An 83936-nucleotide genomic window follows, 5' to 3' on the forward strand; every position below is an offset into this window, starting at 1 on the left:
GCCAACTACATCGCCCGCCGCCTCGAAGAGCACTACCCGGTGCTGTATTCCGGCAGCAACGGCCTGGTGGCGCACGAGTGCATCCTGGATATCCGCCCGCTCAAGGACAGTTCGGGCATCAGCGTCGACGACGTGGCCAAGCGCCTGATCGACTTCGGCTTCCACGCCCCGACCATGTCCTTCCCGGTCGCCGGCACCCTGATGATCGAGCCGACCGAAAGCGAATCCAAGGAAGAGCTGGACCGCTTCTGCGACGCCATGATCGCCATCCGCAATGAAATCCGCGCGGTGGAAACCGGCGCCCTGGACGCCATCGACAACCCGCTGAAGAACGCGCCGCACACCGCCCTGGAACTGGTCGGCGAGTGGAGCCACGGCTACAGCCGCGAGCAGGCGGTCTACCCGCTCGCCAGCCTGATCGACGGCAAGTACTGGCCACCGGTGGGTCGGGTCGACAACGTGTTCGGCGACCGCAACCTGATCTGCGCCTGCCCGTCGATCGAGGCTTACCAGGAGGCCTGAGGCAAAGTTGGAAAGTAGGATGGGTTGAGCGCAGCGATACCCATCACAGCGCTGCGTACTCGGCAACGATGGGTTACGCGGCGCTCAATAGCGGTGTCGTCGGCATGTTCAGTGCCATGCGCGGCTAACCTGCGCGGCCCGACCCATCCTACGACTTTGTTTACCCAATATTTTCGACTCACCCCTACCCGGGGCGGGTCGGTTGCACCCCAAAAGAACAACAACCGAGGATCCTCAGCATGTTCAGCAAGCACGACCAACTGCAAGGCTACGATGACGCCCTGCTCGCCGCGATCAACGCCGAAGAGCAGCGCCAGGAAGATCACATCGAGTTGATCGCCTCGGAAAACTACTGCAGCCAGCGGGTCATGCAGGCCCAGGGCAGCGGCCTGACCAACAAGTACGCCGAAGGCTATCCGGGCAAGCGCTACTACGGCGGTTGCGAGCATGTGGATGTGGTCGAGCAGCTTGCAATAGAGAGGGCCAAGCAACTGTTCGGCGCCGATTACGCCAACGTCCAACCGCACTCCGGTTCCTCGGCCAACTCGGCGGTGTACCTGGCCCTGCTCAATGCCGGCGATACCATTCTCGGCATGAGCCTGGCCCATGGCGGCCACCTGACCCACGGCGCCAAGGTGTCGTCCTCGGGCAAGCTGTACAACGCCGTGCAGTACGGCATCGACGAGAACGGCCTGATCGACTACGCCGAGGTCGAGCGCCTGGCCGTCGAACACCAGCCGAAGATGATAGTCGCAGGGTTCAGCGCCTATTCGCGCACCCTGGATTTCGCCCGCTTCCGCGCCATCGCCGACCAGGTCGGCGCCCTGCTGTTCGTCGACATGGCCCACGTCGCCGGCCTGGTCGCCGCCGGCCTGTACCCCAACCCGATTCCGTTCGCCGATGTGGTCACCAGCACCACCCACAAGACCCTGCGCGGCCCGCGTGGCGGCCTGATTCTGGCCAAGAGCAATCCCGAGATCGAGAAGAAGCTCAACGCCGCGGTGTTCCCCGGCGCCCAGGGCGGGCCGCTGATGCACGTGATCGCGGCCAAGGCGGTGTGCTTCAAGGAGGCTCTGGAACCCGGCTTCAAGACCTATCAACAGCAGGTGATCGACAACGCCCGGGCCATGGCCGAAGTCTTCGTCGGCCGCGGCTATGGGGTGGTTTCCGGCGGCACCGACAACCACCTGATGCTGATCAGCCTGGTCAAGCAGGGTCTGACCGGCAAGGCCGCCGATGCGGCGCTGGGCGCGGCGCATATCACGGTGAACAAGAACGCCGTGCCCAACGACCCGCAGTCGCCGTTCGTCACCTCCGGCATCCGCATCGGCACCCCTGCGGTGACCAGCCGCGGCTTCAGGCAGGGCGAGTGCCGCCAACTGGCCGGCTGGATCTGCGACATCCTCGATGCGCTGGATAACGCCGAAGTCAGCGCGCGGGTTCGTGGTCAGGTCGCCGACCTTTGCGCGACTTTCCCGGTCTACTCTGCATAGATTAAGTACGCTTCTTGATGCTGTGCGTAGGAGCGGGCCATGCCCGCGATTGAGAGAGCCCTTCGCGGGCATGGCCCGCTCCTACAAGAGCTTGCACCGCATCACAACCAGAAGCCGGAGACCCACATGTCACTCAGCGTTTTCGATCTATTCAAAATCGGCATCGGCCCGTCCAGCTCGCACACGGTCGGGCCGATGCGCGCCGCCGCCCGCTTCGCCGAAGGTTTGCGCCGCGACGGCCTGCTGGCCAGCACCGAGTCGGTCAAAGTCGAGCTGTACGGCTCGCTCGGCGCCACCGGCAAGGGCCACGGCAGCGACAAGGCGGTACTCCTCGGCCTCGAGGGCGAGCAGCCCGATACCGTCGAGATTGCCAGCATCGCCGGACGCCTGGCGGCCCTGCGCGAAACCGGCGAACTGCGACTGCTCGGCGAAAAACCGATCCGTTTCCTCGAGAAAGAACACCTGGCGATGATCCGCAAACCGCTGGAGTATCACCCCAACGGCATGATCTTCCGCGCCTTCGACGCTGCCGGCTTGCAGATCCGCTCGCGCGAGTACTACTCGGTGGGCGGCGGTTTCGTGGTCGATGAAGACGCCGCCGGCGCCGACCGCATCGTCGAGGACCAGACCCAACTGACCTACCCCTTCACCACCGGCAAGCAACTGCTGGCCCACTGCGCCGAACACCAGCTGTCGATCAGCCAGCTGATGCTGGCCAACGAAGCCGCCTGGCGTCCGGAGGCGGAAACCCGCGCCGGTCTGCTGAAGATCTGGCAGGTGATGCAGGACTGCGTCGAGGCCGGCTGCCGCAACGAAGGCATCATGCCCGGCGGGCTCAAGGTCAGGCGCCGCGCCGCCGCCCTGCACCGCCAGCTGTGCGACCATCCGGAAGCCGCCCTGCGCGACTCGCTGAGCGTGCTCGACTGGGTCAACCTCTACGCCCTGGCGGTCAACGAGGAAAACGCCAGCGGCGGCCGCGTGGTGACCGCCCCGACCAACGGCGCGGCCGGCATAGTGCCGGCGGTGCTGCACTACTACATGCGCTTCATCCCCGGCGCCAACGACGACGGCGTGGTGCGCTTCTTGCTCACCGCCGCCGCCATCGGCATCCTCTACAAGGAAAACGCCTCGATCTCCGGCGCCGAGGTCGGCTGCCAGGGCGAAGTCGGCGTGGCCTGTTCGATGGCCGCCGGCGCCCTGTGCGAAGTACTCGGCGGCAGCGTCAACCAGGTGGAGAATGCCGCCGAGATCGGCATGGAACACAACCTCGGCCTGACCTGCGACCCGATCGGCGGCCTGGTCCAGGTACCCTGCATCGAACGCAACGCAATGGGCTCGGTCAAGGCGATCAACGCCGCGCGCATGGCCCTGCGCGGCGACGGCCAGCACTTCGTCTCGCTCGACAAAGTGATCCGCACCATGCGCCAGACCGGCGCCGACATGAAGAGCAAATACAAGGAAACCTCGCGCGGCGGCCTGGCGGTGAACATCATCGAATGCTGACGTAGAGTGCGCTGCGCGCACCAATGACCCCATCCGACACACGTATTGATCACGACCCGGTGCGCACGGCGCACCCTACCGGAGAGATTGCATGACCACTGAAACCCTGGCGAAAACCCCGCTACACGCCCTGCACCTGGAACTCGGCGCGCGCATGGTGCCCTTCGCCGGCTACGACATGCCGGTGCAATACCCGCTCGGCGTGATGAAGGAACACCTGCACACCCGTGAGGCCGCCGGCCTGTTCGACGTCTCGCACATGGGCCAGATCATCCTGCGCGGCCCGCAGGCGGCAGCGGCCCTGGAACGCCTGGTGCCGGTCGACATCGTCGACCTGCCGGTGGGCATGCAGCGCTACGCCATGTTCACCGATGATCAGGGCGGCATTCTCGACGACCTGATGGTCGCCAACCTGGGCGACGATACCCTGTTTCTGGTGGTCAACGCCGCCTGCAAGCACCAGGACCTGATGCACCTGCAACTGCAGATCGCCAGCCAATGCCAGATCGAGCCCTGCTTCGACCGCGCCCTGCTCGCCCTGCAGGGCCCGCAAGCCGTCGACGTGCTGGCGCGCCTGGCGCCGGAAGTGGCCAAGATGACCTTCATGCAGTTCGCCCCGGTGCGCCTGCTCGGCGTCGACTGCTTCGTCAGCCGCTCCGGCTACACCGGCGAAGACGGCTATGAAATCTCGGTGCCGGCCGCACACGCCGAAGCCCTGGCACGCAGCCTGCTGGCCGAACCGGAAGTCGCGGCCATCGGCCTCGGTGCGCGCGATTCGCTGCGCCTGGAAGCCGGCCTGTGCCTGTACGGCCACGACATGAGCAGCAGCACCACGCCGATCGAAGCCAGCCTGCTGTGGGCCATCTCCAAGGCCCGCCGCGCCGATGGCGCGCGGGCCGGCGGCTTCCCCGGCGCCGAGCGGATCTTCGCCCAGCAGCAACAGGGCGTCGCCAGCAAGCGCGTCGGCCTGCTGCCGCAAGAGCGCGTGCCTGTACGCGAAGGCGCGGAAATCGTCGATGCCGATGGCAATGTGATTGGCTCGGTATGCAGCGGCGGCTTCGGCCCGACCCTGGGCGCACCGGTGGCCATGGGTTACCTGCAAAGCAGCCACACGGCCCTCGACACCCCGGTCTGGGCCATGGTGCGCGGCAAGCGCGTGGCGATGAAAGTCGCCAAGACCCCGTTCGTGCCGCAGCGCTACTACCGCGGCTGAGATCCTGGCCAGGGAGCGGCGGACAGGCCTGCCGGCATGCCCGCCCCGCCCCTCGGATCACGCGGCTTTTGTAGAAGCGTCTGGCTGCCAACCTCCTCCCAGCGCCTTGTAGATGGCGACTATGCCCCGGTACAGCTCGATTTCGGCCTGGGCCTGGGCGTCTTCGGCGGCCAGCCGCTCGCGTTCGGCGTCGAGCAGCACCAGAAAGTCCACCTCGCCTTCGCGGTAGCGCACCCTGGCTTGTTCGGCGGCGGCGCGGCTGGCGTCGGCTTGGCGCAGCAGGGCGAGCAGGCGTTGCTGGTTGTTGGCGTAGTCGCTGAAGGCGTTGGCCGATTCCTCCAGCGCCAGCAGCACCTGTTGCTCATAGTTGGCCAGGGCGCCATCGGCTTCGGCTTCGGCGCCGCGCAGACGAGCACGTACGCTGCCCAGGTCGAACGCCGCCCAGCTTATGCTCGGCGCCACGCCCCAGGCGCGCGCCGCCGATGAGCCCAGTTGCGAGCCGCGTCCGGCGGTAAAGCCCAAGAAACCACTGAGGCTGACCCGCGGAAACAGATCCGCGGTGGCCACGCCGATGCTCGCGGTGGCCGCCGCCAGCTGGCGTTCGGCGGCGTGCACGTCGGGCCTGCGCCGCAGCAGTTCGGCCGGGTCGCCGATCGGCAGGGCCTTGGCGATGGCCGGCAACGGCCGGGCGGACAGATCCAGCTCGAGTTGTTCCGGGCGCAGGCCGAGCAGGGTGGCGATGCGGTGTTTGGCCCGTTGTTGCTGCGCCTGCAATTGCGGCAGGCTGGCTGCGGTGGCGGCCAGACGGGCATCGGCGCGCAGCACATCCAGTTCCCTGCCGACCCCGGCCTCGCGCAATTGCTCGGTGATGGCCCGCGACTCCTGCTGGTTTTCCAGGTTCTGCGTGGCGATGCGCTCGCGCAGCTGGGCGCCGCGCAGGTTGCCATAGGCATCCACCAGCTCGGCGATCAGACTGACCTGCAACTGGTGGTAGTCGGCTTCGGCCACTTCGATCTGCGCGTCGCTGGCTTCCAGTTGGCGCTGGATGCGGCCGAACAGATCCAGTTCCCAGGCCATGTCCAGCCCCAGGTCGTAGCGCTCGCTGTTCACCCGTCGCTCGCTGATGCCGGGCTGCTGGGCCTTGCCGATCTCGCTGCTGGCACGGCTGCTGACGGTCGGCAACTGGTCGTTGGCGACATCGTCACGAATGGCGCGGGCGGCGCGCAGGCGGGCGAAGGCCACGCGCAGCTGGCGGTTGCCGTCTAGCGACTGCTGCACCAGCTGGTTCAGGGTCGGGTCGTCGAACTGCTGCCACCAGAGCGCTTCGAAACGCGAGCGGTCGTAGTCGCCGGCTTTGGCGGCGCTCAGTTGCGCCGGCGCGGTTGCCGGGGTCTGGTAGTCGGGGCCGACGGCGCAGGCTCCAAGGGTCAAGGCGCAGGCCAGGGCCAGCAAGGCGGGAGCTAGTGCCTTCATGCCTGCACCTCCTGCAGACGCGCGGCTTTCTTGGCTTGGCCGTTCTCCACGAAGGCGCGGATCAGCACGTAGAACACCGGGGTCAGCAGCAGGCCGAAGAAGGTCACGCCGAGCATCCCGCTGAACACCGCGACGCCCATGGCATGGCGCATCTCCGCGCCGGCGCCGGAGGACAGTACCAGCGGCACCACGCCCATGATGAAGGCGAAGCTGGTCATCAGGATCGGCCGCAAGCGCAGGCGGCAGGCTTGCAGCACCGCGCTGACGCGGTCCATGCCCTCTTCCTGCTTCTCCTTGGCGAACTCGACGATCAGGATGGCGTTCTTGCACGCCAGGCCCACCAGTACGATCAAGCCGATCTGGGTGAAGATGTTGTTGTCGCCACCGGCCAGGATCACCCCGGTGATCGCCGATAGCAGGGTCATCGGCACGATCAGAATCACCGCCAGCGGCAGGCTCCAGCTCTCGTACTGGGCGGCCAGCACCAGGAAGGCCAGCAGTACACAGAGCGGGAAGACGAAGATCGCGCTGTTACCGGCGAGGATCTGCTGGTAGGTCAGGTCGGTCCACTCGAAGCTCATGCCGTTGGGCAGTTCCTCTGTGAGCAGCCTGGCCATCGCCGCTTCGGCCTGGCCGGAGCTGTAGCCGGGGGCGGCGGCGCCATTGATTTCGGCGGTGAGGAAGCCGTTGTAATGCATCACCCGATCCGGCCCGGCGCTATCGCTGACCTTGACGAAGGTCGACAGCGGCACCATCTCGCCACGGTTGTTGCGCACCTTGAGCTGGCCGATCTGCTCGGCTTCCAGACGGAACTGCTGGTCGGCCTGCACATTGACCTGGTAGGTGCGGCCAAAACGGTTGAAGTCGTTGGCGTACAGCGAGCCCAGGTAGATCTGCATGGTGTCGAAGATGTCGTCGATGGCCACGCCGTGGGTCTTGGCTTTCTCGCGGTCGATGGCAGCATCGATCTGCGGCACATTCACTTGATAGCTGGTAAACAGCGACATCGGGTCAAGCTCCGGCAGCTGGCGCGCCTTGGCGATGACGTTCTGGGTCTGCAGGTACAGCTCGTCGTAGCCGAGGTTGCCACGGTCCTGCACTTGCAAGCGGAAGCCGCCGATGGTGCCCAGGCCCTGCACCGGTGGTGGCGGGAAGATCGCCAGATAGGCTTCCTGAATAGAGCCGAACTGGCCGTTGAGCTCGGCGGCAATGGCCCCGGCCGACATGCTCTCGTCCTGGCGCTGGTCGAAGTCTTTCAGGGCGACGAAGACGATGCCGCTGTTCGGACTGTTGGTGAAGCCGTTGATCGACAGGCCGGGGAAGGCGATGGTGTTTTCCACGCCGGGGTGTTTGCCGGCGATGTCCGACATCTTTTTCATCACATCTTCGGTGCGATCCAGGGTCGCAGCATCCGGCAACTGGGCGAAGGCCACCAGGTACTGTTTGTCCTGTGCGGGGACAAAGCCGGTGGGAGTGGTCGCGAAGCCCAGGTAAGTCAGGCCCATCAGCCCGGCATAGACGAACAGGGCGATGCCGCTGCCACGCAGCACGCGCTTCACGGTGCCGACATAGCCGTGGCTGGCGCGCTCGAACGCCCGGTTGAACGGGGCGAACAACCAGCCGCCGAACAGCTTGTCGAGCACCTTGGAGAAGCCGTCCCTGGGCGCATCGTGGCTGCGCAACAACACCGCGGCCAGGGCCGGGGACAGGGTCAGCGAGTTGAACGCCGAGATCACCGTGGAAATCGCGATGGTCAGGGCGAACTGCTGATAGAACTGCCCGCTCAGCCCGGAGATAAAGGCGGTGGGGATAAACACCGCGCATAGCACCAGAGCGGTGGCGACGATGGGCCCGGTGACTTCCTTCATCGCCTGTTTGGTGGCTTCCACCGGGGTCTTGCCCAGGCCGATATTACGTTCGACGTTTTCCACCACGACTATGGCGTCGTCCACCACGATGCCGATGGCCAGCACCAGACCGAACAGCGACAGCGCGTTGAGCGAGAAGCCGAACATGTGCATCACGGCAAAGGTGCCGATCAAGGACACCGGCACGGCGGCCAGCGGGATGATCGAGGCGCGCCAGGTTTGCAGGAACAGGATCACCACCAGCACCACCAGGATGATGGCTTCGAGCAGGGTGTGCACCACCGCCTCGATCGATCCACGGACGAAGATGGTCGGGTCGTAGACGATTTCGTAATCCACGCCCTCGGGGAAGCTCTGCTTCAGCTCGGCCATGCGTGTGCGCACCGCATCGGAAATCTCGATGGCGTTGGAGCCGGGGCGCTGGAATACCGGGATGGCGACTGCGGGTTTGTTGTTCAGCAAGGAACGCAGGGCGTACTGGCTGGAGCCCAGCTCGATCCGCGCGATGTCCTTGAGGCGGGTGATTTCGCCGTTCTCGCCGGCGCGGACGATGATGTTCTCGAACTCCTCCTCAGTGACCAGGCGGCCCTGGGTGTTGATCGACAACTGGAAGCTGTTGCCGGCATCGGCCGGCGGCGCACCGAGCGAACCGGCGGCGACCTGGCGGTTCTGCTCGCGGATGGCGTTGACCACGTCCGTTGCGGTCAGATTGCGCGAGGCCACCTTGTTCGGGTCGAGCCAGACGCGCAGCGAGTAATTGCCGAGGCCGAACAACTGCACATCGCCGATGCCGTCCAGACGCGCCAGCTCGTCCTTGATATTCAGTGCGGCGTAATTGGACAGGTAGAGCATGTCGTAGCGGTCGTCGGGCGAGGTCAGGTGCACCACCATGGTCAGGTCGGGCGAGGCCTTGTCCACGGTCACGCCGAGGCGCTGCACTTCGGTGGGCAGGGTCGGCATGGTTCGGGTGACGCGGTTCTGCACCTGCACCTGGGCTTTGTCCAGGTCGGTGCCGAGGGCGAAGGTCAGGGTCAGGGTCATCTTGCCGTCGGCCGTGCCCTGGGACGACATATAGAGCATGCCTTCCACGCCGGTGATCGCCTGTTCCAGCGGCGAAGCGACGGTTTCGCCGATCACCTTGGGGTTGGCGCCGGGGAAGTTGGCGCGCACCACCACGGTGGGCGGCACCACTTCCGGGTATTCGCTGATCGGTAACTGGAACAGCGAGATGGCCCCGCCGATCAGGATCAGCAGCGACAACACCGCAGCGAAGATCGGCCGCTGGATAAAGAATTGCGAGAAGTTCATTTGTGAGTCCTTGGACGCTGGTGCGCACGGCGCACCCTACGGTCAGGGGTAGGGTGCGCTGCGCGCACCAAGGCGTTATCAGCTGCGGGGGGTGCCGGACTTGGCGTTCTGTTCGGCGACACGTGGCGCGTCGCGGGCATCCACTGCTTGGCGCAAACGGGCGAGGGCAGCGAGGGTTTCGCTATCGGCCATGGGCACGCTTTGCGGCTCGACGATGGAACCGGGCATGGCGCGTTGCAGGCCGTTGACCACGATCTTCTCGCCCTTGGCCAGGCCGCTGCGGACGATGCGCAGGCCTTCCATCTTCGGCCCCAGTTCGATGGCGCGGTAATTCACGCTGTTGTCTTCGCCGAGCACCAGGACGAACTTCTTGCCCAGGTCGGTGCCCACGGCCACGTCCTGAATCAGGGTCGCGGCGTAGGTGCTGCTGCCGACCAGCTTGAGGCGGGCATAGAGGCCGGGGGTGAAACGGCCGTCGGCGTTGTCGAACACCGCGCGGCCACGGATGGTGCCGGTCTGCGGGTTGACCTGGTTGTCGAGAAAATCCAGCCGACCGAGGTGCGGATGGCCTTCCTCGCTGCTCAGACCGAGGTAGACCGGGCTGGCGTCGCGGATCTGGCCGCCGTCCTGACGGGCCAGCTCGACGTACTTGAGGAACACCCGCTCGTCGGCATCGAAGTAGGCATAGACCTTGTCGGTACTGACCAACGAGGTGAGCTGGCTCTGCCCGGCGGTGACCAGGTTACCGGCGGTGACTTCGGCACGGCTGACGCGGCCATCGATGGGCGCGGTGACGCGGGTGAAACTCAGGTTGAGGCGGGCGTTGTCCAGCTCGGCCTGGATGCCGGCGACCGCGGCCTGGGCTTCCTGGGCGGCGCTGGCGCGGGCATCGGCCAGCTCGGCGGAAATCGCGTTGCTCTTGCGCAGACGCTCGCCGCGACGGGCTTCGCCGAGGGTGCGGGTCTGGCTGGCGCTGGCTTGTTGCAATTGGGCTTCGAGGCGTTTGACCTCGGCCTCGAATGGCCGCGGATCGATCTGGAACAGCAAATCGCCTTTCTTCACCAAACTGCCTTCGTCGAATGCCACCCGGTCGATGAAGCCGGACACCCGCGGGCGAACATCCACCGATTCGGGGGCTTCAAGACGCCCGGTGAATTCATCCCATTCGTTGATCGGCTGTTCGATGACTTCGGCGACACTGACTTGCGCCGCGGGCATCGGCTGGGTGGCTTGCGGAGCCTGGCCGCAGGCGCTGAGCAGCAAGACGGCGGCAAGGGTCAAAGACAACGGCCAGACAGGGTTGTTGTTGGACTGTTCCATGGATGACTCCGCCAGAGGTGGTTGTGGATGGGCGGAGTTTGCGGGCTGAGCTGACCTTGAACGAATCGAACGCCACGAAGATGAATATCAGCGGGAATAATGATGGGGCCGGTTGTATCGATAAGGGCAATTACAACGCACAGCCCTCTTATCAAATAACCTGTATGTCATTGATGTTATGGGTTATGACGTTCCTTGTGGGAGGGGCCCACAAGCCGATAGACGCAATTGCCCCCAGTTTTCTACGCGACAGCGCGGTGTCTGGACGACGGGCAATCTCCCATCAAGCGGCCTCACTCATCGGGCGGCGGTGGCGCAAAATTCAGGAGACGGACGCTGTCCGTTAACCGACCAGGCCGTGACGAAGACTATTGTCGCCTCCGACCTCACCCAGTCTTCGTGCGGCACAGACGTCTTCATACGCCACATCGAGTACCTGTGATTGCTGCCGGCAGGCACGCGGCATCCGATCCAATCAGGCAGCAATCGCCCGACCTGTTGTTTACCTGCCTGGAGCACCTTGCCGATCGGCTCCGGCAACATGTACAGGCTATGCTCCATAAACAGGGCGCGTCGCGATTGAAATGCGCTCCTCAGCGCTCCGCAGCCAGCCTGCTGCCGTCGCGAGATAAACCGAGGAATCCTCATGCCACGCAGAAGACTATTCGCCCGGCTGAGTTCGCTCATGCTCATCGGCCTGCTTGCCGTTCCCCCCTCCAACGCCTTGGCGTGGGAGTTGCTGGGTGTGAAGAGCATCACCGCCACCACCCGCGACAACCAGCGAATCACCCTTGGCAGCGTGCGTTTCGAGCCGCGCGGTGATGGAACCGTGGCGTTCACCGTCACCCTGGAGCCTGCGCGCTTCACCGACCACTTCCTGTCCATGAAGGAGTTCAAATGCCTCGACGGCCCGGGCGAAGTCTTCTGCCATGTGCCTTACCCGCACGCGCAGCCCGGCACCATTACCCCCGATGACCTGGCATGGCTGGAGCACAACCTGTTGTTCTTGTACCAGTTGCCGACCGATTTCGGCGCCAAGCTGTGGAATGGCTTGTACTTCCAACTGGAGCCTACGCAACAAGGGCTGCGGGGCAGACCGCAGGCGATAGACCTCAACTACATCAGCGCGCCGTCAGACACCGCCGAACAGCCGCCCTACCAACCGGAGCAGCGCGACGAGATTGCCCCCGGCGTGCGCTGGATCGAGTCCCTGAGCATCGAGTAGTGGCCGTGCTACTTATCCTGCCTAACGCAGCCCACCCACCATCGCCGCCACCACCCTGAGCACATCCCTGGCCAACCGCTTCGAGCGCTTGCCGCTCCAGCCGGTGAGCGGATTGGGGTTGTCGTCGTGGTCCTTGAACGGCATCTCGATGGTGAAGGACAGGCAGTCGAATTCCATACCGACCCCGTTGCAGGCCAGGGTGGTGTTGGCCTGGCCCGGCTCGTCGCGTTTGTAGCCGAATTCTGTCTGGAATTCGGCGCCGATACCGACCAGGCGGCTGCGGAACTCCTCCTCCAGTTGTGCCAGGCGCGGGCTGTAACCGGGGTTGCCTTCGCAGCCGGCGGTGAATACGTGGGGAATTTCCTCGTCGCCGTGGATATCGAGGAACAGGTCGACGCCGACCTGGCGCATCTGCTGCTGGACGAACAACACCTCGGGGCTCTCGCTCGCGCTGGCCGCTTGCCAGGCGCGGTTGAGGTCCTGGCCGGCGGCGTTGGTGCGCAAGTGGCCACGCACGGCGCCGTCGGGGTTCATGTTCGGCACCAGGTAGAGGTCGGCCTGCTGCAGCAGGGCATTCAGTTCGGCGTCGTCGCGCCGCTGCAGGTGCTCGATCACACCCTCCATGAACCATTCGGCCATGTGCTCGCCGGGGTGCTGCTGGGCGATGATCCAGATCTTGCGCTGCGCCTGCGGGTTGCGGCTGACGCGCAGCAACTGGATGCCGCGGCCCTCGATGCTGTTACCCGTGGCGAACAGCTCGGCACCGGCCTGGTTCAGCGCCTGCTCGATCAGCCAGTCATGGCGCGCGCGGCTGTAGGGCTCGAAGTAGGCGAACCAGACCTGGGCCTCGCTCGGCTCGATGGCGAAATCGAGCGCACCATCCTCGAAGCGGCTGGGCACGCGGAACCAGGTGCGATGATCGTAAGAGGCGACGGCGTTGTAACCGGTCCAGGCATGGTTGTAGGCGGACTCGCCGGCGTTGCTCAAGCTGAAGCCGTAGCGCTGGCCCGGGGTCAAACCCTCGACTTTGAAATGGAACCACTGGAAGTGATAGCTGTTGAGATCGGGGCGCATGGCCAGCAGCACCCGCTGCGGGTTGCTGGCGTCGAGCACCTCGATATTGCCGCTGTCGAAGTTGCTGCTAATGATCATGGGTACCTCAACGGTCTGATGATGGCGCTGCTCCACTGTCCGCAAGAACCGCAGTGCTGCCAGCCAAGGGAAAACGCCAGAGGCGACGAACAGATAGACATTCTGCCGGGAATGGCGCGCCTGGCGAAGCCCGCTGAGCGAGAGCCAGGGCTCGTTCCCTCCAGACTGACAAGGCGGTAGCCGCAGCACCCTGTCGGATAGCGGCAAGCAGCAGCGCAACTTGCGCCCACTCCCGGGGTCTTCTGCAGGCCAATCGGCTCAAGGGGCCGCGCCAGGGAATAGACACCTAGCCGGCGGCGCAAAGCGTTGCGTTTGATCAGGCACCCCCCCGGCGCGCCGGACCGTCCGAACAGCCTGGCGCAAGCCTCCCGCATACGTGAAGGAATAACCATGACAGTTCAGCAATGGGCAGGCACAAAACTACTCGCGTTCCTGTGCGCGCTGTCGCTGCTGGGCGGTTGCGCCAGCCAGCAACCACAGACGCCCCAGGCGCAGGCGCCGCTAACGGGCGGCTCCCAGGTCGAGGACGCAGATGCCACCCTGGAGAGACTGCGCAGCCAAGCCCATCGCGGCGACCTCGACAGCCAGTTCCAGCTGGGCAGTTCCTACTTCGTCGGCCAACCGGCGAAAGACCTCAAGCAAGCCGAATACTGGTGGCAGCAGGCCGCCGACAAGGGCCACGCCCTGGCGGCGGTCAGCCTGGCCTATCTGTATACCGGCCGCGACAATCCGCAGTTCGCCAACCCGCAGCGCATGCTCAAGTACCTCAACCAGTCGGCCGCCAGCGGCAATCCGCTGGCCCAGCACATCCTCGGCAACCTCTATCTCAGGGGCGAGCAAGGCGTACCGCGCGATGCCAACCAGGCACGCCGGCTGTTCCAGAGCGCCTGCAAGCAGAACTATGAGGCCAGTTGCACGGCCTTGAGCACATTGCCCTGAAGCCGGTGCGAGAGGCTCCGCGCAAGAACGACCGGGCGGCGATCCGTCGGGCGGCGATCCGTCGGCCGGCGTTGCGTCGGGCGGCGTTGCGTTTCAGTCGCGAAATTCGCGGATAAAGACTGGCGGTGCAGAGCGCATAGCGCTCTGCCAGTGGTGCGCACGGCGCACCCTACCCGGATCTGCCGCACACCACGCCACCTTGGGCAGGTGCCCTCCCCGGTCGCACAGCCTGACTACCGGCCCGTAACCACAATCACGGCTTGAGGTCGAACAGCGCCTTGCCGCTTTCCATGTCGCTGGGCACGGAAAAATGCTCGTGGACGATCAACCAGCGCTCACCCTGCCTGCGAAAGCACTGGGTGACGCGCATCCAGCAGCTCTGCGTCTGGCCCTTGTCGTCGGTGCCGCCGCAATGCAACAGGTAATGGGCCACGCCGAGGTTGTCGTCGATCACGAAACTCGGATCGTGCACCTCGAACATGCCCTCGCCCGTGCACATTTCCATGCAGGCTTGCCAGTGCGCCTTGTAGGCTGCGCGACCGACGAAGCGCAACGGACCTATGGCGTCATAGGCCACCACCTCGTCGCTGTAGTGGCTGATGATGCGCTCGACATCCTTGGACTGTGCGGCCTGCGCCCAGCTGTCGACGGCCTGCTTGATCCGGCTTTGCGGGGTATCGATGATCATTGTCGCTCTCCTGTTCAGGGGTGGTTCAGCTTTCATTCACCGAGCAACAGGCATGGGCGGCCGGCTGCTGATATTGGTCGTGCAGGCGGGTCCAGTTCAGCCCCTGGCCGTTCAGATCGGGCATGCCGCCCCAGCCTTCACCGCGGCTGGCAATACGGGGTAATGGGTAGCCATTGCGGTTCATGGCGTGAACTCCCAGTGGTGGTTTGGCTGCGGCGCGGCCGCTCACACGTCCAGCTGGCGCACCGGCCGCACTTCGACGCTGCCGACCCGCGCCGCCGGAATCTTGCCGGCGATCTGGAGGGCTTCGTTGAGGTCACGGGCCTCGACCAGGTAGAAGCCGGCCAGTTGCTCCTTGGTCTCGGCGAAGGGGCCGTCGGTGATCGACAGCTTGCCGCCGCGCATGCGCACGGTGGTCGCGGTCTCCACCGGCTGCAACGCCTCGGCGGCGAGCATGCGGCCGCTCTGGCGCACCACCTCGGCATAGGCAAAGCACTCCTCGTCACGCGGGCTGTCGGGGGAGTCGTGCAGCAGCTGTTCGTTGCTGTAGACCAGGCAGAGGTATTTCATGACGGGCTCCGGATTGCATGGGGCTGGGTATTGATTAGTCGAGCGCCAGGCGTGGCAATCGACAGCACCCATAAAAATATTTCCGCGCCCGACCAACCGCCACCCCGTAGGGTGCGCCGTGCGCACCGACAGTCTTGGCCGCTACGCCTCTCAGCCGTCGACCAGTTCATCCAGACGCCGTTGCAGGAACTGCCGATCCGCTCCCTGGCGGGCCAAGTGCAGGGCGCGTCGATAGGCGTCGCGGGCCTCGCCGCTGCGGCCCAGACGGCGATAGAGGTCGGCCTGGGCGGCGTACGCCAGGTGGTAGTCGGCCAGCTCGCCGCGATCGAGCAGAGCCTCGATCAGCGCCAGACCGGCTGCCGGGCCGTCGCGCATGGCCAGCGCCACCGCGCGGTTGAGCTCGATCACCGGCGAGGGCGAAATGCGCAGCAGGGCATCGTAGAGCCCGACGATCTGCGCCCAGTCGGTGGCCGCGGCGTTCGCCGCCTCGGCATGCACGGCGGCGATGGCGGCCTGCAACGCATAGGCGCCAAACCGTTGCGAGCGCAGCGCCTGCAGCACCAGGGCATCGCCTTCGGCGATCAGCTCGGCAGACCAGAGCGAGCGATCCTGCTGGTCCAGCAGCACCGGCTCGCCGCTGGCCGAGGTGCGCGCCGGGCGGCGCGCCTCGTGCAGCAGCATCAAGGCCAGCAGGCCCATGACTTCCGGCTCGGGCAACAGCTCGAGGAGCAGCCGCCCCAGCCGAATGGCCTCGTTGGACAGGTGGCTGCGGGTCAGCGCGGCGCCGGAGCTGGCGAAGTAGCCCTCGTTGAACACCAGGTAGATCACCTGCAGCACCGACTGCAGGCGCTCGGCCAGTTCGCCGCGCCCCGGCACCTCGTAGGGGATGCGTGCATCGCGGATCTTGGCCTTGGCCCGCACGATGCGCTGGGCCACGGTGCTCGGGCTGACGAGAAAGGCGCGGGCGATATCTTCGGTACTGAGGTCGCAGATCTCGCGCAGGGTCAGCGCCACCTGGGCATCGGCGCCAAGCGCCGGGTGGCAGCAGGTGAAGATCAGACGCAGGCGGTCGTCCTCGAGGCTGTCGCCGTCCCACAACGGCTGATCGCACGCGGCAATGGAGTCAGCCAGGCGCGCATCCAGCGGTTCGAAACGGGCCTGACGACGCAGGCCGTCGATGGCCTTGAAGCGCCCCGCCGACACCAGCCAGGCCCGCGGGTTGGCCGGTACGCCATCGCCCGGCCATTGCTCCATCGCCACCCGAAACGCCTCGTGCAGCGCCTCTTCGGCCAGATCGAAATCGCCCAGCAGACGGATCAGGGTCGCCAGCACCCGCCGCGACTCCTCACGGTAGAGCCTGGCCAGCAGTTCATGCAGCGGTTCAGCGGCGTCCATGGTTGCCCTTCCTTCGACTGATGCGCCTGTCAGCGTAGGCCGCCTCGGCAGCGAGGACAACGGGGCAGAACACTCGATCGACCAGCATAGGTTGTGCCGCGCACCGGCGGTTATGCGCGTTATGCGTGGTGAGCACTTGGTGCGCATGGCGCACCCTTCGCTTGTTTTTGCCTTGTCTCGGCTGCATCGCCTACGTTTTTTCAACGGCCTGCTAGTGTCACGACACGATTAATCTGTCGCTTCCCGAGGGAGGGGCTTTAGCCGCGATTGACCTTGAAGGCGCTGAAAGCATCGCGACTGAAGCCCCTCCCACACAGCCTGGCATTGAACCGACATTTCATGGTTGGCGCGACACTAGCAGGCTGTTGAAAAACTACCTGCGTTGGCAATACTGCGGTTAAAACGGCCTCGGAATGCTCATTTACAGCCAGTAAACTCCGCTTCCTCGGCCGTTTTTGCCTTGTCTTGCCTGCCTCGCCTACGTTTCTCAACGGCCTGCTAGTGGACCGAACATAAGTTGTTCGACTAGTCATACGTTATCACACAACACACCCAACAATAACAGCTCTTCATGCACGGAAGACGGCCTACTGTCGGCACCGTGGGCGTACCTCGGCAACGTCTGCGGCAACCGCAAAAGCCACATACTGACCCCTTCAAACCAGCAAGTACGCGCACTCAAGGGTGGACGTTGGACGCCTGCTGGCGTCTTTCCCTTATTCAACTTTTGCCTAGGGACGCGTTGACAAAGCCGGCTAAGGTTGCCGATAATCCAATCAATGTTGTACGACAACATATGACTAATTATAAAAACAAAACCAAGGCCCTACCATGACGACTGTTGCTCTCGCCGCATCGGCTCGCTTCTCGCCCCTCCCGGCTGGCCCCGCTTCGCGCGCGCCAGCAGGACGCCCCCAGCTACACCCGCACATACCCACCGCATTCGCCGACGGCTAAGCCCGAAGCAGAGGCACGTCCCGACCACGGACACGCCTGTCGCCCTGGCATGGGGCAACTCACCCGTTCCTTACGCTCGCCGCTGGCGACTCAGGCAAGCAAGGGAACGGCTTGTTCAAAAATGGGAGCACAACAACAATGACTGCACGCAATACCCTCTCGCTCGTCCTGCTCGGTGCCGGCAGCATGGCCCTCGCATTGCCACTCAGCAGCCAGGCCGCCGGCTTCGGCGAAGACGCCAAGGTCACCCTCGGCCTGCGCAATTTCTATATCAACCGCAATTTCGTCGACCCAGCCTATCCGCAGGGCAAGGCCGAGGAATGGACCCAGAGCTTTATCCTCGACGCCCGCTCGGGGTTCACCGAAGGCAGCGTTGGCTTCGGCCTGGATGTGTTGGGCATGAGCGCGTTCAAACTGGATAGTGGTCGCGGCACCAACGGTACTCAGCTGTTGCCGATTCATGATGACGGCCAAGCAGCAGACAACTACGGACGTCTGGCTATTGCCGCCAAAGCCAAAGTGTCCAAGACCGAACTGAAAGTCGGTGAGCACGCGCCAGTGCTACCCATCTTGCGCAGCGACGACGGCCGCTCGCTGCCGCAGACCTTCCAGGGAGGGCTAATCACCTCCAAGGAAATCGACGGTCTAACCCTCTATGGCGGACAGATGCGCGCCACCAGCCTGCGCAATGACGCCAGCATGGAGGACATGGCGATGAACGGTCGCACCGGCATTACCAGCGACCGCTTCAACTTTGCCGGCGGCGAATACCGATTCAACCAGGATCGTACCCTGATCGGCCTGTGGAACGCCGAGCTGAAAGACATCTACAACCAACAATACCTGCAACTGACGCATAACCAGCCAGTTGGCGACTGGACCCTGGGGGCAAACCTCGGTTACTTCGTCGGCAGTGAAGACGGCAGCGAACTGGCCGGCAAACTGGACAACAAGACCTACTCGGGCCTGTTCTCCGCCAAGACTGGCGCCCATGCCCTTTATGTCGGCCTGCAAAAGCTCAGCGGCGCCGACAAGTGGATCCGCGTTAACGGCACCAGTGGCGGCATGCTGGCCAACGATGGCTTCAACTCCAGCTTCGACAACGCCCAGGAACGTTCCTGGCAAGTGCGCCATGACTACAACTTCGCCGGCATTGGCATTCCCGGTTTAACCCTGATGAACCGCTACACCAGTGGCGACAACATTCATGTGGGTGCCACTAGCGACGGTAAAGAGTGGGGCCGCGACAGCGAACTGACCTATGTCATTCAGAGCGGCACTTTGAAGAACCTGTCGATGAAATGGCGCAACGCGAGCATCCGCCGCGATTTCAGCAGCAACGAGTTTGACGAGAACCGCCTGATCTTCAACTACCCACTGTCGATTCTCTGATTCACGGCTTTACCTGCGTCTGATTACTCCATGTGTTACGGCACCTTCGGCCCGTCCTCGCGACGGGCTTTTTTACAACAGCAAAACCTGATCGAGCATTGCAAGCCCCTGAAAATCATCTGGAAACTGGAGAAATTCAATGAGCACAATAAAAAATCAATGTTCAAAAGACAGCAGCGCAGAAACTTCCCGCCGGAAGTTTCTCAGGAAATCACTGGTACTCTCGGCCGGCGTTGCCTCCCTTGGCAGCCTGGGGCTGCCCCGACTGGTTGATGCGCAACCGCTGACGCAACGCTACCCGGATGCACTCGTCGAGATTCTTGACGAGAGCTTCACAAAATACCGCCTGTTCAACGCCAGCGTGGAGAAGCTTGCCACCGGCATGCGCTGGGCCGAAGGTCCGGTGTGGGTTGGCGATGGCCGCTACCTCCTGGTCAGCGACATTCCCAACAACCGGATAATGCGCTGGGACGAAATCAGCGAGTCATTCAGCATCTTCCGGGACGCCTCGAACCATTCAAATGGCTTGACCCGTGATCGCCAGGGCAGATTGATTACCTGCGAAGGCTCGACCACAAACGATCAAGGCCGCCGGGTCACCCGCACTGAATACGACGGCAGCATCACAGTCCTCGCCGATAGCTATGACGGCAAGCGCTTCAATTCCCCCAACGACGTCGTGGTCAAGCGCGACGGTTCGGTCTGGTTTACCGACCCGCCCTTCCAGACCGGGAATTACTATGAGGGCCACAAAATTGCTCCCGTCCTACCCGACGCGGTATATCGCATCGATGGCAACAGCGGCAAAGTCACCCGTGTCATCGACAGCATTTCCGGCCCCAATGGCCTGTGCTTTTCACCTGACGAAAAATTCCTGTATGTCGTCGAAGGCCGGGCCAAGCCAAATCGGCTGATCTGGGCTTACAAGGTCAATGATGATGGTTCCCTGGGAGAGCGCCGCAAGCATATCGAAGCTCAGGAGCACGGTGCGCTGGATGGCATCAAGTGTGACGAGGACGGCAATCTCTGGTGTGGCTGGGGCAGCAGCGGCGCACAAGGCGCCAAGCTGGAGAGCCTTGATGGCGTCATGATATTCAATACCCTGGGCAAGGCCATCGGCCACATCAAGCTGCCTGAACGATGTGGAAATCTGTGTTTTGGTGGCAGTAAAGGCAACCGCCTATTTATGGCTAGCAGCCACTCGTTGTATGCCCTCTACGTCAATACACGTGACGCCACCTTTGCTTGAATATCCCAGACCCGACTGCAGGCTAGCCTGCAGTCTTGTGTTTACTAGCCATTCGTACGATTTAGCCCTCAACACCACATCGGTGGAGCGGCCATAGGCATCTGCATTGCGCAGTTCAGCCATTGCCCCTCGGTCTAACAGGCCGTTGAAAAACGTAGGCGAGGCAGCCAGCGCAATACCGATGGCGGCCCCGCAAAAACAGGCGCAACGTAGCGCAGCGGAGTAACAGCCGCAGGCTGGCCCCGAAGGGGTGAGCGCAGCGAATCAAAAGCGGAGTTTAGGTGTTGTAAATGAGCATTTTGATGGGGACGCCTAGTTGGGGGCGCCTAGCCCGGATTCGCGCACGAACCTGTTTTTAACGCAGCGATGGTAACGCAGGTAGTTTTTCACCAGCCTGCTAATGCTGCTCGGCATGGGCAACCACAGTACTGCCGGAGCCACCTGCCCATAAGGGACAGCAGAAGTTGCTTGAGCAAAATGGGCTCGTCAGAAAACAAGTAAATCGACTCTGCACCTCGAACTTCTTTACGTTTAAAGACTGAACCGATTAACCAGCCGATTCAGATCCGCCGCTAAGCGCGACAGCTCATGGCTGGAGGCGCTGGTTTGCTGGGCGCCGGTAGCTGACTGCACAGACAGGTCGCGAATATTCACCAGGTTACGGTCCACTTCGCGCGCCACTTGCGCCTGTTCTTCGGCCGCGCTGGCAATCACCAGGTTACGCTCATACATCTCACCGATTGCGCTGGTGATTTCCCCTAATGCCACGCCTGCACTCTCGGCCAGATTGCGCGTGGATTGCGCCAAGGCGCTGCTGCATTGCATGGAGGTCAGGGCCTGGGTGGCACCGGTACGCATGGTGGACACCATCTGCTCGATTTCTTGGGTGGAGTTCTGCGTGCGGTGAGCCAAGGCTCTGACTTCGTCCGCCACCACCGCAAAACCGCGCCCTGACTCGCCAGCACGGGCCGCTTCGATGGCAGCGTTCAAGGCGAGCAAATTGGTCTGTTCGGCAATGGCGCGAATCACGTCCAGCACCTTGCCAATATCCTGGGACTGCCCCGCCAGTTGACGCACCAGGCCGGCAGTAGCCTCCACTTCTGCAGACAAACCACCGATAGCGCTGATGGTCTCGCTAACACGACTATTGCCCACTTGCGCCGATTGATTCGACGCCTTTGCAGCATCGGAGGTGGACACTGCATTACGCGCCACTTCATCCACGGCCGCGCTCATTTCATTCACCGCCGTGGCGGCCTGTTCGATCTCATTGTTTTGTTGCAGCAGGCTACGACTGGCATCTTCGGTGACCGCATTAAGCTCTTCGGCGGCGGCGGCCAATTGGGTGGAGGAGCCGGAGATATCTGCCAGGGTTTTCCGCAGTTTTTGTTGCATGCGGCCCAGGGCATTCTGCAACTGGCTGATCTCGTCATTGCCATCCACTTGAATCGGTTTGGTCAGATCACCGTCAGCGATCAATTGCGCCACCTGCACCGCGCCACGCAGCGGACGCACGATACTCTGGGTCAGCAGCCAGGCCAGCAACACTGTGGCGAAGGCTGCAACCACGATAAAGACGATAACGATGTAGCGGGAATAGTCGTATTGTTCGGCGGAGGCTTTGCCTTCCTGCTCGATGCCCTTGGCGTAAATGTCACCCAGCAATGCCAGCTGCGCGCCGGTGCCGTCCACCACTGGTTTCATGTCCACCAGCAACAGCTTGTTCAGTGCGTCTCTGTCTCCGCTACGGGCCAACACAAACGAGTCGGCCATGCCGCGCTGGTAGCTGGCGAGGCCTTGCTTGAATTGGCCATAGAGGCGCTCTTCGTGCGGGGAGTTGATAAAGGCTTCAAAGTCCTTGAGGTGATCGCTCAGCACTTTGTTGCGGACTTCGTACTGGTCGATATAAGTGTCCAGGCTACCGATCTCGGTATCCAGGGCCATGCGCAGGGAAATGGTGCGGATTCGCAGCATGTTTTCGCGAATGCTGTTGACGATGCGGATGCTCGGCACCCAGTCTTTCTCAGTGGTGGTAGCGCGCTCGCGGATGTTGGTCATTTCCCCCAAGGAAAACATACCGAGTAACGCTACGACCAGGGCAAGAAGGGCGAATAGACACGCGGCCCTGCGGGCGATACTCCAGTTACGTAGCAGCATGAAAACCTCGATGACCCAGTTGGCTTACCCCTCTTTACAGGGAGTGATGGCATGGTTGTTGTAGGGTGATTTTTAAAAGGCGCACTTGTGGTGCGCCACTACAGCAAAGGTGTCAGTTAAACAGACGTAAGAGACCGGGCCGGCGCTTGTGGCAACGACCCGGATATGACGGTGCGCCCTGCGGCGAACCCTCATATTCAGGTGGGTTCAGAGCGGCGTCAGCAGCTCCCCCTTGTCGATAAATGCCTGCAGATTGGCCAGCACCAGCTCTTCCATCCGCAAGCGGGTTTCGTGGGTGCCACTGCCGACGTGAGGCAGCAACACCACATTGGGCAGGGCGAACAGCTCTGCTGGCACGGTGGGTTCACCTTCGAACACATCCAACCCGGCACCGCCCAGGTGCCCATTGAGCAGCGCCGTAACCAGCGCGGGCTGATCGACCACGCTGCCGCGGGAGATGTTCACCAGAATGCCCTGCGGCCCCAGCGCCGCCAGCACGTCGGCGTCGATCAAGTGATGAGTGGCCGCGCCACCTGGGCAGGCCAGCACGAGGAAGTCCGCCCAGCGCGCCAGCGCCAACAAATCCGCCTCGAAGCCATAGGGGCTGCTCAAGTCCTGACAGCGCTTGTGATAGCGCACCGGCATGGCAAAGCCTTCGGCGCGGCGGGCGATGGCCTGGCCGATGCGGCCGAGGCCGACAATGCCAAGCTTCTTGCCGCTGACCTTACGCGTCAGCGGGAAGGTCGCTGCAGGCCAGCCGCCGGCGCGGACGAAGCGGTCGGCCGCGGCCAGTTGCCGCGCCGTGTCGATGATCAGGCCCATGGCCAGATCGGCCACACAATCGTTGAGCACATCCGGCGTGGTACTGATGACGATGCCGCGATCACGCAACAGCTCCAGCGGATAGGGGTCGTAACCGACGCCAAAACTGCAGATCGCGCGCAGATTCGGCAGGCAGGCCAGTTGCTCGGCACTGCAGCCAAAACGTGCCGAAGACACCAACAGCTCGAAAGCCGTCCCCTGCTCTTGAAGAAAGGCCAGCGGATCGACCCGCTGCCACAGCGCGGTGACCTCGTAGCACTCAGCCAGCTCACGATTGAAACGCTCGCTCAGCGCACCGATCTGTAACACCTTGGGTTTACTCATGGGGACTCCTGTCTCGATTGCCCGACTCACAACAACTTGCCCGGATTCATCAGCCCGGCCGGATCGAAGGCCCGCTTGATGCTGCGCATCAGCTCCAGTTCCAGCGGGTCCTTGTAGTGACGGGCGGCATCACGCTTGGCCTGACCCAGGCCATGCTCGGCACTGATGCTGCCGGCAAAGTTGACGGTGACATCGAAGATCACCTGCATGATCGCCTCGCTCTGCGCCTTGAACGCGGCATCTTCTGCACCCAGTGGCTTGCTGACGTTGTAATGCAGGTTGCCGTCGCCGACATGGCCGTAGGCCACGATGCGCACACCCGGGAAGGCCTGCTGCAGCGCCTGATCGGTGCGAGCGATGAAGTCGGGGATGCGGCTGATCGGCACGCTGATGTCGTGCTTAAGGCTCGGTCCTTCGTGGTTCTGCGCCTCCGAGATGCCCTCGCGCAGCGCCCACAGCGCGCGCACCTGGACTTCGCTGGCGGCGACCACGGCATCCAGCGCCACGCCCCGCTCGAAGGCCTCGCCGAGACCCTGTTCGAGCATGTCGTTCAGCGGCGCATCGGGCTGGGTATCGCTCAGCTCGATCAGCACGTACCAGGGATGCGCGTCGGCGAAGGGATCGCTGACCCCGGAGACGTGGTGCAGCACGAATTCCAGGCTCTGGCGCGACATCAATTCGAAACCCGTCAGCCGGTCGCCACACAGGCCCCGCATCTGCCCGATCAGCTCCACCGCCGCCCGCGGGCTAGGCAGCGCCACCCAGGCGGTAGTCAGGCTGCGCACCGCCGGGAACAGTTTGAGCACGGCGGCGGTGATAATGCCAAGCGTCCCTTCGCTACCGATAAACAGCTGCTTGAGGTCGTAGCCGGTATTGTCCTTGCGCAGCGCGCGCAGCCCGTCCCAGATGCGCCCGTCGGGCAGCACCACCTCCAGGCCGAGGGTCAGCTCGCGCATATTGCCGTAGCGCAGCACGGCGGTGCCGCCGGCGTTGGTCGCCAGGTTGCCGCCCACCGTGCAGCTGCCTTCGGCACCGAGGGACAGCGGGAACAGTCGGCCAGCCTCGGCGGCGGCCTCCTGCAGACGCTGGAGGATCACCCCGGCCTCGACGGTGATGGTCTCGTTGGCCGCATCGACCTCGCGGATGCGGTTCAGGCGGGTCAGCGACAGCACCACCTGTGCGCCCAAATCGTCGGGAATCGAGCCGCCGCACAGGCCGGTATTGCCACCCTGCGGCACCAACGCGACCCCGGCCTCGGCACATAGACGCACCACCGCGGCGACCTGCTCGGTCGAGGCCGGGCGCAGTACCAGCGCGGCCTGGCCGCGGTAGGCGTTGCGCCAATCGGCCAGGTAGCTGTGCATGCGTTCGACGTCGGCGATCAGGCCAGCCTCGCCGACCACCTCGCGCAGGGCCTGGATCAGGCTCACGGGAAGGCCGCTCATCTCAGGTCACCGGCGCCGGATTGAACAGCACCAGGTCGTTGTGCAGGCGCAGGCGCTCGGCGCAGGTCTGCTGGCGGCCGCTGGCGACGTCCAGATAGAGTTGGAAGATATGCCAGCCCATCTCGTCCAGGGTCATGCGCCCGGAGGTGATCTGCCCGGCATCCACGTCGATCAGGTCGGGCCAGCGCTCGGCCAACTGGGTGCGGGTGGCGACCTTGATCACCGGCACCATGGCCAGCCCGTAAGGCGTGCCGCGACCGGTGGTGAAGATATGCAGGTTCATCCCGGCGGCCAGTTGCAGGGTGCCGCAGATGAAATCGCTGGCCGGCGTGGCACAGAACCACAGGCCCTTGCCGCGCACTCGCTCACCCGGTGACACCACCCCGGCAATGGGACTGGAGCCGGACTTGGCAATGGAGCCCATGGCCTTTTCCACGATGTTGTTCAGCCCGCCCTTCTTGTTGCCCGGCGTGGTGTTGGCGCTGCGGTCGGCCATGCCGCGCTGCAGGTAACGGTCGTACCAGTCCATCTCGCGGATCAGCGCATCGGCGACTTCCACCGAGGCGGCACGCGGGGTGAGCAGGTGGATGCCGTCGCGCACCTCGGTGTTCTCGGAGAACATAACCGTGGCGCCGGCGCGCACCAGCAGATCGGCGGCCACACCGAGGGCCGGGTTGGCGGTGATGCCGGAGAAGGCATCGCTGCCGCCGCACTGCATGCCCACCACCAGCTCGCTGGCCGGGACAGTTTCGCGGCGACGCCGATCGAGCACCTGCAGACGCGCCTCGATCATCGCCATGATCTGCTCGACCATGCCGGCAAAGCCGTTGCTGGAATCCTGCAGGCGGAACAGCCACTCCTCCTCATCCATGCCATTGGTCAACTGGTCGCCATCCATCAACTGGCTGGCCTGCAGCTTCTCGCAACCGAGGCTGATCACCAGCGCCTGACCGCCGAGGTTGGGGTTGCGGCTGATGTTATACAGCGTGCGGATCGGCACCACCGCGTCCGGCGCGTTGATCGCCACGCCGCAGCCATAGCTGTGCGACAGCGCGACCACGTCATCGACATGCGGGTACTTGGGCAACAGCTCCTTGCGCACCCGCTCGACCACGTGGTCGAGCACACCGACCACGCACTGCACAGTGGTGGTCACACCCAGAATATTGCGCGTGCCGACGCTGCCGTCGAGGTTGCGGAAGCCTTCGAAGGTGTATCCGGTAAGCGGTTCGACCGGCGCAGCGGGCAAGGTCGCCTTGGGCAGGTTGTCCAGCGCCGGCGGCTCGGGCATGCGCAGCTGCGCCTCGGTGACCCAGCGCCCGGCGGCGATGGGTTCCAGGGCATAACCGATGACCTCGCCATAGCGCAGCACTTCGCCGTCCACGGCGATGTCCTGCAAGGCCACCTTGTGGCTCTGCGGAATGCCTTCGACGGCCACCAGGCCATCGGCAAAGCGGCCGCCCTTGGCCACGCCCTGCTCGTTGACCACCACGCCGACGTTGTCGGCCGGGTGCAGGCGGATGTAGCGCGGCGAATCCTGATGGGCAATCAACTGCATGGACATGCTCTCCTCTAATACGGATCAGGGTGTCGAGTTGGGCGCAGCAACGGCGGCGCTAGCGGTCGGGGCTGGCGGATCGTTCAACTCGATCCGGTGAATACGACCGACGATAAACAGATAACTGATTAGCGCCAGCACAGCGTTGGCGCCGACATAGATCAGCGCCGCGTCAAATGAGCCGGTGCGGCTGACCAGGTAACCGACCACGATAGGTGTGGTGATCGCCGCCAGGTTGCCGAAGGTATTGAACAGCCCGCCGGACAGGCCGACGACCTGCCGTGGCGAGGTGTCGGCCACCAGCGTCCAGCCGAGCGAGCCGAAGCCCTTGCCGAAGAACGCCAGGGCCATCAGGCCGATCACCGCGCTATCACTTTCGACATGGATGCACAGCACGATGCAACTGGCCAGCAGCATGCCGACGACGATGGGCAGCTTGCGCGCCAGGGTCAGGGAATAGCCGCGGCGCAGCAAAGCGTCCGACACCAGGCCGCCGAGCACGCCGCCGACGAAGCCGCTGATCGCCGGCAGCGAGGCGGCAAAACCGGCGGAGAGAATGCTCATGCCGCGCGCCTGCACCAGGTACACGGGAAACCAGGTGAGGAAGAAATAGGTGATGGCGTTGTTGCAGTACTGACCCAGATACACGCCGATCAGGCTGCGCTGGGTCAGCAGCAACCTGAGGGTGCGCCACTGCGAGCCGGCCGCACCGGCAGGCAGCGGGGCCAGGTCGATCAGGCCGCCGCCGTCTTCGATATGGCCGAACTCGGCCGCGCCCAGGCGTGGATGTTCACGCGGGCCGTGCATCAGCTTGAGCCACAGGCCACAGAGCAGCAGGCCCAGGCCGCCCAGCACGAAAAACACATACTGCCAGCCCATGTCCTGCACCACCCAGCCCATCAGCGGTGCGAATACCGCAGTGGCCGCATACTGCGCCGAAGTGGACATGGCGGTGGCGGTGCCCCGCTCGCGGGTCGGGAACCAGGCGGCGATGATCCGTGCATTGCCGGGAAAGCACGGCGCCCCGGCAAAGCCTACCGCCAGGCGTAGCACAAACAGGCTGACGATGGCCCAGGCCAGCGGCAGCATGTCGACCAAGCCCTGCAACAGGGTGAACAGCGACCAGCACAACAGCGTGATGAAATAGACGCGCTTGGCGCCGAAGCGATCGAACAACCAGCCACCGGGAAGCTGCCCGATCACATAGGCCCAGCCGAACGCGGAAAAGATATAGCCGAGCATCAGCGCATCGATGCCCAGATCCGCCTGCAGCGCGGCACCGGCAATCGACAGGCTGGAGCGGTCGGCAAAGGTGACCGTGGTGACGAGGAACAGCATCAGCAGGATGGAGTAACGCACCCGGCCCGGTTTGACTGCTTGCATCTGGCCAACTCATCGAGAAATTCGCGTGAAGCGGGCCCGCTGCCTGCTGGCAGCCGGGCCACCCCGATTTAACGCACCAGACAGGGGCGCTTGTTATCGAACTGCCAGCCGGAGATCAGGTACTGCATGGCCACGGCATCGTTGCGCGCGCCCAGGCCCATGCCTTTGTACAGTTCGTGGGCCTTGGCCAGGGCATCCCAGTCCAGCTCGACGCCCAGACCCGGCACCTTCGGCACCTGCACCAGACCGCCTTCGATCCGCAGCGGGTTGTGGGTCAGGTACTGGCCGTCCTGCCAGATCCAGTGGGTGTCGATGGCGGTGACCTTGCCCGGCGCGGCAGCGGCCACGTGGGTGAACATCGCCAGGGAGATGTCGAAGTGGTTGTTGGAATGCGAGCCCCAGGTCAGGCCCCACTCGTTGCACATCTGCGCCACCCGCACCGAACCCTGCATAGTCCAGAAGTGCGGATCGGCCAGGGGGATATCCACCGACTGCAACTGGATGCAGTGGCCCATCTGCCGCCAGTCGGTGGCGATCATGTTGGTCGCGGTCGGCAGGCCGGTAGCGCGGCGGAACTCGGCCATCACCTCGCGGCCGGAGTAACCGTTCTCCGCGCCGCAAGGGTCTTCGGCGTAGGCCAGCACACCGTGCAGGTCGCGGCACAGGCCGATGGCCTCGGCCAGGGACCAGCCGCCGTTGGGGTCGAGGGTCACCCGCGCATCCGGGAAGCGCTCGGCCAGGGCACGGATCGCCTCGACCTCGGCCCCGCCGCGCAGCACGCCGCCCTTGAGTTTGAAGTCGTTGAAACCATAACGGGCATGGGCCGCCTCGGCCTGGCGAACGATGGTCTCGGGGCTCAGCGCTTCCTGGTTGCGCACGCGGAACCAGGCGTCGTCCGCATCGGCTTCGTTGCGATAGCCCAAGTCGGTCTTCTCGCGGTCGCCGATAAAGAACAGGTAACCGAGCATCTCCACCGCGTCGCGCTGCTGGCCTTCGCCGAGCAGGGCCGCCACCGGCACGCCGAGGTGCTGGCCGAGCAGATCGAGCAAGGCGGATTCCAGGGCAGTGACCGCATGGATGGTGATGCGTAGGTCGAAGGTCTGCATGCCGCGCCCACCGGAGTCGCGGTCGGCGAAAGCCTGGCGCACCTGGTTGAGCAGGCCGTTGTAGTTGCCGATGGACTGGCCCACCAGCAAGGGCCGGGCATCTTCCAGGGTTTGGCGGATGGCTTCGCCACCGGGCACCTCGCCGACGCCGATGCGCCCGGCGTTGTCCTTGAGGATGAGGATATTGCGGGTAAAGAATGGGCCGTGGGCACCACTCAGATTGAGCAGCATGCTGTCGTGGCCGGCGACCGGCACGACCTGCAGCTCGGTGATGATCGGGGCACCGGCGAAGGTACCTTGCTTGGAATCGCTGTTCATAGCGCTTGCCCTGTTGTTGTTATCCGGGGTCTGAACGTTGGTAGGAGCGTGCTCAGCGCTCGAAAAGCTTCGCGGGCATGGCCCGCTCCTACAGGTGCACTCAACCGACGTAAGTGGTCTTCACCGTGGTGTAGAACTCCTGGGCGTATTTGCCCTGCTCGCGGCTGCCGTAGGATGAGCCTTTACGGCCACCAAACGGTACGTGGTAATCCACCCCGGCAGTCGGCAGGTTGACCATGACCATACCGGCCTGGGCGTGGCGCTTGTAGTGGTTGGCGTATTTCAGCGAGGTGGTGCAGATACCGGCGGACAGACCGAACTCGGTGGCGTTGGCCATGGCCAGCGCCTCGTCGTAATCGGCCACTTTGATGATATTGGCCACCGGGCCGAAGATCTCTTCGCGGCTGATGCGCATGTCCGCCGTGCAGTCGGCAAACAGGGTCGGCGCCAGGTAATAGCCGTCCTGCGCGCAGGAAACCCGCTCGCCGCCGCAGACCAGGCGGGCGCCCTCGGCCTTGCCGATCTCGATATAACGCAGGTCCTGCTCGAGCTGGGCCTGGGACACCACGGGACCGATATCGGTGCCCTTCTCCAGGGCGTTGCCGACAGTGATCGACTGCATCCGCTCGGCCATGGCCGCGACAAACTGGTCATGGATGCCCGCGGTGACGATCAACCGGCTGGAGGCGGTGCAACGCTGACCGGTGGAGTAGAAGGCGCTCTGCACCGACAGCTCCACGGCGGTTTTCAGGTCGGCATCGTCGAGGATCACCTGCGGATTCTTGCCGCCCATCTCCAGCTGCACCTTGGCCCCGCGCGCCACACAACTGGCGGCGATGCTACGGCCGACGCCGACCGAGCCGGTAAAGCTGACGCCATCGACCTGCTTGTTCTGCACTATGGCTTCACCGACTACCCGGCCGCTGCCCATCACCAGGTTGAACACCCCGGCGGGGAAACCGGCGCGGGAGATGATCTCGGCGATGGCCCAGGCGCAGCCCGGTACCAGATCGGCCGGTTTCAACACCACACAGTTGCCGTAGGCCAGGGCCGGGGCGACTTTCCAGGCCGGAATGGCGATGGGGAAGTTCCACGGGGTGATCAGGCCGATCACGCCCAGCGGCTCGCGGGTCACTTCCACCGATACGCCGGGGCGCACCGAGGCCAGCACTTCGCCGGCCTGACGCAGGCACTCGCCGGCGTAGAACTTGAAAATATTACCGGCGCGAGTCACTTCGCCGATGGCCTCAGGCAGGGTCTTGCCCTCTTCCCGGGCCAGCAGCACACCGAGTTCTTCGCGGCGGGCGAGGATTTCGCTGCCGACCTTGTCCAGCGCGTCGCTGCGCGCCTGGATACCGGAAGTCGACCAGGCCGGAAAAGCGGCACGGGCGGCGGCGATGGCCTGATCGACCTGAGTGGCATCGGCCTGGGCGTATTCGCCGACCACATCGGCCAGATCGGACGGGTTGATATTGTGGCTGTAGCTGGCAGCGGCAACCCATTGGCCACCGATGTAGTTGTCATAACGCTTGTTCATGATCCCTTCCTAGCTATGTATGGCTATGCGTAGGGTGTCGCGGGGCCGCCCAGGCCGCGCGCACCAATGACGGCGAGCGGCTGGTGCGCACGGCGCACCCTACGGCGGCTTGGCCCGCCACGTTCAACTGCTTATTGCGCGCCCTGGGCTTCGATCAGTGCGGCGAGCATTTCGTACTCTTCCGGTAGCAGATCGGTCAGCGGGGTGCGCACCGGGCCGGCGTCATGCCCAACGATCCTGGCACCAGCCTTGATGATGCTGACGCCATAACCGGCGCAACGGTTACGGATGGCCAGGTACGGCAGGAAGAACTCATCGATGATCTTGCCGACGCTGGCGTGATCGTCACGGGCCATGGCGTGGTAGAAATTCATCGCGGTCTTGGGGATGAAGTTGAACACCGCCGAGGAGTACACCGGCACGCCCAGGGCCTTGTAGGCAGCGGCGTAGACTTCGGCGGTCTGCAGGCCGCCGAGGTAGCTCAGGCGATCACCGAGACGACGGCGGATGGACACCATCAGCTCGATATCGCCGATGCCGTCCTTGTAGCCGATCAGATTCGGGCAACGCTCGGCTACCTGCTCCAGCAGCGGCGCGGTCAGGCGGCAGACGCTGCGGTTGTATACCACCACGCCGATCTTCACCGACTTGCACACAGCTTCGACGTGCAGCGCCACGCCTTCCTGGCTGGCTTCGGTCAGGTAGTGCGGCAGCAGCAGCAGGCCCTTGGCCCCCAAGCGCTCGGCTTCCTGGGCCATCTCGATGGCCTGGCGGGTCGGTCCACCGACACCGGCGAGGATCGGCACGCTGCCGGCGCAGGTGTCGACCGCGGTCTTGATCACCGCCGAATACTCTTTGCCGGTCAGGGAGAAAAACTCACCGGTGCCACCGGCGGCGAACAGCGCCGAAGCACCGTAAGGCGCCAGCCATTCCAGGCGGCGTGCATAGGTATCGGCGCGGAAATCGCCGGCAGCATCGAAATCGGTCACGGGGAAAGACAGCAGACCGGAAGAGAGGATGGACTTCAGTTCTTGTGGATTCATTGTGCGAACACCCTGTAGAGCGAATGGTGGAGAGGAGCATCAGTCGAAACTGTAGAGATACGTTATCGTACAACACTGAGTAATGCCATACTTTTCCCTGACCGGTTATCGCCTGAGCTTCTGCCGCCATCCACGCCAGAAGATTAGGGCACGGCCACGCGCACTCCTTGCCGCCCAGGCGCAAGCGCGCCGCTATAAGGGTTTAAGCACTGACAAGAGCAAGCTGCGGCGACTTGCTTCAGTCGCAACGCCGGTGGTCGCGCCCAGCAATTTTCTGCAAAAGTCTCGTTGACAAGCCTGTCAGACGCTGCTGATAATCCGCTCAAGTTATACGACAACGTATGACATCTCTAAAAACAAAAAATCAGGCCCCGCCATGATTACGAAGACCAAGGCTTGCATGCCTTCCTACTGTTTATCCGCCACCATCACCGGTGGCCAATGCGCGCACCTGCGGCATCCGCTGCCGTCCCGGCGTATCGCTGAAACCCAGCAAGCTCATGTCTTGCATGCTCGAGCAAGAGTGCGGGCCTGTCATCCTGCCGCCCCGGCACAATCACGGCGGCCTGCAAACGCGCAGACCTTCGACCGTTCTTGCGTCAGCGCCCTGAGCGCAATCGGCGCTGCAACGCCAGGCCATCAGGCGGCGACTACTGCAACTCGACGCCATAGCGCCCAGCCACAGGAGCATCCTGGCAATGATTGAGCGAGCGCTTACGACAACCCCAGTCGTGCTGGACATGCAGGTCATCCCGGTCGCCGGTCACGACAGCATGCTGCTCAACCTGTGCGGCGCCCATGCGCCCTACTTCACCCGCAACCTGGTCATCCTCAAGGACAGCGCCGGACACACCGGCTGCGGCGAAGTGCCGGGCGGCGAAGGCATTCGCCAGGCCCTGGAGCGCTGCCGCGACCTGGTGATCGGCCAGCCGGTCGGCCGCTACAACCGCGTGCTCAACCGCCTGCGCCAGGCCATCGCCGGGCCAGCCAAGGGGCCGCAGACCAGCCAGCACCAGGTCACCTCGGCAGCCGAGGCGCGGGTACTCAAGCAGCCGCACGAGATCAACCTGCGCCTGGACAACGTGATCACCGCGGTGGAAGCCGCCCTGCTCGACCTGCTCGGCCAGCACCTCGAAGTGCCGGTGGCCGAACTGCTCGGCAGCGGCCAGCAGCGCGACCGCGTGCCGATGCTCGCCTACCTCTTCTATATAGGCGAGCGTCAGCGCAGCGACCTGCCCTACCTGGCCGGCCGGGGCTCAGCCGACGACTGGCACCACCTGCGCCACCAGGCCGCCATGACGCCCGCAGCCATCGCCCGCCTGGCCGAGGCCGCGCACGCCCGCTACGGCTTTAGCGACTTCAAGCTGAAAGGCGGGGTGATGCGCGGCGCCGAGGAGATGGACGCGATCCGCGCGATCAAGACCAACTTCCCCGACGCCCGCGTCACCCTCGACCCCAATGGCGCCTGGTCGCTGGCCGAGGCCATCGAACTGTGCCAGGGCCAGAGCCATCTGCTGGCCTATGCCGAAGATCCCTGCGGCCCGGAGCACGGCTATTCCGGCCGCGAGATCATGGCCGAATTCAAGCGCGCCACCGGCATTCCCACCGCCACCAACATGGTCGCCACCGACTGGCGGCAGATGGGTCACTCGCTACGCCTGGAGGCGGTCGACATCCCGCTGGCCGACCCGCACTTCTGGACCATGCAGGGCGCCGTGCGCCTCGGCCAGGTGTGCGAGGAATTCGGCCTGACCTGGGGCTCGCATTCGAACAACCACTTCGACATTTCCCTGGCCATGTTCACCCACGCCGCGGCCGCCGTGCCGGGCCGCATCACCGCCATCGACACCCACTGGATCTGGCAGGAAGGCGAGGAACGCCTGACCCGCGAACCGCTGCAGATCGTCGGCGGCCAGGTCGCGGTGCCGGACCGGCCCGGTCTCGGCATCGAACCCGACATGCCGCGGATCATGGCCGCCCACGAGCTGTACAAGAAGGTAGCCAGCGGCGCACGCGACGACGCCATGGCCATGCAATACCTGGTGCCAGGCTGGCAGTACCACCCGAAACGCCCCAGCCTCGGCCGCGACAACTGAAGCACCCTGTCCTCAACCCCCGGAGAACTCCAATGAAAAAAACAATCCGCGCCTCCCTGCTCTCTGCCCTGGTCGGCATGGGCGCCCTCAGCGCCCAGTCGGCTGTCGCCGCCGACGTCAACTGGCCGACCCGCCCGGTGCAGGTGGTGGTGATCGCCAACCCCGGCGGCGACACCGACTTCAACGCGCGCATGATGGCCAAGTACTTCAACCAGATCACCGGCAAGAACATGGTGGTGACCAACGTCGCCGGCGGCGGCGGCACCCTCGCCGCCGAGCAGGTCAAAGGCGCCGCTGCCGATGGCAACACCATCCTCTTCACCCACACCGGCCAGCTGATCGTCAACGAGGTGGCCGGCCTGTCCGAGGACAGCTTCGAGGCCTTCGACATTGCCTGCATCGCCGGCGTGGACAAGGGCGCCATCTTCGTCGCCAGCCAGGACGCCGGGATCAAGACCCTGCAGGAGCTGGTCGACAAGGCCAAGGCCAACCCGGGCAGCATCAGCTACGGCACCGAGATGGGCAGCTTCTCGCATATCCAGGGCCTGATGTTCGAACAGCTGGCCGGGGTGAAGCTGAAGATGGTCGACGCCGGCACCGTGTCGGAGAAAGTCGTCGCCCTGCTCGGCGGCCGCATCGACCTGGGCGCCATCAGCTACGGTTCGGTACAGGACTACGTGCAAGGCGGGCAGATGGCCGCCCTCGGTCAGCCCAACAGCGAGCGCAACGAGCTGCTCGGCGACGTGCCGACCTTCAAGGAGCAGAGCGTCGACTTCACCATCGACAAGCCCTATGTGGTGGCTTTCCCGAAAGGCACCGACCCGGCCATCGTGCAAAAAATGGCCGGCATCATGCAGCAGATCACCGAGATGCCCGAGTACGCCGAGGAGCTGAAGAAGTCCTTCAAGCAACCGGTGGCCTATCATGACACCGAAGAAGCCATCGCCGTGTTGAGCAAGACCCGCGACGACTTCATGCAGTACAAGGACGTCCTGCGCGCCAAGTAACAGTTGACGCCGGCCGGCCCGAATCCCGGCCGGCGCCCTGCCCCACCCCTGAGGTTCCACGATGGCTACCACCAAGAAGAAGGAGCTGCTGATCGGCATCGCCATGCTCGGCACCGGTCTCGGCTACCTGTTAATGACCAGCCAGCTGCCGCGCCACGACGGCATCGACGCGGCCTTCGTACCCAGCCTGCTGTCGTCCCTGCTCTGCCTGCTCGGCGTGCTGCAACTGCTGAGCGTGCGCCACTGCTCCCAGGCCGTGACGGAGTATCACCCCGACGCCGAGGCCGACACCCCGCAAGGCGGCAGCGACATCAAGACAGTGGTCAAGACCCTGGCCCTGATCGTCGGCTATATCGCCCTGCTCAGCCCGATCGGCTTTCCGCTCATGACTGCGATCTACCTCTACCTGCAGTTCATCGTGCTCACCCCCGTCGACCACAGGGTCAACCACCTCGCCTATGCGCTGATCGCCCTGGTCACCTCGGCCATCACCTACCTACTGTTCCGCGAGGCCTTCGATCTGATGCTGCCTTCCGGACTGCTGCCGTTCTAAGGAGGATCGACCATGCTCGAATTACTGCAGCAAGGCTTCGGCGCCGTTTTCTCGCTCAACATCATGCTGCTGATGGTGATCGGCGTCGCCGTCGGCATCGTCTTCGGCGCGGTGCCTGGCCTGTCGGCGACCATGGCTGTGGCCCTGTGCCTGCCGCTGACCTTCACCATGGGCCCGCAGGCCGGCCTGTCGCTGCTGGTCGCGCTGTTTATCGGCGCCACCTCGGGCGGGCTGATCTCGGCGATCCTGCTGAAGATTCCCGGCACGCCCTCGTCCATCGCCACGGTGTTCGACGGCGGCCCGCTGATGGAACAGGGCCATGGCGTCAAGGCCCTCGGCGTCGGCATCGTGTTCTCCTTCCTCGGCACCATCTTCAGCATCGCCGCGCTGATGTTCATCGCCCCGCAACTGGCCAAGGTGGCGCTGCGCTTCGGCCCGCACGAATACTTCGCCATCGCGGTGTTCTCCCTGACCCTGATCGCCACCCTGTCCGCCGGCTCGATGGTCAAGGGCCTGTTCGCCGGCGCCCTGGGCTTCGCCGTGTCCACCGTCGGCATCGCCCCGGTGGAGGCGATCCGTCGCTTCACCTTCGACGTCGCCGAGCTCAACGGCGGCTTCGCCATGCTCACCGTGATGATCGGCATGTTCGCCGTCGCCGAGATCATCAAGGTGGCCGAGAGCGGCCGCCACGCCCACCAAGGCAAGGCCAAGTCGGTGAGCATGAAGAACATCAAGGGCTTCGGTTTCTCGCTCAGGGAGTTCCGCGAGCAGCTGCCCAACGCCGGGCGTTCCGGCCTGATCGGCCTGGGTATCGGCATCCTCCCGGGCATCGGCGCCGGCACCTCCAATCTGGTCGCCTACATCATCTCGAAGAAGCGCGCGAAGAACCCGGAAACCTATGGCAAGGGCAATATCGGCGGCATCGTCGCCAGCGAGACGGCCAACAACGCCGGCATCGGCGGCGCCATGCTGCCGCTGATGACCCTGGGCATTCCCGGCGACACCGTCACCGCGATCCTGCTCGGCGGCTTCCTGATCCACGGCATCCAGCCCGGCCCGCTGCTGTTCATCAGCCAGGGACCGCTGGTGTACACCATCTTCGCCGCGCTGATCGTTGCCACCGTGCTGATGCTGTTCATGGAGTTCTACGGCCTGCGCCTGTTCATCAAGCTGCTCGACGTGCCCAAGCACATCCTCCTGCCGATCATCCTGGTGCTCTGCGTGGTCGGTGCCTTCGGCCTGTCCAGCCGCCTGTTCGACGTCTGGTCGATACTAGTCTTCGGTCTGCTCGGCTACGTCTTCGTCAAGGCCGGCATGCCGGCGGCGCCGTTCATCATCGGCTTCATCCTCGGGCCGATGGCGGAAACCAACCTGCGCCGCGGCCTGATGCTGTCGGACGGCAACTTCGTCGCCTTCCTCGGCAACCCCATCGCCGCCACCTTCCTCGGCCTGGCCCTGGCCTTTGTGCTGTGGCAGGTGTACAGCGCCCTGCGGCCGAAGAAGAGCGCGATCAACGAAATCCTGCGTACCTGACCCCTCGCCCCTCCTCCCCCTCTCCCTCCGGGAGAGGGCTGGGGGGCACCCCCTGCCCCCCGCAAAAGCCTACAACTTGCCTAACGCCTGGCTCGTAGGGTGCGCCTTGCGCACCAGCCGTTCGCCGCCGGAGTGGGGCGCACGACCGAGGCGCGCCCCTACCCATTGCAGCTACTGCGACGCGGCCTGAGCCTGTGCAACGGCCTGCTATGCGCGCTGGCCCACCTCGGCCTGCTGCACCGTCCAGCCGGCTACCCGCTCGCTCAGGCTGAGCCCCAGCCCAGGGCGATTCGGCACCAGCATGCGCCCGGCGCGGATCTCCAGACGCTCCTCGAACAGCGGCTCCAGCCACTCGAAATGCTCGACCCAGGGCTCGCGCGTGTGGCTGGCCGCCAGGTGCACATGCAGCTCCATGGCGAAGTGCGGCGCCAGGGTCATGCCGGCCTGCTCGGCCAAGGTCTGGATACGCAGATAAGGGGTGATACCGCCAACCCGCGGCGCATCCGGCATGAGGAAATCGGCGGCCCCCTGGCGGATGAACTCCCAGTGCTCGGCCGGGCTGGTGAGCATCTCGCCGGTGGCGATCGGCGTGTCGAACTGGCGCACCAGCTCGGCGTGGCCCTCGGCGTCGTAGCAATCCAGCGGCTCCTCGATCCAGATCAGGTCGAAGGTTTCCAGGCGCCGGCACATGCGTCGCGCGGAGGGCCGATCCCACTGCTGGTTGGCATCGACCATCAGCGGGAAGGTTTCCCCCAGATGCTTACGCACCGAACTGACCCGATGCAGATCCAGCGCCCAGTCCGGCTGGCCGACCTTGAGCTTGATGCCGCCGATGCCCTTCTCGCGGGAGCTGTCGGTGTTCTTCAGCAACTGATCGAGCGGCGTGTGCAGAAAACCACCGGAGGTGTTGTAGCAACGCACCGAATCGCGCTGGGCACCGAGCAGGCGTGCCAGCGACAGGCCGGCGCGGCGCGCCTTGAGGTCCCACAGGGCGACGTCGAAGGCGCCGATGGCCTGGGTCGCCAGGCCGCTGCGGCCCACCGAGGCCCCGGCCCAGCACAACTTGTCCCACAGCCTGGCGATATCGCTGGGGTTCTCGCCGATCAGGTTGGGCGCCACCTCCAGGGCATGGGCGAACTGCCCGGCGCCGCCGGCGCGCTTGGAATAGCTGAAGCCCAGACCCTGGTGGCCGTCGCGGGTCTCGATCTCGGCGATCAGGATGGCGATCTCGGTCATCGGCTTCTGCCGGCCGGTGAGCACCTTGGCATCGCTGATCGGATTGGCCAGCGGCAATGCCACCGAACGCAGGCGCAGCCAGGCGATGCGGTCGTCGTCGGCGCAGGTGATGGTGGGTTGGTCGTTCATGGAACCTCCTCGGGATGGAATCCGACGACCCGCCAGGCCAAGCCCTGATTGCGCGATCAGGCTCGGCCAAAGGCCGCCGGAAAAATGGACAGCCCGAATCAGCCTACGATGATTGCGCAATCATTCAAGATCGTTCACAGCAAATCTTCGGGAGGGGTTGGCAGGATGCCGTTTAGTGGCGACGGGCAGGGAACAGTCAAAAGGCGACATTCAGAATCCCTCGCAGAATCTGAACCCGTCAGGCAGACAATCTCGAGCCACATCATAAGATGTGGCAGCCCTTTACTTATAAAAGGCGGGCTGCCCTTTTCCACTATCGAACGTAATGACAGAACTGCTGAATCGCCTCACAAGCTTTCTTCAGTGACGCGTCATCCAGCGCATAGGCGATGCGTATATAGCCCGCCAGGCCGAAGGCGCTGCCCGGCACCACCGCCACATTGGCTTCATCCAACAGGGCGTGGGCGACGTCCTCGTCGCTGATCAGGGCGCGACCGCCCGGCGACACCTTGCCGAGCAGCGCGGAGCAGTCGGCGAAAGCATAGAACGCGCCTTCCGGCAGGGCGCAGTGCAGGCCGGGGGTGTCGTTGAGCATGGCCACCATGAAATCGCGGCGACGCTGGAACACTTTGCGGCTCTCATGGAGAAAGTCCTTCGGCCCGCGCAGGGCGGCCATCGCCGCATGCTGGGAAATAGAGCAGGCACCGGAGGTCTGTTGGCCCTGCAGCTTCTCCATGGCCTCCAGCAGCCAGCGCGGGCCGGTGGCGAAGCCGATGCGCCAGCCGGTCATGGCGTAGGCCTTGGACACCCCGTTCATGGTCAGGGTGCGCTCGGCCAAGCGTGGTTCGACCTGAGCCAGGGTATGGAATTGCTGCCCGTCGAAGATCAGGTGCTCGTAGATGTCGTCGGAGAGGATCAGCATCTGAGGATGCTCCAGCAGCACCTCGGCCAGGGCGCGCAGCTCTTCGCGGCTGTACACCGCGCCGGTGGGGTTAGATGGCGAGTTGAGGATCAGCCAACGGGTATCCGGGCCGATGGCTTCGCGCAATGCCTCTGCCGTCAGCTTGAAGCCGCTGTCGGCTCCGCAGCTGACAATGCGCGAACGGCCGCCGCAGAGCTGCACCATCTCCGGATAGCTGACCCAGTAAGGCGCGGGGATGATGACCTCGTCGCCCTCGTTCAGGGTGGCGGCCAGGGCGTTGTAGATCACCTGTTTGCCACCGCTGCTGACCTGGGTGTCTTCCCAGTTCACTGCCAGGCCATTTTCGTCGCGGTACTTGGCGGCGACGGCCTCGCGCAGGGCGCGCAACCCCGCCACCTGGGTATAGCGGGTGTGGCCGGCCTCTATCGCCGCGATAGCGGCCTGGCGGATGTGCTCCGGGGTGTCGAAGTCCGGCTCTCCGGCGCACAGCGAGATGATGCTGGCGCCTTGCGCGCGGCGTGCGGCGACACGATCAATGATTCGATAAGTGGCTGAGGGCTGAGCAGCCGCAAGGTGCCGATTAAGGCTTTGAAAGTTGCGGCTCATTGAGCCACCTCCTGGCGTTTGAGGCCCATCAGCTCGACAGTAGTGCGGCCTTCGCGCAGGGCGTCCATCATCCGCGTCTCCTTAGTGAAACGTGCCATGCCATCGACTAATGTGCGCTCCACCTCGGCCTGGGGAATGATCACGATGCCGTCATCGTCGGCCACCAGCAGATCGCCAGCAACAACCTGAGCACCGTTGAAGGGAATGGGCTCACCAACCGAGGGGGCAGTGGCCTTGATCGTGCCCTTCACCGATACGCCACGGGCGAACACCGGAAAGCCCAGCTTTTCCATGGCTTGGATATCGCGCACTCCGCCGTCGATCACCAGACCGACCACGCCTGCGGCCTGAGCGGCGACGGTCAGCACCTCGCCCCAATAGCCGGCGATGAAATTGCCGGTACTCACCACCAACACGCTGCCTTTCGGCGCTCGTTCCAGGGCCAGATGCAGGGCCAGGTTGTCGCCCGGCGAACACTCCAAAGGGTAGGCCGGCGCGGCGATAAAGGCACCACGCCAGATCGGACGGATTGCCGGGTCCACGGCGGTCGGTAGGCCGGAGGCCTCGTACAGGGTGGAGCTGCCAAGCGCCTTGGCGCGCGGGGCTACAGCTTCGATGTTGTAGAGGCTCATTGAGCTTTCCTCTGCAGGTTGTGATAACCGAGCGCGGCCCGGGCTTCTTTCAAGGTCTTGCCGTTGGCGATCTGCTCGCGGATCTGCGCTTCGATCTTTTCGATCTGGTGGGCGCATTCGGCTACCTCGCGAGCCCGCTGGCGCGGCACCACCACCACTCCGTTGGCATCGGCAACCACGATGTCGCGGGGGCAGGCCCGCGCGCCGCCGATGCTCACCGGTTGGTTCACCGCCACCACCTCGACGCGGTCCTTGCCGGTGCGCATAAAACGACCCCTGGTGAACAGCGGATAGCCTTCGCCGAGGGCCTTGTTAACGTCGCGGCAGACGCCGTCGATCACGGTGCCGGCGATGCCGCGCACCAGGGCGTACTGGGTCATGATGTCGCCCCATACGGTGCAGTCGGTGCGCCCGCCGTTGGCAATCAACAGCATGTCGCCGGGCGCCACCTCGTCGATGAAATCGCCCACGGTGCCGGGCGGGGTGCTGGCACTGACGTACTGCGCGGTGAAGGCCGGGCCGACGGTGACCTGCGGGTAATCGGTCAGCGGCGCGATATCCAGGCACTGCCCGGGCAGGCCCAGTTTGTCCATGGCATCGGACACGGCCGGGGTATCAAGGCCCTCGAACAGGGCGACCAGTTCTTTGTCTTCCAGGTTCATCAGGCTTGCTCCGCGTTGATCGCTTCGAACTGGCTGTCGTGCATTACGCTCTCCACCGAGCGTCCGGCCCGGACGGCTTCAACCATCCCTGCCTGGCGACGGTCGATGCGTTCGGCCAGATCGAGGACCTTGTCGATGGTTTCGGCAGGCACGAAAACCGTGCCGCACTCGTCGGCGATCACGTAGTCGTCTTCCTTAACCGTCACCCCGGCCATGCTCACGGCGCAGCCGGCATCCACCTGCACCAGGCGATTGCGCGCGCTGATCATGGTTATGCCGCGGCCGAATACCGGGTAACCGATGTCTTCGCTGCCCTTGATATCGCGGCTGAAACCGTCGATCACCGAGCCACGAATACCCTTCTGGCGCGAGGCGTTAGCGAGGATGTCGCCCCAACTGGAGATGCCAGCCACGCCGCCGGCGATCACCAGCACGCGGTCATCGGTCTCGATACGCGCCACCACCGGGGTGATCAGGTGCACCGTTGGCGCTGCGTCCTGTTTGGGAGCCAGCTGTACGGTGCTGGCGCGGCCGACGATCTTCGGGCAGTTCCACAGTGGGCGCAGGCCGGCAGTGGCACCGGGTAGGCCGAGAAAATCCAGCGCGTCGGACACCGTGTTGGTGTCCAGCGCAGACAAGCGATTCAAGGGAGAAGATGCATTCATGGGAAGCGGACCTGGTTGTTTGGAGGCCCGAGTATCGACAGGGGCTTTCCATAGGTATATTCCTATTAACCTAATGCTTTCATACGTCCAACCTATGGAAAAACCATGATCAACTTCCGCCTGATCCGGCACCTCTGGCTGTTCCTCGCGGTGGCCGAGGAACAGAGCTTCAGCCGCGCGGCCAAGCGCCTGGGCATGTCGCAGCCGCCGCTGACCGAGCAGATCCAGATCCTCGAGCATGCGTTGAAAATCAAGCTGTTCGAGCGCTCACGGCAGGGCGCAAAGTTGACTCCGGCGGGGTCGGCCATCCTGCCCTCCGTGCGTAAATTCGCCGAGCAGTTGGGGCGTCTCGAACTGGCGGTGCTGGAGGCGGTTTCCGGTCAGGCCGGTGTGCTGACCATCGGTGCCATCACCAACGCCATGATCGATGTGCTGCCGCCGCTGATTGACCGTTTCAAGACGGAGCACCCGCAGATCACCGTGGCCGTGCGCGAGATCGACAGTGCCGAAGCCATCCCCGCCCTGGAGTCCGGCGATATCGACCTAGCCTTCGCCCGCCTGGAAGGCAACCTCGGCAAGAACCTGCGCTGCGTAGCGCTGACCGAGGATCGCCTGGCGGTCGCCGTCCCCCGCGACCACCCGCTCGCTTCGCGCGCTCGCCTGACCCTGGCCAACCTAGTGGACGAGCCGCTGGTGATGTCCTCGCGCCAGGTCAGCCCGAACTACTTCGATTACCTGATCGGCGTGTGCAAGGCCAATGGCCTCTCCCCACGGGTGCTGCACGAAGTGCGTTCGGTGACCTCGCAGATCGCCTTCGTCAGCTGCGGCCAGGGCGTGGCGCTGGTGCCCGCCTCGATGAAAAAGCTGGCGCCGGACAACGTGATACTCAAGCCGCTGACGCCCAAACTTAGCGTGGTGACCACCGCAGCCGTGTGGAATAGCGCGCGAGCCAATCCGTTGGTGGATGCGCTGGTGGCGCTATTAGCCGTCAATACCCTAGTCGCCGCCGTTCCATAGGTTCAGCATATGGATGGCTTACTGGATTAGGAATTTACAGAAGGGTCGACCCGCTCGAGAGTACGGCAACCGCGCAGCCATCTGTCCCAGGAGTGAAAGACGTGTCCACTCAGCAAGAATTCTCCCGCGCCCTTGTGCCGCTGAACGTCGATGGCGTCGACCTCACAGTCGCGGCCCTGCATCGCGGCGGCGACCAGGCGCCCATCGTCTTCCTCCATGGCTTCGGCTCGACCAAGGAGGACTATGCCGACATCGTGCGCTATGCCGCCTTCAACGGGCATCCGTTCCTCGCCTACGATGCGCCCGGCTGTGGTGAAACCTCCTGTTCCGACCTCGCGCGCATCGGCATTCCCTTTCTGCTGAAGACCGCCCTGGCGATGCTGGAGCACTTCGGCATCCGGCGCTTCCACCTGGTCGGCCACTCCATGGGCGGCCTCACCGCGCTGATGCTGGCCCACCAGCATCCTGAGCGGGTGCTGAGCTTCGTCGATATCGAAGGCAACATCGCCCCGGAAGACTGCTTTCTCAGCCGGCAGATCCATGACTACGCCCGGGAAGACGCCAGGCGTTTCTTCGCCGACTTTATCGAACGCACCCGCCATGCCCCGGCCTACGCCAGCGCGTTGTACGCCGCCAGTCTGCGTCATAAGGTGCGCGCCGGCGCGGTGCGCGGCATCTTCGAGTCGATGGTGGCGCTGTCCGACCACGGCGAACTGATGGACAAGTTCCTCGCGCTGCCCTGCCCACGCATGTTCATGTACGGCGAGCAGAACGCCTCGCTGTCCTATCTGGCCTACATCAAGAGCCAGGGCGTGCACTTGGCGGAAATCCGCAACTGCGGGCACTTCCCCATGTATTCCAATCCGACTGCCATGTGGGAGCGCATTGCCCACCTGCAGCGCTTGAGCGCCGAAACCTGATCGCTAGCGCTGCGTCCCGCGATAGAACGCCTACCCCGAAGTCCCTATAACGCCGCCGGCCAGTGCATGTGCCGGCCAGCGGCGACCTGTGCGCTTGCCTGCCGGCAAGGCGCTTGTGCACACCCTCGAAACAACAAGACATAGAGAGGTAACACCATGCTCGATCTCCTCAACGACCTGCTCTGGGGCAAGGTCCTTATCGTCACCCTAGTCGGTCTCGGCCTCTACTTCACAGTCGCCTCGCGATTCGTCCAGGTGCGCTATTTCGGCAGCATGTTCAGCATCTTCGCCCAGGCCTTCCAGCGCCAGAAGGGCCAGCTCAGTTCCTTCCAGGCCTTGATGCTTTCGGTTGCCGGACGCGTCGGTGCCGGCAACATCGCCGGTGTGGCGGTGGCCATCACCCTGGGTGGCCCGGGGGCAGTGTTCTGGATGTGGCTGGTGGCCCTGCTGGGCATGGCCACCAGCTTCTTCGAGTGCTCGCTGGCGCAGCTGTACAAGCGCCGTGAGGCCGATGGCACCTATCGCGGTGGTCCCGCCTTCTACATTCTCCACGGCCTCGGTCAACGCTGGCTGGCGGTCGTCTTCTCGGTCCTGCTGCTGGTGACCTTCGGTTTCGGCTTCAACGCGCTGCAGGCCTACACCGTGGCCAATTCGCTGCATGACACCTTCGGCATTTCCACCCGGTTGAGCGGCATCGCCGTCGCGGTGGTGATCAGCCTGATCGTATTCGGCGGCATCAAACGCATCGCCAAGAGCGCCGACATCCTGGTACCGATAATGGCCCTGTCCTACATCTTAATGGCCCTGGTGGTGATCGGCATGAACCTCGAAGCGGTGCCTGCCACCCTCGCACTCATCGTCAAGAGCGCCTTCGGCCTCGAGCCAGCCTTCGCCGGCGGCATCGGCGCAGCCATCCTGATGGGCGTCAAGCGTGGGTTGTTCTCCAACGAAGCCGGCCTGGGCAGTGCGCCGAACGTGGCAGCCATTGCCGAGGTCAAGCACCCGGCCGCCCAGGGTATCGTGCAGTCCCTCAGCGTGTTCATCGACACCCTGCTGATCTGCACCAGCACCGCCCTGATCATCCTGCTCTCGGGCATTTACCAACCAGGCAGCGAAGTGGCCGGCGTGGTGCTTACCCAAAGCGCCATGGCTGCGGTGGTCGGCGAGTGGGGCCGGGTATTCGTCAGCCTGGCGCTGCTGCTCTTCGTCTTCACCACCCTGGTCTACAACTACTACCTGGGCGAGAACGCGCTGCACTTCTTCAGCGAGAAACGCCTGCCGCTGCTGGCCTATCGCGCCCTGGTGATCGTCCTGGTGCTATGGGGTTCGACGCAGGACCTGTCCACCGTATTCGCCTTCGCCGATGTCACCATGGGCCTGCTGGCCGTGGTCAACCTACTCGCGCTGACCCTGCTGTTCAAAGTCGGGTTGAGGGTGATGCGCGATTACGACGATCAGTTCAAGGCGGGTATCAAGGTCCCGGTACTGGACCCTAGTCGCTTTGCCGACCTCGATCTGGATCCGAGCGTTTGGCCAGCAGTACATGCTAAAGCCCAGAAGACATCACCAAGTCAGACCAGCCCTGACACTCTAGTTGCTAAACGGAGCTGATATTAAAGTTGCTGGCACGGCTGACTTCAGGCTGCGCCAAAGAGTGGTCACAGGTGAACTATAGGGGCGGTAGCCACCCATGCGCTGCCTGTGACCACCCTGAATTTTGATACGCCCCGACTATCTATATTGGGTCGGCTGCTGCCGATCACGATAGGCCGTTTTCTGTTTTGCCCTCCTCGCCCCCTTATCGATCAAGTCGCATACAAACGCTCACTGCCCAGGCAACCACGCCTATGCATCCCGACAATCACCCACTCCCCCGCTCGATCACTTCGAAGCCCACATCCAAGCGCAACGGCTGACGCGCCAGCGCCGGCTCGGCGATACGCGCCAGCAGCGCTTCGGCGATGGCGCGGCCGATGCGCGGGCCGTCGATGCGTACGGTGGACAGCGGCGGATGGGTATGCGCCGCGCAGGACAGATCACCGAAGCCCATCACCGCCAAATCTTCCGGCACCCGCAGGCCGCGGCTGGCGGCCTCGGCCAGCACGCCCTGGGCGAGTGTGTCGGAACTACACACCACCACCTCGCCGGCGCTGCCGGCCTGTAGCAGGCGAGCGAGCCCTGCGCGTCCCACCTCCAGGGTTGCCGGTGCCGGCAGGATCTGCGCCGCCAGCAGCTCGACACCCTGCTGCGCCAGGGCCTGGGCCAGGCTGCGGTAGCGGCGCAGCCCGCGCGGATCGTCGAGGCTGAGTACCGACACACGTCGATAGCCCTTGCCCAGCAGGTAGCTCGCCAGCGCCTGACCCACCGCTTCGTGGGAGAAGCCCACCAGCATGTCCAGCGGGCGCTCGCACAGGTCCCAAGCCTCCACCAGCGGGATGCCGACGCGCACCAGGCGCTGGCGACTGGCCTGGGTGTGCTCGGTGCCGGTCAGCACGATGCCGTCCGGCCGACGCCCCAGCACCGCCTCGAGCAACGCCTCTTCCTGCTGCGGGTCGTAGCCGGTCAGGCCCAGCAGGGTCTGGTAACCGGCGGCGGCCAGGCGTTCGGTGAGCGCCTGCACGGTATCGGCGAAGATCGAGTTGGCGATGGTCGGCAGGAAGACCGCCACCAGTCGACTGCGGCTGGAGGCCAGGGCCCCGGCGGCGAGGTTGGGCACGTAGCCGGTGGCGCGTACCGCCTCCAGCACCCGCCTGCGCGTGTCGGCGCTGACCACCTCGGGGCGCCCTAGCGCACGGGACACGGTGATGGGCGAAACGCCGGCCACCTTGGCCACGTCGATCAGCGTGGGACTCGGGACGCCTTGCAGACGATCAGGTGAGGGCGATTCCCTAGTCGATTTTCTTGCCATGGGTGATCCCGGAATATCGGCTAAGCGGGTGGATGCGATGGCGTCTCACGCCGACGCTGTCGGTGAGCGGAACCCACATCACGCGGGGGCTTTGCCAGTGGCAATAATCGAACGGGTGCTTGATCCATGAACAGAACGCCTGATCGCCCGCGCCCGACAAACGACCGAGCTGCTGCTCCAGCACAGCCAGCGCGACGGCACTGCCAGGGCACTCAACCGTGCAGCGCCTGCGCTTCCGCCGCTTCATGGGCCTGACGCAGGCGTTCGCGGCTGTTGGTCAGGTGCAGGCGCATGGCCGCGCGGGCCGCATCGGAATCCTGGCGGGCGATCGCCTCGAGGATCTGCTCGTGCTCGCGGCTCAGGCGGGCCATGTAGTTCTGCTGGTCATCTTGGGCGATCCGCGCCGAATTCAAGCGGGTGCGCGGAATGATACTGGTACCCAGGTGGCTCATGATGTCGGTGAAGTAGCGATTGCCGGTGGCCTCGGCGATCAGCAGGTGGAACTGGAAGTCAGACGCCACCGCATCGCCGGAGTGGGTGACGTTCTGGCTCAAGGCATCCAGGGCCTCACGCATGGACGTCAGCTGCTCGGCACTGCGTCGTTGTGCGGCCAACCCCGCCGACTCGACCTCGAGACTGATGCGCAACTCGAGAATCGCCAGTACATCGCGCAGGGTGACGATGGTCGCCGGGTCGATGCGAAAACCGCTGGGGCTCGGCGTATCCAGCACGAAGGTGCCAATACCGTGGCGGGTTTCCACCAGGCCAGCCGCCTGCAAGCGCGACAGCGCCTCGCGCACCACGGTGCGGCTGACGCCCTGCTCTTCCATGATTGCCGACTCGGTCGGCAACTTGTCGCCGCGTTTGATCACACCGTCACGAATCCGCTGGGACAGCTCGGTCACCAATTCCTGGGCCAGGCTGCGATGCTTTCTGCGTACGCGCGGAGGGCTGTTCTGAGTGTCCATATCGGGAGTCTTTCTCGGCTGACGACTAGGCTGCCATCATATCCCAGCAGTTGTACGATGACACCTCTCATCACGCACCGGCCCTATGCAGCAACGACCTCGGCGCACCAGATCAACCTGGAAACTCCGCCCAGGATCAGCGACACAGCTTGAGCGTTGAGATTGCATAGCCATGTATTACTGTCCATTGATCAACAATCTGCCGTCGACAACAAAATGAACCCGGCTTGCCTATTCAATATCGGACAAGACTGAATATTGCCCCCCTCTTCTCCAGTGCGCTTGAGCACCTCTAGACATTTAACCAGTGTTGACCATAATTGCATTCAGCTGTATTCAATGACGAATCTGCGAACACCCGATCAACTAAACCAAGTATTTGTTTTAAAAGAATATTCAATCAAATACATGAAGTACGTTCGCCAATCGTACTCGTCATTGCCACAGCCACCAGATTGATGACCGTAGCAGTAAGGCCGCCGCCTTACGTTGTCATCGCACTACTCTTCAAGACCATGGGAAATCACGTGACGAAAGACGAACTGCGCGCCGAACTCGAGTGCCAGGCGCAGCGTTACATGGATGTACAAGGCGGAGAAATCATTACTTACGCCGCTCAACCGGATCCCGAGCGCAAGCCCTGGCGCAAGAAGGCCAGCCTGCTTGACCAAGCCTTCGAAAAAGAAATCGAAAAGATCGAGAAAGACCTGCACGCCAAACCCGACGAGCACAGCGGCTGACCGATCCCTGCAGAAAGGCTCTGCAGGGGCAACTCGATTCAACGGCGCTACGTCATCGCCCCTTGCCGCCCAGCAACGACCCCAGCAGACCGCGCACCAACTGCCGACCAAGCTGGTTGGCGGCCTGGCGGACGGCGCTTTTCATCACCTGGCCGGCCAGGCCGCCGAGCATGTCGCCGATGCCGCCTGCGGGGTTCGCTTTGCTTGGCTGCTGCTCAGCCGCCTCGGCACTGGCTTGCGCGGCACGGGCGCTGAGCAGTTCGTAGGCCGACTCGCGGTCGACCGCTTTGTCGTAACGCCCGGCCAGCGGCGACTGGCGAATCAGGGCCGCGCGCTCGCTCTCGCTCAACGGGCCAATGCGCGACTGTGGCGGCGCGATGGCCACGCGCTGGACCATGGCCGGCGTGCCTTTCTCCTCCAGGGTGCCGACCAGGGCCTCGCCGATGCCCAGCTCGGTCAGGGTGGCCAGGGTATCGAGCGCGGGATTGGGGCGGAAACCGTCGGCCACCGCGCGCAGGGCCTTCTGCTCCCGGGTGGTGAAGGCGCGCAGGCCGTGCTGAATGCGCAGGCCAAGCTGGGCCAGCACGTCATCGGGCAGGTCACTGGGCGACTGGGTGACGAAGTAGACGCCGACGCCTTTCGAGCGGATCAACCGCACCACCTGTTCCAGGCGTTCCTGCAGGGCTTTCGGGGTGTCGGCGAACAGCAGGTGCGCCTCGTCGAAGAACAGCGCCAGCAGCGGCTTGTCGGCATCGCCGCGCTCCGGCAACTGCTCGAACAACTCGGCCAGCAACCACAGCAGAAAGGTCGCGTAGACCTTCGGCGCCTCGTGCACCAGGCGGCTGGCGTCGAGCAGATGAATGCGCCCGCGACCGTCGCGATCCGGCTGCAGAATGTCCTCCAGCTGCAACGCCGGCTCGCCGAACAGGGCCTCGGCGCCTTGCTGCTCGAGGCTCGACAGGCGGCGCAATAGGGCCTGGGAAGAGGTATTGGTGAACAGCGCGCTGTCCTCGCCGAGCACCGCCGGATTGCTCTTCAGGTAGGCCAGCAGGGCTTTCAGGTCTTTCAGGTCGAGCAACAGCAGTCCTTCACGATCCGCCACCTTGAACGCCGCATAGAGGGCGGCCTGCTGACTGTCGGTCAACTCCAGCAAGGCCCCGAGCAACAGCGGCCCCATCTCGCTGAGGGTGGTACGCAGCGGATGACCGCTCTGGCCATGGATATCCCATAAGGTAACCGGATAGGCCGTCGGCCGGTGCGCCAGCCAGGGCATGCTGGCGATGCGCTCGGCCACCTTGCCCTGCGGTGCGCCGACGGCGCCGAGGCCGCACAGGTCGCCCTTCACGTCCGCGGCGAACACCGCCACACCGGCATCGCTGAACTCCTCCACCAGGCGCTGCAGGGTCACCGTCTTGCCGGTGCCGGTCGCCCCGGCCACCAGGCCATGACGATTGGCCAGACGCAACAGCTGGCCGAGGGGTTGACCGCCAAGATCGGCGCCAAGAACCAACTGGGTTACTGCAGGCATCTATATGTCTCCTGAGTTAAAGCTTTGCTCGCGCCATGCCGACATAATTGCTGACGCCGATTTGCCGGCGCTACCTGTGCCGTGCACCAGCCCAAGACTGGTTCCAGACCTTACCGGACGCAAGAAGCCATGAATAATAATTTGAAATTCAGTCACAAGATTCTTCTGGCCGCCTCGCTGGTAGTAATCGCCGCCTTCTCCCTGTTCACCCTGTACAACGACTACCTGCAACGCAATGCGATCCGCGCGGATCTGGAAAATTACCTGCAGGAAATGGGCGGCGTCACCGCCAGCAATATCCAGAACTGGCTGTCGGGGCGCATCCTGCTGGTGGAAAGCGCCGCCCAGTCGCTTGCCAGGAACAGCGAACCCGAGCAGGTCATCGGCCTGCTGGAGCAGAAAGCCCTGACCTCGACCTTCGCCTTCAGCTACCTGGGCAGCGCAGATGGTGCCTTCACCATGCGCCCGGACGAGAAGATGCCGGACGGCTACGACCCGCGCAGCCGTCCCTGGTACAAGGACGCCATGGCTGCCGGCGCCACCACCCTCACCGAACCCTACGTGGATGCGGCCACCGGTGCGCTGATCATCACCATCGCCACCCCGGCCAAGCCCGCTGGCGTAGTCGGCGGCGACCTGAGCCTGAAGACCCTGGTCGACATCATCAATTCGCTGGACTTCGACGGCATCGGTTACGCCTTTCTGGTCAGTGCCGACGGCAAGATCCTGGTGCACCCGGACCAGAGCCTGGTGATGAAAAGCCTCGGCGACGTCTTCCCCGGGAACACCCCGCGGATTGACAGCACGCTCAGCGAGGCCGATGCCAACGGCCAGACCCGCATCCTCACCTTCGCCCCGGTCAAGGGCCTGCCCTCGGTCGACTGGTACGTCGGCCTGTCCATCGACAAAGACAAGGCCTACGCCATGCTCAGCGAGTTTCGCGCCTCGGCCATGGTCGCCACCCTGATCGCGGTGGTGCTGATCATCCTCCTGCTGAGCATGCTGATCCGCCTGCTGCTGCAACCGCTGACCGTGATGGGCAAAGCCATGCAGGACATCGCCCAGGGCGATGGCGACCTGACCAAGCGCCTGACGATCCACTCCAACGACGAATTCGGCGCCCTGGGCAAAGCCTTCAACCAGTTCGTCGAGCGGATTCACGGCTCGATCCGCGAAGTGTCCTCGGCCACCCATCGGGTCAACGAGGTGGCCAAGCTGGTGGTGGGCGCCTCCAACTCCTCGATGATCAACTCCGACGAACAGGCCAGCCGTACCAACAGCGTGGCCGCCGCGATCAACCAACTGGGTGCCGCCGCCCAGGAAATCGCACGCAACGCCGCGGACGCCTCGACCCAGGCCTCCGATGCACGGCAACAGGCCGAGGATGGCCGCCAGGTGGTGGAGAAGACCATCCAGGCGATGAACGACCTGTCCGGCAAGATCCGCACCTCCTGCGGCCACATCGAAACCCTGAACGGCAAGACGGTGAACATCGGCCAGATTCTCGAGGTGATCAAGAGCATCTCCCAGCAGACCAACCTGCTCGCGCTCAACGCCGCCATCGAAGCGGCCCGTGCTGGCGAGGCCGGCCGTGGTTTCGCCGTGGTCGCCGACGAGGTACGCAACCTGGCCCACCGCACCCAGGAATCGGCGCAGGAAATCGAGACGATGATCGAGGAACTGCAGGTCGGCTCGCGCGAGTCGGTCACCACCATGACCGAGAGCCAGCGCTACAGCGAGGAAAGCGTGCTGATCGCCAACCAGGCCGGCGAACGCCTGGGCGGCGTGACCCTGCGCATCGGCGAGATCGACGGCATGAACCAGTCGGTGGCCACCGCCACCGAGGAACAGACCTCGGTGATCGAGTCGCTGAACATGGACATCACCGAGATCAACACCCTCAACCAGGATGGCGTGGTAAACCTGCAGGCCACCCTGCGCGCCTGCGGCGACCTGGAACAACAGGCCTCGCGCCTCAAGCTGCTGGTCGACAGTTTCCGCATCTGAAACCGCCGATAGCAAGAAGGGCGCCCATTCGGCGCCCTTTTCCATGGCAATGTCCCCGTTATCTGTTGAGCCAGATCACAACCTCGTGGGAGGGGCTTTAGCCGCGAAACATTGTCAGTATTTCGAAGATTTTCGCGGATGAAGCGCAACGCCGCCCGGACGCTCCCACATAAACGTTATCTCTCATGCAACAGATAACGGGGACATCACCTTAATTTATGGCTATGTCCCAATGATGTATTGCATGGGGGCAGGTCCTTCTCGCAGAGGCGGCAATGGGTAGGGTGCGCCGTGCGCACCAACGCAGGCGGCCAATCACTGGTGCGCACGGCGCACCCTACGGACCCAGGCCATCTCAAACTTAGTGACGGTAGCCGAACGCAACACGCTATTGGGACATAGCCTAATTTATGCCCGTTGTTTCCTTTGCTATGTCCTTGCCCGCTGTTTCCGGCTGCTCGCCGGCGTCCTGCTGCAGTTGCCGCCACAGTTCGGCGGCATCGGCAAATTCGCAGCCACTCTGCGGGTTCAAGGTATCCAGGTCATAGCGCCTGACACAGCCCGCGCCCTGGGTTGTCGGCGGTTTTGAAGCAGCACGATCGCGGGGGTCTTGCATGCTCTGATCCTCGGCTGGGGGCAAATGTTACCCGCCGCGCCTTATCAACGCGGCCTGAACAACGCAGCAAACCAACGCGCAGACGGCCTGCAGGTCATGCTAGCGGAGCAGCATGCGACTGCCGTCAGGCCAAGCGTTCGGCACTGCGATTGCTGGCGGGCCTGAACCAGCCAAGCCCGCCAGCCTCCCCCGTCCGCCTCATTGCGAAAGGATTTTGCCCTGATCGTGCTGGGCGAACTCCTTGACCGCACGCAGTACGTCGCTGCGGCTGATCTGGCCGATCAGGCGGTCATCTTCAACCACCGGCATGCGCCGACGGCGCCCGCGCAAAAAACGCTCGGAAACCTCGATGATGTCGGCTTCTGGCGAGATGGTTTCGACTTCAGTGGTCATGTAGGCACTGACATCGCCCCCCGCCGACTCGTAATAAGCCCCGGAGAGAATCCCCCTCAGGCAATCCCCCTCGGACAACAGGCCGATCAGGTGGCCCTGCGAGTCGACGACCGGCGCGCCGGAAATCCGATGCTCCAGCAGCCGGTTGATGGCGGTGAACAAGTCGGTTTCGGAGCGAAATGTCACCAGGTGGCGAGTCATGTAATCGCGCACCTTAATTGACTTGAGCATAAGCGAACTCCTTTAGCTTGAGCATGCACCCAGTTAATACCCAGCGAAGCAATCAGTCGAACACTACCGTTTTGTTGTCATGCACCAATACACGATCCTCCAAGTGATAGCGTAGCCCACGGGACAGCACCATTTTCTCCACATCCTTACCCAGGCGGACCATTTCCTCGATGCTGTCGCGGTGACTGACACGCACCACGTCCTGCTCGATGATCGGCCCGGCATCCAGCTCCTCGGTAACATAGTGCGAAGTCGCACCGATCAGCTTGACTCCGCGCAAGGACGCCTGGTGATAAGGCTTGGCACCGACGAACGATGGCAGGAAGCTGTGGTGGATGTTGATCACCCGCTGGGCGAAGTCGCGACACAGTTGCGCAGGCAGAATTTGCATATAGCGCGCCAGCACTATGACGTCGGCGGCATGGGCGTTGACCAGTCGTTCCACTTCATCGAAGGCCGGCTGTTTGTTCTGCGGCTCGACCGGTACATGGAAGTAGGGAATGCCGTGCCACTCGACCATACTGCGCAAATCGTCATGATTGGAAATCACGCAGGCGATATCGCAGTCCAATTCATCGCTGTGCCAGCGGTGCAGCAAGTCAGCCAGGCAATGCGACTCGCGACTGGCCATCAACACCACGCGCTTCTTCTCTGCCGAATCAGTGACCCGCCATTCCATGGAAAACTCACGGGCGATGGGCGCAAAGGCCTGATGAAACCCCGGCAAATCGAACGGCAAGGAATCGGCACGGATCTCATGGCGCATGAAGAACCAACCGCTGTGATTATCCGAGTGATGACTCGCCTCGGTGATCCAGCCATTGTAGGTGGCCAGAAAGTTACTGACCTTGGCCACGATACCAACGCGGTCCGGGCAGGCTATGACCAACCGAAAAGTACGCATGGAAAACTCCAGAGAAATCGCAAAGTCGGCCATTCTAGCCACAGTGCGAGAAAACTGCAGTATTCCTGCAATCCAGCCGGGCGCGACACGCCAGACAACCAAGGCGCCTCGATTTGACCGCGACTGGTTATACGATTTTGTTGAATACAGCGGCCTGGCGTGAACCTCGACCGACAACTGACAAACACTGACGGGCTGATTCATCGAGTTATCGCGCCGGCAAATTTGCAACTGCGCTTGATAAACTGCGGCAAATTCTTGCAAAGCGGTTTACTTGTTAAAAGTGCCTGACTATTATTACTGACACTTAGCCATCACCTAGCCAACCCAAGGTAAACCCATGTCGCTGATCAACGAATACCGCGCCACAGAAGAAGCCATCAAAGAGCTGCAAGAGCGCCTGAAAAACCTGTCGCAAGACGACAAACTGAAAAAAGAACTGGAATTCGAAGGCAAACTGCGCACCCTGATGGGCGAATATCAGAAGTCCCTGCGTGACATCGTCGCCATGCTCGATCCGGATGCCAAAGTCAGCAAGGCACCACGCGTCGGCGCCAAGACCACCGGGACCAAGCGTGCTCGTAAAGTTAAGCAGTACAAGAACCCGCACACCGGCGAAGTGATCGAAACCAAAGGCGGCAACCACAAGACCCTGAAAGAGTGGAAAGCCAAGTGGGGTGGCGATGTTGTTGAAGGCTGGGCCACCCTGCTGGACTAAGCACTGCGCTTTAGACACCGATTTCATTGCATAAAAAACGCCAGCCTTGCTGGCGTTTTTTATGTTCTGTAACAATATCTGTGTTGATCACTAACAGGCCGTTGAAAAACGTAGGCGAGCAGCCGAGACAAGGCGCTACGTCAGTAATAGCCTCCAGCTGGTCAAAATGGCGAGGAAGCGGACTGGGCTCGCATCCGACGGGACTCGCACTCAAATCCCTGTTTAACGTCGTATCGGCAACGCCGGTAGTTTTTCAACAGCCTGCTAACGCTGGGTGGGTCGGAGACCGCACTGGCCAGACGACGATCCAGCCTACAGAATCGACAGGCGACAGCCACTTGCCATATAACGTCTGAAGACTGACCCCCATTCAAAGGGCATAGCGCAAGCGCAACTGCTGCGCATAATCACGCCATTGCGCCAGTATCGCCTGTTGCCTGGGCGTAGCCTGAACGAATATTTCGCCGAGCGCCGCCTCAAAATTGGCCAGGGTATTAGGCGCGCCACACTCGGGCCGAGTTAACCGCTGCTGACAGAACATCAGCCAACGTTGTTGTTCGGCTGCGTCCAGGCTGGAAGAAAAGTTGCGCGCGCGATAACGAAATAATAATTCAGGCAAGCGCGCATCATCGAATGGCCAGGCATTCTTGGCCAACTGCGCGGGCTCGGCACTACGCACCTGCTCGCATAAACGCCGGTCACGATCACCGATAAAACCATCATATAGCTGTTGCTCGGGATCCTCGCTGGACGCAAAACCTTCTTCGCCATATATCAAGGCGAGTTTGTCCCGCCATTGCGCTTGCGCGGCAACCAACCGATCGGCGTGCCGCACAGGAACGTTCATGTCCAACTGCAAACGCTGAATATCTTCGCCACGCAGGACATTCAACGGCGCCAGCACCGGACAACGGTTGATGTGCAGCAACTTCAAGGGCACCGGCAACTCGCCCTCGCCCAGTTGCTCGCGCCGGGTATATAGACGCTGGCGCAGGGTCTCGCCATCTTCCTCGAGCAATGGCGCCGGATCGGCGTGCAAGTCGCAGACGATAAGCGCATTGCGATTACGCGGATGCCAGGCCAACGGCAATACCACCGCCAGGTAATGTCGCGCCCCGGCGAAGCGCCCGGAGATATGCACCAGCGGTTGCAACAAACGAACCTGATCGAGCACCCGTTGTTTACTGCGCAAGCGGTAGAGATAGTTGTACAGCTTGGGCTGTTTACTGCGGATCAGGCGTGCCAGGGCGATGGTCGCGCGTACATCGGCCAGGGCGTCATGGGCCTGGCCGTGCTCGATGCCATTGGCCACGGTCAGGCGTTCCAGTTTGAGGCTGACGCGACCTTCTTCTTCCGGCCAGACGATGCCATCGGGACGCAAGGCATAGGCCGCACGCACCAGATCGATCAGGTCCCAGCGGCTGTTGCCGCCTTGCCACTCGCGGGCATAGGGGTCGAAAAAATTGCGGTACAGGCTATAGCGGGTGACTTCATCGTCGAAACGCAGGCTGTTGTAACCCACGCCGCAAGTGCCCGGTTGGACCATTTCGGCATGCACGCGGGCCATGAACTCGGCCTCGCTCAAGCCCTTGTCTGCCAACTGGCTGGGGGTGATGCCCGTGACCAGACAAGCGGCCGGATGCGGCAGGATGTCGTCGCTGGGCTGACAGTAGATGTTCAGCGGCGCGCCGATTTCGTTGAGTTCTTCGTCGGTACGAATTCCGGCGACTTGCAACGGGCGGTCGCGGCGCGGGTCGATACCGGTGGTTTCGTAGTCGTACCAGAACAGGCTGGAGGTCACGGCGGCTTCCTATGGGCAGTGGGCGGCGCCAGTCTAGCATTGCCCGCACGGCCGTCAGGCAGGCACGGATCACGGCCTCGAGCGCAGTTTGCATGCACGGCGGTTGCTTCGCCGCCTGCCGCTGGCTAGGGTCTGTTACCGTTTCATCGCGACCGCGCCGGAGCCTGTTTTAGCGCGAGGCAAGGCATGAGACGCTCGTTTGTTCAGCACATCCATGTGCTTCACCCCTTCGGGGCTTGCGCGCAAAAACGCTCCCGGCGTTTTTGTGGTTGTTCCAAATGAGCGTCGAGAAACGCAGCATCGCGCTAAAACAGGCCCGGCCCTGCGGGTTGCGCGGAAAATCTCGCCATGCGTTGTTGTAGGACTTGGCAAGGGAACAACCATTACCGGCGTCCTACGCCTAGCCTGGCGAGATTTTTCGCGGCAACGCGGCTTGCGCTGAAACGGCAACAGACCCTAGCATCGGGGTTTACCCAGTGCAGACCGCCGATGCCGCATTCCGCCACCCCGCCCTCCCCGCGCGCGCCTGGAGCATCCGTTCAGCCTCCAGCTGCGCCGCTGGATACCCGCTATCGGGTGGAAACCCCGGAAGCCATCGATCTGCTCCTGCGCCCGGCGGGCTTGGTGCCGCGCGCCCTGGCCTTTGCCATCGACCTGCTGATTCGCGGCCTGCTGTTGCTGGCGATCTATGTCGTTCTCGGCCTGCTCGGCAAGTTCGGCATGGGTTTGGCGACCATCCTGCTGTTCCTGCTGACTTGGTGGTACATGGTGCTATTCGAGGTATTCAACCAGGGCCGTTCCCCCGGCAAACAGATACTCGGCCTGCGCGTGGTGCACGATGACGGCACCCCGGTTGGCTGGGCCGCCTCGTTGACCCGCAACCTGCTGCGTTTCGTCGACATCCTGCCGTTCGGCTATACCCTGGGCATCCTCAGCTGCCTCAATCACCCGGCGTTCAAGCGCCTCGGCGATATCGCCGCCGGCACCCTGGTGGTCTACCGCGACACGCCGCCCGCGCGGCCGAGCCTGCCGCAGGCCGAAGCGCTGCATGCGCCCTTCGCCCTCGATCTGCTCGAACAACGCGCCCTGCTCGCCTTTGCCGAGCGTGGCGCCAGCCTGTCCGCTGAACGCCGCGCCGAGCTGGCGGCGATTCTGGCCGAGCCCCTGCAAGTCCCGGCCGAGCAGGCGGAGCAACGGCTCAACGGCATTGCCCGCGGCCTGCTGGGGCCGACATGAAACAGAGCCTGTTCGAAAACCGCCACCAGGCCGATTGGCAAGCCTTCGCCGAACAACTCGCCGCGCTCGAACGCGGCAAGCCCGACCGCCAGCAGTGCCAGGGCTTCGCCGCCGCTTACCGGCGCCTGTGCCAGCAGTTGGCCCTGGCCCAGGCCCGCGGTTACAGCAACCACCTGGTCGAGCAGCTGCAGCACCTGGCACTGCGCGGCCACCAGCAGTTCTATCGCCATCGCAGCCCCCTGGGCGCGCAGCTGCTCGGTTTCCTGCTGGCCGGTTTCCCGCGTCTGGTGCGCGCCGAATGGCGCTGTGTGCTGGTCGCCAGCCTGGTGTTCTTCGGCAGCCTGCTGCTCATGGGCGCGCTGGTCTACCTGTTCCCCGCGCTGATCTACAGCTTGGTCGACCCCGCACAGGTGGCGAGCATGGAGCAGATGTACGACCCCGATGCCCGCCGCCTCGGGCGCTTCGGCGAACGCCACTCGGGCGACGACTGGCTGATGTTCGGTTTCTACATCATGAACAACATCGGCATCGCCTTTCAGACCTTCGCCAGCGGCCTGCTGCTGGGCCTGGGCAGCCTGTTCTTCCTGCTGTTCAACGGCCTGATGATAGGCGCGGTGGCCGGCCACCTGAGCCAGATCGGCTACGGCGCGACCTTCTGGTCGTTCGTCATCGGCCACGGCGCCTTCGAACTGACCGCCATCGCCCTGGCCGGCGGTGCCGGCCTCAAGCTCGGCTGGGCCCTGCTCGCGCCCGGTCGCCTGCCACGCGGCGAAGCCTTGCGCCTGGCCGCCGGGCGCAGCGTGCGCCTGATCGGCGGGGTGATCGTGTTGCTGGTGCTGGCGGCATTCGTCGAGGCCTACTGGTCGTCGATGACCTTCGCCGAGCCGACGGTCAAATATGCGGTTGGCGCCGCCCTCTGGCTGTTGGTGCTGAGCTACCTGCTGCTGGCCGGCCGAGGTACCCATGCGCCTGACTGATGCCAGCGTGGCGATCCGTCCGCGCAGCCCCTGGGAAGCCCTGGACCTCGGCGTACTGCTGGCGCGCCGGCATGCCGGCCTGCTGCTGGCCAGTTGGGCCCTGGTCACGGTGCCGCTGTTCGCCCTGCTCTGCCTGTTGCTGTGGGACTACCCGGGCTGGGCGATATTTACCTTCTGGTGGTTGAAACCGGCCTACGAGCGCCTGCCGCTGCATATCCTCGCCCGCGCCCTGTTCGGCGACACGCCCAGCCTCGGGCAAGCACTCAAGGCCCTGCCCGGCCTGCTCGGGCCGCAACTGCTGGCCAGCCTGAGCTGGCGCCGCTTTAGTCCGACGCGCAGCTTCGACCTGCCGGTGTTGCAGCTGGAAGGCCTGTCCGGCCAGGCGCGCCGCCAGCGCCTGGTGGTGCTGAGTCAACGCGATGCAGGCGCCGCGACCTGGTTGACGGTGGTTGGCGTGCACCTGGAGATGGCCCTGTGGCTCGGTCTGGCCAGCCTGTTCTATCTGTTGCTGCCGGCGCAGATCGCGCTGGACTGGAGCTGGCAGAACCTGGTCAATGCGGCAGCCGGCGAGTGGCTGTGGCTGGAACACCTGTTCAACCTGCTATACGTGCTGGCACTGATCCTCTGGGAGCCGTTCTACGTCGCCTGCGGCTTCACCCTCTACCTGAATCGACGCACCGCCCTGGAGGGCTGGGATATCGAACTGGTGTTCCGCCAGCTGCGCCAGCGCCTGACCGGCGTGGCCTACGCCCTGCTGCTCGGTTGCGGCCTGTTGCTGCTGCAGACCCCGACAGCGACCATGGCCGCCGAGAGCGGCAGTAGCCCGCTGCAGGTGGCAGACCCCATGGGTCCCGAGGCCGCGCGCCTGCTCAAGCAACCGCTGAGCAGCCAGGCGGCCCAGGATAGCATCGGGCAACTACTGGAGCAGCCGCCCTTCGAACACCGCGAAACCGTCACCCGCTGGCGCTTCGGCGAGCAGCAGGTCGAAGAGCCGAGCGAAGAGCAACTCGCCGGCCTGCTGGAACTGCTGGAGAAGCTCTTCAAGCTGGCCGAATTCTGGAACAGCATCGACGCCGTCGCGCTGTTTTTCGAGGCCCTGCTCTGGGCCGCCCTGCTTGGCCTAGCGGCACTGCTGATCTGGCGCTACCGGCAATGGCTCGGCGCCTTCGTTGGGCGCCTGGGCCTGGCGCAGCGCGCCGCAGCGCCGCCGACCCGCCAACTGTTCGGCCTGGAAGTGGCGCCCGAAAGCTTGCCCGCGGATGTCGCCGGCACGGTCGAGCGGCTCTGGGCCGAACAACCGCGCGCAGCCCTCGGCCTGCTCTATCGCGCCTTGCTCAGCCGCCTGCTGGACGATTATCGCCTGCCCCTGCACGGCGCCCACACCGAGCGCGAGGTGTTGCGCCTGGTCGAGGGCCTGGAACACAGCGAACTGAGCAGCTTCAGCCAGGCCCTGACCCTGCACTGGCAGAACCTCGCCTACGGCCATCGCCTGCCGCCGGACGAGCTGCGCCAGACGCTGTGCCAAGACTGGCGACGCCTGTTCGACAGCGGGGTACGAACATGAGCAGGCGCCGCCAGTGGCTGCTCGGCAGCGCGCTGATGCTTGGCCTGGCCCTGTTCGGCCTCTATCTGCTGAGCCGCATCCAGCCCTACGAAGAAACCCTCGAGCACGGCCCGGCCCCCGAGGCGCAGGCCAACCCGTACCTGGCCGCCGAGCACTTCCTGCGCCAGCAGGGCCTGCAGGTACAGCGCAGCGCCGACCTGCGGCTGCTGGCGAGCCTGCCCAGTGCCGGGCAGACCCTGTTGCTGCTCGGCGATCGCCAGCGCATGAGCCCGCGCCAGGTCGAACGCCTGTTGGCCTGGACGGCCAAGGGCGGGCACCTGGTGTTCGTCGCCGAACGCCTGTGGGATGAGGACGAGGGCAAAAGCGGCGACCTGCTGCTCGACAGCCTGGGCCTGCAGCAGTACCAGAGCGACGCCCTCGACCAGTCGGACGACGAGGCCGAGGAACCCGAGGCCGCCGCCAGCGCCTATCCCGAACTGACCCAGCTCTACCTGGAAAACGAGGACGCGCCGGCCTACTTCGGTTTCGACACCGCTTTTCACCTCTACGATGCCGACAATCGCGCCCATGTCTGGGCCAACAGTGCGGCGGCGACCCACCTGGTCCAGCTCTATCACGGCGACGGCCTGGTCAGCGTGCTGAGCGACGCCTGGATCTGGCAGAACGACCGCATCGCCGATTACGACAATGCCTGGCTGCTCTGGTACCTCGCCCAGGACAGCGCTGTGACCCTGCTCTACCACGCCAAGCGCGACGGCCTGTTCAGCCTGCTGCTGCGCCATTTCCCCCAGGCCCTGCTGGCCCTGGTCCTGCTGCTCGGCCTCGGCCTGTGGCGCGTCGGCATGCGCCAGGGGCCGCTGCAGGCGCCGGCCAGCCCGAGTCGCCGGCAGTTGCAGGAGCACCTGCGCGGCAGTGCCGACTTCCTCCTCAGGCGCAGCGGCCAGCACAGCCTGCTGCAGGGCTTGCAAGAAGATATCCAGCGCCGCGCGCGCCACCGTCACCCCGGTTTCGAACGCCTCGGCGTGACCGAACAATGGCAGCTGCTGGCGCGTCTGACCCGCCTGCCCAGCCGCGCCATCAGCCAAGCCATGCGGCCGCTGCCCAACCAACGCCTGTCCGCCGTCGACTTCACCCGCCAGGTCGCCCACCTGCAAACACTCAGGAATGCCCTATGAGCGAATACACGCCCGAACCACTGAGCCCGCCCGCTGCCACCCCGGCGCCGAGCAATCCGGCGCAGCAACGCCAGCGCGCCAGCCAGTTGGCCCAGGCCCTGCGCCAGGAACTGCACAAGGCGCTGATCGGCCAGAACGCGGTGGTCGACGATGTGCTCACCGCCCTGATCGCCGGCGGCCACGTGCTCATCGAGGGCGTTCCCGGCCTGGGCAAGACCCTGCTGGTACGCGCCCTGGCGCGCTGCTTCGGCGGCGAGTTCGCGCGCATCCAGTTCACTCCGGACCTGATGCCCAGCGACGTCACCGGCCACGCCGTGTACGACCTGCAGAGCGAGCAGTTCAAGCTGCGCAAGGGCCCGGTGTTCACCAACCTGCTGCTGGCCGACGAGATCAACCGCGCCCCGGCCAAGACCCAGGCGGCGCTGCTGGAGGTCATGCAGGAGCGCCAGGTCACCCTCGAAGGCCGCGCCCTGGCGGTGCCGCTGCCGTTCATGGTGCTGGCCACGCAGAACCCGATCGAGCAGGAAGGTACCTACCCGCTGCCCGAAGCCGAACTCGACCGTTTCATGCTCAAGCTGCGCATGGACTACCCCGAGCAGGCCGAGGAGCTGAGCATGGTGCGCCAGGTCACCCGCTCGACCCGCGCCGACATGCTCGACGTCACCCCGCTGCGCACCCTGCTGCAAGCCAAGGATCTGCTGGCCGTGCAGAAAATCGCCAGCGACCTGCCGCTCGACGAACAGGTGCTCGACTATGCCGTGCGCCTGGCGCGCGCCACCCGCACCTGGCCGGGGCTGATTCTCGGCGCCGGGCCACGCGCCTCGATCGCCCTGGTCCGCGGCGGCCGCGCCCGTGCCCTGCTGCGTGGCGGCGACTTCGTCCTGCCGGACGACATCAAGGGCTGTGCCCTGGCCGTGCTGCGCCACCGCGTGCGCCTGGCGCCGGAGCTGGATATCGAAGGGCTGGCGGTCGATCAGGTGCTCCAGCAGTTGCTCGATCAGGTCCCGGCGCCGCGTCTATGAGCCTGGCGCTCCCGGGGGTTGGCGCATGAAGCCCGCGCGCGCGCTGCTGATCCTGCTCGGCGTCCTGATCGGCCTGGCCATTGCCCTCGGCGTCCTGCAGGCCCTGGCGGTAAAAGTGCCGCAGAGCCTGCACGCGCTCTGGTGGGGGGCCTTGTTGGTGCTGCTCGGGGCGGCGCTGGTCGATGCCCTGCGCCTGCGCAAATTGCCCTCGCCACGCCTCGAACGGCTGTTGCCGGGCAACCTGCCGCTGGGGCGCTGGAGCGAGGTGCGCCTGTGCCTGCATCATGCCTATGCCCAGCCCCTGACGCTGGCGGTGTTCGACCACGTGGCCGACGGCATGGCCTTCGAGCACCTGCCGCAGCGCATCGACCTGCGTCCGGGCGAGCAGACGCAGCTCAGCTACCGCGTGCGGCCGCTGCTGCGCGGGCACTTCAGTTTTACCCGGTGCGAGATCGACCTGCCCAGCCCGCTAGGCCTGTGGCGCGCGCGGCGCTACCTGGCCCTGCCCGGAGCAACCCGGGTCTACCCGGACTTCGCCCGCCTGTATGGCGCGCAACTGATGGCGGTCGACGACTGGCTCAGTCAGCTCGGCGTGCGCCAGCGCCCACGCCGCGGTCTGGGCCTGGAGTTTCACCAGCTGCGCGAATTCCGCGACGGCGACAGCCTGCGCCAGATCGACTGGAAGGCCACCGCCCGCAAACGCACGCCTATCGCTCGCGAGTACCAGGACGAGCGCGACCAGCAGATCGTCTTCCTGCTCGACTGCGGCCGGCGCATGCGCAGCCAGGACGGCGAACTGGCGCACTTCGACCACGCCCTCAACGCCTGCCTGCTGCTCAGCTATGTGGCCCTGCGCCAGGGCGATGCGGTGGGCCTCGCGACCTTTGCCGGGGAGCAGCAGCACTTCCTCGCGCCGGTCAAAGGCCAGGCGCAGCTCAATGTGCTGCTCAACGCCGTCTATGACCTGCGCAGCACCCTGCAGCCGGCCGACTTCGCCGCCGCGGCCGACAGCCTGCTGGTCCGCCAGCGTCGCCGCGCCCTGGTGGTGCTGGTGAGCAACCTGCGCGAAGAAGACGACGAGGAATTATTGCGCGCGGTCAAACGCATCGGCCGCCATCACCGCGTACTGGTCGCCAGCCTGCGCGAAGAAGTACTCGACAGCCTGCGCCACACGCCGGTCGAGGATCTTGCCACGGCCATGAGCTACTGCGGCACGGTCGACTACCTCAACGCCCGCGCCGGCCTGCACGAGCGCCTGGCCGCGCACAAGGTGCCGGTACTCGACGCCCGCCCCAGCGAACTTGGCCCGCAACTGGTCAGCCGCTACCTGGCCTGGAAGAAGGCCGGGGTGCTGTAATCCCGCAGGATGGCGCAGGCCGCGTAGGATGGTGTTGAGCGAAGCGATACCCATCAGGCGATAGACCTGCTTACGCCCATGATGGGTTACCGCGCAGCGGGTCTTGCGGGTTCATCGCCAGCGGCAACAGGCGCCTAACCTACGCGGCCCGACCTACGCGGCCCGACCCATCCTACGCTCTTCGGGAGTAACGCGGATCAGCCGCGGGCAGCCTTGATCACCTCGATATAGGGTTCGGCAAAGCGCTGATCCTCGATCAGGGCGATGAAGTCGCGGCCCTGGGCATCCTTGGCCTCGAGGTCGTAACCGGCCTCGACGAAGAAGCCGACGAAACGCGCGAAATCGTCGACGCGCAGGCCGCGGTAGGCCTTGATCAGCTTGTGCAGTGACGGCGGCGTGGCGTCAGCCGGCTCCACGGCGAGGAACAGCTTGATCGGCTCGTCACCGATCTCTTCACCAATCACCTGTTTCTTGTCTTTACGCATCGTTCACTCCAACTCGGCTGGCCACACGGGGCCGGCAGTGTACCTCTGCCGCAGGCCGCGGCTCAACGCGCAAGCCGACTGGGGGATGGCGATGGCAAGCCGGGGCGGCCAGCCGGACGTTGTAGCACGCGCCGCGGCGCCGCCAATAGCCGACTTAGGTCTCCAGCCTGGCCGCGCGCCAGCCCCTATACTCCGCACAGCCATGCCGGAGGCCCCATGTCGCTATCCTTACCGCCGCTGTTCGCCGCCTGGCGCCAGAGCCTGCGCGCCGGTTATGGCTGGAAGAGCCTGCGCGGCGACCTGAGCGCCGGCGTCACCGTCGGCATCATCGCCATTCCGCTGGCCATGGCCCTGGCGATTGCCGTGGGCGTGGCGCCGCAGCACGGTCTCTATACGGTACTGATCGGCGCCCCGCTGATCGCCCTGTGCGGCGGCTCGCGCTTCAACGTCTCCGGCCCCACTGCGGCCTTCGTGGTGATTCTGCTGCCGATCACCCAGCAATTCGGCCTCGGCGGCCTGCTGCTGTGCACCCTGATGTCCGGGCTGATCCTGATCGCCCTGGGCCTGCTGCGCGCCGGCCGCCTGATCGAGTTCATCCCCTATCCGGTGACCCTGGGCTTCACCGCGGGCATCGGCATCGTCATCGCCACCCTGCAGCTCAAGGACCTGTTCGGCCTGCGCCCGGTCGGCCAGCCGAACAACTACGTGGAACAGCTGAGCCTGCTGCTGCAGGCACTGCCCAGCCTGCAGCTCGCCGACACCCTGGTCGGCCTGGTCTGCCTGGGCGTGCTGATACTCTGGCCGCGCTGGGTGCCGAAGATCCCCGGGCACCTGGCCGCCCTGGCCATCGGCGCCCTGCTCGGGCTGTTGCTGGAGCACTTCGGCCTGCCCCTGGCGACCCTCGGCGAGCGCTTCAGCTACAGCTTGGACGGCATCGAGCACCCGGGCATCCCGCCGTTCCTGCCGAGTTTCGCCTGGCCCTGGCAACTGCCCGGGGCGGACGGCCAGCCGCTGCAGCTGTCCTTCGAGCTGATCCGCCAATTGCTCGCACCGGCCTTCGCCATCGCCATGCTTGGCGCCATCGAATCGCTGCTCTGCGCCGTGGTCTCCGACGGCATGACCGGCAGCAAGCACGATCCCAATGGCGAGTTGCTCGGCCAGGGCATCGGCAACCTGGTGGCACCGCTGTTCGGCGGCATCACCGCCACAGCGGCCATCGCCCGCAGCGCCGCCAACGTGCGCGCCGGGGCCTTTTCGCCGCTGGCGGCGATCATCCATGCCGGCGTGGTGCTGATCGCCATCCTGTTCCTCGCGCCGCTGTTCAGCTACCTGCCGATGGCGGCCATGGCCGCCCTACTGCTGATGGTCGCCTGGAACATGAGCGAAGCGCGCCACGTGCAGCACAGCCTGCGCATCGCCCCGCGCAGCGATGTGCTGGTGCTGCTGACCTGCCTGCTGCTGACGGTCTTGTTCGACATGGTGCTGGCGGTCGGCGTCGGCCTGCTGCTGGCCGCCGGGCTGTTCATCAAGCGCATGAGCGACCTGACCGACACCGCCGCCTTGCCCAGGCACTTCCACGAGGCCCTGAGCGACCTGCCCGAACATGTCCTGGCCTACGCCATTCGCGGTCCGTTGTTCTTCGGCGCGGCGGAAAAGGCCCTGAGCGTGCTGCGCCGCTTCAGCCCCGGAGTGAAGGTGGTGATCGTCGAGATCAGTGCCGTGCCATTGCTCGACATGACCGCCCTGGCGGCGCTGGACAACGTGCTGCGCGATTACCGCGCGCAAGGCGTGGGCCTGGTGCTCAGCGGGCCCACGCCGCAGGTGCGCCTGCAACTGCGCCGCGCCGGCATCCAGCGGATCGAGGGCCAACTGGCCTATGTGCGCGACCTCGATCAGGCGCGGGAGAAGGCGCTGCGCTGGCTGCAGCCAGGCGACAGCACTTGATGGACGATGGCAATGCACCGGATCGCGCCGGGCCGGGTAGGGTGCGCCATGCGCACCAACCTCCCCCGGATTGCATCCGGGCTACCCTAGCAGGCCGTTGAAAAACTACCTGCTAGGACAATGCCGATTCGAGGCATACCAGCAGACTCGGTGCGCGCGGCACACCCTACCGAGCAGCGCTTACAGGCCCTTGACCGCATAGATCCCGGCCGCATTACGCCAGTAACCCTTGTAATCCATGCCGTAGCCGAAGATGTAACGGTCGATGCACGGCAGGCCGACGTAATCGGCTTTCAGATCCGGGCGCGCCTTGCGCCGGTGGTCCTTGTCGATCAGCACCGCGGTATGTACCGCACTGGCGCCGGCATGGCGGCAGAAGTCGACAATCGCGCCCAGGGTGTGCCCTTCGTCGAGGATGTCGTCGATGATCAGCACGTCGCGGTCGATGAAGGAAATCTCCGGCTTGGCCTTCCAGAACAGCTCGCCGCCGCTGGTTTCGTTGCGATAACGGGTGGCGTGCAGGTAGGACAGCTCCAGCGGGAAGTCGAGCTTGGGCAGCAACTTGCCGGAGAAGATCAGGCCGCCGTTCATCACGCAGAACACCACCGGGTTGCGCTCGGCCAACTCGCCGTTGATCGTCGCGGCGACCCGGTCGATGGCCGCTTCCACTTCGGCTTCCGTGTACAGGCAGTCGGCTTCCAGCATGACTTGGCGGATATGGGCGAGATCGACGGGCATGGTCTTTCCTCTATGGATGAACGAACGCTGAAAAGCACGGGAATTTGATCGAAGCATCAAAATAGAAGTTGATCGATGCGTCAAAATAAAAGTCGGCAAAGGTACCCATCTGTCCCCGGCGGGGCAAGCCCTCGCGGACAAACCGCCGGAAATGCGCGCAATCGGCGACAATTCCTGCAAACCGCCTGCGTTTGCGCGCCAGCAACGCAACGCCAATGCTAATCTAGCGCAATTTTTTTTGCCCGCCGCCGGAGAACCCGCCATGCCCGTCCTCGAGATCCGCCACCCGCTGATTCGCCACAAACTCGGCCTGATGCGTCGCGCCGATATCAGCACGAAGAACTTCCGCGAGCTGGCCCAGGAAGTCGGTGCCCTGCTGACCTACGAAGCGACCAAGGATCTGCCCCTGGAGAACTGCGAGATCCAGGGTTGGGCCGGCACCGTGCAGGTGGAAAAAATCTCCGGCAAGAAGATCACCGTGGTGCCGATCCTGCGCGCCGGCATCGGCATGCTCGATGGCGTGCTCAGCCTGATTCCCGGGGCCAAGGTCAGCGCCGTGGGCGTGGCGCGCAACGAGCAGACCCTGCAGGCGCACACCTACCTGGAAAAACTGGTGCCGGAGATCGACGAGCGCCTGGCCATGATCATCGACCCGATGCTCGCCACCGGCGGCTCCATGGTCGCCACCATCGACCTGCTGAAGAAGGCCGGCTGCAAGGAAATCCGCGCCATGGTGCTGGTCGCCGCGCCCGAGGGCATCAAGGCGGTGGCCGATGCCCACCCCGAGGTGATGATCTTCACCGCCTCGATCGACCAGCGCCTCAACGAGCACGGCTACATCATTCCCGGCCTGGGCGATGCCGGCGACAAGATCTTCGGTACCAAGCAGAAGGACGCCTGAGTATGCAGGAGCACATGCAGGACGCCACCTGGCGCCAGGCCCTCGCCGGTTCGCAGATGCTCTTCGTGGCCTTCGGCGCCCTGGTGCTGATGCCGCTGATCACCGGCATGGATCCCAACGTGGCGCTGTTCACCGCAGGGCTCGGCACCCTGATCTTCCAGTTGGTGACCAAGAACCAGGTGCCGGTGTTCCTCGCCTCGAGCTTCGCCTTTATCGCGCCGATTCTCGCCGCCAAGGCCGACTTCGGCCTGCCCGCCACCCTCGGTGGCCTGGTCGCCGCCGGCTTCGCCTACATGCTCCTGGCCGGCGCGGTGAAGCTCAAGGGCACCGGCTTTATCGACCGCCTGTTGCCGCCCGTGGTCATCGGCCCGGTGATCATGGCCATCGGCCTGGGCCTGGCGCCGGTGGCGGCCAACATGGCGATGGGCAAGGCCGGTGACGCCAGCGCGCAACTGGTGCCCTATGACATCGCCCTGATGATTTCCCTGCCGGCGCTGCTCACCACCCTGATCGTCGCCGTGGTCGGCCGCGGCATCTTCCGCCTGATCCCGATTCTCTGCGGCATCGCCGTGGGCTACACGCTGGCCTGGCTGTTCGGCGTGGTCGACTTCAGCCCGGTGGCCGCGGCGCCCTGGCTGGCGCTGCCGAACTTCGTCGCCCCCGAGCTGCACTGGGGAGCGATCCTGTTCATCCTGCCGGTGGCCATTGCACCGGCCATCGAGCATATCGGCGACGTGCTGGCGATCGGCACCGTGACCGGCAAGAACTACCTGAAACAGCCGGGCCTGCACCGCACCCTGCTCGGCGACGGCCTGGCCACCTCTGCCGCCGGCCTGCTCGGCGGCCCACCGAACACCACCTACTCGGAAGTCACCGGCGCGGTGATGCTGACCAGGAATTTCAACCCGAAAGTCATGGTCTGGGCCGCGCTGATCGCCATGACCCTGGCCTTTATCGGTAAATTCGGCGCCGTGCTGCAGAGCATTCCGGTGCCAGTGATGGGCGGCATCCTCTGCCTGCTGTTCGGCTCCATCGCGGTGGTCGGCCTGAATACCCTGATCCGTCACCAGGTCGACCTGTCCGAGGCGCGCAACCTGGTGATAGTCGCGGTGACCCTGGTGTTCGGCATCGGCGGCATGGTCATCGGCGCCGGCGACGTCAGCCTCAAGGGCATCTCGCTGTGCGGCATTATCGCCATCGTCCTCAACCTGCTGCTGCCGGGCGGCCAGGGCTGGCGCAGCAAGGCGCTGAGCGAAGAGCCGGAGGCCTAGGCACGGCTTGCGGATGCCAGCGGTGGACAACGCTTAGCGAAGAGCAGGTCGTCTGATACCTGTAGGCTCCTGGTGCGCACAGCGCACCCTACGGCCTGGGCCGGTCCTCAGGCCGGCTCGGCCGCCCACTGCTGCAGGCGCACCACGCTGTCGCGGTAGGGTTTGAGGCTCATGCTCAGCAACACGATGGAGCTGAATACGGCGATGCTGGTGACGATCAGCAGCGAGTAGCGCAGCGCCAGGTCATCGCCGAAGCCATAGTCGGTCACCAGCGCCACCGCGGTCGGGCCTACGCCGAGGCCGATCAGGGTTATGACGAACAGGTAGATGGCCGAGGCCTGACCGCGCATCGAGTTGGGCATGATCTCCTGGATCGCCGCCGGGGCCACGCCGAACGGCATGCTCAGGCAGAACACCGCCGGCGCGGTCAGGATCGCCGCCCAGAGCGCGCTTTCCATCAGCGGGAAGGCCAGCACGCAAGGCACCGCGCCTATGGCCGCGTACAGGCCGACGCGCATGTTGGCGTCACTGCTGCCGCGCCTGGCCATCCAGTCGGCCAGCCGCCCGCCGAAGACGATGCCCAGGCAGCCGAACACCGCGACTATGCTGCCGTAGACGATGCCGACCTGGCCGGCGTCCCAGCCATAGGTGCGAATGAAGAAGGTCGGAATCCAGGCGGCACTGCCGTAGCCGGCGAAGGCCAGGCCGGCGAAGCCGAAGTTATGGCAGAGCACGGTGCGCTTGTTGGCGCGGATATAGCGGCCGACATCGGCCAGCGGCACCGCAACACCGGCGCCGACACCACGTCGGGCCGGTTCCTTGACCGCCAGCATGAGCAGGGTGAAGAGCACCCCGGCACCGCCGAGAATCAGGAAGATCAACTGCCAGGGGCGTACTTCGCCGAGCACCGGCAACAGCACATCGCCCTGGGCCGAGGCGAACTGGATGACCAGCCCGCCGAGCAGGAAGGCCAGCCCCGAACCCAGGTAGACGCCCATGGAATACACGCTGATAGCGGTGGCGCGACCCTGCGCGGGGAAGCTGTCGGCGATCAGCGAATAGGCGGCCGGCGACAGCGCCGCCTCCCCCACCCCCACGCCGATGCGGCAGATCAGGAACTGCCAGTACAGCCTGGCCATGCCGCAGGCGGCGGTGGCCGCACTCCAGAACAGCACGCCGATGGCGATCAGGCCGCGCCGGCTCCTGGTATCGGCCAGGCGTCCCAGGGGGATGCCGCACACGGTGTAGAAGAGGGCGAAGGACAAGCCCATCAACAGACTCATCTGCGTGTCGCTGATCATCAGGTCGCGGCGTATGGGACCGACCAGCAGGTTGAGAATCTGCCGGTCGATAAACGACAGCACGTAGGCCACCATCAGAATGGCGACAGTAGCCCAGGCGCGGGCACTGGAGGGATAGCCGTTATTGTTGTTGGGCACTGGCGGTCTCCTCGGCACCGCTTACGCGATGCGCGACGGTTGAAAGTGCCGCCAGCTTAGGCCGATATAACGCACACTGAGTATCGCCAGACCCTGTTATCAGTCAGGCGAATGCAGGGCATCCCTTCGGACGAATAACCCGAGCGGATAAACCGTAGTCCGGCTTTGCCGTCACAGCATCAGCGGCGCCCGTTCGCTGAGGGTCTTGAGCGCCGCCACCCAACTCGGGTGATCGTTGAGGCAGGGCACCAGTTGCAGGCTCTCACCACCGGCGGCCTGGAATTGCTCCAGGCCGCGATCGCCGATTTCCTCCAGGGTTTCGATGCAGTCGGCGACGAACGCCGGACACATCACCAGCAGTTTCTTCACGCCCTGCCCGGCCAGCTCCGCGAGGCGGCTTTCGGTATAGGGTTCGATCCACTTGTCCCGCCCCAGACGCGACTGGAAGGACACCGACCACTGCTCCGGGCGCAGGCCCATGCGCTCGGCAAAGGCGGCGGCGCTGCGCATGCATTGTGCGCGGTAGCAGGTCGCGAGCACTTGCGGCGGCGCCGTGCGGCAACAATCGGGGCCCTTGAGGCAGTGCTTGGCGGGATCGAGCTTGCGCAGGTGGCGTTCCGGCAGGCCGTGAAAACTCAGCAACAGGTGGTCGAAGTCCTGTTCCAGGTAGGGCCTGGCGCTGTCGGCCAGGGCCTCGATGTATTCCGGCTGGTCGTAGAACGGCGCCAGGATGGAGAAACGCATGTCCAGGTTGGCCGCGCGCACCACCCGCCGGGCTTCCTCGATCACCGTGGTGGTGGTGCTGTCGGCAAACTGCGGATAGAGCGGCGCCAGGGTCACCTGCTGGATGCCTTGCGCCGCCAGACGCTGCAGCGCCGTCTCGATCGACGGCTCGCCGTAGCGCATCGCCAGCTCGACCGGGCCCTGGGTCCACTGCGCCCGCATGGCCGCCTGCAGGCGCCTGCTCAACACCACCAGCGGCGAGCCCTCCGCCCACCAGATCGACGCATAGGCATGGGCCGAGGCCGCAGGGCGCTTGAGCAGAATCAGCGACACCAGCAAACGCCGCAACGGCCAGGGCAAGTCGACCACATAGGGGTCCATCAGAAATTGGTTGAGATAGCGCCGTACATCAGCCACTTCGGTCGACGCCGGGGAGCCCAGGTTGACCAGCAGCAGGGCGTGATTGCTCATGCAGAATCCTTATCAGTCAGTGTCGCCCAGCAGATCCGCCAGGGCCGTATCCAGATCGGTGAAACGAAAACGAAAGCCGGCTTCGCTCAGGCGCACCGGCAATGCGCGCTGGCCGCCCAGCAGTAAACCGGACAATTCGCCCAGGCCGACGCGCAACACCACTGCCGGCACCGGCAATAGCGCCAGACGGTGCAGGGCACGGCCCAGCGCACGGGCAAACTCGGCATTGCGCACCGGATTCGGCGCGCAGGCATTATAGGGACCGCTGGCCTGCTCCTGCTGCAAGAGAAAATCCATCAGGGCGATTTGATCGTCCAGATGCACCCACGGCATCCATTGCCGACCATCGCCCAGCCGTCCGCCCAGGCCGAGCTTGAATGGCGGCAACAGGCGCTTGAGCATGCCGCCGTCACGGGCCAGCACCAGACCGGTGCGCACCAGCACCACGCGCATGCCCAGGGCTTCGGCGCGCTGCGCGGTTTCCTCCCAGGCGCCGCACAGCTGGGCGGCGAAATCCTCACAGACCGGCGGCGAATCCTCGTGCAACTCACGTTCGCCGCCATCGCCATACCAGCCCACCGCCGAGCCGGACAGCAACAGCCGCGGCTTATCTGCGCGCCCCTGCAGCCAGCTCAGCAACTGCTCGGTAAGGCTGATGCGACTGGCCCACAGCAGGCTCTTGCGCTTGCTGGTCCAGGGCCGGTCGGCAATCGGCGCGCCGGCCAGATTGACCACCGCGTCCAGCGGCTCAGCGCCCAGTTCTTCGAGCTGGCCGATGCCGCGCACCTGCGCCCCGCACAGTGCCGCAACCCGCTGCGGACTGCGGCTCCACACCGTCAACTGGTGGCCCTGCTGCGCCCAATGGCGACAAAGACCGCGACCGATCAGCCCGGTACCGCCGGTGAGCAATATGTGCATGGCATCCTCCTCGCATGACTCTCGTCAACCTGATAGCCATCAGTCTGGTTTATCACAGGGCAACGTGCCTTTAATCCGGCTCAGGATTGTCTTTAATAAAGAGAGGCACGATTGAAGCCGATAAGCCCTATACGTACAATCAATATTGTATAGGTTTTGTCTAAAGCGTAGCCTAGCGCTCTAAAGCAAGAGGTAGATATGACCGCACCCATCGCCATCATCGGCACCGGCATCGCCGGACTATCCGCCGCCCAGGCCCTGCATGTTGCCGGACACGAGGTTCAACTGTTCGACAAAAGCCGTGGCAGCGGCGGACGCATGGCCAGCAAGCACAGCGATGTCGGCGCCCTGGATCTGGGCGCCCAGTACTTCACGGCCCGCGATCGCCGTTTCGTCGATGCGGTCCAGCAGTGGCAAGCCCGCGGCTGGGTCGCCGAATGGAAACCGAGCCTCTATCACAGTAAAAACGGCCAACTCAGCGCCTCGCCGGACGAACAGGTGCGCTGGGTTGGCAGCCCGCGCATGAGTGCCATTACCCGCGCCATGCTCGGCGCCTTGCCGGTGCATTTCTCCTGCCGGATCACCGAAGTGTTCCGCGGCAGGCAGCACTGGAACCTGCAAGACGCCGAAGGTCAAAGCCATGGCCCTTTCAGCCATGTGGTGATCGCCGCCCCGGCGCCGCAAGCCAGCGCCCTGTTGGCGGCCACCCCGAAACTCGCCGGTGCAGCCTCCAGCGTGGTCATGGAGCCGACCTGGGCGGTCGCCCTGGCCTTCGCCAACCCACTGGACACCAAGGTGGATGGCTGCTTCGTACAGGACAGCCCGCTCGACTGGCTGACGCGCAACCGCAGCAAACCCGGCCGCGACGGCAATCCGGATACCTGGGTGCTGCACGCCAGCAGCAGTTGGAGCAAACACCACCTGGACATGCCCAAGGAGGCGGTGATCGAACAGTTGCACGGCGCCTTTGCCGAGCTGATCGACTGCGCCATGCCGGCCCCGATCTTCAGCCTGGCGCATCGCTGGCTCTACGCCCGCCCGGCCAGCGCCCACCAGTGGGGCTCGCTGGCGGACGCCGACCTGGGCCTGTATGCCTGCGGCGACTGGTGCCTGTCCGGCCGGGTCGAGGGTGCCTGGCTGAGTGGCCAGGACGCGGCGCGCAAACTGCTCGCCCACCTGCAATGAGCGGAACGGCGCCCGGGAGCACGCCCAAGCACCGCCTCAACCCGGGCAAACTGCTGCTGTCGAAATGGACGGCAGCACAGCCACAGAACCGCGAGAAGCACTTCCTGGTCAGCCAACTGTTCTGCGACGAACAAGGCCAGGTGCTGCAGGTCGAACTGCAGGCAGTGCTCAGCCGACGCTGCCAGCGCCTCGACTGGCGCGCGCTGGAGGATGCCATGACCTGGCACCTGGGCTGGAAGTAGCCCGCCCGCACGAGTGACAGGCCAGCGGTTAGGCGTTGGCATGTAACCGATAGCGGGTCACGGGCGGGAGCGGCTTCAGTCGCGACAGCCTCGCTCAAGAGCACTACACGCCAGCGCCGCTAAAGCGCCTCCCACGGTCAAGTGTTTCAGTTTGCCGGCTGCTCCCAAAGCGACATTTCGACGCGGCTTCGACACCAGTCCACCCCTCCTCTTGGCATGCCCCATGCCAGCGAACCGCCGACATCAGACAGCTCGACGATCAACTCCTGCCCGCCCGAAACCATCACAGCAGTTGTACAAATCATTTGACTTGTACAATAGCACCCCTATGATGAACACAAGTTGTACATTTTCAATTAAATGTATAAGTACTCATCAGAGGTTGCACCATGACCCCTCCCGCAGTCGCCTCCAGCAAACCCAAACTCGCCATCAGTGCCTGCCTGCTCGGCGCCGAAGTGCGCTACAACGGCGGCCACAAGGAATCACGGCTGTGCAGCCGCACCCTCAGCGGGTATTTCGATTTCGTCCCACTGTGCCCGGAAGTGGCGATTGGCCTCGGCACCCCGCGCGAACCCATCCGCCTGGTCGGTGACCCCGCGGCGCCGCGCGCAGTGGGCACCGTGCAACGCGAGCGCGACCACACTGAAGCACTGGCCGCCTATGGCGCCCAAATGGCGGGAGCGCTGGACGATATCTGCGGCTATATCTTCATGCAGCAATCGCCGTCCTGTGGCCTGGAGCGGGTCAAGGTCTACCAGGACAACGGCCGCCCCAGCGAACCCAAGGGCCGCGGCATCTATGCCGAGGCCTTCTGTGCCCGCCGCCCGGACTTGCCGGTGGAGGAAGATGGCCGGCTCAACGACCCCATCCTCCGTGAGAATTTCATCGCCCGCGTTTACGCCTACGCGCACTGGCAGCAACTGCTGCGTGACGGCCTGAGCCGCAAGGCGCTGCTGGACTTCCACTCGCGTCACAAGTACCTGCTGCTGGCCACCCATCCCCTGCAATACAAGGCGCTCGGCCGCTTGCTCGGCAACCTGCACCAGCACGATCTGCAGGAATTGGCGCCACGCTACTTCAGCGAGCTGATGGCGGCACTGAAGCAGTGCGCGACCCGGCGCACCCACAGCAACACCCTGCAGCACCTCAGCGGCTACCTCAAGCGCGCCCTGAGCAGCGCAGACAAGCAGGAAATACAGCAACTGATCGGCCAATACCGCAACGGCATAGTGCCGCTGGTGGTGCCCCTGACCCTGCTCAAGCACCACTTGCGCCGCCACCCGGACAGCTACCTGGCCACCCAGGTGTACCTGCAGCCCCATCCGGAAAACCTCAGCCTGCGTAACGCCCTCTGACCATGGCAGACCTCACTCAGCACGACGAGTCCGCGGCTGCCGGCGATGACTACCAGCACGCACTGGCCAAGGGCTTGCTGCCGATTCGCGAAGTCGCCCGGCTGACCGGCGTGCACGCCGTGACCCTGCGCGCCTGGGAGCGCCGCTATGGCCTGATCGTGCCGCAGCGCACGGCCAAGGGGCATCGTCTCTACTCCAGCGAACATGTGGCGCAGATCCAGACCATCCTCACCTGGCTCAACCGGGGCGTCGCGGTTGGCCAGGTCAAGGGCCTGCTGCGCGCCAATCAGCCGGCGCTTGCCGAAGCCAGCTCGCAATGGGACGAGAAGTGCCAGCGCCTGCAGGAAGCCATCTGCAATTTGGCCGAGCGGCGCCTGGACGAATGCTTCAACAGCGAACTGGCGCTCTACCCACCGACTACCCTGTGCAAACAGCTGCTGCTGCCCCTGCTCGAGGCCCTGGAACTGCGCTGGCGCGGCCAGTTCGGCGCCCAGGTCGAACGGGTGTTCTTCTATTCCTGGCTGCGCAGCAAGCTCGGCGCGCGGCTGTACCACAACAACCGCCAGCAGGGCGGCGCGCCGCTGCTGCTGGTCAATCTTTGCGACCTGCCGATGGCGCCGGGGCTGTGGCTCACCGCCTGGCTGGCCAGCAGCGCCGGCTCGGCGGTGGAGGTCTTCGACTGGCCAGTGCCGCCGGCGGAACTGGCCATGGCCATCGAGCACATCCGGCCCAAGGCGCTGCTGCTCTATTCCAGCCAGGCGCTGCACAGCGCGCACTGGCCGCGCCTGCAGGCGGGCTATGCCTGTCCGTGCCTGATCATCGGCCCGGCGGCGCACATCCATCATCAGGCGTTGCAGGCGCTGGCCCGGCAGAACAGCGCGCTGGACATGGCCCCAGACCCGCTAAGCGCCCTGCACATCCTCTCCGATCTCAACCTGCTGGATAACCCATGACCAGGCGACAACTACTATGGCTGCGCACCGACCTGCGTGTGCAGGACAACAGCGCCCTGGCCGCCGCCATGGCGGCCGGGCCGACGGTCGCCCTGTTCCTGCTCAGCCCCGGGCAATGGCACGCCCATGACGATGCGCCGAGCAAGGTCGATTTCTGGCTGCGCAACCTGACCGAGCTGAGCCGCGAACTGGCCGCCCTCAACGTGCCCCTACTGGTGCGTCAGGCCGACCACTGGAGCGCCGCGCCACAGGTGATCGCCGAACTCTGTCGGCAATTGCAGATAGCCGCGGTGCAGGTCAACGAGGAATACGGCGTCCACGAAAGTCGCCGCGACCAGGCCGTGGCCCAGGCTCTGGACGCACTGGGCATCGACTTGCACAGCCACCTCGACCAGCTGTTGTTCAGGCCCGGCAGCGTGCTGACCAAGTCCGGCGGCTACTTCCAGGTGTATAGCCAGTTCCGCAAGGTCTGTTACCAGCGCCTGCACAGCGCCCTTCCTGCCCTGATCAGGCGCCCGGCCGCACAGGCGCCGCTGCCCATCGTCAGCGACCCCGTTCCCGAGGCGGTGCCGGGCTTTGCGTCACCCACCGCCAGCCTGCGCCAGCTCTGGCCGGCCGGCGAGCAGCAAGCCCACAGACGCTTGCTGGCCTTCGCCGACGAGCAGATCGACTACTACCAGAGCGAGCGCGACTTGCCGGGCAAAGCCGGCACCAGCCGCTTGTCCGCCTACCTCGCCGCCGGCGTGCTGTCGCCCCGCCAGTGCCTGCACGCCGCCCTGCAAGCCAACCGGGGCGAGTTCGACAGCGGCAATACCGGAGTCGTCAGCTGGATCAACGAACTGCTCTGGCGCGAGTTCTACAAGCACATCCTGGTCGGCTATCCGCGTGTGTCCATGCACCGCGCCTTTCGCCCGGACACCGACGCCCTGGCCTGGCGCCAGGCACCGGATGAGCTGGCCGCCTGGCAACAAGGCCGCAGCGGTTTCCCGATCATCGACGCGGCGATGCGCCAGCTGCTCGCCACTGGCTGGATGCACAACCGCCTGCGCATGGTGGTGGCGATGTTCCTGACCAAGAACCTGCTGATCGACTGGCGCGAGGGCGAGCGCTTCTTCATGCGCCACCTGATCGACGGCGACCTGGCGGCCAACAATGGCGGCTGGCAGTGGAGCTCGTCCACCGGCACCGATTCGGTCCCCTACTTCCGCATCTTCAACCCGCTCAGCCAATCCCGGCGCTTCGACCCGGACGGCGGTTTTATCCGCCAATGGCTGCCCGAGTTGACTGGCCTGAACAACAAGAACATCCACAACCCGGCGGCCATGGGCGGCCTGTTCGGCGTCATGGATTACCCGCGGCCGATGGTCGACCTCGGCAGCAGCCGCGCACGTGCCCTGGCGGCCTTCAAGCGCCTGCCGCAGCGGGCGCCGGAGACACCGACATGAGCGACTTCCTGCGTCAGTTCGCCCATTCCTTCGCCGCCCTGGACAAGGACAACCTCGAGCGTCTCGGCGAGCTGTACAGCGACGATGCACTGTTCCGCGACCCCCTGCACGAGGTGCGCGGGCTGGCCAATATGCAACGCTATTTCGCCGGGCTGTATGCCAACGTCAGCGAGCTGCGCTTCGATTTCCATGGCTTCGATCAGGTGCGCCCTGGCGAAGGTTACCTGCGCTGGACCATGAGCTACCGCCACCCGCGCCTGGCCGCCGGCCAGCTGATCCGCGTGGAAGGCTGCTCGCACCTGCTGTGGACCGACAAGGTCCATCAGCACCGCGATTTCTTCGATGCCGGCAGCCTGCTCTACGAGCATCTGCCACTGCTCGGCCCGGTCATCCGCTGGCTGAAGAGGAGACTGGCATGAGACGCATCTGGCTCACCGGCGCCAGCAGCGGCATAGGCGCGGCGCTGGCCGAACTGCTGCTGCAGCGCGGCCATCACCTGGCGCTCAGCGCGCGCACGATCGAACCGCTGAACGCCCTGGCCGAGCGCTATCCAGAGCAGGTTCTGGTCGCCCCCGGCGATCTCGGCGACGCTGCCCAGGTCCGGGCGATTGGCCAACGCATCGCTCAGGCATGGGGCGCGCTGGACAGTGTGATCCTGAATGCCGGCACCTGCGAATACGTCGAGGTGCACAGCTTCGAGGCCGCGCTGATCGAGCGGGTGGTACGGGTCAACCTGTTCTCCGCCAGCTACTGCATCGAAGCGGCGCTGCCACTGCTGCGCCTGGGAAATGAACCACAGCTGGTCGGGGTCGGCAGCTCGGTGACCTACCTGGCGCTGCCGCGTGCCGAGGCCTACGGCGCCTCGAAGGCCGGCATGCGCTACCTGCTGGAAGCGCTGCGCATCGACCTGGCGGCCGAGGGCATCGCCGTCACCCTGGTCAGCCCCGGCTTCGTCGACACGCCGTTGACGCAGAAAAATGACTTTGCCATGCCGATGCGCTGGCCGGTGGACAAGGCCGCCCGCCATATCGCCGAGCGGCTGGATAAGCGCCCCTACGAGATCGCCTTTCCCGGCCCCTTCATCATCATCCTGCGGCTGCTGGCCCACCTGCCCAAACGCCTGCAAGTGGCCATCGGCACACGCATGGCCCGCACCGCCGAGGACCGCCCATGAAAATCGCCATCATCGGCAGTGGTATCGCCGGTTTGACCTGCGCCTACCTGCTCAATCGCCGCCACCAGATCAGCCTGTTCGAGGCCGGCGACTGGGTCGGCGGCCATACCCATACGCTGGACATCGAAGTCGACGGTCGCCCCTACGCCATCGACACCGGCTTTATCGTGTTCAACGACTGGACCTACCCGAACTTCATCCGCCTGCTCGGTCAACTCGGCGTCGGCTACAAGCCCACCGAAATGAGCTTCTCGGTGAGCGATCCGCGCAGCGGCGTGGAGTACAACGGCCACAGCCTCAACAGCCTGTTCGCCCAACGCCGCAACCTGCTGTCGCCGAAGTTCCTCGGCATGCTGCGCGACATCCTGCGTTTCAACCGCGAGGCGCTGGACGACCTGCGGCAGCAGCGCATCGATGCCGTCACCAGCCTCGGCGACTACCTCAAGCAACGCGGCTACGGCGAGCGCTTCATCCAGCACTACATAGTGCCGATGGGAGCAGCGATCTGGTCGATGTCGCTGGCCGACATGCTCAATTTCCCCCTGCAGTTTTTCCTGCGCTTCTTCAACAATCACGGCCTGCTGTCGGTTAGCAACCGCCCGCAGTGGTGCGTGGTCGAAGGCGGGTCGAGCAGTTATGTGGCGCCCTTGAGCGCGCCCTTCCAGCAGCATATTCGCCTGAACTGCCCGGTGCAGCGGGTCGAGCGCGATGCAGCAGGCGTGACCCTGCACACCCGCGCCGGCAGCGAGCGCTTCGACAAGGTGGTGTTCGCCTGCCACAGCGACCAGGCCCTCGAGCTGCTTGCCCAACCCTCGCCGGCCGAGCAGGAAATACTGGGTGCCCTGCCCTATGCCGACAACGATGTGGTGCTGCACCGCGACACCCGCCTGCTGCCCAAGCGCCCCCTGGCCTGGGCCAGCTGGAACTATCGCCTGGGCGGGCCAAGCCATCAGCCGGCGGCGGTGACTTACAACATGAACATCCTCCAGGGCATTCAGAGCGATACCACCTTCTGCGTCAGCCTCAATCAGACGGCGCTGATCGACCCGAGCAAGATCCTCGCGCGCTACTGCTACGCCCACCCGCAATACAGCCTGGCCGGCATGGCCGCACAGGCGCGCTGGGAAGAATTGCTCGGCGCCCAGCACAGTTATTTCTGCGGCGCCTACTGGGCCAACGGCTTCCATGAAGACGGCGTGGTCAGCGCCCTGCGCGTGGCGCACGCCTTCGGCGAGGTGCTCTGATGAACAGTGCCCTGTACAACGGCTGGGTCCAGCACCGGCGCTTCGCCCCCAGGACGCACGCCTTCCGCTACCGCATGGGCCTGCTCTACCTCGATCTGGACGAGCAGCAGCAACTGTTCGCCCTCTCGCCCCTGGCCGGTAGTGGCCGCTGGGCGCCTTTCGCCTTTCGCGAAACCGACTACCTGCCGCAATTCACCCGCGCCGGGGTCAAGCTGAGCGATGCCGTGCGCCAGCGGGTCGGCGCCGCCCTCGGTCACACGCCACAAGGCTCGATCTGCCTGCTGACCCAGCCGCGCAGTTGGGGCCTGGCCTTCAATCCGGCGAGCTTCTTCTACTGCCATGAGGCCGACGGCCGCCTGGCCGCGATCCTCTGCGAGGTGAGCAATACCCCCTGGCGCGAGCGTTACCACTATGTGCTGCCGGCCGACGGCGAAGGCCACCAGCACTTCGCCGTGGCCAAGGCCTTTCACGTCTCGCCCTTTCTGCCGCGCCAACTGGAATACCGCATGGCCTTCAGCCCCGCCGGCGAACGCCTGGGTATCCACATGGCCGACTGGACGGCCGACGGCCAGGACGCCACCAAGGTGTTCGAGGCCAGCCTCAGCCTGCAGCGCACTGAGCTCGACCGCGCCAGCCTACACGCCTACCTGCGCAGTTTCCCCTGGATGACCGGCAAGACCGTCGCGGCCATCTACTGGCAAGCCCTGCGCCTGCTGCTCAAGCGCATCCCCTTATTCAGCCATCGAGCCGCGCAGGGTGAATTTCGCGTCGCTCGCCCAGTCTCGAAGGACGTGCCCCATGAAAAGCGCTAGCCCGTCATCCGCGAAAACCTCGCTGCGCGCCGGCAGTGGCATCGGTGCCAACCTGCTGCGCCGCGTCGTATTGCGCCAACTGTGCCGGTTGCGCCACGGTCACCTGCGGCTCATCGATGGCGACGATTACCTGGAGTTCGGCGATGCCGACGCCAGCCTGCGCGCCGAAATCAGGGTACTGGATGGAGCACTCTGGGGCCTGGTCGCCGGCAACGGCTCGATAGGCGCGGGCGAAGCCTATATTCACGGCTACTGGAGTTCCCCCGACCTCACCGCGGTGATCCGCGTGTTCGCCGCCAACCTGGCACTGCTGGACGCCATGGAACGCGGCCTGGCCCGCTTCGGCCGCCCGTTGGTGCAAAGCCTGCACTGGCTCAATCGCAATACTCGCAAGGGCTCGCGCAGGAATATCGCCGCCCACTATGACCTCGGCAACCAGCTGTTCGAGCAACTGCTCGACCCGAGCATGATGTACTCCGCCGCCATGTTCGCCCGCCCGGACGACAGCCTGGAGCAGGCGCAAATGAACAAGCTCGAGCGCATCTGCCAGAAACTCGCGCTCAAACCCAGCGACCATCTGCTGGAAATCGGCACCGGCTGGGGCGGGATGGCGATCCATGCCGCCAGCCATTACGGCTGCAAGGTGACCACCACCACCCTGTCCCGGGAACAGTACGCCTACACGGCGCAGCGCATCGCCGCACTCGGCCTGGGCGATCGCATCACCCTGCTGTTGGAGGACTACCGCGACCTGCGGGGCCAGTACGACAAGCTGGTGTCGATCGAAATGATCGAAGCCGTCGGCCACCGCTTCCTGCCGACCTACTTCCAGCAGTGCGCGCAACTGCTCAAAGATGACGGACTGATGCTGCTGCAAGCCATTACCATCCGCGACCAGCGCTATGAGCAGGCGAAAAACAGTGTCGACTTCATCCAGCGCTATATCTTCCCCGGCGGCGCGCTGCCCTCGGTGCACAAGATGCTGGAGATCATCACCGCCAAGACCGACATGAACCTGCACCACATGGAAGACTTCGGCCTGCATTACGCGCGCACCCTGCGCCTGTGGCACGCCAACCTGCAGCAGGCCCGGCACAAACTCGAACAACTGGGCTACGACGAGCGCTTCTACCGGCTCTGGGAATTCTACCTGTGCTATTGCGAGGGCGGCTTCATCGAGCGCACCATCGGCACCGCGCAATTGCTGCTGGCCAAGCCGGCGGCGCAACCTGAACCCCTGTTAGGAAATTTTGCTTTTGATGCCTAAATTGATCGCCAACGCCCTGCTGTTTCAGCTCGGCTGGCTCGCCTGCGTGTTCGCCGGCGACAGCCTGTGGCTGCTGACAGTAGCGGCGATAGTGGCGGTGCACCTGCTCTGGATCGGCCGCTGGGCCGCCGAGGGCAAGCTGCTGATCAGCGTCTTTCTCGCCGGCAGCGCCCTCGATAGTTTCCTGCTCAACCTCGGGCTGTTCGACTTCGGCGAGCCGCGCACCCTGATCCCGCTGTGGCTGGCCCTGCTCTGGCTGTTACTGGCCACCACGCTCAACCATTGCCTGGCCTGGACCGCCCGGCCCTGGTGGCGCGCCAGCCTGCTCGGCGCCTGCGCCGGCCCGCTGTCCTACTATGCCGGCGCACAGATCGCCGGGGTTGGCCTGCCTTACGGCACCTGGCAGACCCTGCTCTTGCTGGCAGTGATCTGGGCGCTGCTGATGCCCGTGCTGCATGGATTCGCCAGGCTCTACCGCAGCCAATATGAGCAAAGCGTGCGTGCGCGCCAATCGACGTAGGGTGCCCGGCGCACCCAAGCTGCTTTGGTCGGCCGGATACAAAGCGGCCCCGCGCCTGGCGTACACTGCACCGCTATGACCGAACCGACCCACATCCCCCTCACCCAGTTACCCAGCGAAGCCGCCGTCAGTTGCAGCAACTGCGCCGCCTGCTGCTGCCAACTGGAAGTGATGCTGATCACCGACACCGGGGTACCGCCACGCTTCATCGCCACCGACGACTGGGGCGGTGAAGTCATGCATCGCCTGGACGATGGCTGGTGTGCGGCGCTGGATCGCGACAGCATGCGCTGCACCATCTATGCAGTGCGCCCGCTGATCTGCCGCGAATTCGAGACCGCCTCGGCCGAATGCCTGGACGAGCGCCGCGGCATGACCAGCATCTATCGCTGAGCGCAGGTTGCTGCAATCGAGTAGGAGGCGGGGTTGCCCCCGCCGTCCTCTCACACCACCGTACATACGGTTCCGTATACGGCGGTTCCTGCCTACTAACCAACAGCGTCAGCGAGCTTGGTTCCGTTGATGTGTCGCCTGCGGTATCTAAGCGCCCAGACCGGCCCTCGGAGCTTCCGGCTCCTACCTCCTGATGGTCTCGACCCCCGCTACGCGGAGTTTCTGCTTTACGATCCAACAGAGATCACACCCGACTGTCCACTCATGGCAGGTTCAGCCCTTCGTCACTCCGGTTTCGAGCAACTACTACGGCCTCGGCTGACTTCTGTTCGCCCATCCCGTCACCTCACGATGCCGGTAGCACATGGCA

General features: G+C 64.6%; 72 protein-coding genes (1 of these 72 only partly in view). 39 read left to right on the forward strand and 33 right to left on the reverse strand.

Annotation, left to right across the window (positions count from 1 at the left end):
- The 4 genes from gcvP to gcvT all read left to right on the forward strand — a co-directional run.
- A protein-coding gene (gene gcvP / locus BM315_RS12330) for an aminomethyl-transferring glycine dehydrogenase (RefSeq protein WP_090501341.1) crosses the window boundary here: on the forward strand, positions 1-522 show its end. Its footprint begins 2334 nt before the window's first position; only the last 522 of its 2856 coding nucleotides appear in the window; its start codon lies beyond the left edge, outside the window; its stop codon occupies positions 520-522.
- A 239-nt stretch (positions 523-761) separates the two neighbouring features.
- A complete protein-coding gene (glyA, locus tag BM315_RS12335) occupies positions 762-2015 on the forward strand; it encodes a serine hydroxymethyltransferase (RefSeq protein ID WP_090501346.1) in 1254 nt (417 codons plus the stop codon).
- Positions 2016-2141: 126 nt separating this feature from the next.
- The gene (locus BM315_RS12340) at positions 2142-3518 is read left to right on the forward strand and encodes an L-serine ammonia-lyase (protein ID WP_090501348.1); all 1377 of its coding nucleotides are present in this window, start codon (positions 2142-2144) and stop codon (positions 3516-3518) included.
- Between the two features lie 91 nt (positions 3519-3609).
- Positions 3610-4731 carry a glycine cleavage system aminomethyltransferase GcvT gene (gene gcvT, locus BM315_RS12345; RefSeq protein WP_090501350.1) on the forward strand — a complete coding sequence of 374 codons (1122 nt, stop codon included), beginning with the start codon at positions 3610-3612 and terminating at the stop codon, positions 4729-4731.
- A gap of 57 nt (positions 4732-4788) precedes the next feature.
- Here gcvT and BM315_RS12350 read toward each other — a convergent pair whose 3' ends face one another.
- The 3 genes from BM315_RS12350 to mexE form a co-directional block, all read right to left on the reverse strand.
- Positions 4789-6204: an efflux transporter outer membrane subunit gene (locus BM315_RS12350; RefSeq protein ID WP_090501352.1), complete on the reverse strand. Its 1416-nt coding sequence runs from the start codon at positions 6202-6204 to the stop codon at positions 4789-4791.
- Positions 6201-9380: an efflux RND transporter permease subunit gene (locus BM315_RS12355; protein ID WP_090501354.1), complete on the reverse strand. Its 3180-nt coding sequence runs from the start codon at positions 9378-9380 to the stop codon at positions 6201-6203. Before BM315_RS12355 ends, BM315_RS12350 begins: the two co-directional genes overlap by 4 nt.
- Positions 9381-9458: 78 nt before the next feature.
- Positions 9459-10700 (reverse strand): multidrug efflux RND transporter periplasmic adaptor subunit MexE, encoded by a 1242-nt coding sequence (mexE, locus tag BM315_RS12360; protein ID WP_090501356.1) that lies wholly within the window; start codon positions 10698-10700, stop codon positions 9459-9461.
- Between the two features lie 646 nt (positions 10701-11346).
- Here mexE and BM315_RS12370 point away from each other — a divergent pair.
- Complete coding sequence (locus BM315_RS12370; RefSeq protein ID WP_090501361.1) at positions 11347-11925, forward strand: hypothetical protein; 579 nt, start codon at positions 11347-11349, stop codon at positions 11923-11925.
- Positions 11926-11946: 21 nt separating this feature from the next.
- On the opposite strand, the gene BM315_RS12375 is transcribed toward BM315_RS12370, so the two are convergent.
- Entirely contained in the window at positions 11947-13077 is a 1131-nt protein-coding gene (locus tag BM315_RS12375; protein ID WP_090501363.1) for a M14 family metallopeptidase, read from the reverse strand.
- Between the two features lie 390 nt (positions 13078-13467).
- On the opposite strand from BM315_RS12375, the gene BM315_RS12380 reads away from it, so the two are divergent.
- Positions 13468-14016 (forward strand): tetratricopeptide repeat protein, encoded by a 549-nt coding sequence (locus tag BM315_RS12380; protein ID WP_090501365.1) that lies wholly within the window; start codon positions 13468-13470, stop codon positions 14014-14016.
- 253 nt (positions 14017-14269) lie between these two features.
- Here the strand turns inward: BM315_RS12380 and BM315_RS12385 are convergent, their stop codons facing one another.
- The 4 genes from BM315_RS12385 to BM315_RS12395 form a co-directional block, all read right to left on the reverse strand.
- A complete protein-coding gene (locus BM315_RS12385; protein ID WP_090501367.1) occupies positions 14270-14704 on the reverse strand; it encodes a YybH family protein in 435 nt (144 codons plus the stop codon).
- Positions 14705-14729: 25 nt separating this feature from the next.
- The gene (locus BM315_RS24670; protein ID WP_170862207.1) at positions 14730-14888 is read right to left on the reverse strand and encodes a hypothetical protein; all 159 of its coding nucleotides are present in this window, start codon (positions 14886-14888) and stop codon (positions 14730-14732) included.
- Positions 14889-14929: 41 nt separating this feature from the next.
- Positions 14930-15274, reverse strand: a complete 345-nt coding sequence (locus BM315_RS12390; protein ID WP_090501369.1) for a YciI family protein — start codon at positions 15272-15274, stop codon at positions 14930-14932.
- Between the two features lie 150 nt (positions 15275-15424).
- Complete coding sequence (locus BM315_RS12395) at positions 15425-16669, reverse strand: RNA polymerase sigma factor (RefSeq protein WP_090501371.1); 1245 nt, start codon at positions 16667-16669, stop codon at positions 15425-15427.
- Between the two features lie 1095 nt (positions 16670-17764).
- Between BM315_RS12395 and BM315_RS12400 the strand changes: the two genes are divergently transcribed.
- Together BM315_RS12400 and BM315_RS12405 are read left to right on the forward strand one after the other, a co-directional pair.
- Positions 17765-19018, forward strand: coding sequence for an OprD family porin (locus BM315_RS12400; RefSeq protein ID WP_090501373.1), 1254 nt, complete (start codon positions 17765-17767; stop codon positions 19016-19018).
- 139 nt (positions 19019-19157) lie between these two features.
- Positions 19158-20267 (forward strand): SMP-30/gluconolactonase/LRE family protein, encoded by a 1110-nt coding sequence (locus BM315_RS12405; protein ID WP_090501375.1) that lies wholly within the window; start codon positions 19158-19160, stop codon positions 20265-20267.
- A gap of 531 nt (positions 20268-20798) precedes the next feature.
- On the opposite strand, the gene BM315_RS12410 is transcribed toward BM315_RS12405, so the two are convergent.
- From BM315_RS12410 to kdgD, 8 genes are all read right to left on the reverse strand, one after another.
- Complete coding sequence (locus BM315_RS12410) at positions 20799-22424, reverse strand: methyl-accepting chemotaxis protein (protein WP_090501377.1); 1626 nt, start codon at positions 22422-22424, stop codon at positions 20799-20801.
- A 207-nt stretch (positions 22425-22631) separates the two neighbouring features.
- Positions 22632-23570 (reverse strand): 2-hydroxyacid dehydrogenase, encoded by a 939-nt coding sequence (locus BM315_RS12415; protein WP_090501379.1) that lies wholly within the window; start codon positions 23568-23570, stop codon positions 22632-22634.
- Positions 23571-23596: 26 nt separating this feature from the next.
- A complete protein-coding gene (locus BM315_RS12420) occupies positions 23597-25015 on the reverse strand; it encodes an FAD-binding oxidoreductase (RefSeq protein WP_090501381.1) in 1419 nt (472 codons plus the stop codon).
- Between the two features lies 1 nt (position 25016).
- Complete coding sequence (gene garD, locus BM315_RS12425; protein ID WP_090501383.1) at positions 25017-26573, reverse strand: galactarate dehydratase; 1557 nt, start codon at positions 26571-26573, stop codon at positions 25017-25019.
- Between the two features lie 24 nt (positions 26574-26597).
- Positions 26598-27956, reverse strand: a complete 1359-nt coding sequence (locus BM315_RS12430) for an MFS transporter (protein ID WP_090501386.1) — start codon at positions 27954-27956, stop codon at positions 26598-26600.
- Positions 27957-28024: 68 nt separating this feature from the next.
- Positions 28025-29380, reverse strand: a complete 1356-nt coding sequence (gudD, locus tag BM315_RS12435) for a glucarate dehydratase (RefSeq protein WP_090501388.1) — start codon at positions 29378-29380, stop codon at positions 28025-28027.
- A gap of 100 nt (positions 29381-29480) precedes the next feature.
- Positions 29481-30917 (reverse strand): aldehyde dehydrogenase family protein, encoded by a 1437-nt coding sequence (locus BM315_RS12440; RefSeq protein WP_090501390.1) that lies wholly within the window; start codon positions 30915-30917, stop codon positions 29481-29483.
- 131 nt (positions 30918-31048) lie between these two features.
- Positions 31049-31960, reverse strand: coding sequence for a 5-dehydro-4-deoxyglucarate dehydratase (gene kdgD / locus BM315_RS12445; RefSeq protein WP_090501392.1), 912 nt, complete (start codon positions 31958-31960; stop codon positions 31049-31051).
- A 698-nt stretch (positions 31961-32658) separates the two neighbouring features.
- Here kdgD and BM315_RS12450 point away from each other — a divergent pair.
- The 4 genes from BM315_RS12450 to BM315_RS12465 all read left to right on the forward strand — a co-directional run bounded on the left by BM315_RS12450 (position 32659) and on the right by BM315_RS12465 (position 37149).
- Entirely contained in the window at positions 32659-34056 is a 1398-nt protein-coding gene (locus BM315_RS12450; RefSeq protein ID WP_090501394.1) for an enolase C-terminal domain-like protein, read from the forward strand.
- A gap of 32 nt (positions 34057-34088) precedes the next feature.
- Positions 34089-35063 (forward strand): tripartite tricarboxylate transporter substrate binding protein, encoded by a 975-nt coding sequence (locus tag BM315_RS12455; protein WP_090501396.1) that lies wholly within the window; start codon positions 34089-34091, stop codon positions 35061-35063.
- Between the two features lie 61 nt (positions 35064-35124).
- The gene (locus BM315_RS12460) at positions 35125-35616 is read left to right on the forward strand and encodes a tripartite tricarboxylate transporter TctB family protein (RefSeq protein WP_090501398.1); all 492 of its coding nucleotides are present in this window, start codon (positions 35125-35127) and stop codon (positions 35614-35616) included.
- Between the two features lie 12 nt (positions 35617-35628).
- The gene (locus BM315_RS12465; RefSeq protein WP_090501400.1) at positions 35629-37149 is read left to right on the forward strand and encodes a tripartite tricarboxylate transporter permease; all 1521 of its coding nucleotides are present in this window, start codon (positions 35629-35631) and stop codon (positions 37147-37149) included.
- Between the two features lie 207 nt (positions 37150-37356).
- Here BM315_RS12465 and BM315_RS12470 read toward each other — a convergent pair whose 3' ends face one another.
- From BM315_RS12470 to BM315_RS12490, 5 genes are all read right to left on the reverse strand, one after another.
- On the reverse strand, positions 37357-38514 hold the full coding sequence (locus BM315_RS12470; RefSeq protein WP_090501402.1) for an L-talarate/galactarate dehydratase: 1158 nt from the start codon (positions 38512-38514) through the stop codon (positions 37357-37359).
- Between the two features lie 313 nt (positions 38515-38827).
- Complete coding sequence (locus tag BM315_RS12475; protein WP_090501404.1) at positions 38828-40042, reverse strand: pyridoxal phosphate-dependent aminotransferase; 1215 nt, start codon at positions 40040-40042, stop codon at positions 38828-38830.
- A complete protein-coding gene (locus BM315_RS12480; protein WP_090501406.1) occupies positions 40039-40674 on the reverse strand; it encodes an RraA family protein in 636 nt (211 codons plus the stop codon). Before BM315_RS12480 ends, BM315_RS12475 begins: the two co-directional genes overlap by 4 nt.
- The gene (locus BM315_RS12485; protein ID WP_090501408.1) at positions 40671-41336 is read right to left on the reverse strand and encodes an RraA family protein; all 666 of its coding nucleotides are present in this window, start codon (positions 41334-41336) and stop codon (positions 40671-40673) included. Before BM315_RS12485 ends, BM315_RS12480 begins: the two co-directional genes overlap by 4 nt.
- Complete coding sequence (locus BM315_RS12490) at positions 41336-42001, reverse strand: RraA family protein (protein ID WP_090501410.1); 666 nt, start codon at positions 41999-42001, stop codon at positions 41336-41338. The genes BM315_RS12485 and BM315_RS12490 overlap by 1 nt, the downstream gene beginning before the upstream one ends.
- Positions 42002-42106: 105 nt before the next feature.
- Here BM315_RS12490 and BM315_RS12495 point away from each other — a divergent pair, with 105 nt between their 5' ends.
- The 3 genes from BM315_RS12495 (at position 42107) to BM315_RS12505 (ending at position 45549) form a co-directional block, all read left to right on the forward strand.
- Positions 42107-43018 carry a LysR family transcriptional regulator gene (locus BM315_RS12495; RefSeq protein WP_090501412.1) on the forward strand — a complete coding sequence of 304 codons (912 nt, stop codon included), beginning with the start codon at positions 42107-42109 and terminating at the stop codon, positions 43016-43018.
- 101 nt (positions 43019-43119) lie between these two features.
- A complete protein-coding gene (locus BM315_RS12500) occupies positions 43120-43938 on the forward strand; it encodes an alpha/beta fold hydrolase (protein ID WP_090501414.1) in 819 nt (272 codons plus the stop codon).
- Between the two features lie 156 nt (positions 43939-44094).
- The gene (locus BM315_RS12505; protein WP_090501416.1) at positions 44095-45549 is read left to right on the forward strand and encodes an alanine/glycine:cation symporter family protein; all 1455 of its coding nucleotides are present in this window, start codon (positions 44095-44097) and stop codon (positions 45547-45549) included.
- 250 nt (positions 45550-45799) lie between these two features.
- On the opposite strand, the gene BM315_RS12510 is transcribed toward BM315_RS12505, so the two are convergent.
- The gene (locus BM315_RS12510) at positions 45800-46846 is read right to left on the reverse strand and encodes a LacI family DNA-binding transcriptional regulator (protein WP_090501418.1); all 1047 of its coding nucleotides are present in this window, start codon (positions 46844-46846) and stop codon (positions 45800-45802) included.
- 212 nt (positions 46847-47058) lie between these two features.
- A complete protein-coding gene (locus BM315_RS12515) occupies positions 47059-47814 on the reverse strand; it encodes a FadR/GntR family transcriptional regulator (RefSeq protein ID WP_090501420.1) in 756 nt (251 codons plus the stop codon).
- A gap of 527 nt (positions 47815-48341) precedes the next feature.
- Here BM315_RS12515 and BM315_RS12520 point away from each other — a divergent pair.
- Entirely contained in the window at positions 48342-48554 is a 213-nt protein-coding gene (locus BM315_RS12520) for a hypothetical protein (RefSeq protein ID WP_090501422.1), read from the forward strand.
- Between the two features lie 52 nt (positions 48555-48606).
- Here the strand turns inward: BM315_RS12520 and BM315_RS12525 are convergent, their stop codons facing one another.
- Complete coding sequence (locus BM315_RS12525; protein ID WP_090501424.1) at positions 48607-50082, reverse strand: helicase HerA-like domain-containing protein; 1476 nt, start codon at positions 50080-50082, stop codon at positions 48607-48609.
- 129 nt (positions 50083-50211) lie between these two features.
- On the opposite strand from BM315_RS12525, the gene BM315_RS12530 reads away from it, so the two are divergent.
- The gene (locus BM315_RS12530; protein WP_090501426.1) at positions 50212-52089 is read left to right on the forward strand and encodes a methyl-accepting chemotaxis protein; all 1878 of its coding nucleotides are present in this window, start codon (positions 50212-50214) and stop codon (positions 52087-52089) included.
- A gap of 403 nt (positions 52090-52492) precedes the next feature.
- On the opposite strand, the gene BM315_RS12535 is transcribed toward BM315_RS12530, so the two are convergent.
- The 3 genes from BM315_RS12535 to purU form a co-directional block, all read right to left on the reverse strand.
- Positions 52493-52705, reverse strand: a complete 213-nt coding sequence (locus BM315_RS12535) for a hypothetical protein (protein WP_090501428.1) — start codon at positions 52703-52705, stop codon at positions 52493-52495.
- Between the two features lie 198 nt (positions 52706-52903).
- The gene (locus tag BM315_RS12540; RefSeq protein ID WP_090501430.1) at positions 52904-53329 is read right to left on the reverse strand and encodes a CBS domain-containing protein; all 426 of its coding nucleotides are present in this window, start codon (positions 53327-53329) and stop codon (positions 52904-52906) included.
- Positions 53330-53381: 52 nt separating this feature from the next.
- Positions 53382-54233 carry a formyltetrahydrofolate deformylase gene (purU, locus tag BM315_RS12545; RefSeq protein WP_090501491.1) on the reverse strand — a complete coding sequence of 284 codons (852 nt, stop codon included), beginning with the start codon at positions 54231-54233 and terminating at the stop codon, positions 53382-53384.
- A gap of 340 nt (positions 54234-54573) precedes the next feature.
- Between purU and mvaT the strand changes: the two genes are divergently transcribed.
- A complete protein-coding gene (gene mvaT, locus BM315_RS12550) occupies positions 54574-54951 on the forward strand; it encodes a histone-like nucleoid-structuring protein MvaT (protein ID WP_090501432.1) in 378 nt (125 codons plus the stop codon).
- A 370-nt stretch (positions 54952-55321) separates the two neighbouring features.
- Here the strand turns inward: mvaT and sbcB are convergent, their stop codons facing one another.
- Complete coding sequence (gene sbcB / locus BM315_RS12555; protein ID WP_090501434.1) at positions 55322-56752, reverse strand: exodeoxyribonuclease I; 1431 nt, start codon at positions 56750-56752, stop codon at positions 55322-55324.
- 489 nt (positions 56753-57241) lie between these two features.
- Here sbcB and BM315_RS12560 point away from each other — a divergent pair, with 489 nt between their 5' ends.
- Genes BM315_RS12560 through BM315_RS12585 form a run of 6 tightly spaced genes read left to right on the forward strand, consistent with a single transcriptional unit; the run spans position 57242 to position 64083 of the window.
- The gene (locus tag BM315_RS12560) at positions 57242-57988 is read left to right on the forward strand and encodes an RDD family protein (protein ID WP_090501437.1); all 747 of its coding nucleotides are present in this window, start codon (positions 57242-57244) and stop codon (positions 57986-57988) included.
- Positions 57985-58965: a stage II sporulation protein M gene (locus BM315_RS12565; RefSeq protein WP_090501493.1), complete on the forward strand. Its 981-nt coding sequence runs from the start codon at positions 57985-57987 to the stop codon at positions 58963-58965. Before BM315_RS12560 ends, BM315_RS12565 begins: the two co-directional genes overlap by 4 nt.
- A complete protein-coding gene (locus tag BM315_RS12570; RefSeq protein ID WP_090501439.1) occupies positions 58952-60529 on the forward strand; it encodes a DUF4129 domain-containing protein in 1578 nt (525 codons plus the stop codon). Before BM315_RS12565 ends, BM315_RS12570 begins: the two co-directional genes overlap by 14 nt.
- Positions 60526-61704, forward strand: a complete 1179-nt coding sequence (locus BM315_RS12575; RefSeq protein ID WP_090501441.1) for a DUF4350 domain-containing protein — start codon at positions 60526-60528, stop codon at positions 61702-61704. Before BM315_RS12570 ends, BM315_RS12575 begins: the two co-directional genes overlap by 4 nt.
- Positions 61701-62726 carry an AAA family ATPase gene (locus BM315_RS12580; RefSeq protein ID WP_090501444.1) on the forward strand — a complete coding sequence of 342 codons (1026 nt, stop codon included), beginning with the start codon at positions 61701-61703 and terminating at the stop codon, positions 62724-62726. The genes BM315_RS12575 and BM315_RS12580 overlap by 4 nt, the downstream gene beginning before the upstream one ends.
- Positions 62727-62751: 25 nt before the next feature.
- The gene (locus tag BM315_RS12585) at positions 62752-64083 is read left to right on the forward strand and encodes a DUF58 domain-containing protein (protein WP_090501446.1); all 1332 of its coding nucleotides are present in this window, start codon (positions 62752-62754) and stop codon (positions 64081-64083) included.
- 197 nt (positions 64084-64280) lie between these two features.
- On the opposite strand, the gene BM315_RS12590 is transcribed toward BM315_RS12585, so the two are convergent.
- Positions 64281-64568 (reverse strand): PA4642 family protein, encoded by a 288-nt coding sequence (locus BM315_RS12590; RefSeq protein WP_090501448.1) that lies wholly within the window; start codon positions 64566-64568, stop codon positions 64281-64283.
- Positions 64569-64784: 216 nt separating this feature from the next.
- Between BM315_RS12590 and dauA the strand changes: the two genes are divergently transcribed.
- Positions 64785-66512, forward strand: coding sequence for a C4-dicarboxylic acid transporter DauA (gene dauA / locus BM315_RS12595; RefSeq protein ID WP_090501450.1), 1728 nt, complete (start codon positions 64785-64787; stop codon positions 66510-66512).
- Positions 66513-66692: 180 nt separating this feature from the next.
- Here dauA and BM315_RS12600 read toward each other — a convergent pair whose 3' ends face one another.
- Positions 66693-67250 (reverse strand): hypoxanthine-guanine phosphoribosyltransferase, encoded by a 558-nt coding sequence (locus BM315_RS12600; RefSeq protein ID WP_090501452.1) that lies wholly within the window; start codon positions 67248-67250, stop codon positions 66693-66695.
- Between the two features lie 262 nt (positions 67251-67512).
- On the opposite strand from BM315_RS12600, the gene upp reads away from it, so the two are divergent.
- A complete protein-coding gene (gene upp, locus BM315_RS12605; protein WP_090501454.1) occupies positions 67513-68151 on the forward strand; it encodes a uracil phosphoribosyltransferase in 639 nt (212 codons plus the stop codon).
- Between the two features lie 2 nt (positions 68152-68153).
- Positions 68154-69422 carry a uracil-xanthine permease family protein gene (locus BM315_RS12610; RefSeq protein WP_090501456.1) on the forward strand — a complete coding sequence of 423 codons (1269 nt, stop codon included), beginning with the start codon at positions 68154-68156 and terminating at the stop codon, positions 69420-69422.
- Between the two features lie 107 nt (positions 69423-69529).
- Here the strand turns inward: BM315_RS12610 and BM315_RS12615 are convergent, their stop codons facing one another.
- The 3 genes from BM315_RS12615 to BM315_RS12625 all read right to left on the reverse strand — a co-directional run bounded on the left by BM315_RS12615 (position 69530) and on the right by BM315_RS12625 (position 72973).
- The gene (locus tag BM315_RS12615) at positions 69530-70861 is read right to left on the reverse strand and encodes a spinster family MFS transporter (RefSeq protein WP_090501458.1); all 1332 of its coding nucleotides are present in this window, start codon (positions 70859-70861) and stop codon (positions 69530-69532) included.
- A 171-nt stretch (positions 70862-71032) separates the two neighbouring features.
- A complete protein-coding gene (gene hemH, locus BM315_RS12620) occupies positions 71033-72055 on the reverse strand; it encodes a ferrochelatase (protein WP_090501459.1) in 1023 nt (340 codons plus the stop codon).
- 12 nt (positions 72056-72067) lie between these two features.
- Complete coding sequence (locus tag BM315_RS12625; RefSeq protein ID WP_090501461.1) at positions 72068-72973, reverse strand: TIGR01777 family oxidoreductase; 906 nt, start codon at positions 72971-72973, stop codon at positions 72068-72070.
- A gap of 198 nt (positions 72974-73171) precedes the next feature.
- On the opposite strand from BM315_RS12625, the gene BM315_RS12630 reads away from it, so the two are divergent.
- The 12 genes from BM315_RS12630 (at position 73172) to BM315_RS12685 (ending at position 83566) form a co-directional block, all read left to right on the forward strand.
- Positions 73172-74158, forward strand: a complete 987-nt coding sequence (locus BM315_RS12630) for an NAD(P)/FAD-dependent oxidoreductase (protein WP_090501463.1) — start codon at positions 73172-73174, stop codon at positions 74156-74158.
- The gene (locus tag BM315_RS12635; protein WP_090501465.1) at positions 74155-74400 is read left to right on the forward strand and encodes a TIGR02450 family Trp-rich protein; all 246 of its coding nucleotides are present in this window, start codon (positions 74155-74157) and stop codon (positions 74398-74400) included. The genes BM315_RS12630 and BM315_RS12635 overlap by 4 nt, the downstream gene beginning before the upstream one ends.
- Before the next feature lie 389 nt (positions 74401-74789).
- Positions 74790-75758 carry a YbgA family protein gene (locus BM315_RS12640; RefSeq protein WP_090501467.1) on the forward strand — a complete coding sequence of 323 codons (969 nt, stop codon included), beginning with the start codon at positions 74790-74792 and terminating at the stop codon, positions 75756-75758.
- 2 nt (positions 75759-75760) lie between these two features.
- Positions 75761-76711, forward strand: coding sequence for a MerR family transcriptional regulator (locus BM315_RS12645; RefSeq protein ID WP_090501469.1), 951 nt, complete (start codon positions 75761-75763; stop codon positions 76709-76711).
- Complete coding sequence (gene phrB, locus BM315_RS12650; RefSeq protein ID WP_090501470.1) at positions 76708-78156, forward strand: deoxyribodipyrimidine photo-lyase; 1449 nt, start codon at positions 76708-76710, stop codon at positions 78154-78156. Before BM315_RS12645 ends, phrB begins: the two co-directional genes overlap by 4 nt.
- Complete coding sequence (locus BM315_RS12655) at positions 78153-78575, forward strand: nuclear transport factor 2 family protein (protein WP_090501471.1); 423 nt, start codon at positions 78153-78155, stop codon at positions 78573-78575. The genes phrB and BM315_RS12655 overlap by 4 nt, the downstream gene beginning before the upstream one ends.
- Positions 78572-79330: an SDR family NAD(P)-dependent oxidoreductase gene (locus BM315_RS12660; protein ID WP_090501474.1), complete on the forward strand. Its 759-nt coding sequence runs from the start codon at positions 78572-78574 to the stop codon at positions 79328-79330. Before BM315_RS12655 ends, BM315_RS12660 begins: the two co-directional genes overlap by 4 nt.
- On the forward strand, positions 79327-80574 hold the full coding sequence (locus BM315_RS12665; protein WP_090501477.1) for an NAD(P)/FAD-dependent oxidoreductase: 1248 nt from the start codon (positions 79327-79329) through the stop codon (positions 80572-80574). Before BM315_RS12660 ends, BM315_RS12665 begins: the two co-directional genes overlap by 4 nt.
- A complete protein-coding gene (locus BM315_RS12670; protein ID WP_090501479.1) occupies positions 80574-81386 on the forward strand; it encodes a DUF1365 domain-containing protein in 813 nt (270 codons plus the stop codon). Before BM315_RS12665 ends, BM315_RS12670 begins: the two co-directional genes overlap by 1 nt.
- Positions 81373-82653 (forward strand): SAM-dependent methyltransferase, encoded by a 1281-nt coding sequence (locus tag BM315_RS12675; protein ID WP_090501481.1) that lies wholly within the window; start codon positions 81373-81375, stop codon positions 82651-82653. Before BM315_RS12670 ends, BM315_RS12675 begins: the two co-directional genes overlap by 14 nt.
- Positions 82646-83173 (forward strand): DUF2878 domain-containing protein, encoded by a 528-nt coding sequence (locus BM315_RS12680; protein ID WP_090501483.1) that lies wholly within the window; start codon positions 82646-82648, stop codon positions 83171-83173. Before BM315_RS12675 ends, BM315_RS12680 begins: the two co-directional genes overlap by 8 nt.
- 75 nt (positions 83174-83248) lie before the next feature.
- On the forward strand, positions 83249-83566 hold the full coding sequence (locus BM315_RS12685) for a YkgJ family cysteine cluster protein (RefSeq protein ID WP_090501485.1): 318 nt from the start codon (positions 83249-83251) through the stop codon (positions 83564-83566).
- The last annotated feature ends 370 nt before the right edge of the window (positions 83567-83936 follow it).

Origin of the sequence: Pseudomonas borbori, assembly GCF_900115555.1 — a bacterium.
GTDB classification, from domain to species: Bacteria; Pseudomonadota; Gammaproteobacteria; order Pseudomonadales; family Pseudomonadaceae; genus Aquipseudomonas; species Aquipseudomonas borbori.

Coding starts and splice junctions, on each gene's coding strand:
- glyA (WP_090501346.1), top strand. CDS start 762: ATGTTCAGCAAGCACGACCAACTGCAAGGCTACGATGACGCCCTGCTC.
- BM315_RS12340 (WP_090501348.1), top strand. CDS start 2,142: ATGTCACTCAGCGTTTTCGATCTATTCAAAATCGGCATCGGCCCGTCC.
- gcvT (WP_090501350.1), top strand. CDS start 3,610: ATGACCACTGAAACCCTGGCGAAAACCCCGCTACACGCCCTGCACCTG.
- BM315_RS12350 (WP_090501352.1), bottom strand. CDS start 6,204: ATGAAGGCACTAGCTCCCGCCTTGCTGGCCCTGGCCTGCGCCTTGACC.
- BM315_RS12355 (WP_090501354.1), bottom strand. CDS start 9,380: ATGAACTTCTCGCAATTCTTTATCCAGCGGCCGATCTTCGCTGCGGTG.
- mexE (WP_090501356.1), bottom strand. CDS start 10,700: ATGGAACAGTCCAACAACAACCCTGTCTGGCCGTTGTCTTTGACCCTT.
- BM315_RS12370 (WP_090501361.1), top strand. CDS start 11,347: ATGCCACGCAGAAGACTATTCGCCCGGCTGAGTTCGCTCATGCTCATC.
- BM315_RS12375 (WP_090501363.1), bottom strand. CDS start 13,077: ATGATCATTAGCAGCAACTTCGACAGCGGCAATATCGAGGTGCTCGAC.
- BM315_RS12380 (WP_090501365.1), top strand. CDS start 13,468: ATGACAGTTCAGCAATGGGCAGGCACAAAACTACTCGCGTTCCTGTGC.
- BM315_RS12385 (WP_090501367.1), bottom strand. CDS start 14,704: ATGATCATCGATACCCCGCAAAGCCGGATCAAGCAGGCCGTCGACAGC.
- BM315_RS24670 (WP_170862207.1), bottom strand. CDS start 14,888: ATGAACCGCAATGGCTACCCATTACCCCGTATTGCCAGCCGCGGTGAA.
- BM315_RS12390 (WP_090501369.1), bottom strand. CDS start 15,274: ATGAAATACCTCTGCCTGGTCTACAGCAACGAACAGCTGCTGCACGAC.
- BM315_RS12395 (WP_090501371.1), bottom strand. CDS start 16,669: ATGGACGCCGCTGAACCGCTGCATGAACTGCTGGCCAGGCTCTACCGT.
- BM315_RS12400 (WP_090501373.1), top strand. CDS start 17,765: ATGACTGCACGCAATACCCTCTCGCTCGTCCTGCTCGGTGCCGGCAGC.
- BM315_RS12405 (WP_090501375.1), top strand. CDS start 19,158: ATGAGCACAATAAAAAATCAATGTTCAAAAGACAGCAGCGCAGAAACT.
- BM315_RS12410 (WP_090501377.1), bottom strand. CDS start 22,424: ATGCTGCTACGTAACTGGAGTATCGCCCGCAGGGCCGCGTGTCTATTC.
- BM315_RS12415 (WP_090501379.1), bottom strand. CDS start 23,570: ATGAGTAAACCCAAGGTGTTACAGATCGGTGCGCTGAGCGAGCGTTTC.
- BM315_RS12420 (WP_090501381.1), bottom strand. CDS start 25,015: ATGAGCGGCCTTCCCGTGAGCCTGATCCAGGCCCTGCGCGAGGTGGTC.
- garD (WP_090501383.1), bottom strand. CDS start 26,573: ATGCAGTTGATTGCCCATCAGGATTCGCCGCGCTACATCCGCCTGCAC.
- BM315_RS12430 (WP_090501386.1), bottom strand. CDS start 27,956: ATGCAAGCAGTCAAACCGGGCCGGGTGCGTTACTCCATCCTGCTGATG.
- gudD (WP_090501388.1), bottom strand. CDS start 29,380: ATGAACAGCGATTCCAAGCAAGGTACCTTCGCCGGTGCCCCGATCATC.
- BM315_RS12440 (WP_090501390.1), bottom strand. CDS start 30,917: ATGAACAAGCGTTATGACAACTACATCGGTGGCCAATGGGTTGCCGCT.
- kdgD (WP_090501392.1), bottom strand. CDS start 31,960: ATGAATCCACAAGAACTGAAGTCCATCCTCTCTTCCGGTCTGCTGTCT.
- BM315_RS12450 (WP_090501394.1), top strand. CDS start 32,659: ATGATTGAGCGAGCGCTTACGACAACCCCAGTCGTGCTGGACATGCAG.
- BM315_RS12455 (WP_090501396.1), top strand. CDS start 34,089: ATGAAAAAAACAATCCGCGCCTCCCTGCTCTCTGCCCTGGTCGGCATG.
- BM315_RS12460 (WP_090501398.1), top strand. CDS start 35,125: ATGGCTACCACCAAGAAGAAGGAGCTGCTGATCGGCATCGCCATGCTC.
- BM315_RS12465 (WP_090501400.1), top strand. CDS start 35,629: ATGCTCGAATTACTGCAGCAAGGCTTCGGCGCCGTTTTCTCGCTCAAC.
- BM315_RS12470 (WP_090501402.1), bottom strand. CDS start 38,514: ATGAACGACCAACCCACCATCACCTGCGCCGACGACGACCGCATCGCC.
- BM315_RS12475 (WP_090501404.1), bottom strand. CDS start 40,042: ATGAGCCGCAACTTTCAAAGCCTTAATCGGCACCTTGCGGCTGCTCAG.
- BM315_RS12480 (WP_090501406.1), bottom strand. CDS start 40,674: ATGAGCCTCTACAACATCGAAGCTGTAGCCCCGCGCGCCAAGGCGCTT.
- BM315_RS12485 (WP_090501408.1), bottom strand. CDS start 41,336: ATGAACCTGGAAGACAAAGAACTGGTCGCCCTGTTCGAGGGCCTTGAT.
- BM315_RS12490 (WP_090501410.1), bottom strand. CDS start 42,001: ATGAATGCATCTTCTCCCTTGAATCGCTTGTCTGCGCTGGACACCAAC.
- BM315_RS12495 (WP_090501412.1), top strand. CDS start 42,107: ATGATCAACTTCCGCCTGATCCGGCACCTCTGGCTGTTCCTCGCGGTG.
- BM315_RS12505 (WP_090501416.1), top strand. CDS start 44,095: ATGCTCGATCTCCTCAACGACCTGCTCTGGGGCAAGGTCCTTATCGTC.
- BM315_RS12510 (WP_090501418.1), bottom strand. CDS start 46,846: ATGGCAAGAAAATCGACTAGGGAATCGCCCTCACCTGATCGTCTGCAA.
- BM315_RS12515 (WP_090501420.1), bottom strand. CDS start 47,814: ATGGACACTCAGAACAGCCCTCCGCGCGTACGCAGAAAGCATCGCAGC.
- BM315_RS12525 (WP_090501424.1), bottom strand. CDS start 50,082: ATGCCTGCAGTAACCCAGTTGGTTCTTGGCGCCGATCTTGGCGGTCAA.
- BM315_RS12530 (WP_090501426.1), top strand. CDS start 50,212: ATGAATAATAATTTGAAATTCAGTCACAAGATTCTTCTGGCCGCCTCG.
- BM315_RS12535 (WP_090501428.1), bottom strand. CDS start 52,705: ATGCAAGACCCCCGCGATCGTGCTGCTTCAAAACCGCCGACAACCCAG.
- BM315_RS12540 (WP_090501430.1), bottom strand. CDS start 53,329: ATGCTCAAGTCAATTAAGGTGCGCGATTACATGACTCGCCACCTGGTG.
- purU (WP_090501491.1), bottom strand. CDS start 54,233: ATGCGTACTTTTCGGTTGGTCATAGCCTGCCCGGACCGCGTTGGTATC.
- mvaT (WP_090501432.1), top strand. CDS start 54,574: ATGTCGCTGATCAACGAATACCGCGCCACAGAAGAAGCCATCAAAGAG.
- BM315_RS12560 (WP_090501437.1), top strand. CDS start 57,242: ATGCCGCATTCCGCCACCCCGCCCTCCCCGCGCGCGCCTGGAGCATCC.
- BM315_RS12565 (WP_090501493.1), top strand. CDS start 57,985: ATGAAACAGAGCCTGTTCGAAAACCGCCACCAGGCCGATTGGCAAGCC.
- BM315_RS12570 (WP_090501439.1), top strand. CDS start 58,952: ATGCGCCTGACTGATGCCAGCGTGGCGATCCGTCCGCGCAGCCCCTGG.
- BM315_RS12575 (WP_090501441.1), top strand. CDS start 60,526: ATGAGCAGGCGCCGCCAGTGGCTGCTCGGCAGCGCGCTGATGCTTGGC.
- BM315_RS12580 (WP_090501444.1), top strand. CDS start 61,701: ATGAGCGAATACACGCCCGAACCACTGAGCCCGCCCGCTGCCACCCCG.
- BM315_RS12585 (WP_090501446.1), top strand. CDS start 62,752: ATGAAGCCCGCGCGCGCGCTGCTGATCCTGCTCGGCGTCCTGATCGGC.
- BM315_RS12590 (WP_090501448.1), bottom strand. CDS start 64,568: ATGCGTAAAGACAAGAAACAGGTGATTGGTGAAGAGATCGGTGACGAG.
- dauA (WP_090501450.1), top strand. CDS start 64,785: ATGTCGCTATCCTTACCGCCGCTGTTCGCCGCCTGGCGCCAGAGCCTG.
- BM315_RS12600 (WP_090501452.1), bottom strand. CDS start 67,250: ATGCCCGTCGATCTCGCCCATATCCGCCAAGTCATGCTGGAAGCCGAC.
- upp (WP_090501454.1), top strand. CDS start 67,513: ATGCCCGTCCTCGAGATCCGCCACCCGCTGATTCGCCACAAACTCGGC.
- BM315_RS12610 (WP_090501456.1), top strand. CDS start 68,154: ATGCAGGAGCACATGCAGGACGCCACCTGGCGCCAGGCCCTCGCCGGT.
- hemH (WP_090501459.1), bottom strand. CDS start 72,055: ATGAGCAATCACGCCCTGCTGCTGGTCAACCTGGGCTCCCCGGCGTCG.
- BM315_RS12625 (WP_090501461.1), bottom strand. CDS start 72,973: ATGCACATATTGCTCACCGGCGGTACCGGGCTGATCGGTCGCGGTCTT.
- BM315_RS12630 (WP_090501463.1), top strand. CDS start 73,172: ATGACCGCACCCATCGCCATCATCGGCACCGGCATCGCCGGACTATCC.
- BM315_RS12635 (WP_090501465.1), top strand. CDS start 74,155: ATGAGCGGAACGGCGCCCGGGAGCACGCCCAAGCACCGCCTCAACCCG.
- BM315_RS12640 (WP_090501467.1), top strand. CDS start 74,790: ATGACCCCTCCCGCAGTCGCCTCCAGCAAACCCAAACTCGCCATCAGT.
- BM315_RS12645 (WP_090501469.1), top strand. CDS start 75,761: ATGGCAGACCTCACTCAGCACGACGAGTCCGCGGCTGCCGGCGATGAC.
- phrB (WP_090501470.1), top strand. CDS start 76,708: ATGACCAGGCGACAACTACTATGGCTGCGCACCGACCTGCGTGTGCAG.
- BM315_RS12655 (WP_090501471.1), top strand. CDS start 78,153: ATGAGCGACTTCCTGCGTCAGTTCGCCCATTCCTTCGCCGCCCTGGAC.
- BM315_RS12660 (WP_090501474.1), top strand. CDS start 78,572: ATGAGACGCATCTGGCTCACCGGCGCCAGCAGCGGCATAGGCGCGGCG.
- BM315_RS12665 (WP_090501477.1), top strand. CDS start 79,327: ATGAAAATCGCCATCATCGGCAGTGGTATCGCCGGTTTGACCTGCGCC.
- BM315_RS12670 (WP_090501479.1), top strand. CDS start 80,574: ATGAACAGTGCCCTGTACAACGGCTGGGTCCAGCACCGGCGCTTCGCC.
- BM315_RS12675 (WP_090501481.1), top strand. CDS start 81,373: ATGAAAAGCGCTAGCCCGTCATCCGCGAAAACCTCGCTGCGCGCCGGC.
- BM315_RS12680 (WP_090501483.1), top strand. CDS start 82,646: ATGCCTAAATTGATCGCCAACGCCCTGCTGTTTCAGCTCGGCTGGCTC.
- BM315_RS12685 (WP_090501485.1), top strand. CDS start 83,249: ATGACCGAACCGACCCACATCCCCCTCACCCAGTTACCCAGCGAAGCC.